We start from the raw sequence: 112,896 nt of genomic DNA, 5'->3' as shown, positions 1-112,896 counted from the left end.
GGGAAGCCGTTGCATTCCCACTAGGCGCCACGCACGTGCGTGGAAATGTATAGCCCGCTATACATTCCCACGCACGTGCGGCGAAGCCGCCTAGAAGACCTTGCCGGGGTTGAGGATTCCGCGCGGATCGAGAGCGTGCTTGACGGCCCGGTGCATGTCGAGGACCACCGGATTCAATTCCTGCACGAGGCCGTCCATCTTGAGCAATCCGACGCCGTGCTCGCCGGTGACCGTTCCGCCCAATTCGAGTGCCGCATCGATGATCTCCGCGAACGCAGCCTGGGCACGGGTGCGCGCGTCGGGGTCGTCGTGCGGAGTGATCAGGAGCGGGTGCAGATTGCCGTCGCCGGCGTGCGCGATGTTGGCGATCGTGGTCTCGTGCCGGATTCCGATCTGTTCGATCCGTGACAGCATCTCCGGCACATGCTTCTTGGGTACGCACACGTCCTCGGTCAGTACCGGTCCGAGCCGTTCCATCGCGGGGTACGCGAGTCGGCGTGCCGCGAACAATGCGTCGGCTTCCTCCTGATCGGTCGACACCGCGGACCAGGTGGCACCCGCTTCGTCGAAGCAGGACAGCATCTTCTCCGCTTCCTGGTCACCGATCACGCCCGGGGTATCGATACGTCCGAGCAACACGACGTTCGCCTCCACCGACAGCCCCATGTTCTTCCATGCGTCCACTGCGATGAGGCATTGCTTGTCGATCAGTTCCAATGCCGACGGCGTCAGGCCTGCCGCAGCAACGGCGGCCACCGCGCGTCCTGCGTCGACGATCGAGTCGAAGTAGCCTGCAATCGTCCGCTGCGGGTCCTGCAATGGCCTGAGCTTGACCGTCACCTCCGTGATGATGCCCAATGTGCCTTCGGATCCGACCATCAAGCCCGCAAGATCGTACCCTGCAACACCTTTCGCGGTCTTGCGTCCGAGCCGGACCAGTTCGCCTGTGCCGGTGACGATCTGCATCCCCATGACGTAGTCGCGCGTCACACCGTATTTCACGCAGCACAACCCGCCGGCATTGGTCGCGACGTTGCCGCCGATGGTCGACCACGGTGCGCTCGCGGGATCCGGCGGGTACCAGAGGTCGTGCTCGGCGCATGCGGCCCGTAAGTGGTCGTTGACGACACCCGGTTCGACGACGGCATAGCGCTCGAGCCGGTCGATCTCCTTGATCGCGTCCATGCCGTCGAGAGCGAGTACGACGCATCCCTCCGTGGCATTGGCGCCGCCCGACAGTCCCGTCCCGGCCCCACGGGTGACGACGGCCGCGTCGTGCGCCAAACAGGCCTTCACCACCAGTTGCACGTCCTCGGCAGTACGGGGTCGTACTACTGCCGCGGGTGCCGCGTAGGGCGCCCATTCGGCCTCGTCGTGCTGGTACGACGCGATCACATCGGGGTCGAGTACGACGCGATCGGAGGGGAGGACTTGGAGCAGATCTTCGACGAGCGGCATGTATACGACCCTAACTGTGAGCTGAATCTCCGCCAATGTAGGTTTCGTCTATCCGAGTCGACTACCGATGGACGGTGGAACCAGTGACCTCCAAGTGGATGCACCTGCTGCTCGACGACGCGTCGGCCGATGATCTCGACGCATACCGGCGTCGGCTCGTGCAGGAATCCGGTTCGGAACTGTCGGCCGCGATCGAGCAGGACGCGCACGCTGCGCTGCGGCTGCGGACCCTGCTCGATCAGCGGTGGCAGCGCACCATCGAGCTGTCGGCTCTCAACGACATCGCAGTGCGGCTGCCCACCGTGCGTGACGATCGGCTCCTGTTGCAGGAGGTGGTGGATCAGGCTCGACGGCTTCTCGGAGTGGATCTGGCCTACATGGGCTCGGTGTACGACCAGACGTTCGTCATCGAGGTCACCAGTGGCGCTCTGACCCCGAGTCTTCTCGGCATCGAACTGTCGCTCGACGAGGGATTGGTGGGTCTGATCGTGCGAGGGCGGGCGCCGTCGTGGACTCCCGACTATCAGAGCGAACCTGCATTCCGGCACATCACCGGCGCGGACAGTGCGGCGCAGGCCGAGAACATGCGTGGATTGCTCGGCGTGCCCCTGCGCGTCGGTGACCACGTCATCGGCGCGTTGTTCGCATGCAAGAGGCAGGAGCGTGCCTTCACCGACACCGAGATCGCTTTGCTGTCGGCATTGGCGGCGCATGCGGCCATGGCGATCACGAATGTTCGGGCCTTGGAGCGTGCCGAGTCGCTGAACGCCGAATTGTCCTCACGCACAGCGGAACTGGAACAGACGTTGCAGTGGGATCGGACGCTCACTCAGGTCGTGCTCGCCGGGGGCGGCGTGCAGAGGCTGGTGCACGAGGTCGCGTCGCTGTCCGGGAAACCGACGTACTTCGTCGCCGACATCGGGTCCGTGCCCGACGGCTTGAGCGCGGTCCGTGACGACGTGACGGCCGTCTTCGAGTCCGACTCCGACCATGTCACGACGGACGCTGTGACGGGCCACCGCGTGGCGGCGGCGGGGGCATTCCTCGGCGTTCTGATCTCGGTGGGCGTCGGCGACGACGAGACGCGGTTGCTGCTCGAACGCGCCTCGCCGGCAATCGCACTGTCGCTGGCCGCGGAGCGGGCTGCGGGGGAGGCGGCTCGTCGGGCGCAGGACGCCTTTCTCGTCGACCTGCTGACCCACCCGGCGCAATCCGCGGACGGGGAACGGCGGCAGCTGCGGCTCGCCGGGCTGGCATTCGAGAAGTCGTACTGCATCGCGGTCGTCGAAGACGCTGCCCGTGCATCCGTTCGGAACATCGGCTTTCCGGCCGGAACAGTTGTGGCGGAGCATGGTTCGCAGGTGCTGGTGGCCGTTCCCGCTACGGACTCGACCGTGGTGTGTCAGGCGTTCGGTGTGAATGCCACCGTCGGGGTGTCCGAACCCGTGCGCGGTGTGGATGCTCTCGCCGCGGCCTATGTCCAGGCTCAGCAGACTGTGCACGTGCTGAAGACCCTGGGCCGCGACGGCGAGGTCTCGTCGGCGCGCGGGCTCGGGATCTATCGAATACTGCTGAGCCACATGGCACGTGAGCACCTCGACGAGCTGACCGAGGCGCAGCTCGGGCCGCTGCTGGTCGAGCAGAACAAACGTGGCGTTCCGTTGGTCGACACGTTGTCGACGTATCTCGCTCTCGGACGGCATCATGCGGCGACGGCTGCGCGACTCGGTGTCCACGTCAACACTCTGTACCAGCGGCTCGATGCCGTCGACCGTCTCATCGGCACCGAATGGCGCGACCCGGACAAGGCCCTCGATCTGCAGGTGTTGATGCGGCTGCGGCGCAGCGCCGATCTACTCGGTAAGTGAGAGGAAGTCGAGCATCGCCGCGTTGAACTCCCTGGGGCGGTCCATGTTCGCGGCATGCCCGCATTTCTCGAGGACTACCGAGCGGCCGCGAGGATTACCTGCGACGGCATCGGCTGCGTGCGTGAACGGCCAGTACTGGCTGTCCCGCCCCGCGACCATCAGAACCGGAACGTCGACGCCGGCAACGACTTTCCGCCAGTCTGCAATCGCATGGTCGTGCAACAGAGCTTTCATCGCAGGAGTGTCCGGTGACGCCATCTTCGGCAGGCCTCCGAGCTTGGCGACGAGCTTCGTCGCCGCGACCAGCGACTTCCGCTTGGGCAATCCCTGACCCGTGTCGGGAACACCGTTCGCGAAGAACGTCTCCTTGTTCGCCTCGGTGAGTCCGTAGAAGCCGTTCGTCCACTCGGCGTCGTTGATCATCTTCGGGGTCTGGTCCACGGACACGACTGCTTTCACCCGCGCGGTCCCGAACTGCGAGACGTACGACCAGACGGTGCTGGCGCCCATCGATCCGCCGCACAGGACGGCGTCGTCGACATCGAGGGCCGCCAGGAAGTCCGCGACGTCCTGCCCGTGGCGGGCCATCGTCGCACCGAAGTCCGGGGCCTCGGAGTCGCCGTGTCCGCGCCGATCCAGCGACAGCACTCGGTAGCCGGCGTCGACGAAGACCTGCTGCTGCAGTGCCCAGCTCGTGGCCGGGGCGCAGAAACCGGCGATCAGCACGATGACCGGTCCGCTGCCCTGATCGATGTAGCTGAGCGTGACGTCGTCGCTGGTGGTGACTGTCGGCATGTGCGCTCCTCGGGTCCGAAGTGTCTTCCGATGAAATCATGATTCGGGCCGGGTCTGGGCGACAGCCGCGTCGTCGGGCAGAGTGAAGGCCGACATTCGCCTCGACGAAGGGAACCGTGACGTGACCGAGAATTCGACGACCGCAGGACCGCTCTGGGCTCTGGACGCCGGCAGCCCCGCGGTGGACGCGGAAGCCTGGGTGGCTCCGACGGCAACCGTCGTCGGGCGGGTGAAGGTCGCTGCGTCGTCGGGGATTTGGTACAACGCCGTGCTGCGTGCGGAGTTCGAGGACATCACGATCGGCGAGGGAAGCAACCTGCAGGACGGCGTCGCGGCCCACGTCGACCCGGGTTTCCCGCTGACCGTCGGCAAGGACGTCAGCGTCGGCCACAACGCGGTGTTGCACGGGTGCACGATCGGTGACGGCAGCCTGGTGGGCATGGGCGCTGTCGTCATGAACGGTGCCGTCGTCGGCGAGGGCAGTCTCGTCGCAGCCGGCGCGCTCGTACTCGAAGGCACGCAGGTGCCGCCGCGGTCGCTCGTGGCGGGTGTGCCGGCCAAGGTGCGTCGGGAACTGACCGACGACGAGGTAGCCCACAACGGGCTGAACGCGGCCGTCTACCGCGAGTTGCTGAAGCAGCACCGCTCGGCGCGGCCGGCCTGACCTACCTCACCGGCCGGGCCGGAGCAGACCCGTCAGGCGGTGGGCTTGCGCCAGCAGGATGGCGCCGAGTTCGTGATGTCGCTCGGGCCGGAACCTCGTCTCGACTCCGGTCAGGCTCAATGCCCACGCGGGTCTGCCGGACCGGTCGAACACGGCGGCGCCGATGCCCCAACTGCCCTCGACGAGCAGGGCGGGGTTGACGGCGTACCCGGTCTCACGGGTCGAGGAGATGCGTCGGCGAATGGCGTCGGGTGCGTGCTCGGCTCCCCACTCGGGGACGAGATCCGCGTCGCGCAGATACTCGTCGATCTCCCGGTCCGGGAGGTGCGCGAGGATCACGAGACCAGCCGACGCGACCCCGAGCGGCAGTCGCAGCCCCTCGTACAGCACGTGCGACCGCAGCGGAAAGCTGCCGTCCTCGCGCAGCAGGCACACCGTCTCGTTGCCCCGCCGCGTCGACAGGAATGCGCTCTCGCCCGTCTCCTCGGCCAACCTGTGGACGACGTCACGCGCGGGTCCGGTGATGTCGTAGCGGCTCGCTGCGGCCGACCCGAGCAGATACATCTCGGGACCGAGCGACCATCGCCCGGTCGCTGAATCCCTGTCGAGAAACCCTTCCTCGGTCAGCGAGCTGAGCAGGCGATGCGCGGTAGGGCGCGCGAGGCCGGTGACCCGGGCCAAGTCCGTCGTCGACGCACCCGCGGGTTCCGCGGCGCCCACGGCACGCATCAGCGCGGTGGACCGCGCGATCACGTTGGGTGTCGGAGCCATGTCACGACTGTAGCGTTCACTGAGTGAACGCGTGCCTTATCGATGTTCGGCCAGCGACCGGTTTCGCTGAGGGGCTGGCCAGTGACCGCAGACACAGGCTTCACTGATCGCATACGTCAGCGCGTTTGCTGAGTGAACAGGTGAGGAGCAGTTCTGTGGCAGGAAAGGTGTACGAGTCCGCGGCCGCCGCCGTCGCCGACATCGGAGACGGCGCGACACTCGCCGTCGGAGGTTTCGGATTGTGCGGGATCCCTGATGCGCTGATCGAGGCGATCGCCGAGACCGACGCGAGCAAGCTCGAGGTCTTCTCCAACAACTGTGGCGTCGACGATCACGGGCTCGGAATCCTGCTTTCCCTCGGCCGCATCAGCCGCGTGACGGCGTCGTACGTCGGTGAGAACAAGGAGTTCGCGCGTCAGTACCTCGCAGGTGAACTCGAGGTCGAGTTGACGCCGCAGGGCACGCTCGCCGAGCGACTTCGCGCAGGTGGCACCGGCATCCCGGCGTTCTTCACCCCAGCGGGTGTCGGCAGCCCCATCGCCGACGGCGGTATGCCGTGGCGCTACGACGCCGACGGTTCCGTCGCGATCGCGTCGCCGCCCAAGGAGACTCGGGTGTTCGGGTCGAAGCGGTACGTTCTCGAAGAGGCGATCAATGCCGACTTCGCGCTCGTGCACGCCGAACTCGGCGACACCGAAGGCAATCTCGTGTTCGACAAGACCGCGATGAACTTCAATCCCCTGGCCGCGATGGCAGGGAAGATCACCGTCGCGCAGGTCGAGAAGCTGGTCGAGCCCGGCGAGATCGATCCTGCCGCAGTGCATCTCCCCGGCGTGTTCGTGCAGCGCATCGTGCACACCGGACCTCAGAACAAGCGCATCGAGAAGCGCACCGTCAGTGCAGGAGGCCAGGCATGAGTTGGACTCGCGAACAAATGGCGCAGCGTGCCGCTGCCGAAATGGTCGACGGGGAGTACGTCAACCTCGGAATCGGTTTGCCCACCTTGATTCCCGGATATTTGACGAACGACATCAGGGTCGTGCTGCACTCGGAGAACGGCATCCTCGGCACCGGTCCGTACCCGACCGAGGACCAGATCGACGCCAACCTGATCAACGCAGGCAAGGAAACCGTCACCGTCAATCCCGGTGCGGCGTACTTCGATTCGTCGTTGTCGTTCGGCATGATTCGCGGCGGTCACATCGACACCGCAGTACTCGGCGGCATGCAGGTCTCGCGTACCGGTGACCTCGCCAACTGGATGGTCCCCGGCAAAATGGTCAAGGGCATGGGCGGCGCGATGGACCTCGTGCACGGTGCCAGGCGCGTCATCGTCGTCATGGAACACCTCGACCGCGACGGCAACCCGAAGATCCTCGACACCTGCACCTTGCCGTTGACCGGCCAGGGCGTCGTGAACCGGATCATCACCGATCTCGCGGTGATCGACGTCGTCGGTGACGGCACGCTCGAGCTCGTCGAATTGGCGCCGGACGTGACACGCGAGCAGGTCGAGGAGGCGACGCCGCCCCTCGTGCGCGCGAACGTATAGCGTTTTCGGGTCGCTCCGCAGGCTACGCTCCCGCTGGCTGTACATTCGCGCGCACGGGTGCTGGAGGCGCCTAAGGTGGAGCCCATGTTCGTCAACTCCGCCTCCACGTTCGTTGCCGACGCCATCCGCGGGCTCGTCGCGTCGACGCCCGACATCAATTGGCACCCCGATCCCGGTTATCTGACACGTCGAGAGCCGTTGCAGGACGGCCGAGTCGCGTTGCTGTCCGGTGGCGGCTCGGGCCACGAGCCGATGCACGCCGGGATGATCGGTACCGGCATGCTCGCTGCGGTCTGCCCGGGGCTGGTGTTCACGTCGCCGAACGCGCTGCAGGTGCACGAAGCATCGAAGGCAGTCCATGCGGGCGGTGGTGTGCTGCACATCGTCAAGAACTACACCGGTGACGTCATGAACTTCGGCATCGCGCGAGACTTGTTGCGCGAGGACGACATCGAGTCGGATGTCGTCCTCGTCGACGACGACGTCGCCACCGAGCGTGCGGACGGTCCCGGCCGGCGGGGCACGGGCGCGACCGTCGTCGTCGAGAAGATCTGTGGCGCAGCGGCAGAACGTGGTGATTCACTGCAGTCCGTCGTCACACTCGGTCGACGGGTTGCCGCGAATGCGCGCAGCATGGCAGTTGCCCTGCGCCCGTGCATGTTTCCTGGTTCCGACGCGCCGTCGTTCGACCTTCCGGTGGGCGAGATCGAGTTGGGGATCGGCATTCACGGTGAGCGTGGGACTCGGCGCGTGCCGACGATGCCCGCTCGGGAGATCGTGGCTGCGTTGACGCAACCCGTCGTCGATTCGCTCGAACTCGACCGTGGCGAACGGGTCATCGCGTTCGTCAACGGGCTCGGGGCGACGCATCCGATGGAACTGCAGCTGCTCTACGGAGAGCTCGCAGAGTTCCTGTCGGACAGAGGGATAGACATTGCTCGCCCGCTCGTCGGCAGCTTCGTGACGGCGTTGAACATGGCGGGCGCGTCCATCACGCTGGTCCGCGTCGACGACGAGATGCTGACGCTGTGGGACGCGCCGACCAGCGCGCCGGGGTGGCCGAACAACGCACCGCGCGCGGCCGGTGACCTCGGTGAACGGGGAGGTTTCGGCCCGACGTACGAGGCAAGTGAAACATCGGGTGAAGCAAGTACATTCGTGTCCGAGTGGGTCGCGTCCTGGGCGCAGCGTGTGCTCGACGAGGAGCCCGCGTTGACCGAGTTGGACCGTAGGGCCGGAGACGGGGACTTCGGCACCAACATGGTGGCCGCGTTGAGCCAGCTCGACCTGACCGCTGTCCGCGAAACATATTCGGCGCCAACGGTGTTCGAAGCAGTGTCCGAGGCCTACCTCGGACACGCGGGCGGAACGTCGGGTGCGCTGTTCGGAATCTGGTTCCGGCAGTTCTATCGGACAGTGGAGTCCGTCGACCTCGCCTCCATCACCGCGGCAGCTCGCAGCGGCCTGGACAGCATCACCGAGATCGGTGGCGCTCGCGTCGGCGACAAGACCATGGTCGACGCCATCTCCCCGGCCGTCGACGCCCTCGAAGCGGCCACCGAACTGAAAGATGGCCTGCGTGCCGCGGCCGAGGCAGCAGCACAGGGAGCGGCATCGACCGAGGAGATCACCGCGAGCCGAGGCCGCGCGTCGTATGTCGGTGATGCGGCGCGCGGCGTCGTCGACCCGGGTGCGTTGGTGATCGCGTGGTTCTTCGAGGCGGCGTCAGCCGCGCAGTGACCGCAGAAAGACGTCGGCGACGGCCTCGAGTCCGGCCTGATCGTCGGCGTCGAAGCGGTCGGGCACAGGGCTGTCCAGGTCGAAGACGCCGATGAGGTCGTCGCCGTCGTACAGCGGAACGACGACCTCGGAACGCGTAGCCGCATCGCACGCGATATGGCCTTCGAAGGCGTGGACGTCGGCGACTCGTTGCGTCTCACGCGTCGTGGCCGCCGCTCCGCAGACGCCCTTGTCCAAAGCGATGCGAACGCACGCGGGCTGCCCCTGGAACGGGCCGACGACCAACTCGGTGCCGTCGAACAGGTAGAAGCCGACCCAATTGACCTCGGGCAGAGCGTGATACACGAGCGCCGAGATGTTGGCGGCGTTCGCGACGCGGTCGGACTCGCCGTCGACGAGTGCCTGTGCCTGCAGCCTCAACTGCTCGTACTGCTCGGCCTTGGTGCCTTCGAGGGCGGTAGCGGTGAACGACATGAAGTCGATCCTATTTCTTCACCGGCTTTCGACGTCCGCTGAGCCGTCCCGCTGCGAAACCGACCGCGAACAGAACCAGCAGGATCAGCCACAGGGGAGACGTGATCCGCAGCCAGAACAATTCGATGGTCGTCGTGTAGCGATTCTCGGCGATGAACACCGCCGCGAGGATCACCAACAGGATGGAGATCCAGTGCGTCTTCAGAAAGCCGACCGTTCTATCTCTTCCCGACATACTCGCAGAAGTTACCTGGTCCGAGCCGCTTTTCGGCCGAGAACTGCGAAGCCGAGCACGACGAGAAACAGCGACATCCCGGTGACCTGAACGCGTTGCGCGATACCGAGGCCCCAGTCACCGGGGAGGTTGTCCGCGATCAGCAGCCAGGCCGTGGACAACGACGTGATCGCGACGACCGCCGTGCCGAACGTGCGCATCACCGGCAGGACTCGGTAGCGAAACGCCGCGACGGTGAACGCGATCATCGCCGTGAACACCGCGAACACCGCGATCGTGCTGGTAAGCGCATGAATGTGGTGCAGCTGAGGAAACAACCCGCTGGGTTCGACGGGACAGCTCGGGTCGTTCGCTGCGACGCATTCGAGGGGCAATTGCGAATCGGCGATCGTCGCGGCGCCGAACACTCCCAGCGCTATCCACCCGATCGTCGTCAGCCGTCGTTTCACGAGAAACCACAACCCCATGCCCGACGACGCGATCAGCAGAATGCCGGTGAGCAGATCGGCGGTGCTGAAGAAACGTTTGTACGGCTGATCGGCTGCATCGAGTTCGCTCAGGAACGAGTTCGTCGGATCGAGACCGGTGTCGAGGAAGAACTCCGCCACCCACGCGGAATACAGAACCCCCGCTAGCACCAGACACGCCGACAGCGCGGTGACTCGTCGTTGCAACACGTCAGCAACTCTAGGTGGAATGGTCGGTCGGCCGGTCCGGTGTGCGCGCGGGGGGGGGGATCGACCGAGGGCGTCCCGTGCTCACTCAGAGTGACTGGATGTCACCTTCGGTCCGAAAGCCCGGGGGCCGCCCGGGCCGACCGAGGGCGTCCTTTGGTCACTCAGAGTGACCGGATGTCACCTTCGCTCCGAAAGCCGGGTGCGCCCAAAGCCCGGATGCCGCACGTCAGGAATCACCATCCCGCAACGCCGACTCCACCTTGTCTGCCGCGTCGACGGCCGATTCGTGCTCCCACACCCGCACGACCGTCCAGCCCTCGGCGTCGAGACGCTCGTCGGTGTTGCGGTCGCGAGCGACGTTGGCGGCCAATTTGTCGGCCCACCACTGCGCATTGTTGCGGGGCTTCGTCGCGTGCACCGGGCAGCTGTGCCAGAAGCAGCCGTCGACGTACACCGCGAGCTTGCGACGCGGAAACACCACATCTGCCCGACGCCTCATGCCTTTCACCGGTGCGCGGTCGACGAAATATCGCAGCCCGCGACGGTGCAGTTCGCGACGCAGCGCGATCTCCGGCTTCGTGTCGCGTCGACGCTGCTTGCTGAGACGCGCGGACGTCGCGGCATCGGTCAGCGGCTTGGACACCTCATCGAACCTACTGGCGCTGCATGAATGGCGCACCCAAGCTATCTATTCGTATGAATGGTCCATCGATGCCGAAGGAGCTAGCCGTCCTCACTGTCCTCCGGCTCGGACCAGGTGGGCGCGAACTTGTTCCGCCGTTCGACCTCCCCGTGCACGACGGCGACGAACTCGTCGAACGACAGTGTCTGCGCCTCGGTGGGCCGTCCGTTGCGCGGAGGTGATTCGTCGACGTCGAAGAAGCGGACCTCGCCGCGGTCGGGGCCGTCGGTCTCGTACAACCCCACGAACACCTTCTCGAACAGGTCGTATCGCGTGTCCTCGGCGCCCAGGTCCACCCACATCCGACTCGTCCCGCCGACGACGGCACGCTTACCGCGGCCCGATCGTTTGGACAGTGTCGTCACGTGATGCGCGAACGACGACTTGCCGATGTCGCTGGCCTTCGACGGGTCGCCGTCGTCGCACGTGGCGAACGGCTCGAACATGACGGCGACGAGCACGCTGTACGGCTGACGCTGATGCAACACCATCGCCTCGCCACGCAGCTCGTGATCGTTGCGCACGATGTTCTTGGTCCAGCGACCGAACTTGCCGGTGCGAGGACTGAAATCGCGGAAACTGTACGTCTTGATCGACACGCACAGGATCAGACCGAGCGTCGGATCGAGCGCCTTGACGTCGAGTCGCTTGCGTCCCTTGGCGACGTCGACCTGCGCCTCCTGCCCGACGCCCATCGCATCGGGCGTGATGTTCGGGTAGTGCGGCCGCAACGCGTCGGCGACCGTCTGCGCGAGGTGGTTCGACAGTCGCTGCGCGTAGTTCTTCTTGTCGCTGCGGTCGGCGTCGGGCGCGGGTTTGTCGCCTGCCAACGCCAACGGCCGCAGCAGTGCGGGTGGATCGGGGAACAGATGGTCGGTCATGCGGCTCGCGGGCTGGGGAAGCCGCCCATGCGGTCGAGGTGGGATTCGACGTCGTCGAGAAAGCCGGGGACGAAGCGCAGATTGCCCATGCGGGCGCGTTTGAGGAACCCGGCCGTCGCGCGTGCGGACAGCAGTTGCGAGTCGTCGAGAAACTCGCTCAAGTTCTCGTACGGCTCGTGGACCGGCCACGTGGACCGCTCGACGCGGTAGGCCGACCCGCCACGGCCCCAGGCAGCCGTCGGCCAGGCCTGGCCGGGAAGAATTTCGAGGTCGTCGGACTCGTCGTGCCCCAGGGGATGCTCGAGCTGCGCGGCGACCCACGACGCCATACGCACGGACACCGCGTTGCCGACGAGCTTCCATCGATGTCCGGCGCGAACCCCGGGCAAGTTCAGAGCAGGCGCAGTCCAGTCGGGATCGAACCCTTGCAACCTCTCGGCGCCGACGATGCCCGGCGTGACGATCTCGCCGGACGGCAGGCGCACCGCGGGGGGACTCGCGATGCCGAGCGACGACCCGCCCTTGAGCGTCGGAACGGCGTTGATCGCCCATCCCAGGCCGCGGGTGCCCTCGGTCCAGTAGAAGCCACATGGTTGCTCGCTGGGATCGCCCTCCGGCATCGGGCCCTCGTCCTGGGAGAAGAGCACACCGCGCGGATCCTCGGTACGGGACGCCAGCATGATGACCCGCTGACGACGCTGCGGCAGACCGAACGACCGTGCGTCGACGACGCGATATGCCCACATGTAGCCGAGCTGGGACAGGGCGTCGGTGATGTGGCGCATGGCGGCGCCGCGGCCGAGTTGCAGCATGAACGGAACGTTCTCGATGAGCAGCCAGCGCGGGCCGCTACGACGCTTGACGAGCCGAAACACCTCGTCGACGAGTCCCGATCGCTCACCGGTGATGCCGGCCGTGCGGCCGGCCTGCGACAGGTCCTGGCACGGAAAACCGGCTGCGACCAGTTCGGTGCCCGACGGGAGAGCGCGCAGCTTGGTGACGTCGCGATGCAGCGGAACGTCGGGGAAGTGTGTTCCGAGTACGGCGCCGGCGCCCGGATCGATCTCACACAGCAGTTCCGTCGACCAGCCCTGCTCCGAGAGGCCCAACTCGAGCCCGCCGATCCCGGCGAACAGCCCGACCATCGATCGCGAACCCACGCCGCACCCTTCTCTAGAACACCCGAAACTCGGTGAGAACGTTACTCGAGAACTCCGACAGGTTTTGCCGACACACGGTACGAGCCCTTGACCTCGACATTGCTTCAGGTTCCAGGATGGAATGCGGCGGCCGAAAAATCGGTTGGCTTCAAGGCCGCCGAGTGACAGCATTCTTCGGGCGAGCAGTAAGGGGAATCGACGTGTCCACCGGTGTACTCGAAGAGCAGACGACCATCGTGGGACGGCCGAACTCGCGGCAGAACGAACGTAGCTCCCTGGCGCGCTTCCACCCGTTCATCGCCCCGTTCAAGTGGTACTACGTCGGGTCGGTCGTGGTGTCCCTCATCGCGACGCTGACCGGCCTCGCTATCCCGCTCGTGATGCAGTCCGTCATCGACGGGCCGATCACCGACGGCGACTTCGGCGGCGTCTGGTGGCCTGCGACTCTCGTCCTGCTGCTCGGAACGATCGACGCAGTCGGTATCTGGGTGCGACGGTACCTGGTCTCGGGTCCGTCCAGTCAATTCGAGATCGATGCTCGGGCAACGGTATTCGAGAAACTGCAGCGCCTCTCGGTATCGGCCCACGAAGGGTGGGAATCGGGACAGTTGCTGTCGCGCGCCATCGCGGACCTGTCGCTGTTGCGACGATTCGTGGCATTCGTCGGTCCGTTCATCATCATCAACGCGGTCACCCTCGTCGTCGGACTCGGTGTTCTGTTCGCGGCAGCGTGGCAACTCGGCGTCATCATGCTGGTGACGGCCGTGCCGCTCATGATCATCTGCACCCGTTTCGAGTCGCTCTACCGCGTCGCCGCGCGTGATTCGCAGGACCAGGCGGGCGACGTCACGACGACCGTGGAGGAATCCATTCAGGGCATCCGTGTCCTGAAAGCGTTCGGCCGCAGCGCACATCTGGGTCGACGGTTTCTGCGTGAGGCGACCACACTGCGCGGCACCGAGTTGAAGAAGGTCTGGTACCTCGCAATTCTGTGGTCGCTCATCGTGGGTCTGCCGCCGGTCGGAATCGGCGTGATGCTGGGTTTCGGAACGTATTCCGTCGTACAGGGCACGATGACGGCAGGAACGCTGATCGCGGCCATGGCCATCGTCGCGTTCCTGCTGTGGCCGATCGAAGCGTTCGGATACCTGCTGGCCGAGCTCAACAATGCGCGCACCGCCGCGGATCGGTACTGGGAGATCATGGACACTCCCGAGACGATCCAGGAGCCGATCGCGCCGACGACATTACCGAGCCCGCTCCGCGGTGAACTCGCCTTTCACGACGTCGATTTCACGTTCCCCGACGCGCAGGCCCCACTGCTGTCGGGTGTCGATTTCCGCGTCGAGCCGGGGGAGACCGTTGCGCTCGTCGGCGTGACCGGCAGCGGGAAGACGGCACTGACCAACCTGGTGCCGCGCTTGTTCGATGTCACGGGCGGCGCGGTGACGATCGACGGGATCGACATTCGCACACTGTCTTTGGCAGGCCTGCGGTCGGTGGTGTCGGTGGCGTTCGAAGAGCCGGTGTTGTTCTCGGCGAGTGTGCGCGAGAACGTCACGCTGGGTCGACCGGATGCATCGGATGCGGACGTCGAGGAGGCGTTGACCGTCGCGCACGCACGGGATTTCGTCGAGACGTTGCCGTGGGGCCTCGATACGCGCATCGGCGAACAGGGCATGAGTCTGTCCGGCGGACAGCGTCAACGCCTGGCGCTTGCGCGTGCGGTGCTCGGCCGGCCTCGGATTCTGGTGCTCGACGATCCGCTGTCGGCTCTCGACGTCTCGACCGAGGAACGGGTGCAAGAGAATTTGCGACGCGTCCTGACGCACTCGACGACGATGCTGGTCGCACACCGGCCGTCCACCGCCGCACTGGCGGACCGAGTGCTTCATCTGGAGAACGGGAGAATCGTGGAGCAGGGTACGCACGAGCGCCTTCTGGCGACGTCGTCGAAGTACCGCCACGTGATGGGGTCGATCGATGGCTGAGCAGAAGGCTACGGACGACAAGGACTGGCGCGGAGTAGGAAACGAGGATTCCGACGTCGATTCCACCGGTAACCTGATCCTGGCCGGACGGTCTCGGCGACTGCTGATGTCGCTAATGCGCCCGTACCGCACGCAGGCGCTGCTGGCGATCGCGATCATCCTCGTCGACAACCTCGTGTTCGTTGCGGGGCCGCTGTTCATCGCCTACGCGTTGGACCACGGGATCTCGTCGGCGACCGATGGAAACTGGGTCCCGTTGGCGTGGACGGTGTTCGGATACATCGCATTCGGAATCCTCGGCTCGATCACGACCTACACGTTCCTCATGGTGTCGGGTCGACTCAGCCAGGCCATCCTGTTCGACCTGCGCAAGCGGGTGTTCGACCATGCCCAGAAGCTGAGCCTGTCGTTCCACGAGAAGTACACGTCGGGACGCTTGATCTCGCGACTGACGAGCGATGTCGAGTCGCTGCAGACGCTGCTCGAAAGTGCGTTGAACGACGCGTTGACCGCCATCCTGTCGATCGTCAGCATCGCGATCATCCTCGTGTATCTCGATGTGCCGCTGGGGTTGATCGTCCTCGCCGGTTTCGTACCGCTCGTGTGGGTGACGCGATGGTCGCAACGACGGCAACGCACCGGTTACCGACGCACGCGGGTGGCGATCGCGAAGGTCGTCGTGCACTTCGTCGAGTCGATGGGCGGAATCCGTGCGGTGCAGGTGTTTCGGCGTCAGGGACGCAACAACGCGATCCTGAAAGCCGAGGACACCGAATACCGCGACGCGACGACGGCTGCGCTGCGTGGCATGGCGAGCTACACCGGCATCGTGCGATGGATCGGCAACGTCACGCTGGCCATCATCCTGGTGTTCGGTAGCTATCGAGTCATCAACGGGCACATGGACATCGGCATTCTCGCCGCGTACGTGCTGTACCTTCGCCGGTTCTACGGGCCGCTGGACGAACTCGCCATGGTGTTCAACGCCTACCAGTCCGCTGCTGCCGCGCTCGAGAAGATCTCGGGCGTGCTCGAGGAACAGCCGTCGGTGCAGGCGCCGACGAACCCGGTGCAGCTCGACGAGGCCGCGGGGAAGATCGACTTCGACGACGTCCACTTCGCCTACGACGCCGGCCGCGTCGTGCTGCCGACGTTCTCGCTGCACGTGCCCGCGGGTCAGGTGGTCGCGATGGTCGGTGCCACCGGCGCCGGGAAGTCGACGCTCGCGAAGCTGTTGGCGCGCTTCTACGATCCGACCGCAGGCACCGTCATGCTCGACGGCGTCGACGTGCGAAACCTCGACGAGGAGACATTGCGTCGACACGTCGTCATGGTGACGCAGGAGTCGTTCCTGTTCTCCGGAACCATCGCCGACAACATCCGTCTCGGCAAGCCGTCGGCGACGGACGCCGAGGTGGCCGCCGCGGCCGACGCCGTCGGACTGACCGAGTTCGTCGACACTCTGCCGGACGGCCTCGGCACCGACGTGCGCAAGAGGGGCGGCAGGCTCAGCGCGGGGCAGCGTCAGCTCGTCGCGTTCGCGCGGGTGTTCCTGGCGGCACCTGCGGTGATCGTGCTCGACGAGGCAACGTCCAGTCTCGACATCCCCAGCGAACGGCTCGTCCAACGGGCGCTCGAGACCGTCCTCCGTGATCGGACGGCGCTGATCATCGCGCACCGGTTGTCGACCGTCGCGATCGCGGACCGGGTACTGGTCATGGACGGCGGTGTCGTCGTCGAGGACGGGCCTCCCGCCGACCTCATCGCCGGACACGGGCGTTTCGCCGAACTGCACGACGCATGGGAACACAGTCTGGTGTGACCGCGACCTGCGGCGATTACGCTCACACGGGTGGCGCCGCCGCACTACCCTGGACAGGCCGGTCGTGTTCTCCTCAAAGCGGGGAATCATGTTCGCCTACGTCGCCAGAACAGTGGTCGCGAACCCGTGGAAAGTCATCGTCGTGTGGCTTGTCCTCGCGTTCGCCGCGATCGTGCTGTCTCCGAGCCTCGGCGATTACACGACGGGTAACCAGCAGACATTCCTGCCGAGTTCGTTCGAATCGTCTCAGGCGCAGGCGGCAGGAAACGAGTACTTCCCGACGGTCGCGGGCGCCACGGGCAGCCTCGTCGTCACCCGATCGGACGGCGCGGCCCTGTCGCCGAGCGACCAGCAGACCGCGTCGGGCCTCGCGTCGACGCTTCAGGGCGAGAACATTCCGGGCGTCGTCGGTGTGACGGCGACGCCTCAGTCGCTGTCGCAGGACGGCACGGCCATGGCGTTGCAGGTGTCGTTCGCGGGTCAGCCCGGCGACGATCTGGTCGACGCGGCCGTCCCGATCGTCCGTGACAACGCGTCGACTGCCCTGCAGGGAACGGACCTCGTCAGCGGCTTGACCGGTAACGCGGCGATCGGCGTCGACACCACGGCGGCCTACGACCGTGCGGATCGCATCATCACCGTCGCGACGGTCGTCGTCATTCTCGTGTTGCTCGGTGCGATCTTCCGAAGCCCGATCATCGCGGTCATTCCTGTGCTCGTCATCGGAGTCGTGCTTCTGGTCGTCACCGCGCTGACCGCCGACGTCGCTGCCCTGTTCGGTTTCGACGTGAGCACGACGCTGGGATCGATCCTCGTCGTGGTGCTGTTCGGAATCGGCACCGACTATGTGGTGTTCCTGTTGTTCCGTTACCGCGAACGACTGCGCAGCGATGAAACGAACGAAGAGGCATTGCGATTCGCCGTGACCGTCGTGGGCAAGGTCGTCGCGTCGTCGGCGTTGACCGTGATCGGCGCCTTCGCGGCGCTGCTGCTCGCCAAGCTAGGGTCGCTCAGCACGCTCGCGCCCGGGTTGATCATCGCGGTTGCCGTCATGCTCGTGACCGCGCTGACGCTCGTCCCGGCGTTGTTCACCGTGCTCGGGCGTCATCTCTTCTGGCCCCGGGGGCCGGGAAAGACCAGGGACGCAACACCGTTCGCGGCCGTCGGCACGACCATCGCACGCAGGCCCGCCGTCGTCGCCGGCGCTGTGGGTGTCGTACTCGTCGTGCTCGCGGTGTTCTCGTCCGGATACACCTCGACCTACGACACGCTCGGTGAACTACCCTCCAACACCCCGTCGCAAGAGGCGTTCGACACACTGGGACAATCGTTTCCGGCCGGCGCGCTGAGTCCCACGCAGATCTACGTGACCGGTAGCGGTCCTGTCTCGCAGCAGGTGCTCGCTGCGGTGGCTGCCGACGTCACCGGAGTCGACGGCGTCTCCTCGGTGGCACCGCCGCGAATCAGTCAGGACGGCACGGCAGCAGTGATATCCGTTGTGTTGAACGAGGATCCGTACTCGAACGCCGCACTCGATCTGGTGCGAGGACCGGTGCGCGACGCTGCCCACAGTGCAGCGATCCCCGGAACCGAGGTGTTGGTCGGGGGTCAGACGTCGACGTTCGTCGATGTCCGAGACCAACTCCGGGCCGACACGCGAACCGTGTTCCCGGTCGCGGCCGTCATCATCGCGATCATCCTCGGGGCGTTGCTGACGGCGGTGCTCGCGCCACTGAATCTGCTTGTGTGCGTGGCGCTTACGTTCGCGGCGACGCTGGGTGCCGTCGTCCTGGTGTTCTTGAAGATCCTCGACTACGACGGTATCGACTTCACCATCCCCATCGTGCTGTACCTGTTCGTCGTCGCGATCGGCACGGATTACAACATCCTGATCGCGTCCCGCCTGCGCGAGGAGTTCGAGAACGGTCACGAACCTCGCGGTGCGGCGAGGGAGGCCGTCGTGAACGACGCACCCACCGTGGCCGCGTCGGGAATCATTCTGGCGCTGACGTTCGCGTCGCTGACGTTGACGGGTCTGGCCAACCTCGCCGAGCTCGGTCTCGGTGTCGCGATCGGCGTGTGCATCGCTGCGCTGTTGATGGCCCCACTGCTCGTGCCGAGTCTGTCTGCGCTGGAAGGACGCGCGTTCTGGTGGCCCATGCGTGCGGCTGCGCCGCCCGTGCGCGAATAGTTGGACCCTGGACCAACTATCCGCGCACGGGCGCCGAAGGCCGCACTACCAGGGAGTGATCGGCGGCTTCACCCACATGATCTTCTCGTCCGTGTGCGACGCCGTCGCCGCGGGATGCGTCGGATTCTGTGCCGCCCACCGGTCCTTGCGGTCGAGCAGGTCCGCGGCGATGGTCCAGGTCTCCATCGTGCTCGGAGGAGACAGCCCGGCTGCGCGGGCCAGTTTGCGTCGTACCGCGTCGTCGACGCCGAGGAGTTCCGCGCTGCCGATCCCGCGCTCCCAGATGTACCGGGCGAGGGCCGTCGCCTTGTCCTGTCGGCTCTTGGCGGCCTGCTCGGAGTGCGCGAAGTCGAAGTCGCCGGATGTCACGAAGCCCACACTAGTGAGTGGACGCCCAGAAAAGTCACCACCGCTTGGTATGGAGGTACCTTCGTCGCTTACCGTAGTCGAGTGACCACTCCAACATCGGGTGTAGAAGACGCCACCGTTGATTCCGAGGCCGCACCGTCGACGCAGTCCTGGCCGGCGATCCTGACCTGGCGAGCGCACGAAGCGCCCCGCATGGAATCGGTGCGTGTCCAGCTCAGCGGTAACCGCATCAAGGCGTCCGGTCGCATCATCGGAGGCGCCTGCTCGGATCATCCCGCGTTCAGCGCGTCGTACGACCTGGTGACCGACGAGCACGGCGTGACCCGCAGGCTTTCTCTGCGCACAGCCGTGGCAGGCGGTGAGAAGCAGGCGTCGGTCAGCCGCGACAACGAGGGCTACTGGATGGTCGAGGGCGCTGCGAATCACCAGCGTTCGACCTACAACGGCGCGGTCGACGTCGATGTCGTCTTCAGCCCGTTCTTCAACACGTTGCCCATCCGGCGGCTCGGTCTCGGCACCGACTCGATCGAGGCGCAGGTGCCGGTCGTCTACGTCAACCTGCTGGACCTGAGCATCCAGGAAGCAGCCCTGACCTACAGCAGCGGCGCCGACGGCATCCACGTGCTCTCACCGGTATCCAGCTCGTCGGTCACCGTCGACGGAGACGGATTCGTACTCGACTACCCCGGGCTCGCCGAGCGGATCTGACGTACGACGCCTCCCTTGCGGCCGGCCTCGCGCAGCCGTTCGATCCAGCCGTCGTCACCCGGTTCGATGTCGGTGATGTCGAACCGTCGGTGCTGCTCGTAGGCGGTTCGTGCGGCATGGCCTGCCGTCACCAGTGCTTCCGTCGAGCGGTGGTCGGCCAGCTCTGCACGTGCCCGGGTGAGGACCGCGAGCGCCTCGTCGAGCACGTCGGTGAGCGCCGTCGCGTTGCCTTCGCACATGGCTCGCACGAGACCGGGTGCCGACGCGGCCACCCTGGTGCCGTCGCGAAACGACCCGGCGGCCAGGCCCAAGGCCAGCGCGCCTCCCGACGCCCCGGCTTGCGCCAACGTCTCGGCGAGTAGGTGCGGCAGATGGGAGATGCGGGCGACGGCCCGGTCGTGCTCGGTGCTCTCGACCGGCACGACGACCGATCCGCAATCCAGGGCCAGCGACGCCACCTGACGCCACACGTCCGGGTCGGCGTCGTCGTCCACGCCGACGACCCACACCGCGTCGGCGAACAGAGTCGGATCGGCCGCCTGCCATCCCGACTCGTTGGTGCCTGCCATGGGATGACCGCCCACGTAGTTGCGTGCGAGGCCGTGTCGCGCGACGGCGGCGGCCACCTCCGCCTTGACGCTGACGACGTCGGTGACGGGATTGCTCGGCGCATGCTCGGCCACCGCAGCCAGGATCGAATCGACGGCAGGCATCGGAACTCCGACGACGACGAGAGCGCCGCTCTCGGCCGCCCGGGTCAGCGCGGCCACCAGGTCGGTGCCGACGTCGTAACCAGCCTCCGCCGCGCCGGCGATGGCGTCGGCCGATCGGTTGTAGCCCCACGCGTCACGACCAGCACGAACCGCTGCCTGCAGAACCGATCCGCCGATGAGTCCGAGGCCGAGCACACACACGGGAGCTGAAGTCACGCCACCAGGTTGGCATACGGGTACGACCTGTTCTCTCGCGGTGGACTTCATTTCGGGGGCTCTCGGCGACTACCGTTGCCCGCATGGCTGCACAGCGCGGGAACAACTCCGCCAAGGCGAAGAAGTTCGACGGTCCCGAGACGAGCGCGTACGACGACCTGGAGGGCTTCGGTGTTGCCGTCGTCCGCGAGGACGGCAAGTGGAAGGTGACGCCGTTGTCCCCGCGGGCGTTGGGGTCCCTGTCGGTCGCCGAGACGGAGCTGCGGGAGATGCGAAGCTCGGGAGCCATCTTCGGGCTACTCGACGTCGACGACGAGTTCTTCGTCGTTCTGCGGCCCGCGCCGTCGGGAACGCGGTTGCTCGTCTCCGACGCGACGGCTGCCATCGACTACGACATCGCCGCCGACGTCCTCGATGCGTTGAACATCGAGATCCCCGACATCGATCCGGACGAGCTCGACGACATCGAACCCTGGGAAGAGGGTGATCTGTCGCTTCTGGCGGATCTGGGGCTGCCGGAACCGGTGCTGGGCATCATCGTCGCCGAGACGGATCTGTATCCGGACGAGCAACTCGGATCCATCGCGCAGCGTCTCGGATTCTCCGACGAGCTCTCGACCGTCCTGGACAAGCTACCTCGGTGACCGACGAGGACTACGTTCGTGCCGCTCTGTCGGCGGCGGAACAGGCGTCCGAACTCGACATCCCGATCGGCGCGGTGGTCTTCGACGCCGACGGGCGGGAACTCGCGCGCGCAGCCAACGAGCGGGAATGCACGGGTGACCCGACCGCGCACGCCGAGATTCTCGCGCTGCGCGCCGCGGCGAAGGTTCACGGCGACGGATGGCGGCTCGAAGGCTGCACGCTCGCGGTGACGTTGGAACCGTGCACGATGTGCGCGGGGGCTCTGGTGCTCGCTCGCGTCGCCAAGGTCGTCTTCGGGGCGTGGGAACCCAAGACGGGCGCGGTGGGCTCGCTGTGGGATGTGGTGCGTGATCAGCGGCTCACTCATCGGCCACAGGTTCGGGGCGGAGTTCTGGAAACCGAATGCGCCCGCCTGCTGCTGGACTTCTTCGAGGGCCGACGCTCATGAAACTCTTATGTTTCGGGCGCCAGGTCGGGGGTAAGCCCGTCGACAAGGAACACACCGTGTTCTGCAATCGACATCCTCAGGGAGGCATCATGGGACTCGACGACAAGATCTCGAACAAGGCCGAGGATCTGGGCGGCAAGGCCAAGGAAGCAGCTGGATCGGCTACCGGCGACCGTGACCTCGAAGCAGAAGGCAAGGGCGACCAGGCGTCGTCTGCCATCAAGGACGCCGGCGAGAAGATCAAGGACGCAGCCTCCACCGTCAAGGACAAGCTGACCGGACACTGATTTCCGGTCTGACCAGGCGATTTAACGTCTGGGCGTCACTGCGGTACAGTTTTCCGCGGTGGCGTGTCCGAGCGGCCTAAGGAGCACGCCTCGAAAGCGTGTGACGGGTAACCCCCGTCCGAGGGTTCAAATCCCTCCGCCACCGCCAAAGCTCCCCACCTGCCCCGCGCAGGTGGGGAGTTTTTTTGTGCGCCCGTCGTGGACCGAATGTGGCTTTCCGGTCTCTCTGAGTGAGCGAGGGTGACATTCGGTCTCCCTGAGTGAGCGAGGGCGGCCTTCGGTCCACCTGAGTGAGCGAGGGTGACCTTCGGTCTCTCTGAGTGAGCGAAGGTGACATTCGGTCCGGGCCGCGCGACCCAGTACCGTCGTTTCGGTGCAGGTGCGGCCCCGAGAGACCTCCGATCTTCCCGAGTGTGTCCGCGCTCTATGTGAGGTCCACGAGTCCGACGGCTATCCCGACCGGTGGCCCGATGATCCCGACGCCTGGCTGACACCGGCCGAGACCGATGCGGCGTGGGTGGCGGACGACGCGAATTCCATTGTGGGACATGCCCTTCTGGTACGACGCGACGCCGCGCTGTGGGTGTCTCGGCTGTTCGTGCGGCCATCGGGGCGAGGGTCGGCCGTCGGGACCTCGCTGCTGAATCGGATACGCGACCATGCCGACGGACGGACATTGATGCTCGACGTCATCGAGCACTCCGGTGCGGCCATTGCTCTGTACGAACGCACGGGATGGTCGCTCGTCGACCGGAGGCCGGCCGGCTGGATCATGGCCGACGGAACCAGGCCGATGGAACGCATCTACGCCGCTTATTAGGTTACCCTGCCCTCATGAGTAAAGGGGTCGAGGGCATCATCATGAAGGCGTGGCGGGCCGAGAACTACAAGCTCACCGTCACCTACGTCGAACCGGTCACGGACAAGTACATCCGGATCGGGTTCTCCGGCGACGGCGTTCTGGCCGCGCATCCGGTTCATCCCACGCAGTGGATCCGCCTCTGGTTCGACGACGGCACCGGCAAGGAGCGTCAACGCGGGTACACCCTCGTTCGGCAGGATCCCGCGGCCGACACCTTCGCTGTGGAGTTCGCTCTGCACTACGGCCCTGCGTCGAAGTGGGCCGAGAATGCGCAAGTCGGGGACATCCTCGACGCGAGCGTGATCGGGAAGAGTGCGGGGTCGTCGAACTTCTCGATCCCGAATCCGATGCCGCAGGAGTTCGTCCTGTTCGGTGACACGGCGTCGCTACCCGCGATCAACTCCATCCTCGACGCCATCGGCGACACCCCGGCCAGGGTGTGGCTGGAGTGGCAGTTCGAGTCGGACACGACGCTTCCCGTCCACGCGGGCGACGCGCATCAGGTGACCTGGCTGGAACGCGTCGACGACGGCCGTCTGCTTCGGGAGGCGGCCGAGTCGCTGTCGCCGGCGCCGGGCACTTTCGCCTGGGTGGCGTGTGATGCCCGATCGACTCGGTCGATCGTCAAGACGTTCAAAGAGCGTGGCCTGGCCAAGGAGTCCATCAAGGCGCAGGCGTACTGGAAGTAGCCCCGTCGTAATTGGGTTGGCGGCGGGACGGTCGTGTCTGTACCCTTCCTAGGGTGGCTAGGAAATAGACCACGACGGCTAGGAATAAGGCGAGGTCGGCATGGCACGGGCAGGGATCACCGCGACGCGTCTGGTCGAGGTGGCATCGGAGATGGCCGACGACATCGGCTTCGACAACCTGACGGTTCTGGCGTTGGCGCGCTCGTTCGGCGTCAAGGACGCCAGCCTGTACTCGCACATCAAGAATCTGCGGGATCTGCGACAGCGCGTCGCCGTGGCGTCGTTGGCCGAACTTGCCGACCGGGTTGCCGACGCGTTGGCCGGGCGTGCGGGCAAGGACGCGCTCGTCGCGTTCGCCGGTGCGTATCGCGACTACGCGCGGGAGCATCCGGGCCGTTATGCGGCAACGAATTTCGAGCTGGACTCGGATGCGGTGGCCAAGAGCGACGCGCATCGGCACTCGCAGATGTCCCGTGCGGTGCTCCGCGCGTACGACTTGGGTGAGCCGGCGGAAACCGACGCTGTTCGATTGCTGGGCAGCTTCTTTCACGGCTTCATCGCCTTGGAGTCCGCGGGTGGATTCAGCCACACGCCACGGCCGACCGAGGAGTCGTGGGTGCAGATGCTCGACGTGCTGCATCACGCCCTCGCGAACTGGCCGAACAAGACCTAGGGAGAACCGAGATGGAACCTGTCGACGAGAAAGACATTCGATCGTCGTTCGTGAACTGTTCGAAGGGCGACACCAAACGGATGGGCATCCCGGCCGATCTGGCCGAAAAGGATTGGGAGCAACTCGATTTCCTCGGTTGGTCCGACCCGTCGTACGCCGGGCGCAGTTACATCGTCGTGCCGCAATCCGGCGGGCTCGTGGGCGTCGCGCTGCGGCACGAAACCGGTGGCTCGGATCGTGCCCAGATGTGCACCGTCTGCATGACGATGCACTCGCGTGGTTACGTGTCGCTGATGACGGCACGCAAGACCGGCGAGTCCGGGCGCAAGGGCAATTCCGTCGGTACCTACATGTGCACGGACCTGCTGTGCTCGCTGTATGCGCGCGGAAAGAAAACGCCCGCACTCGGTAACAGGTACCGCGAGAACTTGACGCCGGAAGAGCGGACCTCACGGGTGCGCGAGAACGTCGACGCATTCATCGGACGTCTCTACACCTGACGCTCAGCAGGTGCCGCGCCCGGCCGCGTCGAGTCCCCGCAGGATCTGTTGCTGGCCGTCGGCGGACAGCGTCGACCAGCTCGGTCCTTCCTGCAGCTTGTCGCGCAGGCCGGTGACGGACTGGTCACGCGACGCGGCCCCGGTGAGGGCAACCGCGTCGATGGCGGTCTTGAAGCGCGCGCACGTCTCCAGATAGAGCTGTTCGCCGTGAGGCATGTCGTCGGACGTGGGATCTGCGGGGAGTTCCGGGGCGGGAGCGGGAACCGGAAGAGTCTCGGCCTGATCGGAATCGATCGGCGCCTCAGACGCCTCCGGCAGCTCGGTCGACGGTTCGGCAGCAGTGGTCGGCTGTGCAGTCGTCGACGCGGCGGCCGCAGTCGCCGAGGTGGATGGCTGGACTCCGGAATCGGTCGTCTCCTGCCCACAGCCGGCAAGCACGAGGACGGCGGCAGCGAACACCCAGACCACTCTCTTCATGCGGACGTGTGTACCAGACGGGTCAATCGAGGGTCGCGGCGTGTTCGGTGATGGTGTCGACGGCCGTCGTCCACGCAACGGACCCCGAATGCACGAAGTCGTCGTGACCGACGCCCGGCAGAACCGTCAACTCGGCGGGATCGCCTGCGGCGCGGGCCGCGTCGACGTACGCCGTGCTCTGGTTCACCGACACCGTCTTGTCGCTGTCGCCGTGCAGCGCGGACACGCGGACGTCGATGGGCAGATGGTCGATGGGCGACGCGACTCGATAGCGATCGGGCACCTGGTCCGGCATGCCACCGAGGAACGCGGGCACGAATCTGTCGCCGCCGATGGTCGCCGCGCGTGCCATGTCGTACACGCCTGCCATGATCGTCGCGCTCTTCGGCATGACGCGTGGCTGCGCTCCCGGAGCCGACGCCGGAAGCGTGTGCCGACCCGCGAGCCACGCCGCCAGCTGGCCTCCCGCGGAATGACCGGCGACATGCACGCGGTCGAGATCGAGGCGGCCACCTGCGGCCTCCTGGACCGACGTCGCCAATGCTTCGGTGGCGTTGTCGACGTCGGCGAGCGTGTCGGCCCAATTGCCGGTTCCGCGCCGATATTCGATGTTCCACACCGCAATTCCCTGATCGGCGACGGCCTGCGAGATCGGGGCGAAGTACGACGAGCCCAAGGCCTTCTGCCACCCGCCGCCGTGCACCATCACGACGACGGGAAGCGAGTCGGCGTTGTTGTCCGGCAGGTAGAGATCGCCGACGTTGTCCGCGTCCGGTCCGTAGAGCAGCCGCATCGCGGGACCGGATTCGGCCGGAACGAGCGCGGGGGAGGGCGCGGGCGTGTGCGTGGGCGTCGGTGCTGCAGGCGACGCGCAGCCGGAGGCGAGAACGACGAGGGCGATCAGAAGTTTTCGCGCCGTCAACGGTCACCTGTCCATTCGAGCAGTTTCTCGACGGGCCACGTGTTGACGATTCGGTCGGCGGGCACACCTCTGTCCTCGGCGCGGACGCAGCCGTAGCCCTGCCAATCGAGCTGACCTGGGGCATGGGCGTCGGTGTCGATGGAGAACAGACAACCGCGCTCGAGCGCGAGATCGATGAGGCGTTCCGGCGGGTCCTGACGCTCGGGCCGCGCATTGATCTCGACGGCCGTTCCATATTGCCTGCAGCCCTCGAAGACCACGTCCGCGTCGAATGTCGATTCGGGTCGGGTACCGCGTCCACCGGTGACGAGCCTGCCTGTGCAATGTCCGAGCACGTCGACATGAGGATTCGCGACGGCATTCACCATCCGTCGCGTCATCGTGTCCGAGTCCGCGCGTAGCTTCGAATGCACGCTCGCCACAACGATATCCAGCTCGGCGAGTAGGCCCTCGTCCTGATCGAGACTGCCGTCGTCGAGAATGTCCACCTCGATTCCGGTCAGTATCCGGAACGGCGCGAGTTGCTCGTTCAGTTCGGCGATGACGTCCAGCTGCTTCCTGAGCCGCTCGGCGCTGAGTCCGTTGGCGACGGTGAGCCGCGGTGAATGGTCTGTGAGAGCACAGTATTCGTGCCCGAGCTCCTTGGCCGTGCGCATCATCTCGTCGATCGGACTGCCGCCGTCGGACCAGTTCGAATGTGTGTGCAGATCACCCCTCAGTGCCGCCCGCAGATCGTTCTCGCCGATCGGCTCGGCCTCCGCGCGCTTCTCGGCCAGGTAGTCCGGAACGTCGCCGGCGAGCGCCTGCCTGATGATCAGGGACGTCTTGGCTCCGATGCCCGGCAGTGCCGACCACGAGTCGGACTTCGCGCGCTCGGAACGCTGTGCCGCACTCAGGTTTTCGACGACGTCCGCAGCTCGCCGGTATGCCTTGACGCGATGTGTGTCCGCGCGTGAGCGTTCGAGCCAGTAGGCGATCTCGCGGAGGGCTTCGATCGGGTCCATGTCTCTATTGTCCAGTAGCGGTGTGCGGATCGACCATGCCGGTGTTCGGTTGCCAGTCGTAGACGACCGATGTGCGCAACACGATGTCCTGCAGAGAGCGTCGTCGGCGATCCACCGCCACCCACAGCAGGCCGAAGCCGAAGACGACGCACAGGAACGCACGGAGTGCGGCCGCGGGCCATCGCAGCAGGCCGTGGCGGCGGCTGATCAGCCGAACCCCCATCACGGTGGCTCCGACCGTGCGACCCGTCGTCGCCCAGCACAGCGTCAGGTATCCGATGGCGATACAGACGAAGAGCGTGACCGACATGAGTACGGCGGGCGATCTGAAACTGAGCGATTGCGGATCGAACAGCAACTGCAGGAACACCGCTCCGACGTACACCGACCCCATCAGCACGGCGACCACGGCCAGATCGACGACGGCAGCCACCCCGCGGGTCACGACGCCGGCCGGACGCATGTCCTCGGCGCGCGGGAGTGTCACGTGGTCACCTCGCGCCCTGGCTCGCGACCGAAGAGCTTGCCGACGAAGTGAGATACCGCGTCGTCGGCCTGCATTCCGTGGCTGCGGACGCCTCGCACAGCTTCCGCCGACAGCGAGCCCGTCGACTCGCGCATGATCTCGGGCAGGTCGACTCCGTCGATGACGAAGTTGGCGAGCGCGATCAGATCGACGCGGGCAATGGCGCCGTCGAGGTCGACGCGGGCAACCTGGCGATTAAGATCGACGGTGTCGACGACGGCGTCCAGATTCACTCGATCGATGACGGCGTCGACGTCGACGCGTCGGATCGCCGCGTCGAGATCCACCTGCTCGACGGCCTTGTCCAGGTCGACGCCTTCGATGACGGCATCGATGTCGACGTTGTCGCGAATCAGCTGCGTCAGATCGATTTCCTCGAGCGCAGTGGCGACGACCTTGACGACGACAGCCCGCAGAACGGCGTCGGCGAGGGCGGTGGCGGCGACGACCGTGCGCTCGCCGCGGGCCGAGACCGCCCGAAGGCGTTCGCCGATCACCGGCAGTCGGCCGAGGACGCGAACGGCCCCGCGGGTGGCGTCGGCCGCCACCGCCACCGTTCCCACGGCCAGGGACACGAGATGCACGTCGTCCGGCACCGTTTCACCTTAGTGCGGCTGCGCGGCGCTACCGCGTGCTTTCTCAGGAAGTTGCCAGCTGTTGACCCTCCCATTGACTTGAAGGTGCAACTAGCATTGGCGGCCATGACGAAGAAATGGTGGATAGCAGGCGCAGCGGTCGTCGTGATCGCACTCGCTGCGTTTTTCGGACCGAAGATCTACGCGTCGTTCCAGGGTGACGACGCCCCAGCTGCGACCGTCTCCACATCGGGGGCGCAAGCTGCGACGACGGACGATCTGAACGGATCATGGACCATCGTGCCCGGCGACGCGTCGAACACGACAGCGGCGGGCTACACCGTCGACGAGGTTCTGAACGGATCCGACGTGACCGTGGTCGGCTCGACGACCGAGGTCAGCGGTGACGTGACCATCGCCGACAACGAGTTGACCGAGGGCGAAGTCGTCGTGCAGACCAACTCGATCACCACCGACAGCGACCGACGGGACAATCAGTTCCGCGGCAACATCTTCGACACCGCGACGTACCCGACGGCGACGTTCACGTTCACCTCGCCGGTCGACCTGTCGTCGGTTCCGAAGGACGGCACCGTGACGACGGTGAAGGCCGACGGCACCCTGACGCTGAAGGACCAGTCGCGTCCGGTGTCCGTCGACATCGAGGTGCTGCAGTCCGGTGACACGCTGATCGCGTCGGGAAGCATTCCGACGACGTGGGCCGACTACGGAATCCAGCCACCCTCACTGGGATTCGTCACCGTCGAAGACTCGGGAACCGTGGACTTCCTGATCAACCTGAACTCGAACTAGTTTCCTTCCGTCTCGGCCTGCTCGGCGTCCACCCCGGCGGGCCGAGGACGAAACCGAACCGTTCACGCCACGACCGCGATGCCGCTACATCCCTTGCGATGGAGCGGTATTCGTGTGTCTGGAGCGTCCAGATGTTGTACGTGTCCACCGGTTTCGTCAGGCCGTAGTGGGGGCGTTCGATCTCGTCGGCGTACGTCCCGAACATCCGGTCCCAGATGATGAAGATGCCGGCGTAGTTCTTGTCGAGGTACTGCGGGTCGCGTCCGTGATGCACGCGGTGATGCGACGGTGTGTTGAAGACGAATTCGATTGCGCGCGGAAGCTTGTCGATCCGCTCGGTGTGCACCCAGAACTGATAGACCAGGTTGATCGAAAAGCCGACGAACACCATCCACGGCGGAATTCCCAAGAGCGGCAAAGGAAGCCACATGACGATCTCGCCGCTGTTGTTCCACTTCTGACGCAGAGCAGTACTGAAGTTGAAGTATTCGCTCGAATGATGAGCTTGATGCGTCGCCCAGATGATCCGGGTTCGGTGCGCGATGCGGTGGTAGGTGTAGAACAGCACGTCGACGCCGACGATCAGAATCACCCACGTGTACCAGGCGTCGGCAGGCAGATGCCACGGAGCGACGTAGGCGTACAGCGCCGAATATGCGACGAGGGCGAGCGTCTTCCAGCCAGTCGTCGTGGCAATCGACACGAGACCCATGCTGACGCTGGCGCGTGCGTCCGAACCCTTGTAGCTGCCGCGTTCGCCTTCCTCGAGTTTGGCCGCCGCGAACCATTCGATGGCCAGCAGCACGACGAACGCGGGGATCGCCAGAGCGACGGGGTCACGCAGCGGCTCGGGTAACGAGTTCCATGCTGAACTGATCCACTCGAACATCCGACCGCACCCCTCTTGCGTAACACTTGGGGTCTCAGTGTAACGCTTTGTTGTGAGCTAGGCCATAGGCTGGGCTGGGCTGGGCTGGGCTGGGCTCGGGTCGGGGCGCGGGTCGGAGCGCGCGCTCGGGTCGGACCGAATGTGGCCTTCCGGTCACTCCGAGTGACCACAGGTGACATTCGGTCGGTCCGGGGAGGGGAAGGGGGCGGCGCGAAATTGGCCTATTCCCTACCAAGGTGGTAGGAATTAACGCAAGCCCGTCGAAGGAGATTGCCGTGCACATTACCGCCAAGGCGGACTATGCCGTACGCACTCTGCTCGAGCTCGCGGCCAACGAGGGCGCCCCCGGCAAGGCCGAGGCGCTGGCGGGTGCGCAGAACATTCCGCACAAGTTCCTGGAATCGGTGCTGTCGGATCTGCGTCGAGCCGATCTCGTCCGCAGCCGACGCGGCCCCGACGGCGGATACTGGCTGGCCCGCCCACCCGCAGAGATTTCCGTCGCCGATGTCGTCCGGGCCGTGGAGGGTCCGCTCGCGTCGGTACGCGGTCAGCGTCCGGAGGATGTCGAATATCCCGGGCCTGCCGAGCCGCTGCGGCTTGTCTGGCTTGCGGTCCGGGCGAATCTGCGTGCTGTGCTGGAGGAAGTGTCGCTGGCCGACATCGTCGACGAGCATCTTCCGTCCTTCGTTCACGACCTGACCAGCGATCCGGGGGCGTGGGCTCGACGGTGACCGGTGACACAGTGTTCACCCCACTGTGTCGCACCCGACAGAACTGCACGTTCGTGCAATATTGCAGAACTCTGCACTTTCCGTACGTTGGAATGCGTGACCAATCATCCCCCCGGCCTTCGTGATCAGAAGAAGGCAGCCACGAGAGACGCTCTCGGTCTCGCGGCCTTGAACCTCGCCAAGGTTCGAGGCCTGGATGCGGTCACCGCGGATGCCATCGCCGCCGAGGCGGGGGTGTCCACGCGTACGTTCCACAACTATTTCGCCAACAAAGAAGAAGCCGTTCTGCATCACGTCGAGGCTTCTGCGCTGGAATGGTTCGAGATGCTGCGTGCACGGCCGTCGGACGAGCCGCTCTGGGACTCGCTACGGCACGTCGGCGTCGCGATGGTGACCGACCCGGACAAAGACCTGGCCGAGACCTTCGCCGTCGCACAGCTCATCGAATCCAACCCCAGCGTCATGGCACGCAAGTTGGAAGTTCATCGCTCGCTGACCCGGGTACTCGGAGAAGCGATTGCCGAACGCACCGGCACCGACGTCGACCACGACCTCTATCCGAACCTGGTGCAAATGTCGGTAGGTGGAGCCGTCGCGGCAGCTCTGACCATCTGGACCAACGACCCCACAGGAGCTCTGTCGCCCCAACAGCTAGTCGAGGACGCATTCGACCAACTGCAGGCCGGACTCCCGGACCCGCGCGAACCGAAAACCAACTGAGGAGCCGTCACGTGGCCACCTATCTCTATCGAATCGGAAAGTTCGCCTACCGGCGAAAAGGCATCGTCCTGGGTCTGTGGCTCGCGATTCTCGTGCTCGCGGGCGTCGGCGCGAGCACGTTGTCCGGACCCACCGCCAACTCGTTCAACATCCCGGGCACACCTGCTCAGGAGGCGCTCGACCTGCAGAGCGAGCGCTTCGGACAGGTCGAGGATCCGCTGAGCGCCGTCTCCGCCCAGTACGTCTTCGGCGCTCCCGACGGCCAGTCGCTCGACACTCCCGAGTACACCGCGGCCATGGACGCGACGATCGCGGAGATCGACAAGATCGGTGACGTCGACGCCTCCGCGAAGCCCGGTGGCCAGCAGCCTTTGGTCAACCCCGTCGTCGGCAACACGGGGATCGTCGAGCAGTACAACCAGCTCGCGCAGCAGGACGGAACCCCTCCCGACGTGGCGGCCGCCAATGCCGCAGCGTTGTCGCCGCTCAGCCCGAACGGGCAGATCGGCACGCTCGACGTCCCGATCTCGGTCGAGCTGGCCGACGTCACCGACGAACTGCGCACCCAGCTCGACGAAGCTGCCCAGCCCGCCCGCGACGCCGGATTGACCGTCGAGCTCGGCGGTACCGTCGCGCAGAACGCGTCGCCGCCGGGCGGGACGTCGGAACTCGTCGGCCTCGCCGTCGCTGCCGTCGTACTGCTCATCATGTTCGGATCCGCCGTCGCCGCAGCACTGCCGCTCATCACCGCGATCGTCGGTATCGGCATCAGCAGCCTCGCCATCACGACCGCGTCCGGTTTCGCGGATCTGTCGACCTTCACGCCGATCCTCGCGATCATGATCGGCCTGGCCGTCGCCATCGACTACTCGCTGTTCATCCTCGCCCGATACCGGCACGAGCTGACGCTCACCGACGACCGCGAGGAAGCCGTCGGACGCTCGGTGGGAACGGCAGGTTCGGCCGTCGTCTTCGCCGGTGCGACCGTGCTCATCGCACTCGTCGCGTTGCGCGTCGTCGGCATTCCGTTCCTGTCCCAGATGGGTTACGCGGCCGGCTTCGCGGTGTTCATCGCCGTTCTCATCGCACTGACGTTCCTGCCCGCACTCCTCGGCCTGTTCAAGGGCAAGGCGTTCGGCGGCAAGATCAAGTTCGTCAACACCGCCGATCCCGAGGATCCGAAGGCTCCCGCCACGAACGGCCTCCGGTGGGCCCGAGCACTCGTCAAGCGTCCTGCGATCGGACTCATCGGCGGCGTTGTTCTCCTCGCCGTCATCGCGGGTCCGACCACCGGCCTGTCGCTCGCACTGCCGAGCATCGCCACCTCCGACCCGTCGACGTCGGTCCGCAAGGCCTACGACCTCGTCGAAGAAGGCTTCGGTCCCGGCAAGAACGGCCCACTGCTCGTCATCGCCGACGGCAGCGAAGCGCCGGAAGCCGATCGGACGGCAGGCTTCGCCAAGCTGGTCGAGTCGATCTCCGCCGAGGACGACGTCACCAACGCGCAGATCATCGCGGTCAACGAGGCGGGGGACACCGCACAGATCCTCGTGACACCGTCGAGTGAGCCGAACAGCGACGCGACCAAGAATCTCGTCGCCAACCTTCGCGATGCCGAATCCGGTTTCGCCGAGGCGAACAACGTGTCGTACGGCGTCACGGGTCAGACCGCGCTCGAACTCGACGTGTCGGAGAGACTGCAGGATGCTCTCGCGCCGTACCTTGCGGTCGTCGTCGGTCTCGCGTTCCTGCTGCTGATGCTGGTGTTCCGCTCGATCCTGGTTCCGTTGACGGCGACTCTCGGCTTCCTGCTCAGCGTGCTCGCCACGTTCGGTGCGACGGTGTTCATCTTCCAGGAAGGCGGATTGGGTCTGATCAGCAATCCGCAGCCGATCGTCAGCTTCATGCCGATCTTCCTGATCGGTGTCGTCTTCGGACTTGCGATGGACTACCAGGTTTTCCTGGTCTCGCGCATGCGTGAGGAGTACGTCCACGGCACGCCGGCGAAGGAGGCCGTCGTCAACGGTTTCAAGTACGGCGCCCGCGTGGTGACGTCGGCCGCGGTCATCATGATCTCCGTCTTCGCGGCGTTCATGGCCGAACCCGACTCGTTCATCAAGTCGATCGGTTTCGCCCTCGCGGCGGCTGTCTTCTTCGACGCGTTCGTCGTGCGTATGGTCATCATCCCGTCGGTCATGGCGCTCATGGGCGACAAGGCGTGGTGGCTGCCGAAGTGGCTGGACAAGATCCTGCCCGACGTCGACATCGAAGGCGCGAAGCTCGCCAAGGCAGAACCGAAGCGGGACGAGGAAGAGACGGTCAGGGCCTGACGTGCAGACGGCCGGAGATTCTCGTTCACCCGCGAAAACGTGGAGACTGTTTGACATGTGTACGAGTAATCTTCGGCCATCATGCTGATCCCCCTGCTCAAGACGTATCTGGCTCCGTACAAGCGGGCGATCGCAGCATTGATCGCTCTGCAGTTCGTGGCCACGGCGGCCGCGCTGTATCTGCCGAGCCTCAACGCCGACATCATCGACAACGGTGTGACGCGCGGCGACACCAACTACATCCTCTCCACCGGTGGATGGATGCTCGTGGTGTCGCTCGTGCAGATCGTCTGCTCGGTCTCCGCCGTCCTGATCGGCGCGAAATCTGCGATGGGCGCCGGACGCGATCTGCGCAAGGCGATTCTGCATCGCGTCGGAACCTTCTCGGCTCGCGAGGTCGGCCAGTTCGGTGCGCCGTCGCTGATCACTCGGAACACCAACGACGTGCAGCAGGTGCAGCTGCTGATCGTCATGGGATTCACCATCGTCGTCATGGCCCCGATCATGTGTGTCGGCGGCGTCGTGATGGCGTTGCGTGAAGACCTGGGCCTGTCCTGGGTCCTGCTCGTCGCAGTCCCCGGCCTCGCACTCTCCATGGGTCTCATCATCGTCCGCATGGTGCCGGGTTTCCGTGCGATGCAGGTGCGCATCGACGCCGTCAACCGCGTTCTGCGCGAACAGATCACCGGCATCCGCGTCGTCCGTGCATTCGTACGCGAACGCTTCGAGATCGACCGCTTCGGAGTTGCCAACGACGATCTGACGCAGGCGGCTCTGCGGGTCGGACGCCTGATGGCGTTGATGTTCCCGACGGTCATGCTCATCAGCAACGTCACCAGCGTCGCCGTGATCTGGTTCGGTGGCCACGCGATAAACAACGGCACGATGGAAATCGGTTCGCTCACCGCACTTCTCAGCTACATCATGCTGATTCTGATGTCGGTCATGATGGCGTCGTTCATCGCGATGATGGTTCCGCGCGCGTCGGTGTGCGCTGACCGTATCAGCGAGGTGCTGTCCACCGAGTCGTCTGTGGTGCTGCCGTCGTCACCCAAGCCGTTCGTGACGACGCCGGGCCTCGTCGAACTCCGGCATGCCGAGTTCTCTTTCCCCGGCGCCGAATTCCCGGTCCTGTGCGGCGTCGACTTCGTTGCCGAGCCGGGCAAGGTGACCGCCGTCATCGGCGGCACCGGATCGGGCAAGTCGACACTGATCAATCTGATTCCGCGTCTGATCGACGTCACCGCGGGCCAGGTCCTGGTCGGGGGCACCGACATTCGAGACCTGGACGTCGACGAACTGCGCAGCCACATCGGGCTCATCCCGCAGAAACCGTATCTGTTCTCCGGAACCATCGCGTCGAATCTGCGCTACGGAAAACCCGACGCCACCGACGACGAACTGTGGGAGGCGCTGGAGATCGCTCAGGCCGCCGACTTCGTCCGCAAGATGCCGGAAGGCCTGGAAACGGCCGTCTCGCAGGGAGGTACGACAGTGTCCGGTGGTCAACGCCAGCGTCTGGCCATCGCCAGGGCTCTCGTGCGGCGCCCCAGCATCTATCTGTTCGACGACTCGTTCTCCGCGCTCGACCTGACCACCGACTCGAAGCTTCGCGCGGCGTTGAAACCCGTCATCGCCGACGCCTGCATGATCGTTGTCGCCCAACGTGTCTCGACCATCGTCGACGCCGATCAGATTCTCGTTCTCGACGACGGCAAACCCGTCGGACTCGGGACGCACGAACATCTGCTCGCGACGTGCCCGACGTACGCCGAGATCGTCGACTCCCAGCACGCGGTGGCGGCGTCATGACCAAGCCCGCTACCAAGCCGTCGGAAGCTCCCGCCGCGCCGGCCGCCCCCGCCCCTGCGGGCAGACCTGCGGGGAACGCGCCCGGCACCAGGGCGCTTCACTTCAAGGCGTCGTTCGTCCGGCTGTTGAAGAAGCTCGCACCCGAACGTGTTCGACTCGTCGCCGTGTTGCTGTTCGCCATCGCGAGCGTGGTTCTCTCGGTCGCGGCACCGAGCATCCTCGGCCATGCGACGAACTTGATCTTCAACGGCGTCGTCGGGAATCAACTGCCGCCGGGTGTTTCGAAAGAACAAGCCGTCGACAGTCTTCGCGCCGACGGTCAGAACACCTTCGCCGACATGGTCGCCGGAATGGACGTCACCCCCGGCGTCGGAATCGACTTCTCGGCCGTCGGAAACGTTCTGTTGCTCGTCCTCGGGTTGTATGTGCTGTCGTCGCTGCTCGCCTGGGCGCAGGCGTACATTCTGAACATCGCGCTGCAGAGGACCATTCGACGCCTTCGCGGTGAGATCGAACGCAAGGTGCATCGACTTCCGTTGTCCTACTTCGACTCGCGTACCCGTGGTGAGTTGCTGAGCCGCGTCACCAACGACGTCGACAATGTCTCGACGAGTCTTCAGCAGACGTTGAGTCAGCTCGTCACCGGCGTTCTGACGGTGTTCGGAATTCTCGGCATGATGATCTGGATCTCGCCGCTGCTCGCTCTGGTTGCGGTACTGACGGTTCCGGCGTCGCTGGTCGTCACCGCCATGATCGCCAAGAGGTCGCAGCCACACTTCATCAACCAGTGGAAGCACACCGGACGGCTCAACGGGCAGATCGAGGAGACCTACACCGGGCACGAGATCGTCAAGGCATTCGGACGTCAGGCCGAGGTCGAGCGCGAGTTCGGCGAACGAAACGACAGCCTCTTCGAGTCGAGCTTCCGGGCGCAGTTCATCTCCGGAATGATCATGCCGACCATCATGTTTCTCGGGAACGTCAACTACGTGATCATCGCCGTCGTCGGTGGCCTGCGGGTGGCGTCGGGCACGCTGAGTCTCGGTGAGGTGCAGGCGTTCATCCAGTATTCGCGTCAGTTCACTCAGCCGCTGACGCAGATCGGGTCGATGGTGAACCTCGTGCAGTCCGGCGTCGCGTCGGCCGAGCGGATATTCGACCTGCTCGATGCCGACGACGAGGAGCCGGATCCGGCCAAGACTATCGTGCCCGTCGCCAACTGCGGACGCGTCGAGTTCGAGAACGTCTCGTTCCGCTACCGCGAGGATCAGCCGCTCATCGAGAACCTGTCGCTGGTGGCCCAGCCGGGCCATCTCGTCGCGATCGTCGGACCCACCGGCGCAGGCAAGACGACGCTCGTGAACCTGATCATGCGGTTCTACGACATCGACTCAGGACGCATCACCATCGACCACGTCGATACTCGAGACATGTCGCGCGACGAACTACGCGAACGCACGGGCATGGTGCTGCAGGACACCTGGCTGTTCGGCGGCACCATTCGGGACAACATCGCGTACGGCGATCCGGATGCCACCGAGGAAGAAATTCTCGAGGCCGCCCGCGTCAGCTACGTCGACAAGTTCGTGCATTCGCTGCCCGACGGGTACGACACGATCATCGACGAAGAAGGCAACAACGTCAGCGCCGGTGAGAAGCAGCTCATCACGATCGCGCGGGCGTTCCTCGCGAAGCCGATGATCCTGATTCTCGACGAGGCCACCAGTTCCGTCGACACCCGCACCGAGCTGCTCGTGCAGCAGGCCACCGCGGCGCTGCGCAACGACCGCACGAGTTTCGTCATCGCTCACCGACTCTCGACCATCCGCGATGCAGACCTCATCGTCGTCATGGAGGACGGTCACATCGTCGAGCAGGGCGATCACGATTCGCTCGTCTCGGCAGGCGGTGCGTACCACCGGTTGTATGCGTCGCAGTTCAGTTAGGCGGCTTCGCCGCACGTGAGCAGAAATGTGTAGCCCGCTACACATTTCTGCTCACATGCGCGTAGCGCCTAAGGTTGTGCCGGTGAGCGCTCCGAACGACCCCTTCTTCAGCATCGGCACCCGGATCGAGGATCGTCTGGGCCGGACGGGCACCATCCACACGCCGCACGGTGACATCGCGACGCCCGCGTTCATCGCCGTCGGAACCAAGGCGACGGTCAAAGCTGTGCTGCCGGAGGCGATGAAGGAACTCGGCGCGCAGGCCGTACTCGCCAACGCGTATCACCTGTATCTGCAGCCGGGCCCGGACATCGTCGACGAAGCAGGTGGTCTCGGCAAGTTCATGAACTGGGACGGCCCGACGTTCACCGACAGCGGCGGATTCCAGGTCATGTCGCTCGGCGTCGGATTCAAGAAGGTCATCTCGATGGATGCGAGTCGCGTCGAATCCGACGACGTCATCGCCGAGGGCAAGGAACGTCTCGCGCATGTCGACGACGACGGCGTCACCTTCAAATCGCATCTCGACGGGTCCCGGCACCGGTTCACTCCCGAGGTGTCGATGCAGATCCAGCATCAGCTGGGTGCCGACATCATGTTCGCCTTCGACGAACTGACCACGTTGATGAATACCCGTGGATACCAGGAACTGTCGGTGGACCGCACGCACGAATGGGCGAAAAGGTGTGTCGCCGAACATGAACGGTTGACGGCAGAACGCGTCGGGAAGCCTTATCAAGCTCTGTTCGGTGTCGTGCAGGGCGCGCAGTACGAGGATCTTCGACGCAAGGCGGCCAGCGGGCTCGAGACCATCGAGGGCGAGACGGGACGCGGATTCGACGGCTACGGCATCGGCGGCGCGCTCGAGAAGCAGAACCTCGGCACCATCACTCGGTGGGTGAACGAGGAACTGCCCGAGCACAAGCCGCGTCACATGCTCGGAATCAGCGAGCCCGACGACTTCTTCACCGCCATCGAGAACGGCGCCGACACCTTCGATTGCGTCAATCCCTCACGCGTGGCTCGGAATGCGGCGATCTATGTTCCGACAGGACGGTTCAACATCAACACCGCACGCTTCAAGCGTGACTTCACGCCGATCGACGAGAACTGCGATTGCTACACGTGCGCCCACTACACCAAGGCGTACATCCATCACCTCTTCAAGGCGAAGGAGATGCTGGCGTCGACGTTGTGCACCATCCACAACGAGCGATTCACCGTGAAACTCGTCGACGACATCCGTGCATCGATCGAGCAGGGTCGGTTCGAGGAGTTCAAGAAAGAATTTCTGGGCCGCTTCTACTAGGCCGGGTCGAGGTCGATCGACCAGCCGTCGTCGAAGATGTCCTGGTGGCACACCTGTGTGCCTGCGTCGAGGCACTCCTGCACCGACGACAGGTCCGGCCTCAGCGGGTAGGGCGCGGGAGTGAAATCGTGCACGACGCCGACTGCGCCTGCGACCAGACAGATCGTCGCGACGACTTTCGCGAACAGGTGACCGCGCGATCCGAGTACTGCCCACAGCAGCGTGATGCAGATGGCCGTCGGGACGAGGACGTGGCGTTGGAATGCGGTCGCCGAGCCGACCAGAGACGGCCCGTACGCGTTCACCGCCGAATAGAGCAGGACGCCGAACAGAACCCACAGGACGACGGCCGTCCGCGGAATGCACACGATCGACAGCACCGCGACAGTGCCGAGCCAGAGATACGCGGCCACCGTCAGCCACGGGTGCGGCGTTCCCACGAACACGTTCGCGTCGCCGGCGATCCAACCCCCACCGACTTTTTCACCTGCTGCCTTGACCAGCAGAACCAGAGTTCCGCCGCCCGGCGTCGAACGGCTCGACGTGAGATAGACCGACAGCTGGACCGCGGCGGCGACGACCGCGACGGCCACGACACCCGCCGACGCCGTGGTTCGACCGTTTCTCCACCAGCGCCAGACGAAGAACGGTGTGAACAGAACGATCAGGGGACCGCTGAGCCCGATCACCCCGACGGCCACGCACTCGGCGACGCGACGCCAGCGACTCCGGGGATCAGCGGAGAGGGTCAGCAGCAACAGCGAGATACCCGCGACGAAGATCAGGTTGGCGATGTTGCCGTACGGCTCCCAGAGCGGCGGCATCAACGCCAGCGATGCGAACAGTCCTGCACGCAGAATCGGCGACGGTAGGAGCCACTCGAGCCGAGCTGACAACGCAGGCAACAGCATCATCAGATGCACCACGATGGCCGCCCAGACGTACGCGGTGGGCGCGGCGGTCACGTCGAGTGGCCCGAACACCGCCGCGACGATCCTGGGGACGACATGCAGGTAGCCGGCGTACGGCGCGACGACGGCGCCGAGTCCGTCGTTGTGCGCGTCGGCCAGGAAGATCTGTCCGTCCTCGGCGAAGAGAGCGGCATCTCGGATCCGCGGTACTCCCCGGAGAACGAACGCCAGCGCAGCACAGACCGCGATCACCGTAGCCACCACGCGTTCGGTCGCGACCGGAGTTCGGCTGTCCTGAGCAGTCACCATGGGGAAAACCTACGTCGCACCGATCCCGGAGGCGGTCACGACATGGCGGTGACACGAAAAAGCCCCGACCATCGGGCCGGAGCTTCGTCGCGAGAGATCTAGACCGAAACGGGTTCCTGGTAGGTGGGCTCGCGCTTCTTGATGAACGCGATGACGCGGTAGGTGATGGGCATGACGAGCACCTCGACGAGCGTCTTCCAGACGAAGCCGACGATCACGTAGTTGATGAAGTCCTCCCACGTCGAGATACCGATGACGCCCGCGGCGATCGAGCAGAAGATCAGGGTGTCGAAGAATTCACCGACGATCGTCGAGCCGATCAGACGCGCCCACAGGTGCTTCTCCTTCGTGCGCTCCTTGATGGCGACGAGGACGAGCGAGTTCAACATCTGTCCGACGAAGTAGCCGGCCAGACCTGCGAGTACCAGGCGTGGCACGACACCGACGACGGACTCGAGCGCCTCCTGGTTCTCGTAGAAGCTCGCTGCAGGCAGTTCGATCGCGATCCAGAAGCACAGGGCCGCCAGGAAGATGGAACCGAAGCCGAGGTAGATGGCGCGCCTGGTGGCCTTGAAGCCGTACACCTCGCTGAGCACGTCGCCGAGAATGTAGGCGAGCGGAAACAGGAAGAATGCGCCGTCGGTGTTGATCGGCAGGACCTGGAACGGGCCGATGAAGAAATCGCTCCCACCGAAGAAGGCGACGCCCTTGCTCGCCGTCACATTCGAGATGATCAGGGTTGCCGCGAAGAGGGCCACGATTGTCGGATAGTAACCACGGCTGACGTGCGCGAACTGCGCTACGGCGTCGGGTCTGTCTTCGGAATTCTGAGCTGTCACGTGCTTCATCCAAACACGGGAAATCCCCAGGTCCGAATCGTTGTCCTCTATGTCTCGAATATCCACGGCGTCGTGGGAAGCTTGGACGGGTCCCAGCGCGCCAGCAGGTCCGCGACGGTGACGGCCTCACCCGGCTCCGCGAGCTCCAACGACTGAGCCAACAGCGCGAGCACATCGAACGGCCCGAGCCCCATCGCAGCCTGGTCCTCGAGTGTCACGGCACCGTCGCGTTTGGCGAGCCTCTTGCCCTGCGCATTCAGCGCGAGTGGCACATGTGCGTATGTGGGCGTTGGCAATTCGAGCAGCGTCGCGAGATACGCCTGACGTGGCGACGACGTCAACAGGTCGTCACCGCGAACCACCTGGTCGATTCCCTGCTCCCCGTCGTCGACGACGACCGCCAGGTTGTACGCGGCCACGCCGTCGACGCGGCGCAGCACGAAATCGTCGACCTGGCCGTGGAACCGCCCGAGCACGACGTCGTCGATCGAGAAATCGGTCACGTCGGCGCGCAGTCGCAACGCAGGCGGACGAGTCTTCGACGCCCTCTCCTCCGCCGTCAGGGTGCGGCAGGTGCCGGGGTAGGCGCCATCGGGTGCGTGCGGGGCGGATGCAGCCTCGAGAATTTCCCGACGCGTGCAGAAACACTCGTAGGTCATCCCGGCTGCGGTGAGCCGGGCGATGGCGTCGTCGTAGAGGGCCGTGCGCTCGGACTGCCTGGTGAGGGGACCGTCCCAGTCGAGGCCGATGGCCTGCAGGTCAGCGAGCTGCCGGGCTTCGGCGCCCTCGCGCACACGGTCCAGGTCCTCGATGCGCATCAAGAAATCGCGGTCGGTGGATCGCGCGAACAGCCAGGCGAGCAGTGCGGTGCGCAGGTTGCCGAGATGCAGGTCGCCCGACGGGCTCGGTGCGAATCGGCCGGCTCCTGTGCTCATTTTCTCCACTCTAGATGGGCATGGTGTACCAGTCTTGCTACCGCGGGAGCGTGATCTGCCCACCCTCAGGCAGGGACCATGCCGCCGTCGACGTGCATCGTCACTCCGGTGACGTAATCGGAGCCCTCGGAGACGAGGTACGACACCGCTGCCGCAACCTCCTCCGGCCGACCCATCCGCGGAATCGGAATGTTCTCGACCCCGTACTCGGCGCCCGCGGCCATCGGTGACGCGATCGGTCCGGGCGCGACGACGTTGCACGTGATGCCCCACGACCCGACCTGACGGGCGATCCACCTGCTCAGGTTGATCGTCCCCGCCTTCGCCGACGCGTATGCGGCACCCGACCGGCCGCCGGAGCCGTCTGCATCCACCGGCCCGACGCCGCCCACCTTGCCCGACACCGACGCGATGTTCACGAGACGGCCGTACCCCGCAGTCTTCATGTGGGGGAACACCGCTGCCTGGCACGCAAAGGCCGTTGCGGTCAGGTTGGTGTCGATGTCGCGGTGCCACGTGTCGACGGACAGGTTCTCGAACGACTCGCGCCCGCACGTGCCGGCGCAATTGACGAGAACGTCCAGCCGACCGAAGTCGTCGCCGACGCCGCGTATGGATTTCTGCAATCCTTCGACGTCGCGCACGTCGACGATCTTCGCTCCCGCGGCCGCGATGTCGCGGGCGGTGTCGCCGACTGCGTCCGAAATGTCGAGCAGCACAACGGAATAACCGTCTGAGATCAGGCGGGTGGCGATGCTGCGGCCGATACCCTGGGCTGCACCGGTGACGATTGCTACAGGTGTGGTCACGACGGGTCCTCTACTCTGCGATGCGGAAGCGTCGAACTTTGCCGACACTCGTTCTGGGAAGCTCGGCGATGATGTGCCACGCACGGGGACGTGCCGCCGGTGCAAGGTTCTTCGTGGCCCACTGATCGAGGTCGCACAGTTCCGGAGCGTGCGCGGCATCCTTCGGGACGACGTAGGCCACCGGAACCTTGTCCCTGATCGGATCGTCCTTCGCGACGACGGCGGCCTCGAGTACGCCCGGTGCTTGCGCGACGGCTGCTTCGACCTCGGTGAGGCTGACGTTCTCGCCCGCCACCTTGATGACGTCGTCGACCCGTCCGACGAAGCGGAGAACTCCGTTGTCCGACCGGACGAGATCACCCGTCGCGAACCATGTTTCGTCGCCTTCGGTGCCGAAGGACTTGTTCGTCGTCGCCTCGTCGTCGAGGTAGCCCGCGAACAAGTCGACGCCGGGCGTGCCTCGGACCGACAGTTGCCCGGGCTGACCGTCTTCTGCGTCGATCCTCACCTCCCGGCCGGGGATCGGCAGGCCGATGACGTCGTGTGTCGGTTTCTCGGCGCTGTCGCAGCAGACTATCGCGACGGTCTCCGTCATTCCGTAGAGCTGACGGGGACGCGTTCCGACCAGGGTTGCGAAGTCGTCGTAGTGCTCGGCCCCGAGGCTCTGTGCGAACCAGACATGCGTCAGGCCCAGAGTCCGGTGCGAGTCGTTGCGCGCCAGAATCATTCGGATCGGCGCAGCGAAGAGGCTGGCATGCGTGACGTTCAGTTCCGCGGCGACATCGACCCATTTCGATGCCGAGAACGACTGCGTCAGAGCCACGCTCGCGCCGACGTGAATCGCGGGTGCGAAGCAGTAGTACTGGGCGTTCGCGTGGAACAGCGGAAGCGTCACGTACCAGCGGTGCCCGGCCTGGAGTGTCGACGCCTCGGCCATGCGCTGTGCGACGTTCGCGTAGCAGGCTTGCGTCAACACAACGCCTTTCGGCGTCGAGGTGGTGCCGGAGGTGAACATGATGGCAAGCGTCCGGTCCGGAGTCGGGGAGGCCGAAGGAACGGCATCACCGAGCAACGGCGAGCCGTCGGAGACGTCGGTCGCGTCCTCGGTGAGGTCGAAGACGACAGGAATCGACTCGTCCGCACCGGCGCGATAGACGTCGGAACGTGTTGTGGCGCAGACGCCGACGACGGGGCGCACACGCGATACCTGGTTCGCGATGTCCCGCGCAGCCGATGCCGGATCGACGGGGACCATCGTCGCGTCGATTCGAGCCGCTGCCAACCACAGGGCTATGAAGGCGGGGGAATTCCTCAGTGCAAGATGAATCGTCGAACCCGGCTCGACTCCGGACTCGACCAGGGTCCCGGCCACGCGGGCGACGATGGCGTCGAAGTCGCGGTAGTTCCACTCCGTCACCCTGCCGTCGTCGCCGCGGAAGACGAGGAACGTGTTGTCGGGGTGGTCACGCACGGCGGCGTTCCAGACCTCGGTGAAGGTACGCATTCCTTGTCTCCTCGTTCGGTGGTGCTCACCAGCTTGGATCTGCGTGAACAGACACGCAATGACCAGTTGGGCAGAATTGGTGTGCGAAAATATGCAGTGTGTCGACGACCAGTGCAGACGACCTGTTGGTGCTGATGGAAGTGGCTCGCACGGGCAGGTTCACGCGTGCGGCCGAGACGCTGGGGCTCAACCACACCACCATTTCCCGACGCATCAAGGCGGTCGAGGTCTCGCTCGGCGGCCGTGTGCTGGTTCGAGCGACCGACGGCTGGGAGCTGACCGCGTTGGGGCACCGCGCGCTGGCGGCGGCCGAGAAGTTGCACGCCGTGCTCGCCGAGTTGCAGAAGGAACCCGGCGCGGAGCCGGTGCTTCGCGACGTCGTGCGGATGTCCGCGACCGACGCGTTCACCGCTTACATCGCGGCGCCGTCGGCGGCGCGTCTACGCGTGAAGCATCCGGAGTTGACCGTCGAGATCGTCTCGGCGACGAGAAGGGCTGCGCTGCAACGGTCCGGCCTGGACATCGAGATCGTCGTCGGCGAACCCAAGGTCCTGCGTGCCGACGCCTCGCGGCTGGGTGCGTACACGCTCGGCCTGTACGGATCCGTCGACTACCTCCAGCGCATGGGCACGCCGCGCACTCTCGACGAAGTGACCCGGCACGGCCTCGTCTACTTCATCCCGTCGATGCTGCAGGTCGACGAACTCGACGTGGGCCGGCGCTACGTTCCCGAGATGCGCGACGCGGTGACGTCCACCAACGTCTTCGCGCACGTCCAGGCCACGAAAGCGGGAGCGGGGCTCGGCCTCCTACCGACATTCATGGCCCAGCAGCACGACGACTTGATTCGACTCCTGCCCGACGAAGTCGGAGTACCGCTCGACTACTGGCTCGTCACGCGCCCCGACGCCACGCGTCGCCCTGCGGTCAAGGCTCTCATCGACGAATTGCGTTCCAAGACCGAGGAAATGACCGATCCGTCGACGGGGAGTGTGGGGTAGTTTCACCGTGTCGCGAGGTACAGTTCGACGAGATCGGTGAAGACGAGCGGATTGCGGCCGGTCAATTCGTGGATCTTTCTGGCGCGCAGCGCAACGGTGTTGACGTGCACGTACATCTGCTTGGCTGCTCTCGCCTGCGACATGTTGCAGTTCGCCAGTGCGGCTATCGTCTCGAGCAGGTGAGTCGCGTCCTCGATCGGTCCGAGTCTGTCGGCGACGAATCGCTCCCGTGCCGGGACGTCATGGCCGAGCAATACGTCCAGCAGAACATCGTTGTAAAGCAACATCTTTCCGGTCATTTGCTTCCGTGATGCCACGTCCTGCACGGCGCGCGCCTGAAGATAGGAGCGATGGCCGGCCCGTAGCGTGGGCGCCGTATCCCCTACGAAGATTCCGGTGCAGTCGCCGCTCGGGTCGTTGAGCAGTGTCGTCAGGCACGCGTCGAACCGGGATGTCGAATCGGAGTCGACGGGAGCGAAAGCGATCAAACTTCCGTCGCCTTCCCAGCAGAGGACGGGCTCGATTCGGGCAGCACTCAGTTTCGTTACCATACGACGCCGAAATCGTTGCGCGAGAAGGGGTTCGGAATGCTTCGACAGTGTGAACACCACGCAGGTGTGTGCTCTACCCTGATCGACACCCAGCACGCCTGTCCAGCGTTCCGCCTCCGCGGGATCGAGCTCCCACCCGTTGGTCAGAGCAGTCGCCAATTCTGTTTCTGCGCGTCGACTGACGGCATCGATGGCCGACGACGCCTCGCGATACGCGTCGATCATCGCGTTCGTAAGAGCATCGAAACATGACAGCGCGAGTTCCGTAGGAGTGTCGCTCGAGCCGTCCCGGTGCGTGCGCAGCACGTGCAGCAACATGACGCGTTCTGTGGACCGGAACGCCTGGATGACCGACTCCAGCGGCACTCCTTGGTGTGCGCGTTGCTCGCCCAACTCACGCGCGTGCACCAATTCGTCCGGGCGCAGAGGCGTACGTCGTCGCACGCAGTCGAGGACCACGACGACATTCATTCGAACGAAGTGGTCGAGCTCGACCCGATCGAACACGTTGCTCGTGTAGCCGCGATAGGTGTTCCAGATGAGCTGGACGGCCTCGTCGACCAGGTCGTCGACAGATCGTTCCGTGGTGGCCATTCGTACAGCATACTGTGGGAATCACACAGTATTTTGCTGGCATCGCTAGGGAATGGCCTGGTTTTGCATCGCTCGAATGTGTATCACGATGTATGGCGTAGGTCACAACGAGAGGACATGATGTGAGCATCGTGCAGGACACGCCCCAGCAGACTGCGTCGTACGACGGCGTCGATGCGATCGAGAACGCACTTGCCGAACCGACCCGGGGGCTGATCGAGGCGATGCCATCGATCGACGGCGACATCGTCGTCTTGGGGGTGGGAGGCAAAGTCGGACCCAGTGTCGCCGTCATGGCCAAGCGTGCCGCGGAGGCTGCAGGAATAGACAAGCGAATCTACGGCGTAGCACGCTTCAGCGATCCGCACAGTCGCGAATTCCTCGAGAACAACGGAGTCGAGTGCGTCGCCGCAGATTTGACGGACGACGACCAGCTGTCGGCGCTGCCGGACGCGTCGAATGTCATCTTCATGGCAGGCAACAAGTTCGGCACCACCGGCAACGAGTCGTTCACGTGGGCCATGAATTCGTACCTGCCAGGGCGTGTCGCAAACCGCTACCGCGACAGTCGAATCGTCGCATTCTCGACGCTCGTCGCCTATCCGCTTGCCGACGTCGCCACCGGTGGCTCCCGTGAATCGGACCCGGTCGGGCCCATCGGTGAGTACGCCGCCTCGTGCGTCGGTCGCGAACGCGTATTCGAGCATCACTCACTGAAATTCGGTACGCCATTGCTGATCTTCCGGCTGGGCTATTCGATCGAGACGCGGTACGGCGTCCTGCAGGAGATCGCGCAGGCGGTCAAGGACGGGACCGAGATTCCACTGGAGATGGGTCACGCGAGCGTCATCTGGCAGCGAGACGTCGCGGACTACGCCATCCGCTCGCTCACGTTGGCGAGTTCGCCGCCGCGTCGACTCAATATCACCGGGCCCGAGATCGTCTCGATTCGTTGGCTCGCGCACAGGTTCGGTGAAATCCTCGGCAAGGAACCACGTTTCACCGGCTCCGAGACCGGGACGTCCTACGTCATGGACGGTTCGTCGATACAGTCCGAGTTCGGTTTTCCGTCCACGACACTGTCCACGATGATCGACTCGGTCGCAGCGTGGGTCGCCGAGGGCGGGGCTCTCCTCGGCAAGCCCACCAAGTTCCAACAGCGTCAGGGCCAGTTCTGATGACAACGTTCGCGCCGAGCGTTGCCGACGGCACGGTCGATACTGCCGTAGCGGAAGGCGCGCTGATGAACGTCATCGCCGTCGATCGCGACGACGTTCCCGAGTTCGACGATTGGTACTCGCGGGAACATTTCCCGGAACGGTTGTCGGTCACCGGATTCAGGAATGCGCGGCGGTTCGTCGAACACCCCGATCGCGGGAACGATCTCGTCGAATACTTCTCGATCTACGTGACCGACTCGGTGGACGTGTTGACCAGCGAGGAGTACCTCGCCGCTCTCGATTCGCCGACTGTTCGCACCACGCAGGCAGTCGGGCTCTTCCGTGAGAACGAGCGTACCGTCGGTAATTTGCGTTATCGCAACGGAATCGGACGGACCGGTCAGGTTCTTCTCGGCCGCATCACGTGCGACGGTCGAGACCGAACCGCACTTAGCCGTCGCATCTGCGAGATCGCCGCATCGGCCGTCGTCGACGGATCTGCGGAAGGCGTCGCGGTGTACGAGGCAGACGCGGTCGCCGCGTCTGCGAAGAACAACACGGCAGAAGGAAGAGCTGCAGGTAGTCCGGGTCTTACCGACGACGCGCCCGGCACGATATTCCTGATCGTCGACCAGCACGGGTCGGTACAGCCGCCTACTGTGCATACTCTCCGTACGGCGGTGGAGGGAACCGGCGCAACAGTTCGTTGGTCGACATACCGGTTGGTCAGCGAACAGGCCGCCCCCCGTTCCGTCAGCACAGAACAGGACTGAAGAAACATGCGTATCGCAAATCATGACGGCCGGCTGACGCTCCTGACCGGAAACGGCGCCGTCGATGTCGCCGACGCCAGCGAAGGGCGCTTCGACCACCGTATCGAGGCAATTTACGACCGGTGGGACGAGTTCATCGCGTGGAGTCGAACGCCCGACGCACGGTCAACGAATCCCACGGGCAACGCGTCGGTCGGACCTGTGAATCCGCGGCCCCGTCAGATCTTCGGAGTCGGGCTCAACTACGTGGACCATGCTCGTGAAGCCGGGTCGCCGTTGCCGACGGTGCCGCTGCTGTTCACGAAGTTCCCGTCGGCCATAGCTGGTCCGAACACGGAGATCGAACTGTCCGGTCCGAGTGTCGACTGGGAGGTCGAGCTCGTGGTCGTCATCGGCAGGGATTGCGTCGAGGTTCCTGCCGCCGATGCGTGGGACCACGTTGCCGGCCTCACGATCGGGCAGGACGTGTCCGACCGGGACGTCCAGTTGCATGGCGCCACAGCTCAATTCAGCTTCGGTAAGTCGTTCGCAAACTTCGCTCCCATCGGCCCGGTCCTCGTCACACCCGACGAGTTCGACGACCCCGACGCGCTGACCCTCAAGTGCTGGGTCGGCGATGAACTTATGCAGGATGGCACGTCGTCGGATCTCGTGTTCTCGATCGCGCAACTCATCGAGTACATCTCGAGGAAAGTCACGCTGTTTCCCGGTGACCTGATCTTCACGGGTACACCGGCAGGCGTCGGCCTCGGTCGGACGCCGCAGCGGTATCTCGCCGACGGTGACGTCGTCACCAGCGAGATCTCGGGCATCGGAACGATGACGAACAAGTTCACCGCTCCAGGTGTTCCCGCCGCGCGGCCGGTCGAACATGCGAGTGCGCGATGACCGCGCCCGATGCAGCCCGAACCGCCGTCGGAGCGAAGCAACTCAACGCCGAGAACGCGTACACGCCGCGTGAACGAAAAGTGGTGCTGACGTTCGCGATCATCGGTGCCCTCATCGAGAGCATGGAGCTCAACCTGTTGAGCTACCCACTGCGCGACCTGTCCGATTCGTTCTCCGTGTCGACCCAGGCCGTCGTCGGCGTGATCACGATGCAGAGCATCGCCTCGATCGCCGGTGGCTTCGTGTTCGGCTGGATCGCAGACCGGTGGGGCAGACGCCCGACGTACGTGGCGTTCACATCGATCTACGGAATCCTCGCAGTTCTCGGTGCGTTCCTGACGAACTTCGAACTGTTCACCGTCACAAGAATTCTCGCCGGCGTCGCTATGGGCGGTGCCTTCGGTGTCATCTTCGCAATGTTCACGGAGACATGGAAGGCCAAGAACCGCGGTCTGATGGGCAGCGTCCTGCAGGGCATGTTCATCTGCGGAACGTTGATCACGCAGGCGATTTTGTTCTCGACCATCACGACACTCGGTTCGGAATCGGGCTGGCGAATCGGTTTCGTCATCATCGGCGCCATGAGTGTCGTCGTGGGGCTTGTTGCATTCAAGATGCTGCCGGAGTCGAGAGTGTGGCGAGCCGCTCGTGATGTCGTGGCCCATTCGGAGGTCGAAAAGCCCGACCGCGAACCGATGGATCCGCAGGAGCGTCGACGCACAATCGTCGGTGGGATCTTCCTGACGCTCGCGACGACCGGAATCTTCGCTGCCAGTTACTGTTACATCACGTTCGGGCCGACCTATCTACGTGAATACGCGGGGTTGTCTCTCGGCTGGGCGACGTTGGTGCTCACCGTTGGAACGATCCTCGGCATCGCTTCGTACATCACGTTCGGTGCGCTCTCCGACAAGATCGGGCGTCGTGGTTCGACGTTCTGGTCATGCGCAGTCGGCGTCGTCGGCTTCGGCCTGTTTCTGTGGGTCGGCTCGGACACGGAAACGGCGACGGGATCTGGCACGATCGTTTCCGCCGCGACGGTTGCATTGGCGGGTACCGCAATCGGCTACGCAGGATTCGGCGTCATCGGAACCTGGATTTCCGAGTTCTATCCCACCCGCTATCGAGCATTCGGCTCCGGCGCAACGTATTACGTGGCCCGAGGTATCGGCTCGGGCCTGTTCCCTCTGTTCGCCCTCATGTTGGCAGGCGGAAACGTCCACAAGGCAATGGGTTTCGGTGTGGCCGGCGCGATTGTCGGAATGCTCGGGTGCCTCCTTGTGCCGGAGACACGCGGGAAGGTCATCACCACCACGGACTGACGAATGGTTCTGGTTCACTGCCGCGGAGAGCGACTCTCCGCGGCAGCGGTGTCTCGGAAGGAGTGTCGTGGAACGGCACTGGTGGGCGCGTGCTCGATGCCGGGGGTTCGCGTACTTGTTCTACGGACCGGACGACGAAAATCTGGGAGATCGGCTGAGGCGAGAAGCTATGGCAAAGTCCATATGCAGAGAGTGCCCAGTCGCCACATGCTGCAGGACTCACGCATTCGATGCCACCGAGCGGCACGGCGTATGGGGCGGGACTTCGGAAGCCGAACGCAGACGGTTCAAGCCTCGGTGACGGGTTCGGGGGACATTCGACTTTCGCAACCGCTCCGCTCGTTCACAACGCCCGCACCTGTTGTAACCGAGCGGGGTGTTGTAGGAACCCCCGATGGCGCCCGCGCTACGTTATCGAACCGTGATCTCATGGAGTCCTATCCGTGATGGATGCGCCGGCCGATCGGAGATCTCGCGCTGACAGAGTTCTCTGTGTCGGAGCAACGAAAGGCCCGGGAATGTCGTCGAATCTGGACACGGTGATCGAATCCATCCGTGAGAAGTACTCGTACACAATCGAAGTCGAGTTGTACTCCGCCGAGTACGCGGTGGTCCGGGCTTCAGGCGAGCTAGACATGTCGTCGCGTTCCGAGCTGGTGGCCACGCTGGACCGGTTCGTACGTCCCGGCGTGGTCGTCGACGTGGATCTGTCGGCGGTGGCGTTCATGTACTCGGGTGCGGCCAACGCCGTCATCGCTGCCGCGGCACGTGCTGACGGCCGCCTGCGGGTCATGGCGACGACGCGACCGGTGAAGATGATCTTCCAGGCTCTCGACGCCGAGGATCTCCTCGTCGACGAACTGCTGACCCACTGATTGTCGGTGGGGCCTGATAGACACGAGTGATGCCCACCGAGACGCCACGACCTCACGCACCCTTGCTGCAGGTCCAACGCATCTGGGCCGAGCCCGACGCCATCGCCGACCTGCGCGGTCAGCAAGTCCTCGCCCGGTTCCCCGACGCCGAGATCATCGAGGTCGCGTCGCATTGGCAGATTCCGGAGCTGCACGGCAACGAGGGCAACATCGACCGCTGGGTGCGCGTGAAGACCGAGGATCTGGTCCTGGGCGTCAAGAAGTCGCTCTCGGCCAGGCCGAACGGCAGATCGGCCGACTGGATCGGGCCGTCCACGGCGAACGGATGCGCCATGGCGTGCGCGTATTGCTACGTTCCCCGGCGTAAGGGGTACGCCAATCCCATCACCGTGTTCACCAACATCGACCAGATCGTCGGCTACCTCGGTCGTCACATTCGGCGGCAGGGCCCCAAACCCGAAGCCAATCAATGCGATCCGGTCGACTGGGTGTACGACATCGGCGAGAACAGCGACTGCAGTGTCGACGCCACCGTCAGCGACAACGTCGCCGACCTGATCAATGCCTTCGCGGGGTGGGACGGCGCGAAGGCGTCGTTCGCGACGAAGTACGTCAACCGTGAACTGCTCGAACTGAATCCGCGCGGCGGTACACGAATCCGGTTCTCGCTCATGCCCAAACCCGAGGCCCGGTTGCTGGACATCCGGACGTCGTCGATCGACGAACGGCTCGCGGCGATAGACGACTTCGTCGACGCCGGCTACGAAGTGCACCTCAACTTCTCACCCGTCGTCATCTCCGATGGATGGCAGGACCGGTGGAGCGAACTCCTGGGCCTGCTCGACGACGCCACCGGCGACGCCTTCAAACGGCAAGCTGCCGTCGAGATCATCATGCTGACCCACAACGAAGGCCTGCACGAGACCAACCTCGGCTGGCATCCTCGCGCCGAACGCGTGTTGTGGACGCCGGAAATCCAACAGCCCAAGCGGTCGCAGAGCGGCGGCATGAACGTGCGCTATCGCAATGCCGTCAAAGCGCGGGCGGTTGCCGAGCTGACCGACCTCATCGGTCGGAAAACGCCGTGGCTCACCGTCCGATACGCGTTCTGACATGCCCGAAGGCGACACCGTCTACCGTCTCGCGATCAGACTGCGCGCGGCGCTCGACGGCACGCAGTTAGGCAGAGGGCGGCTGAACGTACCGAAGCATGCGACCGAGAACCTGGCAGGTCGAACCGTGCTGGGGCATCGGACCCACGGCAAGCACCTCTTGACCGACTTCGACGACGGCTCGACGCTGCACACACACCTGTTGATGACCGGCTCGTGGACCGTGACCCGTCCCGGCAGATACCTGCCCGCCCGGGTCCGGCCGGATGTACGCGTCGAACTGGGGGTTCGTGACGGTCCCACCGCGTACGGTCTGACACTGCCGGTCGTCGACTACGGCACCACCCGCGACATGGACCAGCTCGTCGCCCATCTCGGACCGGATCCGTTGCGCCCCGACTTCGACGCCACCCTCGCCGCGACCAACATCGCCGCGCAAGACCGGACGCCGATCATCTCCGCGCTGCTCGATCAGCGGGTCGTGGCCGGTCCGGGCAATCTCTGGGCCAACGAACTGTGCTTCCTCAGGGGTCTGTGGCCGTGGCGACCGGCGGGAGAGGTCGACGCGCCATCACTGGTTGCGCTGTTGCATCGCGCGATGACGCATTCGGCGACCGTTCGGGGAGCCATGCAGGTCACCACCGGGGACACCCGTCGCGGTCGGCAGCACTGGGTCGCCGGGCGGGCGGGCAAACCGTGCCTGCGCTGCGGAACCGTCGTGAAGGTGGTGGCCGAGGTCTCGGGAGACCCGGCCCGTCGTCGAACGTGGTGGTGTCCGTCGTGCCAGCCCGAGTGATTCACCGTTTGCCGAGAAGCGCATCCCGTTGTTCTGTGACGCACGTGCGGAGGGCGTCGACGAGACGCGCCACCTCGGGGCGTCGCAACGTTTCGGCGCGGGAGACCAGCCAGTAGTCGAGTCGGATCGAGACGTCGTCGGGCAGGAGGCGGACCAGGTCGTCGTGACGGTCGGCCATGAAGCACGGCAGCAGTCCGATGCCTGCGTGGGCGCGGGTGGCTTCGACGTGCACGAACACGTTGGTCGACGTCACGGACTCGCGCATCAGTGGTGCGAAGCCAGCTGCGATGTCCAGGTCGTCGACCTGCAGCATCGAGTCGATGAAGTAGACGAGCGGATGGGCCTGCAGATCGGCGACAGTGGTCGGTTCTCCGTGTTCGTGCAGGTAGGAGCGTGAGGCGTACAGGCCGAGGTGGTAGTCGCTGAGTTTGATCGCCTCGGCGCGATGCACCTGCGGTTTGCCGACGACGATTTCGACGTCCATGCCCGACCGCTGCTGCGACGCCCGGCGCGTGGTCGCAACGATCTCGACGGCAATGCCCGGGTGCCGACGCCTCACCTGCGCGACTGCAGGTGCGATGACGTAAGCGCTGAACCCGTCGGTGGCGGAGATTCGGACGACGCCTTCCGCTTCGTCGTCGGGTCCGATCAGGGACCGTACTGCGGCCTCGATGTTCTCGGCGGCGGCCAGCGCGTCCCTGCCGCGTGCGGTGAGCTCCCACCCGCTGCCCGACTTGGTCAGGACGCGACCTCCGAGCGTCGCCTCCAGCGCGGCGATTCGCCTCGAGATGGTGGTGTGGTTGACGCCCAGATCGTCGGCTGCGGTGTTGTATCTGCCGGTCCGGCCGACTGCGAGAAGGATCAGAAGGTCGTCCGCGCTGGGCAGCCGACCGTGATCGGGATGACCGAGTGGCACATGTGCATTCTTGCAGATCGCAGTTGCACGCTTGGTCATTGCGGGCGCAACTTTCTGCATCGATACTCAGCCGTACCCAGTATGTGTGGGAGCGGTCACAATTGCCGCTTCCTCGCATGCCGTCTCACATGAGGAGTTGCAATGAGCGTCGAAGAACGCACAGACCCGTCCGGGAAGGACCCGGACGCCACCCCGAGCGGCCTCAAAAAGGTCGTCGGCGCGTCGATGGCAGGCACCATCGTCGAGTGGTACGAGTTCTTCCTCTACGGAACCGCCGCGACACTGGTGTTCTCGAAGATCTTCTTCGCCGCGGGAACGAGCGAGCTCGACGCCATCCTCGCCGCGTTCGTCACCTACGCCGTCGGCTTCGTCGCACGCCCGCTCGGCGGCATCGTGTTCGGCCACTTCGGTGACAAGTACGGACGTAAGAAGCTGCTGCAGTTCAGCCTCGTGCTCGTCGGCGGCGCGACGTTCCTGATGGGCTGCCTGCCGACGTTCGACCAGATCGGGTACTGGGCGCCCGCGCTGCTCGTCACGCTGCGCTTCATCCAGGGCTTCGCCGTCGGTGGCGAATGGGGAGGCGCGGTTCTGCTCGTCGCAGAACACAGCCCCAACAAGAGCCGCGGCTTCTGGGCCAGCTGGCCACAGGCGGGTGTGCCCGCCGGTAACCTCCTCGCGACCGTCGTGCTGCTGATCCTGACGACCGTCCTGTCCGAGGATGCGTTCCTGAGCTGGGGCTGGCGTGTCGCCTTCTGGCTCTCCGCCGTGATCGTGTTCGTCGGCTACTACATCCGTACCAAGGTCACCGACGCCCCGATCTTCGTCGAGGCGCAGAAGCAGGCCGAGGTCATCAAGGCCGCGTCGTACGGTGTCTTCGAGGTCCTCAGGCGTTACCCGCGTGGCGTCTTCACCGCCATGGGCCTGCGCTTCGGTGAGAACGTCATGTACTACCTCGTCGTCACGTTCACCATCACGTATCTCAAGGTCGAGGTCGGCACCGACACCCAGACCATCCTGTGGTGGATGCTCGCAGCGCACGCCGTGCACTTCTGCGTCATCCCGCTGGTGGGCAAGCTCGCCGACCGCATCGGCCGTCGACCGGTCTACCTGATCGGCGCCGTCACCGCGGGCACGTGGGGCTTCTTCGCCTTCCCGATGTTCAACAGCGGCCACAACGCCGTGATCATGTTGGCGATCATCATCGGTCTCGTGTTCCACGCCTTCATGTACGCGACGCAGCCGGCGATCATGGCAGAGATGTTCCCGACGCGTATGCGCTACTCGGGTGTGTCGCTCGGCTACCAGGTCACGTCGATCGTCGCCGGCTCGCTCGCGCCGATCATCGCCGTCGCGCTGCTGGACCGCTTCGGCTCCGGTGTCCCGATCGCGTGGTACCTCGCCGCGGCCTGTGCCGTGACGCTCGTCGCCGTCATCGCGGCTCGCGAGACGAAGGGCCTCGCTCTCGAGTCCATCGACATCGCCGACGCGAAGAACCTCGCGACGGAGGCGGAGCTCTCCAAGGCGGGTCTGCTCGACCAGAATGTGAAGCGATGACCGATCTGACCGGTCGCACCGCTCTCGTCACGGGTGGTGCGTCCGGGATCGGCGCCGCGTGTGCGCGTGAATTGGCAACGCGCGGTGCAAAAGTCACGATCGCCGACGTCGACGAGGTCGCTGCGAAGGAGTTGGCGTCGGAACTGCAGGGCGACGCGTGGACCGTCGATCTGCTCGACGTCGCCGCGCTCGAGACCCTGAAGCTCGACGTCGACATCCTCGTCAACAACGCAGGAATCCAAACCGTCGCTCCCATCGTCGAGTTCGACCCCGCTGCGTTCCGGCGGATTCAGACGCTGATGGTGGAGGCGCCGTTCCTGCTGATTCGAGCTGCGTTGCCCGGCATGTACTCTCGCGAGTTCGGTCGTATCGTGAACGTCTCGTCGGTGCACGGTCTGCGGGCATCGGAGTACAAGGTCGCCTACGTCACCGCCAAGCATGCACTCGAAGGCATGTCGAAGGTGACGGCACTCGAGGGCGGTGCGCACGGCGTCACGAGCAACTGCGTGAACCCCGGTTACGTGCGAACCCCGTTGGTGGAGAAGCAGATCGCGGACCAGGCGGCAGCGCACGGAATCGCCGAGGACGAGGTGCTCGAGAAGGTCATGTTGACCGAGAGCGCGATCAAGCGGCTCGTCGAACCTGCCGAGGTCGGGTCGCTCGTCGGGTGGCTGGCGTCCGAGGACGCAGGCATGGTCACCGGTGCGTCCTACACGATGGACGGTGGGTGGTCGGCCCGGTAATGCGCTCCGCGCCCGTGCGTGCATGGTCGGACCATAGGGCAACCAAGCACGCACGGGTGCGTCAGCGCACGTCGCGACCGAGCTGCCCGAGCACCTTCGTCTGTCGATCGGCCGACTCCGGCACGTCCACAGCAGGCCCGCACACCCCGTCCATACGGATGTTGTCGCCCACCTGCGCGATGAACGCCTCGACGAAATCGAGATCCTCGTCGGCGATGGAGTCCGGGGCGCCGACGGAATGCGCGATGTCCCACGCATGCACGATCAGGTCGAGGCTGTAGAACGACCCGATCGACGACGCGAGGTCGGTCTTGCCGAAGTGGCCCTCGTACTCTCGGTTCGCGCGGGACGGGTCGTCGAGAATCTCCTGCATGGCGTCACGCGTGTGAACCCAGGCCGCGACGGGATCGTCGGCGGAGGACGGGCCGTCGGCAATGGACAGGCCGACGGGTTCGAGCGCACCCTTCTCGGTGTCGACGATGTGTTGGACGACGTCGCGGACCGTCCACCCCTCGCAGGTCGACGGCGTGTCCCACTTCTCCGACGGCACGGCGTCGATGCGGCGGGTGAGGATGTCGGCGAGGCGACGGTAGCGGTCGGCAACCGTTTCGGTGGAAGTCATGGTGCCGATTCTCCGACATCGAGGTTGCCGACGGATTGGAAATTCCCGACATCGAGTGATCGGGTTCGAGAACGGCTCGTCGTCTACGCTCGGGCGTCGTACTGTCCGGCGGGGGAGGGCCACCATGACCGTGAGCACGGCGGCGCGCGAGGCGCCGCCCGTCCGTACGACGACGCACCGAGTGATGACGATCGCGCTGGTGCTGATCGCCGCCCAACTGGTCGTCCGGGCGTACGTGGTGGCGTCGGGAAGATTTTACTGGGACGACCTGATCCTGACCGGACGCGGGAGCGCCTTCCCTCTCTTCTCGACCGACCTGCTGCTGTACGACCACGACGGACACTTCATGCCCGCGGCATTCGTCGTCGCCGGCCTGCAGGCGAGAATCGCTCCGCTCGAATGGTTCCTGCCCGCCGTGACGTCGCTGATCATGCAGGCGGCCGCGTCGTACGCGGTTCTTCGATTGCTGCGCAAGATCCTCGGTGATACTCCGATTCTGTTGTTGCCCTTGACGTTCTACCTGTTCTCCCCGCTGACGCTACCGTCGTTCGCGTGGTGGGCCGCGGCGCTCAACGCGCTCCCTCTGCAGTTCGCGCTGGCCTGGGTCGCAGGTGACGCGCTCGACTACGCGAGGACGAGGCGTCGGCGATATGTGGTGACGGGTGCGGTCGTCACGGCCGTGTCGCTGCTGTTCTTCGAGAAGTCGGTGGTGGTGCCGCTGTTCGCGTTCGGTGTCGTCGCGTTCGTGTTCGGAGTCAGGGCGGCGTGGAAACGTGCTGCACCGCTGTGGTGTTCGTGCGGTGTCGTCGTGGCCGTGTGGGCCGTTCTGTTTCTGATCGTCGTCCGGGCCGGCCTCGCGTTCCACGGGTGGCGAACGACAGCCGAACTCGTGCATCACGGAACATCGCTCGGATTGGTGCCGACACTGGTGGGTGGGCCCTGGATGTGGGAGCGCTGGCCACCCGCGGGGCCGTGGGCGTCGCCGCCGCTCGTGCTCGTCGTGGCGGCGTGGGTGGCAGTCGTTGTCGCAGCGGTCTTTTCGCTTCGACGTCATTGGTCGGTCTGGGCGGCCGTGGTGGGTTATGTCGCCGTGTCCGTCGCGGTGATGGTGCTGTCGCGCTCCGGCCCCGACACCGCGAACGAACTGGCGCAGACGCTTCGATACGTCGCCGACAGTTCCGTCGTCATCACCGTCGGCGCCGCGTTGATGCTCAGGTCGCGAGCCGGCGGGCCGGTGCGCCGCGGATGGATCGTCGTCGCCGCAGTCTTCGTGATCAGCAGTCTCGTGTCGTCGTACACCTTCCTGTCGAAGTGGCAGGACGATCCCGCAGGCGACTACCTGGCCACCGCGAAGCACTCGCTCGCGGACCATCGAGACATTCCCTTGCTGGACCAGGCCGTGTCACCGTGGGTGCTGACGCCGCTGGCGTATCCCGAGAACTCCGCTGCGAGGATTTTCGGCAGTCTCGACCCGAACTTCGCGTCGTCGACGCCCGTGCTGCAGTATCTGGACGACTCCGGTCACGTTGTGCCTGCTGTCGTGAGCCCGTCGCGCAGCCTTACGCAGGGTCCGGAGGCGGGGTGCGGTTATCGCGTCGGGGACCGGACCCGGATGCCGCTCGACGCGGCAGTTCCGAACTGGGACTGGACGGTACAGCTCAACTACTTCTCCGACGGTGACAGCGTCGTCGACCTGGAACTCGATACCGGGGACGCGGTGTCGGTGCCGCTGCGGAGCGGGTTGAACACCGTGTACGTGCGGCTGACCGGCGCCGGAAGTGCGGTGACGGCGTCGACCACCGGTGCGGTGTGCATCGGAAGCGGCCCACTCGGAGTGGTGATGCTGGCGAACAGCTGAAGACGAGAAAAGCCCCCTTGCGTGATGCAAGGGGGCTTTGCCCGTTGGCGGAGGATAGGGGATTTGAACCCCTGAGGGCGTTAACCCAACCCGCGTTCCAGGCGAGCGCCATAGGCCACTAGGCGAATCCTCCGTGGGGAAGCATACCGGGTCACCCCCTCCAGATCCCAAATCGGGGCGGTGATGTGTCCCCGCGACGGGGACGGCTACACTCTCTGGTGGATCCCGCGCGGCGCGCATCCTGTGAACTCCCCCAGGGCCGGAAGGCAGCAAGGGTCAACGGGCTCTGCCGGGTGCGCGGGGTCCCCTTTGTTCGAGGACCAGCTTCTGCGAAAGGCCGCTCCGCATGTCAGCGCAGACCCAGTACGGGTTGATGAACCATGAGGAGCTCGTTTCCGAGCACGACCGGCAGAGCGCCAGGTACGAGCAGCTGAAGGCAGAGAAGCTCGTCCTGGATCTGACACGCGGAAAGCCGTCGCCCGAGCAGCTGGATCTGTCCGCGGAATTGCTGACGCTTCCCGGAGACGACTTTCGTGACGGCAACGGAACCGACTGCCGCAACTACGGCGGCCTCACCGGACTGCCCGAGCTGCGTGCGATCTTCGGTGAACTGCTGAACATCCCCGTCGGGAACCTCCTGGCCGGCAACAACGCCAGCTTGGAAATCATGCAGGACCTCGTCGTGTGGTCCCTGCTGCACGGTCTTCCCGATTCGCCGCGGCCCTGGTCCGCCGAGCCGAACATCCGGTTCCTGTGCCCGGCTCCGGGCTACGACCGCCACTTCGCGATCACCGAATCGCTCGGCATCGACATGATTCCGATTCCGATGCTGCACGACGGCCCGGACGTCGCCGAGATCTCACGGCTGGTCGCGTCGGACCCGCAGATCAAGGGCATGTGGGTCGTTCCGAACTACGCCAACCCGACCGGTGCGGTCTACTCCGAGGAAGTCGTCCGGACGCTGGCGTCGATGCCGACGGCCGCACCCGACTTTCGGTTGTTCTGGGACAACGCGTACGCCGTCCACCCGATCGCGGAAGAATTCGCGCCTGCGTACGACGTCCTCGGCTGGGCAGCGGACGCCGGCAACCCGAATCGGCCGTTCGTGTTCGCGTCGACGTCGAAGATCACGTTCGCCGGGGCAGGCGTCAGCTTCTTCGGCAGCTCCGACGAGAACCTCGCCTGGTACCAGAAGTATCTCGGCATCAAGAGCATCGGACCGGACAAGCTGAATCAGCTGCGCCATCTGCGCTTCTTCGGTGACGCCGAGGGCGTCAAGGCGCACATGGCCAAGCATCGCGACATCCTGGCGCCGAAGTTCGCGCTCGTTCTGCAGATTCTCGAGGACCGTCTCGGTGCGTCGAAGATCGCGTCCTGGACCGAGCCGAAGGGCGGGTACTTCATCTCGCTCGACGTGCTGGAAGGAACGGCTGCTCGGGCGATCGCGCTGGCGAAGGACGCCGGTATCGCGTTGACCGCGGCCGGCTCCGCGTTCCCGTACAAGAAGGATCCCGAGGACCGCAACATCCGTCTCGCCCCGAGTTTCCCGTCGTTGGACGAACTCGAGAAGGCCATGGACGGCGTCGCGACCTGTGTTCTGTTGGCTGCGGCCGAGAAGCTGCTGCACACCTCGTGAGTGCGAATACATAGCCCGCTACGTATTCGCACTCACGGGCCGGTCAGTGGCCTACGACGACCGCACCCTCGGGCGCGGCGGGTAGCAGGCCCGGCTTGACGACGATCGCCGAGATGACCGCGCCGAGCAGGAAAATGCCGGTGGCCCACCAGAACGTCGTGGTGTAGCTGGCGATCTCCGCGTGTGCCTGCAGCGCGAGCGGATCCGTCGCGGTTGCCATGTTGTCGGTGACGTACGCGGTCGCCGCGCTGGCTGCGATGGTGCTCAGCAGAGCGGTACCGATCGAACCGCCGACCTGCTGCATCGTGTTGACCGTCGCCGACGCGACACCCGAGTCGTCGGGGTCGACGCCCGAGATCGCACCCTGCATCGCCGGAGCCATCGTCGCGCCCAGGCCGAGACCCATGACGATCAAGCCGGGCAGGATGTGCGTCACGTAGCTGGAGTCGACGTCGATCTGCGTCAGCAGTCCCATGCCGAGCGCGGCGACGAACAGGCCGGTCGTCATCAGGACGCGCGGACCGAAGCGCGGCAGCACGATGGCCGTCGACAGCGTCGCAGTGACGATGAGCGAGAAGATCATCGGCATGAACGCGAAGCCGGTGGTGATCGGGGTGAATCCCAGCGTGTTCTGCAGGTAGTAGGTGAGGAACAGGAACACCGCGAACATGCCGGCACCGGTGACGAACACTGCGAGGAACGATCCGGCACGTGTGCGGTCGAGGATGATGCGCAGCGGCAGCAACGGGTGCGCGACGCGCTGCTGAATGCTGAAGAACACACCGAGCAGGCCGACGCCTGCCACCAGGAACGCGATGGTGACGGTGTTACCCCAGCCGTCGGACTCGGCGTGGGCGAAGCCGTAGACGATGGCGAACAGCGCAGCCGACACGGTCAGCGTGCCGGGGATGTCGAGGCGAGGACGGTGGTCGGACTTGTGCTTCGCCAGCAGGACGAAACCGGCAACGAAGGCCAGCGCGGCGAACACGAGGTTGATGTAGAGGCTCCATCGCCAGTTTGCCCACTCGGTCAACACACCGCCGAGCAGCAGGCCGAGTGCACCGCCGCCACCGGCGATCGCACCGAAGATGCCGAATGCCTTGGCCCGTTCCTTCGCGTCGGTGAAGGTGGTCGCGAGCAGCGACAGAGCGGCGGGTGCGAGCAGAGCGCCGAACACACCCTGGCCGGCGCGTGCGGCGACCAGCATGCCGAAGTTGACAGCAGCCCCTCCGACGGCCGACATGACGGCGAATCCGACGAGCCCGATCAGGAACGTGTTGCGTCGTCCGAACAAGTCACTGAGGCGACCGCCGAGCAGCAACAGACTGCCGAAGGCGAGAGCGTACGACGTGACGACCCACGAGCGATTCGCGTTGTCGAAGCCGAGGTCGAGCTGGGCGGCGGGAAGCGCGATGTTCACGACGGTGGCGTCGAGCACCACCATGAGCTGGGCGAGCCCCAGCGTGGCCAGAATCAGCCAGCGATTGCGATGGGCTCTGGCATCGGCGAGTTCCTCCGTTGCCGGCCCTGACGACGTGACGTCGTCCGAAGACAGTGCGGTCATGGTTTCCTCTGATCGACTATGCGGAGGTGTATCCTCCGGTTATTGGACAAGGTAGCAGCTAAGCGGAGGACTGTCCTCCGCTTATCGGGTGAAACGGACATCGAATGAGTGTGAGAGCCGACACAGCCGGCGCAGGCGCAGGCCGAAAGCCGTTGCGCGCCGACGCGGAGCGCAACCGCAGGCGCATCGTGGATGCGGCGCGCGAACTGTTCGCGTCGCGCGGTATCGACATCACCCTCGACGACGTGGCGGCCCATGCGAAGGTCGGAGTCGGCACTGTCTATCGACGGTTCTCCTGTAAGGAAGAGTTGATCGACGGCGTCTTCGAGCAGCGGCTGGAGGAAATGCTCGCCCACGCGGAGAAGGCCCTGCAGGCCGACGACGCCTGGGACGGTCTTGTGATGTTCCTCGAGAGTCTGTGTCAGGGGATCTCGGCGGACCGAGGGCTGAACGACGTCGTCATGGGTACTGACGAGGGGTGTCACGGCATCGCCCAGGTGCGCGAGAAGATCGATCCGTTCGTCGAGAAGATCGTCCGACGGGCACGCGAGTCGGGTCAGCTCCGCGCCGACGTCGAGGTCAACGATTTCTTTCCGTTGATCGGAATGGTCGGGGCAGCATCGGAATTCACGTGCAGTGTCGAGCCGGCGAATTGGAAGCGATACTTCACTCTCGTGCTCGACGGCCTGCGCGCCGAACCGGGAGCTGCGAGCGACCTTCCTGGCCGCGCTTTCACGTCCGAGGAAATTCTCGTCGCCAAGACGGCTTTGCACCGTCGCAAGCGCTGATTGTCAGGTGGCACGAGAAGCGTCGGGTGGAGCTCGACGTCGAACCGTGTGGGTCTTGTGAGATCTCACTAGTCGTCGTGGTGGGTGAAACACACGCTTCCGATTTGTGGCTCCCATCACGTAGGGTCCGTCGAAAGTGTTGCTACCGCTGAGTAAGAAAGCGGAGTCTCGAAGACGACGGGGGTTGAAAGCATGCGTGTGTCACGGGTGTTCGGATCGGCTGTGGGCCTTGCGGTCATCGCCGCCACGGCGTTGACGCCGATGGCGACGGCGGCGCCCTCGACCGGGTCGACCGTCGAATCCGATTTCTACGTTCCGCCCAACCCGCTTCCCGCGGGGTCCCCGGGTGACCTGATCCGCACCGAACCGTCGCACCTCGCGTTGTCGGTTCCGGGTATCGGCGGCACCCTTCCCGGCGAGGCCACGCGAATCATGTACCGCAGCACCGATTCCAACGGCGATGCCAATGTGGTGACGGGCACCTACATCGACCCGGCCGCGAACTGGACCGGGCCCGGCGAACGTCCGCTCGTCGTACTGGCCCCCGGCACCCAGGGACAGGGTGATCAGTGCGCGCCGTCGAAGATGCTCAACAACGTCATCACGTACACGCCGCCGCTCGGCTTCATGGTCGAGTACGAGGTGCTCGCGGCGTACTCGATGTTGTCGCAGGGCTACGGCGTCGTCATCACCGACTACGAAGGCCTCGGTACTCCCGGTGCACACACGTACGTCAACAGGGCGGCCGAAGCTCATGCGGTGCTCGACGCGGCGCGCGCGGCGCGAAAGATCCAGGGTACGAAGGTGTCCGGTGGCGGACCCCTCGGTCTGTACGGCTACTCGCAGGGAGGTGGCGCGACGGCGGCTGCAGCGGAACTGGCCGGTGAATATGCTCCCGAACTCGAGATCGCCGGAACGTACGCGGGTGCACCCCCGGCGGATCTGAAGCAGACGCTCGACCAGGTCGACGGCACGATTCTCACCGGCGTCATCGGCTACACCTTGAACGGCTTGCTCGAATCGGATCCCGGGCTGCGTCCGATCATCGACGAGAACATCAACGACGTGGGCAAGGCGATGCTGAACCTCGTTGCGAATCAATGTGTCGGAGAGACGATTCTGACCGTGGGGTTGCATCGGACCCAGGAGTACACGACGACCGGTGAACCGATGTCCGTGGTGCTCGACCGTCTTCCCGTCGCGCAGGAGATCCTGGCCAAGAACAAGATCGGCGAACGGACACCGAACGCGCCCGTTCTCATCCAGTCCGGCACGTCCGACGACATCGTGCCTCATGGCCAGGCCGTCGAACTCGGCGGTGCGTGGTGCGGCAAGGGCGCGACGGTTCAGCTCAGCAGCGCGCAGCTTCCCGCCATCGTTCCGGGATCCGGTGCGGGACATCTGATTCCGGACATCCTGGGCCTCGGCGAAGCGCAGAACTGGATGAAGGACCGCTTCTACGGCGTGCCTGCGCCGACCAACTGCTGACGCCGATCTCACCGTCGCGCAACCGGCACTTACCATGATGTGCCAATCTGTAGGCAGATCGTTCCGTCCAGAAGAGGGCGTAATCGGCGGCGCGACGGTGAGGACATGGGGCATGAATTCGATTTCGGGGCACAGGACGGTGGTCCGCGGTGCGTGAGAACTACAACAGCCGGCTCGACGCGCTCTCGGCTGATCTCGCCGAGATGTGCACGCTCGCGGAAGACGCGATGGCGTCGGCGACGAAGGCTCTCCTGACGGCGGATCTCGGGTTGGCCGAGACGACCATCAGCAGCAAAGAACAGATCGACGTGCTCGCCGCGCAGTGGGAACAGGATGCGTTCTCTGTGCTCGCGTTGCAGTCGCCGGTGGCCCTCGACCTTCGAATCATGGTCAGTGGCATCCACATTGTCGCGGACCTCCAGCGGATGGGTGGGCTCGCGATTCACATCGCGGAACTCGTGCGCAGGCGCCACCCGGCTCACGTGCTGCCCGACGAGGTGGAGGCCGTGTTCGCCGACATGGGACGCGTCGCCGTCGAGCAGGCAGACGCGGCACGTCAGGTGTTGCTGACCCGTGATGCCGACCTGGCGAAACAGCTTCGCGTCAAGGACGAGGCGATGGACGATCTGCACCGCAGCCTCTTCGAGCTGACGTCGTCGCCCGAGTGGCCGCACGGCGTCCCTGCTGCCGTCGACATCACTTTGTTGGGCCGGTTCTACGAGCGGTACTCCGACCACACCGTCGAAGTGGCCAGGCGAGTCACCTTCCTCGTCACCGGTGAACTTCGTCCCGACGACGCTTGAACAGCGGAATTCCGTCGGCAGTGGCAGGATCGGCACGATGAAACGTGACGTGTCCGCCTACCTCGACGTGGATGTCACCGAGGCCAGCGTTCTCGAGTTCCAGATCGCCGTCGCGCCGCACCCCGGCGCCGACGTCACCGAGGAGTTGTCCTTCACGCTCGACGGCGCTCCCGTTCAGGTCCGCGAGATCGAAGGTGCGCACGGCACCCGCATCCACACGCTGCGCGCGGGCGTCGGAAAGCTCGAGGTGTCGTATTCGGCGACGGTTCTCGGCCACGCCGAGCCGGCGCCGGTGTCCGACTACGATCTGTCGCTCTACCTCCGACCCAGTCGCTATGCCGAGACCGACAAGTTCTTCGGCTTCGCCGCAACGGAATTCGGTAACTACGAGCCGTCGGAGAAGCTTCTCGCCGAAGTGTCGTCGTGGGTCGGTGCCCGCCTGAACTACGTACCGGGCAGCAGTGACCCGATCGACGGTGCCGTCGACACGCTGCTGGCGGGTGCAGGCGTCTGCCGCGACTACACGCATCTCGTCGTGGCGTTGCTGCGCGCGGTGGGCGTGCCCGCGCGGCTCGTCGCGGTCTACGCGCCGGGATGTGATCCGATGGACTTCCACGCTGTCGCGGAAGCGTTCGTCGACGGCACTTGGCGGGTGGTCGACGCCACCTGCCTGGCACCGAGGTCGACGCTGGTCCGGATCGCGACGGGGCGCGACGCCGCCGACACGGCGTTCCTCGACAACCATGGCGGCGCGATCACGTTGAACAACACGATCGTCGGAGCGGTCGTCGACGGTCCGTTGCCGTTCGACGACATCACGCAGATGGTCTCGATCACCTAGCGCTGCGTGAGAAGATCGGGGCCATGTCTCCCACGTTGCACCTGACCGGCGATGTCGAAGCCGATGCATTGCTGGCCGAGGATCCGTTCGCGTTGCTCATCGGCATGCTTCTCGACCAGCAGGTGCCGATGGAGTCCGCCTTCGCCGGTCCGAAGAAGCTCGTCGACCGTCTCGGTGATCTGAAGGTCGACTCCATCGCAGCCGCCGATCCCGACGAGTTCGCGGCGGTGTGCGCGGAAACTCCTGCGGTGCACAGGTTTCCGGGTTCGATGGCCAAGCGGATCCAGGGGTTGGCGGAGTACATCGTGGAGAATTACGACGGCAAGCCCGACGAGATCTGGCGACGCGAGAATCCCGACGGCGCCGAGGTGCTGAAGCGACTGAAGGCGCTACCCGGCTACGGCGACCAGAAGGCGCGGATCTTCCTGGCGCTTCTCGGCAAGCAGATGGGCGTCACTCCCGACGGCTGGCGCACGGCCGCCGGCGCGTACGGCGACGAGGGGTCACGTCGGTCGATCGCGGACGTCGTGGACGAGAAATCGCTCCTCGAAGTCCGGGAGTTCAAGAAGGCAGCGAAGGCGGCCGCGAAGAAGAAGTGAGTCGCGCGGGGGCGCGTGGGCCATGAGTGCCGGTGTCGGTGCTCGCCGGTACCCTTCTGTGCGTGGCTCTCTACCGGAAGTACCGTCCAGCGACGTTCGCCGAGGTCGTCGGGCAGGAGCACGTCACCGAGCCGTTGAGCGTCGCACTCAACGCAGGTCGGATCAACCACGCATACCTCTTCTCGGGCCCTCGTGGCTGCGGTAAGACGTCGTCCGCCCGTATTCTCGCGCGGTCTCTCAACTGCGCCGAAGGGCCCACGTCGACGCCGTGCGGCGTCTGCAGTTCGTGTGTCGCTCTCGCCCCGGGTGGGCCGGGCAACCTCGACGTCGTCGAGATGGACGCGGCCAGCCACGGAGGCGTCGACGACGCTCGTGATCTCCGAGACAAGGCCGTGTACGCCCCGGCCGAGTCACGCTACGTCATCTTCATCATCGACGAGGCGCACATGGTCACGACGGCTGGCTTCAACGCCTTGCTGAAGGTCGTCGAGGAGCCGCCGGAGCATCTGGTCTTCATCTTCGCGACCACCGAGCCGGAGAAGGTGCTGCCGACCATTCGGTCCAGGACGCACCACTACCCGTTCCGACTGCTGCCGCCGTCGACCATGCGCGGTTTGCTCGAGAAGATCACGACGCAGGAATCCGTTCCGGTCGAGGATCCGGTGTATCCGCTGGTCATTCGTGCCGGCGGTGGGTCGCCGCGTGACTCGCTCAGCGTGCTCGATCAGCTGCTGGCAGGCGCCGGGCCCGAGGGCGTCACGTATCCGCGCGCGCTGTCGCTGCTCGGCGTCACCGACGTCGCTCTGATCGACGAAGCCGTCGACGCCCTGGCCGTCGGTGACGGTGCGTCGCTGTTCGGCACGATCGACAAGGTCGTCGACGCGGGGCACGATCCGCGACGGTTCGCGACCGATCTTCTCGAGCGTCTCCGCGACCTGATTCTCATGCGCGCGGTTCCCGACGCGGGGGAGCGTGGTCTCGTCGACGTCCCCGGCGACGTGTTGGAACGTCTGAAGGACGAATCCGAACGCATCGGTTCGGCGACCCTCGCCCGCTACGCGGAGATCGTGCACGCCGGACTCGGCGAGATGCGCGGCGCCACGGCGCCACGGCTTCTGCTCGAAGTCATGTGTGCGCGCATGCTTCTGCCGTCGGCGTCCGACGCGGAATCGGCTGTGCTGCAACGGTTGGAACGTCTCGAGCGTCGTCTCGACGTGACTCTGCCCGCCGGTGAGCAGGCAGCCGTACAGCAGGCAACGACGCGTCGCCCGATCGAATCGGCACCCGCGCCTGCTGCCCCGGCCGACGAGGTCGCGCCGAAGTTCGTTCGGCCGTCGCAACGTGCGGCTGCCGAGGCTGCCGCCGCAGCACCCGCGGCCCCTCCTGCACCCGTAACTCCGCCAGAACCCGCGGCCCCTCCAGCACCCGCGGCCCCTCCAGCGCCCGCGGCCCCTCCTGCAGTCATTGTGCCGACTCCCGAGCCCGCGCCCGTCCCCGAACCGGAGCCGACGCCCCAACCGGAGCCGACGCCGGAACCGGCACCCGTGCCGCGACCCACTCCGCAACCCGAGCCCGAACCGCAGCCCGAACCCGAGCCGACGCCGCAGCCGGATCCCGTTCCGCCACCGCTGTCGACGCAGGAGCCGGCGTACGAGCCTGAACCTGAGCCCGAACCGGAGCCCGAGCCCGCCCCGGTCGGGTCGACCGCACCCGACGCCGCCGCAGTACGTGCGGTGTGGTCCGAGGTGCGAGCCAAGGTGCGTGAACGCAGCCGCACCGTCGAGGTCATGCTGTCCGGCGCGTCGGTGCGTGCGGTCGAAGCGGATTCCATCACGCTCGGCCACGACTCAGCGCCGCTCGCGAAGCGACTGCAGGAGCCGCGCAACGCCGACGTCATCCGCGACGCGCTACGTGACGTCTTCGGCGTCGACTGGGCGGTGACGTGCGTCGTCGGAGCTGCGGTTCCGGTGGAGGAAGCACCCGTTGCGAAAGCGGCACCCGAGCCGCCGAAGTCCGCGCCCACCAAGTTCTCGCGGCCGAGCCAGAGCAGGCCCGCGTCCGATGATGCACGGTCCGGTTCGGGTGGTGGCGACTACGACGACATTCCCCCGCCCGAGGCGCCGGACTACCCCGACGACCCCGAACCTCCGGGGCCTCCGCCGCCGGAGACACCCGAAGACGAGGAAGAGCTGCTCAAGGCTGCAGCCGAACCCGCCGACCCGACGATCCGACGCGACCCCGAGACCGTCGCGATGGAATTGCTGCAGGCCGAACTGGGTGCCACACCTCTGAAGGAGTAGTGATGCCCAGGCGCTGGAGCTGGCACCCTTTCTGGCGACCTACCACCCCTGTTCGGACCTGATCAGGGGTGCTAGCTCAGCAATATGGGTGCTGGCTCCCCGAAATGGGTCCTAGCTCAGCACAAGGATGCTCGCGGACCCAGCACGAAAGCGCGCGTTCACGCCGGTTCGATGTCGTCGGGATCGACGAACACGAGGCGACCGTCGTCGAGTGCGACGGCATAACGATGCGCGACGGCCCACGTCCTCAGACCCGCAACCGCGGACAGGTCGCCGAAGTCCTCCTTGACGACACCCGATTCCATGGGCCGCTGGTCGCGCGACGCCTTCGAATCGGCGCTGTAGCGCACCTTGACGCGCGAGCCGACCGCGAACGGCTGCTGGGTGTCCATGGACATCATCTCCTGCTTTCTCGATGCCCCCCGCGTCGAACCTGTCGTCTACCCTCCCACGCGCGAACTCAAACGATTGCACCGGTCACGGACAACGCTCGTTTCGGTCCTTCATCAGTGCTTGAAACCCGTTCTACTGTGGTAGCAGCCGAGGTGTATTCCTCGTGTCCTGCGGTGCCCCGGTGCCGCCGAGTCGAGCAGGTGAAAGGAAGCGCACGCTGTGTCCACAGAGGCGTTCATTTACGAAGCCATCCGCACCCCACGCGGTAAGGGGAAGAACGGATCACTGCATTCGGTCAAGCCGATCTCGCTGGTCACCGGCCTGATCGACGAACTACGTCGCCGGTTCCCGGACCTCGACGAGAACCGCATCTCCGATCTCATCCTCGGAGTCGTCTCGCCCGTCGGCGATCAGGGCGCCGACATCGCGCGGACCGCTGTCCTCGAAGCGAAGATGCCGGATACCGTCGGCGGATTCCAGCTCAACCGTTTCTGCGCGTCGGGCCTCGAAGCGGTCAACCTGGCTGCTCAGAAGGTGCGGTCCGGCTGGGACGAGGTCGTCATCGCCGGTGGCGTCGAGTCGATGTCTCGCGTTCCGATGGGTAGTGACGGCGGCGCCTGGGCGATGGACCCGGCCACTAACTACGACACGTACTTCGTACCGCAGGGCATCGGTGCCGATCTGATCGCGACGATCGAGGGGTTCAGCCGCGAAGACGTCGACGCCTACGCCGTGCAGTCGCAGGAACGCGCCGCTGCGGCATGGTCGGGTGGCTACTTCGCCAAGTCGGTCGTCCCGGTCAAGGACCAGAACGGCCTGCTGATCCTCGATCAGGACGAGCACATGCGTCCCGGCACGACCCTCGAATCGCTCGGCAAGCTCAACCCGGCGTTCACCGGCGTCGCCCAGATGGGCGGCTTCGACGACGTCGCGCTGCAGAAGTATCACTGGGTCGAGAAGATCAACCATGTCCACACCGGCGGTAACAGCTCGGGCATCGTCGACGGGGCAGCACTCGTGCTCGTCGGAAGCGAGCAGGCAGGCAAGGATCTGAACATGGTCCCGCGTGCGCGTGTCGTCGCGACCGCCACGTCCGGAGCCGACACGACGATCATGCTGACCGGCCCGACCCCCGCGTCGAAGAAAGTTCTCGCGACCGCGGGATTGACCGTCGACGACATCGACCTGTTCGAGCTGAACGAGGCGTTCGCGTCCGTCGTTCTGCGCTTCCAGAAGGATCTGCAGATCCCGAACGAGAAGCTCAACGTCAACGGTGGCGCCATCGCGATGGGCCACCCGCTCGGCGCGACGGGCGCCATGATCACCGGAACCGTGCTCGACGAGCTCGAGCGCCGCGGCGGTCGGTACGCCCTCATCACCCTGTGCATCGGCGGCGGCATGGGCGTCGCAACCATCATCGAGCGAGTCTGAGGTAAATACCATGAGCGAGAACATGATTCAGTGGGAACAGGACTCCGACGGCATCGTCGTGCTCACGATGGACGACCCCAACCAGGGCGCCAACACGATGAACCAGCTGTACAAGGATTCGATGGGAGCCACCGTCGATCGGCTGGAGAAGGAAGTCGACTCGATCACCGGCGTCGTCATCACGTCCGCCAAGAAGACGTTCTTCGCCGGCGGTGACCTGAACAACCTGATCCAGGCGAAGCCGGAAGACGCCCAGCAGGTGTTCGACGAGGTGCAGGGCATCAAGGCGCAGCTGCGTCGGCTCGAAAAGCTCGGCAAGCCCGTCGTCTCGGCGATCAACGGCGCCGCGCTCGGCGGCGGTCTCGAGATCGCGCTCGCGACGCATCACCGCATCGCGGCGAAGGTGTCGGGTGTGCAGCTCGGTCTGCCCGAGGTGTCGCTCGGCCTGCTTCCCGGCGGCGGTGGCGTCACACGCATCACCCGTCTGCTCGGCATCCAGAACGGATTCATGACCGTCCTCGCGCAGGGCACACGGTTCCGTCCGGAGAAGGCATTGGAAATCGGGCTCGTCCACGAGCTCGTCGACACCATCGACGAGTTGGTGCCCGCGGCGAAGGCGTGGATCAAGGCCAACCCCGAGGGCGGCGTCGCGCCGTGGGACGTCAAGGGCTACAAGATCCCGGGTGGAACGCCGTCGAACCCGAAGCTCGCCGCGGTGCTGCCCGCGTTCCCGTCGAACCTGCGCAAGCAGATCAAGGGTGCGCCGATGCCCGCGCCGCGCGCGATCCTCGCGGCCGCCGTCGAAGGCTCCCAGGTGGACTTCGACAACGCGTCGACCATCGAGTCCCGCTACTTCACCGAGCTCGTGACCGGGCAGGTCTCGAAGAACATGATTCAGGCGTTCTTCTTCGATCTGCAGGCCATCAACTCGGGCAAGTCTCGTCCGGACGGCATCGAGAAGACGACGTTCTCCAAGGTCGCCGTGCTGGGTGCAGGCATGATGGGCGCCGGCATCGCCTACGTGTGCGCCAAGGCCGGCATCGACGTCGTGCTCAAGGACGTCAGCATCGAGGCCGCGCAGAAGGGCAAGGCCTACTCCGAGGGCATCGAGGCCAAGGCCCTCTCGCGTGGCAAGACGACGCAGGAGAAGTCCGACGCGCTGCTCGCACGCATCCATCCGACGGCCGATCCGCAGGACACTGCGGGTGCCGACCTCGTCATCGAAGCTGTCTTCGAGTCCGAGGAACTGAAGCAGAAGGTGTTCCAGGAGATCGAGGACATCGTCGAACCGACGGCGTTGCTCGGATCCAACACCTCGACGCTGCCGATCACGTCGCTCGCGACGGGTGTGAAGCGGCAGGAAGATTTCATCGGTATCCACTTCTTCTCGCCCGTCGACAAAATGCCGCTCGTGGAGATCATTCGCGGCGAGAAGACGTCGGATGCGGCGTTGGCGAAGGCCTTCGACCTGGTCCAGGCCATCAAGAAGACGCCGATCGTCGTCAACGACAGCCGCGGATTCTTCACCTCGCGCGTCATCGGCACCTTCATCAACGAGGCCATCGCGATGCTCGGTGAGGGCGTCGAGCCGTCGACCATCGAGCAGGCAGGTCTGCAGGCCGGCTACCCGGCTGCGCCGCTGCAGCTCTCGGACGAGTTGACGCTGACGCTCATGCAGAAGATCCGCAAGGAGACGTACGACGCGCTCGTCGCAGCAGGTCAGACGCCGCCCGAGGATCCTGCGGGTGCCGTCATCGACAAGATGGTCGACGAGTTCGAGCGGCCGTCGAAGGCCAAGGGCGCCGGGTTCTACGAGTACGCCGACGGCAAGCGCACCGGCCTGTGGCCCGGACTGCGTGACGCGTTCAAGTCCGGCACGGCGGAGATCCCGTTCGAGGACCTCATCGAGCGCATGCTGTTCATCGAGGCCATCGAGACGCAGAAGTGCTTCGACGAAGGTGTTCTGACGACGACGGCCGACGCCAACATCGGCTCGATCTTCGGCATCGGCTACCCGGCGTGGACCGGTGGCGTGCACCAGTACATCGTCGGCTACAAGGGTGGCCAGGCCGGATTCGTCGAGCGTGCGGACGAGCTCGCGGCGAAGTACGGCCCGCGGTTCCAGGCGCCGAACTCCCTACGGTCGTAGGCGGCTGACGCCGCACGTGAGTGCGAATGTACAGCCCGCTGTACATTCGCACTCACGAGTCGCGGTACGCGACCAACCGCTCCGCGCAATCGGTGAACTGCTGCTGCATCAACCGGCATGCCTCGTCGACGTCGGACGCCTTCAGCGCCGCGATCAGTTGCTTGTGACTGCGGACCGCTTCGCGTCCCCAGTCCAGGTCGACGGCGTACAGCCTGGTCGGGGTGTAGCGCGTCGCGTTGTTCAGGAACCACGCGAGCTTGCTGGCCTCCGCGAGCCGGTTGAGCACGCGGTGGAATTCGAACTCGGCGATCTCGACCTCGTTCGGCTGACTCTTCTCGACCGCGTCGGACAGCTCGGCGTTGAACTTCTCCAGCTCGGCGATCACGTCGGGTGTGATCCGGGGAGCCGCGCGTCGGACCAACTCGACGGCGATCTGGCCCTGCAACCAGAAGATGTCGACGATGTCGTCGGGCGTCAACGGCGACACGCCGTAGCCACGATGCGGTACCAGTTCGACCATGCCTTCGCCGCGCAGCGTCAGCAGTGCCTCGCGCACCGGCGTGACGCTCACGCCCAGCTCGGCGGCTGTCTCGTCGAGCCGGATGAAGTCACCGGGCCGGATCTCGCCCGACATGACGACATGCCGAACATGGTTGGCGACGTCCTCGGACAGCTGCGGTCGTCGACGCAGCGCGGACACGCCTGGAGTCGCAGTTCGACGTCTCTCGGCCATCGCGCTAGCCAATCACATCGCGGGCTTGGAACGAACGAGGGTCCGCGCGATCGGCTCGACGACTCGCGCAGCAACCGGACCCAGAACCGCCATGAGCAGCACATATGCGGTAGCCAGCGCGGCCAGTTCGCCTTCGACGGCTCCCGCGGACACTGCGAGACCTGCGATGACGATCGAGAACTCACCGCGCGCGACCAGCGCCGCGCCTGCGCGAAGACGTCCAGGCCTCCCGATGCCCTGACGCCCGGCCGCCCACGCGCCGGTGATCATCTTCGTCGCAGTCGTCACGGCGGCCAGCAGGATGGCCCAGCCCAGGACCGGGGGAACGGTCGCCGGGTCGGTGCTCAGCCCGAAGACGACGAAGAACATCGCGGCAAACAGGTCTCGCAGCGGCTCGAGGACGCGGGTCGCGTTGTCGGCCGTCGACCCTGAAATTGCGATTCCCAGCAGGAACGCGCCGACAGCAGCCGACACCTGCAGTTCCGACGCGATGCCCGCGACGAGCAACGCGGATCCGAGGACTTTGAGAAGTACGACCTCGCGATCGGGACTGTCGACGATCGCCGAGACGATGCTGCCGTACCGCAGCGCGACGACCAGGACGATCGTGATGACGAGCAGCGATACGCCGAGCGCTTCGAGACCGCCGAGGAAGCTGACACCGCTGAGGACGGCAGTCAGAATCGGCAGGTAGACGGCCATCGCGAGGTCCTCGAACACGAGAATCGACAGCACGACGGGTGTCTCGCGGTTGCCGAGCCTGCCCAGGTCGGTCAGTACTTTCGCGACGATTCCCGACGACGAGATGTACGTGACGCCCCCGAGCACGAGCGCGCCGACGCCTCCCCACCCGAGCAGCAGGGCCGCGACAGCTCCCGGCACGAAATTGAGAACCAGGTCGACGAGACCGGCCAACCAGGATCTGCGCAGCCCGGTGACGAGTTCGGTGGCGGTGTATTCGAGCCCGAGCAGCAGGAGCAGCAGGATGACGCCGATCTCGCTGGCGATTTCGCTGAACTCGTCGATGCCCGCGAGGTTGACGAATCCGCCGTTGCCGAAGCACAGCCCACCGAGCAGGTAGAACGGGATCGGAGACACGCCGATCTTGCCTGCGAGTCGCGCGAGGAGGCCGAGCGCGAAGAACACCGCGCCGAGTTCGGTGAGGGCGAGCGCGCTCTCGGCCATTGGCTCAGCCCGTCGTCTCTCAGGCTTTGCCGAGAAGCCTGGATGCAGCGTCGAGTCCGTCGGCGGTACCGACGGCGACGAGCAGATCTCCGGAGGTGAGCGTGAAATCAGGAGTGGGCGACGGCTGCACTTGACCTGCGCGCATGACCGCGACGACCGACACACCTGTCTTGGTGCGCATCATCGTGTCGCCGAGGGTTCGGCCGTCGAATCGCGAGCCTTCCCGAATGGGTAGCTGCCGCGTGTTGATGCCGGGAAGGTCTCGATGGTCTTCCCCGAGCTGGGCAATGAGTTGCGGCGTGCCGAGCAGATTGCCCAGCGCCGCCGCTTCCTCATTGCTCAAGGTGATGGACGCCTGTGTTGCGTCGGGGTCATCCTTGCGCGAGACGATGAGTTCGTTCGCGCCGTCCTTACGGGTGATGACCCCGATGCGGCGCCCGGATGCGAGGGCGAAATCTTTCCGCACCCCGATCCCGGGCAGCAGAGTCACTTCGACGTTCATGGGCAAATGCTAACCCCGCGGAATGTGACCTGCGCCTCCTCGTGTGTCGATCAGGATGCGACGGCAGCCAGCAGCGCTTCACGCTGGTTAGCGCCGAGGCCGCCGATGCGGCGGGTGTCTGCGATCGCCAGCTGCTCGAGCAGCTGTGCGGCGCGCACCGAACCGACACCCGGCAGGGCCTTGATCAGGGCCGACACCTTGGTCTTCTTGACGATTTCGTCGTTCTCGGCCTTTGCGAGAACGTCAGCAACGCTGAGCTCGCCGGACTTGACGGCGGCCAGCAGCTTCGACCGGGCAGTGCGTGCCTCGGCCGCCTTGGCCAGAGCCGCAGTGCGCTGTTCCGGTGTCAATACTGGTAAAGCCATGGCCTTATCTCCTCGATAGTGGTGACCCGTCGCTCGCTGACATGGTCTACGACCTTCTTGCATCGTGCCTGGTGGCTCCGACAATGTATCGGAACAACACGCGTGTCATTCCCCGTGAGCCACCGTTCCTTCCCCGTCAGGCTACGTGCTCTGCGTTTCGGGGTGTGCCCCGACCAGCAGTTGGACCGGGAGTGCAGCCCGCGGAACGACCCGAGTGCACGGCCCGATGGGCCTGCCATCATGTCATCGCGGTTCCGCGGAGGCCAACAGCCATCGGTCTCCGTCACGCTCCAGCCTCACCAGCATGCGTGACGAATCGGTGCGGCCGTCGGGCGCGGTGAGATTGCGCACCGACTGGTCGAGAAAGAGGGCGACGACGGCGTGCTCGGAACTCAGTTCGACGACTCCGGCACTGGTCACATGCCCTGTGGCCTGTCCCTGGCCTTGGCTGAGCAACCCCGTCAGTTTGTCGGACACGTTCCGATAGGAACTCGCGAAATCGGCGGTCGACGACGACGTCACCGCGTCCAGATTCGCCGTCGGATCCGCGTAGTCGTACGTGGCGAGTTGCTCGGTGTACTGCGTCGCCGACGCCACGGCCGTCGACCGCAGCTCGTCCATCGTGCGGTTCTGCACGACGAGGTAGCCCAGCACGGCGACGGCCGCAACGAGCGTCGTGGCGATCATCGCGGCGACGATCCTTCGCAGCGTCATTCGGACACTCCTTCCAGAAGTCTCTTCCAATAGTCGAGCGCCTCGACGCCCGTCGGGATCAGCAGTGGGTCGTCGGCGATCGGTGGGCCGGTGACGTTGCCGGGCTGCGTGGCGTCGCCTGCGCCGAGGTCGTTCGGTCGGGGTGCGTTCGCAGAGCCGCGCCCTGCCAGGTCGGGGCCGGGTGGGCAGTAGAGGTTCAGGTTCGGCTCGCGTGGTGACTCGTCGCCGACGCTGCGGCGTGGGGTGTCGTACCAGCAGACCGGCCCCTGGGTGGCGACGAGCGTGAAGTCCCCGCGGTCGCCGTGCACGATGGACGTCAACTTGCCGAGCGTCGTCGGCATCGCGTCGAGCAGCGCCGTCGTCGCGGGTGTGCGATCGGCGAGCACGCCTGTCACGGAGACGAGGTTCGTGAGCAGGGCGCCGAAGGTCCCCCTCGTGTCGTCGAGCAGCACCTGCGTCCTGGTCAGCGCGTCCGGCGACCGGTCCAGGAGGTAGATCAAGGACGGCTCCTGGGCGCGCAGTTGTCCGGTGATGTCTCGCACGGCCGCGGCGGATCCGGGCAGACCGTCCGCCCGGGAGGCGACGGCGTCGAGCATCGGAAGTCCGGCGTCGACGATGTTCGCCAGGGCAGGCGCCTGTTCCTCGAGCATGCGGGACAGGGTGTCGACGTCGTCGAGCAGTCGACGCAGTGCAGGACCGGTCCCGTCGAGCGCGGTGCCGAACGTCTCGCCGAGTGTCGTGATCGAGTCGGGATCGATGGATTCGACGAGACTCGACATCTCCACGAGCAGGTCGCCGAGCTCCCTCGGCTGGTCTTCGGGTCGCACCACGAGAGCGCCGCCGTCGGCCAGGTACGGTCCGGCGTCCGTCGTCGGGACGATGTCGAGGGTCCGGATGCCGAGTGCACTGGCGTCGGTCACCTTCGCGGTCGATCCCACGGGAACCCGCGTGTCCGGGTCGAGTCCGATCGCGAGCTCGACGCCGGTGTCGGTGACGGTGATGTCGGTAATTTCGCCTACCGCGACACCCCGGTACGTCACGCCCGCTCCGACACCGAGGTTCATGGCGTCGGGCATCGTCGCGGTCACCGCGATCGAACTCCGGAGGAGGTGGGGCCCCACCACGTAGTGGGTGCCGACCAGTACCGCGACGACCGAGGTGACAGCGAAGAGCGCCAATTGAATGCGCACCGTACGCCTCATCGAGGACCCTCCGGGACGAGTAGTTGTTCGAGCGTCGCCGGCACATCGGCGACGCGTCCGCCCGTCATCAGTTCGCCGACCGTCTCCGGAAGGTCGAGAGCACCGTCGAAAACGAGGTAGTCGCCGTGTACCGCGCCGTCGAACCCCTCGATGAACTGGTTCATGTTGTCGAGCGTCGGCGTGACCGAGTCGTTGAATCCTTGGATCGATGCGAGAAGAACCGCAAGATCGTCGACGCCCGAGGCCAATCGATCGGTATTGTCGCCGAGCAGTTCTCGTGCATTCTCCGCGAGCGACGACGTCGTGGTGATCAGTGACGATATCCGGTCTCGTTGACGGACGAGCAGGTCCATCGTCGGGGCGGCGACGGCCAGACCTGCATCGAGGGTGGCGCGATTGTCGGCGAGCGCGGCGGACACCGCACCGGCAGCGATCAGCACTCGATCGAATTCGGCTTGCTGCGCATCGGCCTTCGCGAGGAGTGCGTCGGCGCTGTGCATCAGTTCGCGGATCTCGGGGCCACGTCCGCCGAACGCGTCGTTCATCTCGGTCACGATGCCCTGCAGTTGGTCGATGCCGCTGCCGTTCAGTACCAATCCCAGTGTGGCCAGCGAATTCTCGAGCTCCGGGCCGATTCCGGTGTTCTCGATGACGTCGCCGTCGACCAGGATCGTGGACGACGGATCGGCAGGCACCTCCAAGCGGACGTACGGCTCACCCAATGCGGACGGAAGCTCCAGCGACGCGGTGACGTCGGCAGGCAGCGGAGTCGACGCCTCGAGGCTGAGTCCGACCTGGGCGCCACGTCCGTCCGTCGTCAGGTCGTGGACGCGTCCGACGAGATGCTGTCCGACGCGCACCTCGGTCCCGAGTCGGATGCGGTCGGCGCGAGGGAATTCGGCCGTCACGAGGTAGTCGTTGCCGTCGGCGGAGCGGCCGATCGGAAGCTCACCGAGACCGAGGCTGCAGCCCGACAGCAGAAGGGCAGTGCAGCAGAGCAGTACGAGGCGCGTCATCGTCCTCCCGTCATCAACTGGGCGAGGCCGAGCGGATCGGACGTGCTGATGGGCACCGGAACCGGGTTGGTCAGTCCGGCGCCGGTGCAGATCGGCAACGCGAGATCTCTGCAGAGCGGCGCCGCCGCGGCGAACTGGTCCAAATCGGTGGAGATGTTCAGGCGGATGCGGGCGCGTTCGTCGTCGCCGATGGTGTTGCCGATGTTCTGCATCGTCAGTGGCAGCAGGTCGAGGAATTCGGCGAATTGCGCTTCGTGCGCGGCGAACCGGCCGGTGAGGTCGCGAGTGTTCGCGAGGACCGCTCGAAGGTCTTGTCCGCGGTCGGCGAGCAGGACGTCGAGTCGGTCGAACATGCTGCGCAACTGGGCAATCGGCGTGCCGATGTCGATGTCCTCGGACGCGAGCTGGCGTCCGAGCAGATCGAGCGAGTCGGTAACAGAGGTCAGGGCGCCCTCGCGTGATGCAAGCGCGGCGACGAGAGTGTTCAGATTCTCGATGAGCGCACCGATCTGATCGCTGTTTCCTCCGACGACCGCGGTCGCCTGAGAAATGTCGCGTATCGCGTCGTTGATCGCGGGACCGAGGCCTGCCGTTCCGTCGGCGACGATGTCGAGGGCGGACCCGACGTCGCCGCCGTCGGGGCCGAGCGCGCCTGCGAGTGTCGTGACGCTCGCCATCAGCTGATCCCAGTTGATGGGCGCGTGGCTCCGTTCGACAGGAATGATGGTGTCGCCCAGCGTCGGTCCGCCTCGGTATGCCGGTCCCAGTTCGACGAAGCGATCGCTGACGACGGACGGGTTCATGACGTAGGCCTGCGCGTCGGCCGGGATGTCGACGCCCGACACCGACATGGTGACCCGCACACTCGTCCCCTGCGGCTCGACGGCGTCGACCGTCCCGACGGGAACGCCGAGCACCTGTACCGGGCTTCCGGGATAGATTCCGTCGATGTAGGCGAAATCGGCTGTGACGGTGGTGGAATGGTCCGTCGATATCACGAACCAACCGCCGCAGGCCACGACGGTCAGGAGCACGAACAGAGCCACGTACCTCATCCGGTGCACCCCGTCATCACACCGAGTGCACACAGCAGATTGTCCGGAACCGGGCCGGCGGGGGCGGACACGTCGACCCAGTTGCCGTTGCCGGTGGCGTCGGTGACCGCGCGGAGACCCGCGGGCAGTGTGGACATCAGGGCGTCGATGTTCTGTCCGTTGCGCTCGAGTGTGTCGGTCACGGAGCGCATGTCGATCAGCACATCGTCGAGTTCGGCGGTGTTGTCGTTCAGGAACGCCTCGGCCGACGCGGTGAGTGTACGCAGGTCGGTCACCAACTGGCTCACGGCTGCTCGACGGTCCGCCAGAATGCCGAGAACGGTCCGTGCGTTTCCGAGAAGCACTGCGAGCGAGTCGCTTTCCGCGGCCACGGCCGTCGACAGGGACTGCGACGCATCGAGAAGCCCTGCGATCTGCTCGTCGTTCCTGGCCAACATGGCCGACGCGGTGCTGACCCCGGTCAACGCGTCGGCGACGATCGTCGTGTCGGTCGGGGTGACGTCCCGCAGCGTCGCCACCATCTGCTCCAGCGCCGGGACGTCCAGTTCGTCGGCGGCGTTCGTGGTGGCGGTCCCGATCTCGTCGAGCGAATACGGCACGATGGTTCGAGCCAACGGGATGGTGTCGATGGAACCTGTTCCGTCGGGGATGATCTCGAGATACCGCTTACCGAGAATGGTGCGCAGCTTGATCGCCGCCTGAGTGCGATCACCCAATGGTCGGCTGCGGTCGAGCCTGAAGTGCACCTCCACGTGGTCACCTGCGATGTCGACGCTGTCGACACGTCCGGCGGGAACGCCCGCCACGTAGACAGGGTCCGATTCGGTGAGACCGCCTGCGTTCTCGAACTGAGCGCTGTAACCGGTGGTGCGAAAGACGTACCAGCCGTGCGGAATCACGATGGCGGCGATCAACAACAGCGCTACGAGTGCGATGCCGGTGACCCCTAGTCTCACCGTCGTCATCGGCATATCTCCGTGTGTGTTCCACCGAAGATGTTAGCCTCGGCGTCCCCGGCCTTCAGAATGAAGTTGCAGGTGTACAGGTTGAGCCAGCCGCCGTAGTCGCCGAGATGATTGATCGCCGACGCCAGTTCCGGCAACAGGGTCATCGTGCGGTCGAAGTTCGAGGTGTTCGGAATCCACGAATCGGTCGTGGCGTTCGCGTCCGACAGCGCAGCGTCGAGAGGGTCGACAGCGTGAGTCGTCAAGACCGACAGCGACCGCACCGCGTCCGATCCGTCGTCGAGAAGCGTCTCGAGCTGGTCTCCCTGCTGTGCGACGGTGCTGCTCATGTCGGTCAGGCCTCCGATCACGCGAGTGATGTCGTCACGATGCGAATCCATCGTCGTAACAACGGAACTCAGATCGGTGATCAGGTCGGTCAGCACCTGCTCGTTGTTCGCCAACCCCCGGGTGACCGACGCGACATGCCGCAGCAGGGAGTCGATCGTTCCCGCTTCACCTTCGAACGCGTCGATGATCGAACGCGCCAGCGCGTTGACCTGGTCGGGATCGACCGCGGCGAACAACGGCTCGAATCCGTTCACCAGAGCCGTGAGGTCCACCGGGGGCGTCGTACGTTCGAGAGGGATGGTTCCGCCGTCCGGCAAGGCGCCGGACGGTTCGGTAGGTGGGTCGAGTGCGAGATATCGGGCGCCCAGCATGTCGCCGTATCGAATGGCCGCGGTGATGTTCTGCGGTACCGCCACTGCCTTCTGCACCGAGAAACGCACGACTGCGGTGCTGCGGTCCGCGGCGGTCGTGAAATCGACGTCGTCGACCCGTCCGACGCGTACTCCTGCCAGGGTGACGTCGTTGCCGTCACGTAAGCCTTCGACTCCGCTGAATTCGGCTGTGTACGAGACGGTGTCGCCGGGCACGGGAACACTGAGCGTGTCGACGACGACGATCGCCGACACCACACCCGCCACGGCGAACGCGGCGAGCTGCACCAGCGGTGTGCGAACGGAGGTCATCGAATCGTCACCTCGGTGCCCTGCAGGACCGGTGCGAGCAGCATCGTGCTGGCAGGGTTCAACGGGAGGGGAGCACCGACGGCTGCGTCCTGCACGGTGGAGAGTGCGCACGCGCGGCTGTCGAGGCCGGGATAACGAGGGCAGTCGGCCGCCGTGTACGGCAGGGGATCGGAGAAGTCGGGCACCGCGGTGATGTCGAATCGACCGCTCGCGAAGATTCGGGCTCCGGCTGCGCCGAACGGCTCGAGCATGTCGAGTGTCGCCGCGAGCCCATCGGCGTTGTCCGACAACGTCTCCAGAACCGTTGCACCGCGCTGGACCACGGTGATCGTGGTGGAAGTGTTGTCCCGTGCCACGGCATCGGCCGACGCGGCCAGGCCGGCGGCATTGGTCAGCAGAGCGTCGAATCCGTCGGCGCGGTCCAGCGTCGTCTGCGACAACGCGGTGGCTGCGTCGATCGTCGCCAGTACGTCGGGTGTGGCATCGGCGAGGGCTTCGGCCACGTGCCGAACCGACGTGGTGTGATCGAGCGCTGCGGCGATCTGCGGCTGAAGCTGCGCCTCGATGGACGCGACGCGGTCGATCGTCTCGCCCAGACTCCTGCCCCTTCCGTCGAGAGCCGTACCGATGGCGGTGAGCGCAGTCTGCGCCCTGGCCGGCTCCACTCGGTTCAGCAAGCTGGCGACGGTGCGATAGACGTCGGCGAGTTGTACTGCTTCGGCGGATGTGTCGACGTTCAGGGTCGTGCCACCGGTGAGAGGCCGTGACGCCGTGCCGGTGTCGACGAGATCGACGTAGACGTCACCGAACAGGGTTCGCGGCGCGATACGGACGAGCGCCGATGCGGGGACGGTGTCGATCTCGTCGGGGTCGATGCGCATCGTGACGCGAGAACGGTCGGTGCCGCTGTCGATGGCGACGACTCTGCCGACCTGTACACCGCGGTACACGACGCCGATCTCCCCGATCAACAGACCGGCAGATGCCGGAACATCGGCGTACACCTCCGGTGCGCGCTCGAACGCGCCGTCGGCGTACGCGACGGACGCGACCGCCGCGGTCGTCAGCGCCGCCGCGGCCGCGACGCCCCGCATCGCAAGCCCGGTCCGGCTCGGCCCGAGACGTCTCGGCAGCGCAGCGGTCACGAGACACCGAGCCCGGGCACGGTGGGCGCGATTCCCCACAGCACGAACGTCAGGAACACGTCGGTGATGCCGATGGCGAGAATGGAGGTGCGCAACGCGCGCCCGGCTGCGCGCCCGACGCCCTCCGGGCCGCCGGACGCGTGGAAACCGTAGGCGCAGTGGACGAGTGCGACCACGATCGCGAAGACCACGGCCTTGACGACCGAACCGACCATGTCGGCGGGTGTCATCGCGAGATGGAAGTAGTAGTCGTACGTCCCGGCCGAACTGCTGCCGAACGTCACGACGACAAGGCGCGTGGCGACGAACGTCGCGATGAGCCCGACCAGATAGATCGGAACGATGCACACGACGGCCGCGAGCAGGCGCGTCGTCGCGAGGAAGGGAATCGGTCGGACGGCCATCGAATCGAGTGCGTCGATCTCGTCCGAGATCCTCATGGCGCCCAGCTGAGCGGTGAAGCCTGTTCCGACCTTCGCCGCCAGCGCGATACTGGCGATGACCGGCGCCAGCTCTCGAGTGTTCGCGATGGCGGACAGCAAGCCGGACAACGATGTCAGGCCGATCAGGTCGAGACCGCGGTACGTCTCGACGCCGACCATCATCGCCGCGACGGCGGACATGGCGAACACGATGCCGATCGTTCCGCCGCCCGCGAGAAGCGACGCGTATCCGAAACTCACTTCGCCGATGTGCTGAGCGACGTGCCGGTAGTAGCGGCGGAGCGTGAACGGTATCGCGGCGACGGTCTCGGTGTAGAACGTGACGTGCTGACCGAGAACGACGAGTGCGCCGGTGGCGCGATGTCCTTGCCGGCGGAGTCGGACCACACCGTCGTACGGCATCAGTACGTCCCCACTGCCGGAACCGCGACCGAATAGAGCTGGGACAACACGGTATTGACGACGAAGGCGAGGACGAACGCGAGCACGACGGCCTCGTTGACGGCATCGGCGACACCGCTCGGGCCACCCTTGGCGTGCAGACCCTTGAACGACGCGACGAGGGTCGACGTCACCGCGAAGCAGACCGACTTGATCATTGCCATCGTGAAATCCGATACGCGACCGTACTCGCTGAACGTCGCGAGGAACGCGCCTGCCGATTGATCGGCGACGAACACCTGATAGAAGAAGCAGGCACCGACGCCGACGGCCGTGACCATGGCGCAGATCGCGAGTGACACGACAGCCGACGCGATCAACCGCGGTACGACCAGCCGTTCGACGACGTCGAGACCCATCACCTCCATCGCCGCGATCTCCTCGCGGATGGTCCGGGATCCGAGGTCGGCGCAGATCGCCGACCCGGCGACCCCCGCCAGCATCAACGCGCAGACCAGCGCTGCTGCTTGACCGACCACGACGAATGCGACGACGGCGCCGGAATACGCTCCGGCGCCGAGCCTTCCGGCCAACGAGCCGACCGATACCGCGATCAGTACGCCGATGGGCAGCATCAGCAGCAACGCGGGAACGGTGCAGACCCGCGCGACGAAGAGAGCCTGCGTGATCGTTTCCTCGAGCGACAGCCGTCCTCGAACGACGGTCGTGATCGTGCGCTGGATCGCCGTGACCGAGAACGCGACGAGGCCGCCGATCTGGTTCGCCAGGTCGCGTCCCGGACCCCGCGCGACGGGGAGTTCGAAACTCACCGGTTATGCGGGCGTCGGCGAATACGTGTTGCGCAGAGCAACTTTCACGACCTTGCCGCTCGCGTTGCGTGGCAATGCATCGACTGTCACGAGCTCCTTCGGATGTTTGTAGCGCGCGAGGTGGTCGCCGAGCCACGACGACAACTCGTCCAGGCTCAGGTCGGGACCTTCGTCGTTCAGCGCGACGATCGCGACCGGCACCTCACCCCACTTGTCGTCGGGACGTCCGATGACGGCCGCCTCCAGGATGCGTGGGTGGCCGAACAGAACGTTCTCGACCTCGGCGCAATAGATGTTCTCGCCGCCCGAGATGATCATGTCCTTCTTGCGGTCGACGACGAACACGAATCCTTCGTCGTCCTGACGCACGAGATCACCCGAGTGGAACCAGCCGCCGTGGAACGCGTCGGCGGTGGCGTCGGGGTTCTGCCAGTACTCACTCATCAACGTCGGCCCGCGATAGACGATTTCGCCGACGGATCCTGGTTCGACGTCGTTCATGTCGTCGTCGACCACACGGGCGGCGATGGTCGGGATCACGCGGCCCACCGAGCCCAGCTTGCGTAAGGCGTCCTCGCCGTCGAGGACGCAGGTGATGGGTGACATCTCGGTCTGCCCGAACACCGCGACGTTGAGTGCGTCGGGGAAGGTCGCTGCCATGGCCTTCAGGATCGTGTCCGATGCAGGCGCGGCTCCCCACGAAATGACCCGCAGTTTCAGCGATCTGGGGTTGCGCGACTGCTCGGCGCACATGGCCTGCCACTGCACTGGCACGAGGAACAGCGTCGTGACACCCTCGGCGGCGAGCACGTCGAGAAGAGCCGACGGGTCGAACGCGCCCACGGGATAGATCACGGTCGGAACACCGAGTTGCAGGCTCGGTGCCAGGCTGCCGAGCGCGGCGATGTGGAACATCGGTGACGCGCAGAATCCGACCTCGTCGACGCCGTGCATTCGGAGCGCGCGAATACATGTAAGCGCCTGTGCCTGCATGTTCGAGTGGGTCAACACGGCGCCTTTGGGGCGACCGGTCGTACCCGAGGTGTACATGATCAGGGCGGGTGCGTCGTCGGGTACGTCGACGGGTTCGGCGGGCGTGGCGTCGGACAGCAGTGTCTCGTACTCCGTGCCCGTAGTGATCTTCGTGTTCAGCGAATCGACCTGTACGAGAACGGCATCGGACAGCGACGACAACGTGTCGTCGGTGACGAGAACCTTCGCGCCGCTGTTCTGTGCGAGGAAGGCGACCTCGGGCGGTGTCATGCGGAAATTGACCGGCACCGCGAGAGCGCCCAGAGCATTGACGGCGAGAACCGTCTCCAGATACTCGGGGCGGTTGAGCATGAGGATCAAGACGCGATCGCCGTACTCGATGTCGTTGTCGGCCAACACCCGAGCGAACCGTGCGACGCGATCATTCAGGGTGGACCAGGTGATCGATGCTCCTCGGAACCGGAGTGCGACGGCGTCGGGCTGCATGAGCGCGTGGCGTCGGACCTGATTGTTCCAGTTGTTGCGAATGGATCGATGGGGTTCGTCCGAATGGGCGGCCATCGCGCTTCCTCTCCGTCGAGGGTGGATGTGGTGACGAGCGTACCTCTGGCCGGGATGGGCCGAGGGCAAATCGACAACGGTATTTCTGCACCGTGCGGTGCCTCTAAGTTTGCGGTGATTCGCGTTCGAAATCGGGTCGGCGATGCTCGAGCACGGCAGCGATGCCTTCGCGGAACTCCGGGGCGGTCAACAGTTCGATCTGGCCCTCACGTTCGCGTTCCAGTGCGTCGTCGAGAAGAGCGAGCGTCGACGCCGTCAAGGCGCGCTTGGTGAGCTCGAGTGCACGCCGTGGCCCGCGGGCCAGGCGTCGGGCGATCTTCTGCACGTGGTTCTCGAGTTCGTTCGCGGGCAGGACCTTGTTGATCAGTCCCGCCGCGGCTGCGTCGGGCGCAGTCATCGGCTCCGCCAACAGCGCCATCGCCGCCGCACGGACGCGACCGATCGCCGCCGGAACGAGGAGGCTGCCGGCGCCGTCGGGCATCAGCGCGACCGTGGTGAACGCCAGCAGAAACGATGCCTCCTCGGCTGCGAAGACGAGATCCGACGCGAGTGCCAGTGATGCTCCGATGCCCGCCGCGACGCCGTTCACCTGCGCAATCACCGGAACAGGGGCATCGATGACCGCGCGGACGAGCGCCGACGCCGTCGCCATCGTGTCCTCCGCGGCGCGCCGCATGTCGTCCGGAGACGTCGGTGTCGACGCGGCCATCTCGGCGATGTCCGCGCCTGTGCTGAATGCGTGTCCGGTGCCCGCGAGGACCACGACGCGGACGTCACCGTCGGGGGTGACGGCAGACAGGGCGTCGACGAGCGCGGTGGCGGTGGGTCCGTCGAGTGCGTTCATGCGGTCCTGTCGGTCGATGCGCAGAGTCAGGACTCCCGCGTCCGACACCGAGTGCAGACCAGTGGCCATCGAATGCTCCTGCCATGAGGTCGGCCGTGCGAATTGCCGCTAACTTAACGCGTTAATTCTGCTGGCTGTCAAGGGTTGACGAAATCGACTACTAGGATGAGGATCGACCGGGTTAGCACACGAGGACGGGAATGGAAGCGGATGACGGACACCGAGGCGCCGCGTCGTCGACGGCCGAGAAACCGCAAAGCGCAGATTCTCTCGGCTGCGGCGGAGGCGTTCAGCGAGCGTGGCTACCATCCCGTCGGGATCGACGACATCGCCGCGACGGTCGGAATCTCCGGGCCGGCACTGTATCGGCACTTTCCCACCAAGTACGCCTTGTTCGTGCACACCGTCATGCGGCTCGCGGACCTGTTGCTGGCCGCGACGGACCCCACGGTCGTCGACGGGCCCGACGCGAAAGCGCGCATGAACGCTGTGCTCACGGCGGTCATCCGCACCACCATCGACAACAGGCGCACCGGTGGGTTGTATCGCTGGGAAGGCCGCTACCTCGTCGGCGACGACAAAGTGGCGCTACGCGACGCCCTGTACACGCTCCATGGGCGCGTCGAAGATCCGTTGAAGACGCTGCGTCCCGAGTTGCCCGACGCCGACGCGGCGTTGCTCGCCACCGCCGCGATCAGTGTCGTCGCGAGTATCACCGCGCATCGTACTGTGTTGTCCGCCAAACAGATCGAGACGATGATCCTCGAGGCGGCATGGTCGGTTCTGCAGGCTGATCTGCCTCCGGGCTCGGCGGACTCCGCGTCTCGTGACGTGTCGACGCCGGATTCGAAACGCGAACTGTTGCTGCACGAGTCGATTCTGCTGTTCTACGAGCACGGTTTCCACGACGTGAGTATCGAGGACATCGGCGCGGCCGTCGGCATCAACGCATCGAGCGTGTACCGATACTTTCCCAGCAAGGCCGAGCTGCTCGCGGCGGCGTTCCATCGCGCCAACGAGAAGTTGACGGACACGCTGCAGAAGTCGCTCGCACGCTCGACCGATCCGGTCACGGCCATCGCCACGCTGTGCCGGTTGTACACGGAACTGACGTTCGGGCAGAGCGAACTCGTCGCGGTCTACTTCGCCGAGATCGGCAATCTGCCCGCGGAACAGCGCTCGGGACTACGAAACGTGCAGCGGCAGAACATCGAACGATGGGCGCAGCTGCTGCGAGATGCGCGACCGGAGCTGTCGGTCGTCGCGTCCCGATTCCTCGTGCATGCTGCGCTGGGCGTCGTGTTCGACGTCGGTCGCGCGGTGCGATTCGATCGCTCGGACGCGACGGTGGCTCGGGTGCACACGGTGATGGTGGCGGTACTGATGGGGAGGCAATGAACGATGAGGGTACGGGAACTACTGGAGCAGTCCGACGTTTCTACGGACGAACTCGACGAGGTCTGGGCGACGCTCGACACGGTGCGTGCGGAGGACATCCTGGGGTCGTGGACCGGCGCCGCCTTCCGAACCGGCCACGCGCTGTGCGCCGCGCTGCCCGCAAGTAGATGGCACGGCAAGACTTTCCATTCGCTGACCGACGCGAAACCTCTCATCTGCCGCGCCGACGACGGGTCGCTGTACTCGAACGTCGAGCTCGGTGCGGGCGAGGCGTCGCTCTGGAACATCGAGTTCCGAGGCGAGGTCACCGCGACGATGGTCTACGACGGCAAGGCCGTGTTCGACCACTTCAAACGTGTCGACGACCGCACCCTGATGGGGATCATGAACGGCAAGCCCGACCTCGTGCTCTCTCGCGGCAAGCACTTCTACTTCGTGCTCGAGCGCAGCTGATGGTGACTGCCAGGGCGCTGGTCTCGCGAGACCCGTCGTCGCCGTTCTCGATCGAAAGCGTGCAGATCGACGACCCGCGAAGCGACGAGATTCTCGTTCGAATGCGCGCGACCGGCATATGCCACACCGATCTCGTTGCACGCGCGGCGGGTTCGCGCACGCGTCCCGTTCTGCTCGGGCACGAAGGTGCGGGAGTGGTCGAGACCGTCGGTAGTCGGGTGACAGGAATCCGACCCGGCGACCACGTCGTTCTCACATATCGCCGGTGCGGCACGTGTGCGAACTGCGCACAGGGACGACCCGCGTACTGCCACCGCGGCGGCGTCCTCAACCGGTTCGGTACGCGGGCAGACGGTTCGCCTCGGGTGACGAGCGGCGGCGGACCCGTTGCCGACGGATTCTTCGGACAGTCGTCGTTCGCCGAGATGGCACTGACGACACAGGACAACACGATCGTCGTCGACCGAGACGTCGATCTCGCCGTGGCGGCGCCCCTCGGCTGCAGCGTGCAGACGGGAGCGGGCGCGGTGATGAACGTGCTGCGCCCCGAACCCTCGGACTCCTTCGTCGTCCACGGCGCGGGCGGTGTAGGGATGGCGGCGGTGCTCGCTGCGGTTGCGACAGGGGTCGGGACGATCTGCGTCGTCGAGACATCCGGTGCGCGACGTGCACTGGCCCTCGACCTCGGTGCTACCCACGTGTTCGATCCGGCAGAAGTCGACGTGGTCGAGGCGCTGCGCGACGTCACCCGCGGAGGTGTCACACACGCGTTGGACACCACGGGTGTGGCCGACGTCGTCGCCGACGCGATCGCCGCTCTGGGTATCGGGGGAACGCTCGTGACCGTCGGACTCGGAAAAGGGACGGTACGACTCGACCTGCTCGACACCGTGATTACAGGGAAGACCGTTCGCGGATGCCTCGAAGGGGACTCGATACCGAAACAGTTCGTTCCGGTTCTGACTGCACTGCTCCGAGACGGCCGACTACCCGTCGACCGACTGGTGTCGTCCTACCACTGGCGAGACATCGACGCGGCCGTCGACGACCACCGTGACGGGAAAACGGTCAAGCCCGTGTTGCTGTGGGAGTGAGAGCTGCGCGTGCGAACCTAGTGGGAGCTCTCGGCGGACCTGCGGCGCGCAAGAAGGCGTGAGACGCCCAGCTGCGCGACGACGACGATCGTTCCGACGATCAGGCCCAGCAGCGCCGAGGCCAGCGTGTTGACGATCCACGCGAGCACCGGTCCGATGCCGGCGATGTCGTGGACAGCGTCCTCGCCGTGATGAACGAGCTCGTACAGCGGGTGGAAGCCGAGTTCGTCGATCCCGACGAGCAGGATGTGCCCGCCGACCCACAGCATGGCCGCGGTGCCGACGACGCCGAGGAACGACATGACCTTCGGCATGGCCTTGACGAGGCCGCGTCCGAACTTCTCGACGAATCCGGACGACTTCTCGGCCAGACGCAGGCCGATGTCGTCCATCTTCACGATGAGTCCGACGACACCGTAGACGACGACGGTGATGACCACCGCGACGACGGCGAGAATGATCAATCGGCTCCAGAAGCCTTCGGAGGCAATGGTGTCGAGTGCGATGACCATGATCTCGGCCGAGAGGATGAGGTCGGTGCGGACGGCACCGGACACGACGCTGTCCTCGTCGCGAGGTCCGTCGTCCTCGGCGTGGTGGTCACCGTGCCCGAACAGTGCACCCCAGATCTTGTGCACTGCTTCGTAGGCGAGGTAACAGCCACCGAGCATCAGGATCGGCGTCAGGAGCCACGGAAGGAACTGGCTCAGTATCAACGCGATCGGCAGGATGATCAGCAGCTTGTTCCGCAGCGAACCGATGGCGATCTTCTTGATGATCGGCAACTCGCGCTCGGCGGCGAGACCGCGGACGTACTGGGGCGTCACGGCCGCGTCGTCGATCACGACACCGGCAGCTTTCGCGGTTGCTCGTCCGGTCGCAGCGCCGACGTCGTCGATCGAGGCCGCAGCCAGACGCGCGAGCGCGGCTACGTCGTCCAGCAGTGCAACGAGTCCACCGGCCATCGTGGAGCCTCCTGTGAAGAGTGCGAAGCGATACCACCGAACGATACCCGCCCACATTGTGGGTAAAGACTTCGTCAAGAAAGGTTGTTAGCATGCCTTCCATGTCGGTGACCACGCGTGTACTCGTCGGATTGACTGCTTCTCTGATGCTCTGCGGGGGAGGTGCCACCGCCACCGCTGCGCCGATCGACGTGCCGTGGTCGCCCGACACTGCCGTCGACACCGAGGTCGAATTCGTGTCCGACGGCATCACCTACTACGGCAGTCTGCGACCCTCGGTCGGCGAAACACGAGGCGCCGCACTGCTTCTCCCGGGTAGTGGACCGATCGACCGCAACGGGAACGTGCAGGCCGCAAACATCTCGCCGAGCACCATCGCCTACATCGCCGACGCGTTGGCGCAACGAGGCATCACGACGCTGCGGTTCGACAAGATCGGGGCAGGCCGCACCGGAACCGACGGACTCGACCCAGCGGATCCCCCCGGCTTCACGGACCAAGTCGACGCGGCCGAGGCAGCGGCCGCAGTGTTGTCCGAGCGCACCGGAATCAGCGGCGACGACTTCGCGGTGCTCGGACACAGCGAGGGCGGGTTGACGGCGTTGGCGCTGGCCGACCGCGGAGTGGCCGTCGGCAAGCTCGGTCTGCTCGCGCCGCTGTCCATTCGCTATTTCGATCTGTTGCATGCGCAGTTGAACCGCAACTTCGACCTTGCGGTCTCGTCGGGTCAGGCCACGCCTGCCGACGCGGACGTGTGGCGAGGCCGTCTCGACGAGACCATCGCGGCGTTGCGGGCGGGTGAGCCGCTGCCGTACCCGGACGACGAGGTGCTCGCGCCGATCGGATTCGACGAGGAGAGCGCCACGTTCCTGACCGAGGCCGACGCGTTGGACCCGGCCGTGCTGGCCGCGAGGTTGCCGTCGGGCACCGATGTTCTTCTGACGTGCTCGGACAAGGATCTCAACGTGTCCTGCGGGCAGACGGACGTGCTGTTCGACGCGCTGCAGGGGACCGACGTCGACTACGCGCGTTTCACGAACGCCTCGCACATGCTTGCCGAACTAGGCCCGCTGCCGACGACGGGCTTCGACATGTACGCACCGCTACCGCAGTCATCGGAGTTCCGCGGCGCTCTCGACGCGTGGGTGGACCGCGCGTTCGCTTGAATAGGGACACGTGATGGCGCCGAGATCCTTCGGGGTGTAGTTCCCCGGGTAGCCGGGGTAGGTCTTGTTCTTCGGATCGTCGGTGGTGCGGGGCCTCTTGCGAGTCGGGAGGAAGCGTTCGGCGCGGGCCTTGGCGCGCAGGCTCGCGACGGCTGCGCGCTTGACGACGGGTGAGCCGGCCGGGAAACCGAACGCGCTCGCCATCCGGTCGTCCATCAACGCGAAGACGCCCTGTTCGACAGCAGGGCGAAGAAGCGCCGGGAACCAGGAGCAGAACAGGTCGAGTGTGTAGGTGCCGACCTTGTGGTTGTCGTCGGTGTAACGGAAGGTGCGTTCCTCGTAGTCGAGCTTGAACCGTGCGAAATCGGTGTACGACTCGGGAATGTTCTTGATCCCCATGCGCATTCCGACGTTGCGGTAGAAGTGGAACGTCGCGAGCCGCTCCGTGGGATGCAGCCGACGCCACCCGTACGTGTCGATCCATTCGATCGGCTCGTAGATGAAGGTGGTGAGCACGTACAGCATGTCGTCGTTGTCGATGTGGTACTGCCCGTGCATGCGGTTGACCATGCGCAGTGCCTCGCGACCGCGCGCGGAATCGTACCCGTGCTCGACCATCTCTCCCATCAACAGCGAGGTGTCGTCGTACCGTTTCTGGGGCCGGTTCGCGAACTCGCCGGTCTTCTCGAGCAGCGCGGAGATGGTCGGCACGCAATACGTTCGGAACAGGGCGAATTCGAGCGCTCGTTGGTAGTCCCACGGGAATTCGTATCCCGCGGTGATGCGATGGATGGTGTGGCAGTCGTCGACCGGGTCGAGTTGTTCGATACGTCGAAGCCAGCCGTAGCGGCCCCGCGCCGGCGTGAGGTCCATGGGGTCATCCCCGTCCGTGGCGAAGTTTCAGCATGAGCGCCGAGATCTTCAGATCACGCGCCTTGCGCTGCATGGTCAGCAGGTTCAGCGGTGCAGCGAACTTCTGCACGGCAAGCGATTTCACGGTGCTGAACTCGCGGAGACCGTCGGCCCCGTGAATACGGCCGAAACCGGAATCCCCGGTTCCTCCGAAGGGAAGTGCAGGTATTCCGGCGAAACCGAGGACCGAATTGACCGTTACGACACCACAATCGAGCCTCTCTGCTGCCCGACGGCCGGCGGCGGGGTCCTTCGTGAACACCGACGCCCCGAGGCCGTAGGACGACGCGTTCGCGCGGTCGATGCCCTCGTCGAGGTCGCGGACCTTGTTGACGACGACAGTCGGTCCGAACGTCTCTTCGGTGATCGCCGTGGACGTTTCGGGAACGTCGGTGAGAACGACCGGATCGATGTACGGCCCGTGCAGCGAATCGAGGCCACCGACGACGGCGTGTCCGCCCTTCGACAGCGCGTCCTGGATCTGTGCGCGCACGATGTCGCTCTGCTTGCCGAGCGTCATCGGACCGTACGACGACGTCGACGCTCCACCCGGTTTCAGCGCGGTGACCGACGCGGCGAGCTTGTCGACGAACTTCTCGTAGACGGGCGCCGCGACGTAGATGCGCTCGACGCCCGCGCACGTCTGTCCTGCGTTGCCCATCGCGCCGAACGTCGCGAACTCCACTGCCGCATCGAGATTCGCGTCGGCGTCGACGATCATCGCGTCCTTGCCGCCGCACTCGGCGACGAGAGGGGTGAGTGATTCGGCGCAGGTGGCCATGACCTTCTTGGCGGTGGCGGTGGATCCGGTGAACGCGATCTTGTTCACCGCCGACCGGCAGAGCGCGGTACCGGTGGATCCGTCACCGGTGACGGTCTGGAACACGGGATGCGGCGCGGCCAACGAATTCCATTTCTGCGCGAGCCATTCGCCGACACCCGGCGTCAATTCGCTGGGCTTGAACACGACGGCGTTGCCTGCGGCGAGGGCGTACGCGATGGAGCCCATCGGGGTGTAGAGCGGATAGTTCCACGGCCCGATCACGCCGACGACCCCGAACGGTCGATAGCCGACGTACGCCTGCTGGTTCGCACTGATCAGTCCGGACGAGACCTTGCGCTGCTTCAACGTCGTCTCGGCGTTGCGGGCTGCCCAGTCGATGTGTTCGACGCCCATCATCACTTCGAGAAGCGAGTCCTCGTCGGGCTTGCCGGTTTCTGCGGCGATGACGTCGGCGAGGCTCTGTGCGTCCTTGGCGATGGCTTTCTTGTATTCGAGAAGCCAACGCTTGCGTCCCGTGAAGCCTTGGACGTCCCACCATCGCGCGGCGGAACGAGCCCGGTCGACGGCGTCGTCCACCTCGTTCACTCCGGCTACCGGGTAGCTGGCGAGGACGTTCGACGTTCGTGGGTCGAGGCTGTCGAACGTACGAGTCGGGGTGCGTTCGGCCTGGTCCGTCATGGGCGATTTCCTCCGCGGGCTGGGGGCGATCTGCGTGTCACATCACATATATTTGATGTGATTTACTGTTGTCGAGCTCACACTATGCGCCGTATCCGGCCTGAGACAACCCCCAATCGTCCTTCTTCAGGAGCCAAGATGAGCACGGATTTCACGCAGGAACAGCAGTCGTTCGCTCGCGCCGTCGCAGATTTCTGCGCCAAGGAGGCAGGGACGCGAGGTCAGCGCGATGCCCTCACCGACCACGGCAAGCACACCCACAACCAGGCGCTGTACGAGAAGATGGCGGCGCTCGGCTGGCTCGGTGCAACGATCCCGGAAGAGTACGGGGGCGCCGACGGCAGCACCGTCGACATGTGCATTCTGCTCGAGCAGGCAGCCAAGGCCATGGCCCCGATCGGGGGCATCGGACCGACCCTGATCACCGGCGCCGCGTACGAGAAGTTCGGTACCGCGTCGCAGAAGGAGACCGTGCTCGGCGGCATCGTGGCGGGTCGCAGCTACTCGATCTCGATGTCGGAACCGGAGGCGGGATCGGACGTCGGGAATCTGAGTTGTCGCGCGGAGAAGACGGGCGACGGTTGGGTGATCGACGGACAGAAGACATGGTGTTCGAACGCGCATTTCGCGGATCGGATTCTGCTCGTCGCGCGGACCGGGCGCGGAGGCGGGAAGCATGAAGGGTTGACGATGTTCGACGTGCCCGCCGACGCGGACGGCCTGTCCATCGTGGGGATCGAGACGATGGGCGGGAAGGAAGTCAACGATCTGTACTTCACCGACTGTGCATTGCCCGCGGACGCGGTCGTCGGCGTCGAGGGCCAGGGGTGGTCGCAGCTGATGACAGGTCTGAACATCGAGCGTCTGATCCTGGCGGCGATGATGCTCGGCACCGCACAGCGGGCGTTCGACGACACTCTCGAGTTCATCACGCAGCGTAAGCAGTTCGGACGACCCGTCGGCACGTTCCAGGCTCTACGGCATCGGATTGCGGATCTCGCGACGGAGATCGAGTGCGGTCGGCTGCTGGTCTACCACGTCGCTCGACTCGTGGACGAGAACCCGCAGAAGCTGTTTCCGCGGGAGGCGTCGATGGCGAAGTTGAAACTGACCGAGACGGCGAAGAAGGTTGCGCTCGAGGGCATGCAGATGATGGGCGGGTACGGCTACGCAACGGAGTTCGACATGGAGAAGCACGTGCGAACGACGCTGGTGTCGTCGATCTACGGCGGTACCAACGAAATTCAGCGCGACATCATCGGAAAGACCTACGGGCTCTGATGTCCGCACCCGCTCTGCGACGTAGGCCCCAACTGTCGGAAGAGGTTGCCGGCCACCTCCGGGGGCAGATCATGTCCGGAGCCATCCGACCCGGTTCGTTCGTGCGGATCGACGAGACGGCAGTCGAACTGGGCGTCAGCGCGACACCCGTCCGCGAAGCGCTGGTGTGTCTGCGGGGCGAAGGACTGGTCGAGCAGGTTCCGCACCGCGGCTATCGCGTCGGCGAGCTGTCCCGGGACGACATCGAGGACATCTTCTGGCTGCAGGGCACGATCGCGAGCAAGCTGGCGCGTCGTGCGGCGCGGGTGATCACCGCCGAGCAGGTAGTGCAGCTGACGGGGTTGAACGGGTGTCTGCGAGATGCCGTCGGGCGTGCCGACGCGGAGTCGGTCGAGCGCTGCGAATTCGAGTTCCATCGAACGGTCAACAAAGTCGCGGGCGGCGCGAAGCTCGCGTGGTTCCTGTTCGGTGCGATTCGCTACACCCCGGCCCGGCTGTACGCGTCGGACCGCTCCTGGGGTGAGGAAGCGGTGCGCAGCCACGAGGCGTTGATCGCGGCATTCACCCGGCGGGACCTCGAATCGGTCGGTGAGCTGATGCGTCGACAGTTCGTGGATGGCGCAGAGCGTCTGATCGCGCACCTCGAACGCGTGGGGGTGTGGGGCTAGCGTTCCGGTGCCGCCGCCAGTAGCAGGTCCGAACACTGTGCGACGACGGCGTCCTCGTCGAGGTCCAGTTCACCGCCGAGCCATGCCGTGAGCACCTGGGCGAAGCCGCCGACGACGTACTGCGTCGTCAGGTCCAGGCTTCGATCGCCTGTGGTGCCGTAGAACTCCGACGCCTGTGCTGCGAGAAGGCCGGCGAACATGCGAGTCGACTCGGCTCGCTTGGCGGCGAGAACGTCGTTGCTCAGTGTGGCCGAGAAGAGGAGGCGGCCGCGTCGGGGATCCTCGGCGACCATGCGGACAACGGTCGCCACGGCCGCATGGACTCGTTCTTCTTCGGACATCGGTGACGCGGCGACGGCGGCGAGAGTGGCTGTCGTCAGTTCGCCGACGACTCGGTCGTAGACGGCGTCCATCAAGGCGTTCTTGTCCGCGAAGCTCTCGTAGAAGTACCGCGACGCCACTCCCGCGGTACGGCAGACGCCGCGGACGCTGAGTTCGGGCTCGGTCGTTCCGAGCAGGTCGAGGCCCGCCTCGATCAGCACGCGCCGACGCTCGGCGACGCGCGCCGACCCGTCGACTCCGCCGTAGGTTCGCGGTGTCGGGGACATGTGCACATCTTGACACCCCGTGTCGTGTGCGCCTAGCGTCATCTGAACACACCCGTATGCAGATTCCGCCATTGGGGAGAGCGATGACTGCCGACAACGAACTACTCCGCAAGTCCATGACGGGCGTCGGCCTGCTCGCCGGAGGCGCCAACGTGATCATGCAGTTGGCTCATCCCAGCGTCGGCTACGGCGTCGTCGAGAGCCGCGTCGAAAGCGGTCAGATCAACCGGCATCCGATGAAACGCACTCGAACGACGCTGTCGTATCTCGCGGTTGCCGGTATGGCCGACGACGACGTGAAGACGGCCTATCGGAGAGCCACCGACAGATCTCACGCTGCGGTGAGGTCGACCGCCGACAGTCCGGTGAAATACAACGCGTTCGATCCGAAGCTCCAGCTGTGGGTCGCAGCGTGCCTGTATCGGGGATTCGAGGACGTCTATCTCGCGCTGTACGACGCGCCCGAGCCGGGCTTCATCGACGAAATGTACAGCCGCAGTCATGTTCTGGGATCGACGCTGCAGATGCCGGAGGACATGTGGCCTGCGGATCGTGCCGCGTTCGACAAGTACTGGGACGCCGCACTCGACGACGTGCACATCGACGCGACGGTTCGGCGGTATCTGTACGGCATCGCGTCCGCTACCTTCGTCAAGCCTGCCGTGCTGCATCCGTTGATCGGACCGTTCATGCGTTTCGTCACCACAGGCTTTCTGCCGCAACGATTTCGCGACGAGATGGAGCTGCCGTGGGACCCGGTGAAGGAGCGGCGGTTCGCGCTCCTGCTGCGAGTCCTGGCCCTGGGAAACCGGATGACTCCCGTCGCCGTGCGCCAGTTTCCGTTCAACGCCCTGCTCTGGGACGTGCGACGGCGAATGCGGTCGGGGCGGAAGTTGGTATAGGGCGGCTGCGCCACCATGTGTCCGGAAATACGTGGCCCGCTATGTATTTCCGGACACATGCGCCGAAGGCGCCTAACTCAGATGATGCGGCTGCGGGTGCGTCTTGTGCGACCAGTCGGACCCCGTGTCGTCCTGATGGCCGTGACCGACGGGCTCGCACGCTGTTCCCGCCCGAACGACCTGGATCACGACGGATTTCGACGTCGGACAGTTGCTTTCCATCGCCGTCGAGTCCAGTGGCACGAGCGGATTGGTCTCCGGGTAGTACGCCGCCGCGCATCCGCGCGGGGTGTCGTACTCGACGATCCGAAAGTTCGACGCGCACCGCTCGATGTCGTCGTCCTCCCAGCGCGTGACCAGATCGACGAAGTCGCCGTCCTGGAACCCGAGTGCTGCGATGTCGTCGCGATGCAGGAAGACGACGCGTCGGCCACCCTCGATGCCGCGGTACCGGTCGCTCAGCCCGTAGATCGTCGTGTTGAACTGGTCGTGGCTGCGCAGTGTCTGCAGCAGCAGGTGGCCGTCGGGTACGTGCAGCACCTCGATCGGCGACGCGACGAATTCTCCCTTGCCGGACTCGGTTTCGAACGTCCGCGAATCGCGCGGGGGATGGGGAAGGATGAAACCGCCCGGGCGTCGAACATTCACTTCGTACCCCGCACACCCGGGTACGACGCGTGAGATGTGCTCGCGGATGAGGCGGTAGTCGTCGCGCATGCCTTTCCAGTCGATGCCGTACCGATCACCGATGGCGGCCTCGGCGATGCCGGTGAGAATCGCGACCTCGGAGCGCAGGTGCTCGCTCGCGGGCTTCAGCGGTCCGCGCGACGAATGGACCGAGCAGGTCGAGTCCTCCACCGAAATCCATTGCGGCCCAGTGGCTTGTACGTCTTTCTCGGTCCGGCCGAGGGTCGGAAGGATCAGCGCGGTGTCGCCGGTGACGAGATGGGACCGGTTGATCTTGGTCGAGATGTGAACGGTCATCGCGAGATTGCGCATGGCCTGGGCGGTGACGTCGGTGTCCGGCGTCGCCTGCACGAAGTTGCCTCCGAGCCCGAGGAAGAACTGTGCCTTGCCGTCGCGCATCGCACGGATCGAGTCGACGGTGTCGTGTCCGTGCTCGCGCGGTGGGTCGAAGCCGAACTCCTTCTGGATCGAGTCCAGGAAGTGCTGCGGGACGCGCTCCCAGATGCCCATCGTGCGGTCACCCTGCACGTTGGAATGGCCGCGCACGGGAAACAGACCGGCCCCCTTCTTGCCGATATTGCCCTGTGCGAACGCAAGATTGGTGACTTCCTTGATCGTCGCGACGGCATTGCGGTGCTGTGTCAGGCCCATGGCCCAGCAGAACACGGTGGCCTTGGAGTCACGCAGCATCTTCGCGGCGTCGGTGATCTGCTCGCGCGTCAACCCGGTCGACGACGTGACGACGTCCCAGTCGACGGCGGTGACGTGCGCCTTCCATTCCTCGTAGCCGTTCGTGTGCCGATCGATGAAGTCGCGGTCGATGCAGTCCCATTCGACGAGCAGTGAGCCGAATGCTTGGAACAGCGCGAGGTCACCGTTGACCTTGATCGGCAGGTGCATGTCGGAGATGTCGGTGCCGGGCCCCACCATGCCGCGTGGTGTCTGTGGATTCTTGAAGTTGACGAGTCCCGCCTCGCGAAGCGGATTGATCGACAGAATCTTCGCGCCGTTCTGCTTGGCCTTCTCGAGTGCCGAGAGCATACGCGGGTGGTTGGTGCCGGGGTTCTGGCCGGCGATGACGATCAGCTCGGCCGCGTAGACGTCCTCGAGCGTCACGCTCGCCTTGCCGATGCCGATCGACTCCTGCAACGCGATGGACGTCGACTCGTGGCACATGTTGGAGCAGTCGGGCAGATTGTTCGTGCCGAAGGCTCGGGCGAACAGCTGGTACACGAACGCCGACTCGTTCGACGCGCGCCCCGACGTGTAGAAGATTGCTTCGGTCGGATCGGCGAGAGACTTCAGCTGGTCGCCGATGAGGCGGAACGCGTCGTCCCACTCGATCGGTTCGTAGTAGCGCGCACCGGGCAGCTTCACCATCGGGTGCGTGATGCGACCCTGCTGGCCGAGCCAGTGTTCGCTGCGCGAATCGAGATCGGCGATGCTGTGCGCGGCGAAGAAATCCGGCGTCGCGCGTGTCGTCGTCCCTTCCTCGGCGACCGCCTTCGCGCCGTTCTCGCAGAACTCCGCGACGTGGCGATGGCCGGGGTCGGGATCCGGCCATGCGCAGCTCATGCAGTCGAAGCCCTCGGCCTGATTGAGGTCGAGGAGGGTCTTCGCCGTGCGCACCGGGCCCATGTGGCCCAGCGCGCGTTTCATCGACACAGCGACCGCGGTCGCTCCGGCGGCATGGGTCTTGGGCTTCTCGATGTCGAGATCGGCCTCGTCGTAGTCGCGTACGTCGTGTTTGCCGGCGCGCATGTGGATCCTCTCGCAGTCGGGATCCGCGCCGAGAAGCTACCGTCCGAGGAGGCGGTCGACCAGGTCGACGTAGGACTGCTTCGCCGACTCCTGGTCGGTGCCCTCCAGCTTCGCCCAGGCGTCGTACTTGGCGCGGTTCACCATGTCCAGTCTTCCCGGGCGCTTACCCGTGACGTCGCCGTTCGAACCTTGTTTGTACAACGAATAAAGATTCAGCAGGTCGTCGTTGCTCGGCTTGGTCGTGAGCGTCTTGACGTCGATCTGGGCCTGCTGGAACGACGCATCGAGATCGGACATGGTGAGTGACTCCTCGGGTGTCGGCGGGCCTCGATCATGGCATGAAGGAGCCGGTTTTCCGGCCCGCTTCGGACACGAGTTCCACACAGTGGGCGACGAACTTCTCGCGTGGCACGGTGACGGTCCCGTCGAGATAGCCCGCGAACAACGCCGTCAGGGCGCCGACGACGCCCACCGCGACGAGCTGTGCGTCGTCGGCGTCTCGATCGGTGAGTTGCGCGCGTACCAGCTCGACGAACCCCGGCACGAGCGCGGCGCCGCTGCCGCCGAGCGCAGGCTCGGAAAGGGGGGCCAGGAGCAGGACACGTCCGACGGCCGGGTCGTCCAGCACGAGTTCGACGAAGGCTCGGACGGGTGCTTCGGCTCGCGCGTCGCCCTGCGCGTGTTCGACGGCTGATTCGATCGCCGCGCGCGCCCGCTCGCCCACCTGGGCGTAGACGGCGCGGACGAACTGGTCGCGGTCGGTGAAGCTCTCGTAGAAGTACCGCTCGGTGAGCTTCGCGGCCCGACAGACCGCCCGCACGCTGACCGATGGGCCTTCCGGGGCGCCGAGCAGGGACGTTCCGACGTCGAGAAGCGTCGTGAATCTCTGTCGGCGGCGATCGTCGATGCTCATCGCCGCGACCATTGACTACGCATGTTGTCAGATCCTAGTCTGACAACATGCGTAGTCAGTCCGGTGAGGAGCGACCGGTGCCACTCGGCCCCGACTCGCTGACGTGGAGGTACTTCGGCGATTGGCGCGGCATGCTGCAAGGCGTGTGGGCCGGGTCGATGCAGAACATGCATCCCGGGCTGGGCGCGGGCGTCGAGCAGCACTCGAGCTTCTTCGACGAGCGGTGGGAGCGGCTGTTCCGCTCGCTCTATCCGATCGGCGGCGTGGTGTTCGACGGCGACCGCGCCGAACGGACGGCGCTTCAGGTGCGCGGCTACCACGCCGAGATCAAGGGGGTCGACGCGCAAGGCAGGCGCTACCACGCGCTCGACCCCGACACCTTCTACTGGGCGCACGCGACCTTCTTCATGGGCACGATCATCACCGCGGATCACTTCATGGGCGGCGTCACCGACGAGCAGAAACGGCAACTGTTCGCCGAACACATCCAGTGGTATCGCCTCTACGGAATGAGCATGCGACCGGTGCCCGAGACGTGGGAGGACTTCCAGGTCTACTGGAAGCACATGTGCTGCGACGTGCTCGAGGACAACAAGGCGACGCGTGACGTGCTGGATCTGTCGCGTCTCGGGCCCCCGCCGTTCGCGTCGTGGATTCCGGGGCCGGTGTGGTCGGTGCTGCGCATTCCCATCGCCCGCGGATTCGTCTGGTTGACCGTCGGGATGTACGACCAACCGGTGCGAGATCTGTTGGGCTACAGCTGGAACCAGCGTGACGAGCGGATACACCGGCTCGTCGGGAAGGCGGTGAACGCGGCGTTCGCGTTCGTGCCGCGTCGCTACCGCATGCATCCGCGCGGCCGGGCCGGATGGGACCGGGCGACCGGGAGGGTGGCGTCGGACAGTCCGTTGCCGGAAACGCCTGCTCGCAATCTGCCGCCGCTGTCGGAACGCGACGACCCCAAGCATTACAACCCGCGGGTGTAGCTCACCCGGTATCGGGTACCTGACGTCACATGCACAACGTGAGAACAGGATCCGGCAAACCTTTGGTGCTCGTCCATGGCCTGGGATCCAGTTTTCGAAACTGGGACCCGATCGTGCCCGCGCTGAGTGCGGAACGGCAGGTGATCGCCGTCGATCTTCCGGGATTCGGTCGGACGCCGCCGCTGCCCGAGGTCACCATCGCGACGCTGACCGACGCGCTGCGTGAATTCCTCGACGCCGAAGGACTGTCCGACGCGGATGTCGTCGGCAGTTCCATGGGGGCCCGGATGGTGCTCGAGCTTGCCCGACGCGGCCACCGCGGCACCGTCGTATCGCTGGATTCCGGTGGTTTCTGGAACGACACGCAGGTGAAGGTGTTCGGTGCGTCGATCACCGCGTCGGTGGCGCTGGTCAGTCGGATTCAGCCGTTGCTGCCTTTCGTGACCGGCAATGCCGTGACGAGAACGCTTGCGCTGGCGCAGTTCTCGGCGGCACCGTGGAAGTTGCCGCAGGAGCTCGTACTGCGTGAGCTACGCGGGTTCTCCGACGAGGCGTCGCCCTCGCTGTCCGCCGCGCGCAAGGCTTTGATTCACGGGCCACGTCAGGAAGGTGCGCCGCGGGGTTCGCTGCAGGGCAAGGTGGTCATCGGCTGGGGGCGTCAGGACAAAGTGACGTTGCCCAGCGAGGCGAAGGTCGCGATGGAGCGGTTCCCCGACGCCGAGCTGCACTGGTTCGACAAGTGCGGGCATTTCCCGCACTGGGATCAGCCGGAGCAGACATCGGCCCTCATACTTCGGGCATGTGCATAGAAATACGTAACCCTCTATGTATTTCTATGCACATGCGACGAAGTCGCCTACCCCTCCCACCACGGGCGCAGCGGCACATCCGCCTCGCCCTTCGGGCCGAGCTTGACGCCCAGAACCTGGTGCAGCTGAACGACGTTGCGCTCGAAACCAAGTCGCGATCCGGCCATGTACAGGCCCCACACGCGTGCCGTTCCGACGCCGGCTTCCGCGACACAGGCGTCCCAGTTGTCGACGAGGTTCTGGCACCACGCCTTCAGCGTCAGCGCGTAGTGCTCACGTAGGTTCTCCTCGTGCCGCACCTCGAGGCCGACGTCCTGCATCTCGGTGATGATGCGGCCCGAGCCGGTGAGCTCGCCGTCCGGGAAGACGTAGCGATCGATGAAAGCGCCTGCGCGAGCGTGGCTTCGGTTGTCCGGTCGCGTGATGCAGTGGTTGAGCACCCGGCCACCGACGCGAAGCTTGGACTTGATCGACTCGAAGTACGACGGGTAGTTGTGCACTCCGATGTGCTCGGTCAGCCCGATCGACGACACCGCGTCGAACTCGGTCTCGGGGATGTCGCGGTAGTCGGAGAAGCGCACCTCGGCGAGGTCGGACAGACCCTCGTCGGCGATCGCCTTCTGCGCCCACGCGGCCTGTTCCTTCGACAGGGTCGCACCGATCGTCTTGACGCCACGGCGGGCGGCGTAGCGCACCATTCCGCCCCAGCCGCAACCGATGTCGAGCAGACGATCGCCCTCCTTCAGTCCGAGCTTGTCGAACACGAGGCGGTACTTGTTCTCCTGCGCCTGTTCGAGGCTGTCGCCGGAGGAGGTGTACGCCGCGCACGTGTACGTCATGGAGGGCCCGAGCACGTACTCGTAGAAGGTGTTCGACACGTCGTAGTGATGCGAGATGGAATCGGCGTCACGAGTCTTGGAGTGACGCAACCCTTCTGCGATCCGACGCCACCGCGGTACGACTTCCTGCGGGGGAGGTGCGATGGGACGCAACAGGTCCCAGCCGAGAGAGCGAGTGATCGACGCGAGGGTCAGTGCGCTCGGGCGTCGAAAATGCAGTTCGTCGCCCATCATGCGCAGGAGGTCGTACGGGTCGCCCGGATGTACGCCGATCGCCTCCAGGTCGCCCGAGACGTAGGCGCGAGCCATACCGAGATCGCCAGGGGCTGTCGCGAGATACGTCGTTCCTCGCGGGCTCTTCAGGTCGAGGCCGAGCGCAGCATCCTCCGGGCCCGCGGCGCTGCCGTCGTATGCGGTGAACCGGAGAGGGATGTTGCCGTCGGAAAGAAGTTCGAGAATTTCGGAAATGGTGAGCTTGTGCGCTCTCGCTGCGTCGCGGGTACCGGGCTCTTTGAATGTCGTCATTTTCTTTGCACCGCCTTCGAATACATGTCCAACAGACGTGATGTGGGGTCGTAACGCTTCTTGAGTTCCTTGAATTTCGCGCCGCCGTAGAGCGCGGCGAACTCGTCCTCGGTGTAGAACGCCTCCGAGTAGAGAGATTTGTGCCCGCCGAACTCGGTCACCTTCTTCTCGATCGCGCGGTTCGCCGCACCTTCGGGCTCGCCTGGGACGATCGGAACCGAGGACCAGAAGCCGACGTTGACGTAGGTCCGCTTCGGTTCGAGGGGGTACAGGGGCCACGGCCGGGCTGCGTCGGCGCCGGGTGCGGCGGGTTCGCGAAGTCGTAACGGGCACAACCACAACGGCTCGATCGGGATTTCGTCCAGGAACCAGTGCACGAACGCGGCGGTGTTCTCGATCGGCACTTCGATGTCCTGTACGACGCGTTCGCGCGGTGGGTTGCCCTTGCGTGCCTCGAGGCGGTCGGCGATGTCGTACTTCTGGTCGAGTCCGATGAGCTTCCAGTAGAAGCTGGAACGGCGGTACTTCGTCGGCCAGAAACGTCGAATCCTCGGATTCTGCGTTCCGAACGCACGCGAGCACCAGAACCAGTCGGTGTCCCACCGCCACAGGTAGTCGTGGATGGTGAGTCGATCGGACTTGGGCGTGCTGCCCGTGTGTTGAATCGAGCGGTAGTAGATCTTCGAGCCGGCGTGGTAATCGCTGACCGGGCCGGGTTCGGCAGTCTGCACGCCGAGCGTCAGGTAGCTCTCGGTCGCGGAGAAGACGACGCCGTCGAGATAGTGGACTGCGATGCCGTCGTACTCACGCTCGGTGGCGATGCGGTCCATCGTGGCCTGCATCGTCTCGAGGTCGTCGAAACGCACGTGCCTCAGCGCGACGTACGGCAGGACGGGTTCGAGGCGAATCTTCAGTCTGGTGGCATAGCCGAGCGTGCCGTACGAGTTGGGAAAGCCCCAGTACAGCTCGGAGTTCTCGCCTTCTGGTGTTGCAGTGAGGATCTCGCCGCTGCCGGTCAGGATGTCCATCTCGAGGACGGATTCGTGGGGCAGGCCGCTGCGAAACGACGTGCTCTCGATGCCGAGGCCGGTGACCGCACCGCCCAGGGTGATCGTCTTGAGCTGGGGGACGACGAGAGGAGCCAGGCCGTAGGGAAGCGTCGCGTCGACGAGGTCCTCGTAGGTGCACATGCCCGCGACATCTGCGGTGTTGTCCTGAGGGTTGACCGAGATGACGCGCGAAAGGCCGGACACGTCGAGGCCGGGCGCGTTCGCGACGGCCCGCGTACGGAAGAGGTTCGACGTCTTCTTCGCCAGCCGAACCGTCGCATGGGAAGGAATGGCGCGGTAGCTTCCGAGTAGCTGCTCGACCCCCGCCCGATGTGCCGCGAAACCGGTTTCCCTCGGTTCGGGCCTTCGTCTCATGAACCCTCTCGCTGAAGCCACAGGAAGACGCTATCGCCACGGGTCGCTCGGAGCCACCGCGATTGCTGCGCGCGCGGGCAAATTTCACTGAAATGTTGCTCCGTTCGCGCTGGATAACGGTGCAAAAGCGACAAATGGTTGCGTTCTACATCTTTTTTGTCGCGCTGAGAAAGTGTGCCGTGAACCATCTCACATCGCCGTATCCGTTCGTAGCCGAGCGACCCCTCCTGAAGGCAGGATGGAAAACGGACATGTTCGCTCGGTACGCACAAGGAGATTCGCCCGTGGCACAGGTAAGCGCCAGCAGTTCCATCACCCTCGCTCAGTCGCCCGATCAGGTGTTGGCAGCGCTCACCGACTACGAGACGGTTCGACCTCGTATTCTGCCCGAGCAGTACCTCGACTACACCGTCCTCGAGGGCGGTCAGGGCGCAGGCACGGTTGCTCAGTGGACCCTGCAGGCCACGTCGAAGCGTTCGCGGAACGTCAAGGCCACGGTCAGCGTCGACGGTTCGACCATCACCGAGCGCGACGCGAACTCGTCGATGGTGACCACCTGGACCGTCGCGCCGTCGGGATCGGGCAGCGAGGTCACGACGACGACCGAATGGAAGGGCGCAGGCGGCATCGGCGGCTTCTTCGAGAAGACGTTCGCGCCGCTCGGTCTGAAGAAGATCCAGGCGCAGACGCTGGCCAACCTGGAGAAGGAAACCCGCTAACGCTCGTCGAACCGCGGGTCGCCGATCACAGCGACCGTGCCGACGACGGCGGCCCGCATCGACCACTCGAAGTCCGAGTCCAGACTTCGACTCTCCGCATCCACGCCCAGCGGAATCACGCTCAGGTCGTCTCTGGCCACCATCGCAGGCTGGTTCTGCCGCCTGTCCGGGGTGTGGACGAGTTCGGCCAGCGCGATGGCGTGTTCCGCCACCGTCGCGACCGCCCACACCGCCTGCGTGGGGCTCAGGTCGTACTGGGTCGCGTACCGCTGCTGCACCGCGTCGATCTTCGCGAGTGCATGGTGCGACCCGGCGCCGATGTTCACCAGGTAGTGCGCGATACCGGGATGCCCGTGAACGAGCCGACGTAGATCGATGGCGAGGCGCATCAGAGCGTCGTGCAGCGATTCGCCGTCCGCGGGTGCGGGAAAATCCCACCGCCGCAGGATCTCTTCCGCGACGAGATCCTTCACGGCGTCGATGCCGTCGATGTTGTTGTAGATCGCGACGATGCTGACCCCGAGCTTCTCGGCGAGCGTCTTGACGGTCACCTTCGGCAGCGTCAGTTCGATGCCTGCCGCCGTGATCGTCTCCGGGGTCACCCGGCGTCGGCGTCCGGCGGCGGGTCGGATCTCGGCCTGCATACACAAAGCATACGAGTAACCCGGCTGGTGCGAGGGCGTCGCCGAAGTTTAGCCTTACTCAAGTAGTGATGACTTCCGGGAGGTGGGTCATGACGGTTCCAGAATCGGGACCAGGCTTCTACGAGCCGGCTCTGCGGACGCTTGCTGTCAGTCGGCCGCGGCCAGGGGTGCTGCGCATGACGTCGATGGTGACGCCGACTCGTCATGCCGCCGACTGGGACGCGCTCAGCATCACGGAGTGGCTGCAGTTCCCCGGCGTTCCGTCCCTCGACATCACGGTGCGGCAATTCGACGCCGACCGCGGCATCCTGGACATCGAATTCAGCCCCAGCCTCGAGAACACGATCATGCAGCGCTGGCTCGGATCGATCGAGGTCGGTTCCTCGACGCCCATCGGCGGGCCCAGAGGCAGAGGTCTTCCGAACTTCGAGAGTGGTCGACGCGTCCTGCTGTTCGCCGACGAGGCGTCCGTGCCGGCAGTGCGCGCGATACTGCAACAGTGGCCCGCGTCGGCCACCGGAACGGTGTGGTTGGACACGCCCGACCCCGCCGCTGTCGCGGAACTACCCGTCGTCGATGGCGTCGGCGTCGTCAGCTTCCACGTCGGTATGGGGTTCGACCCGCTGGTGACCGCAGCCAGGCGCTCCGACATGGACTCGACCACCACCGTCTGGGCGGCCGGCGAGCGTTCACGGATGGACGCCATTCGGGCGGTCTGCCAGGACGCGGGGCTGTCCGCGGACGATACGAGGATCTTCGGGTACTGGTCGGACGACAGGCGTGGTCGCCGCGGCTAGGGGCGGCAGCGGGTGTGCTGGACCGGATCCCTACTAGGCTGAACGCGACAGTGCGACGAGAGGATTCTTCAGTGCAACCCGGTGAGCAGCCAGACATCGCGTCGATCATGCAGCAGGCGCAGCAGATGCAGCAGCAGTTGATGGCCGCGCAGGCGGAGATCTCACAGGCGGAGGTGTCCGGACAGGCCGGCGGGGGTCTCGTGCGGGCGACCGTGAAGGGCACCGGCGAACTCGTCGGGCTCACGATCGATCCGAAGGTCGTCGATCCCGACGACGTCGAAACGCTACAGGATCTGATCATCGGAGCCGTGGCCGACGCGTCGAACGCTGCGCAGTCGGTTGCGGCGGAGAAGCTCGGCCCTCTCGCGGGTGGTCTCGGCGGCGGTTCGCTCGGCCTTCCCGGCTTCTGAGGACGGACACGTGTACGAAGGTCCTGTTCAGGATCTGATCGACGAGCTCGGCAAGATGCCGGGCGTCGGCCCGAAAAGCGCGCAGCGCATAGCTTTTCACTTGTTGGGTGTCGAACCACCCGAGGTGGAGCGGCTCATCAAGGCCCTGCAACGTGTACGTGACGGCGTTCAGTTCTGCACGGTCTGCGGCACGGTGTCCGACAAGGAACTGTGCCGCATCTGTGCCGATCCGCGACGCGATCGCAGCATCATCTGCGTCGTAGAGGAGCCGAAAGACGTTCAGGCAGTGGAACGTACACGTGAGTTCAAGGGTCGATACCACGTGCTCGGCGGCGCACTCGACCCGTTGAACGGCGTCGGGCCGGACCAGTTGCGCATTCGAGAGTTGTTGATGCGCGTCGGGAATCAGGACGACGGCGTCGACGTCGCCGAAGTCATCATCGCCACCGACCCGAACACCGAGGGTGAGGCGACGGCGACGTATCTGGTGCGCATGATGCGGGACTTCCCGGGACTTGCGATCACCCGTCTGGCCTCGGGGCTGCCGATGGGTGGGGATCTGGAGTTCGCGGACGAGCTCACCTTGGGGCGCGCTTTGACGGGTCGTCGAGCGTTGTAGGCGGCTTCGCCGCATGTGCATAGAAATACATAGTCCGCTGTGTATTTTCATGCACATGAGTTGTCCCCACCCTGTGGATAACTCATGGTTTTCGGCTTTCGCTGTCGGAGCATCAGCGCATTGTGCTGCGCATGGTAACGAAACCCAGCGGTCGATGGCAAGAACTACTCGACGCCCAGAACGGCATCCTCACGACTACCCAGCTGTACGAACAGGGTGTCAACCGTGAGTCGATCCGCCACGCGGTGGAAAGCGGCCAATGGCTTCGAGTTTTTCGCGGCGTCATATCGACTACCAACGGGCCGCTCACACGCTCGATGATGTGTTCGGCGGCTCTCCTGTACGCCGGGCCACGGGCGCTGCTCAGTCATGACACGGCGGCCGAAGAATGGGGAATGCTGCGACCTCGGTACGGACCTGTACACGTGACGGTCCCGTTCGGGACATCGGCGACAAGTCAGGGTGCGGTCTTGCGACACGCGAAGCTGCGGTTCACGGCGCAGTCGAACAACGAGATTCACCCCGGCGTCGTGATTCACCGGTCGCGCGCGTGGTCGCACATCGGGGTGGAGACCGATCCGTGGAGGACGAGCAAGCCGGACACGGTGCTGGACCTTGCGGTCGACTCTGCCAGCGCCCGAGATGCAATGGTGCGAATGGTGTCGGCGATGTCGTCGGGTGCAGTCTCGGTGGATGCGATGCGAAAGAAGGTGGAGCTCAGGCGTCCCCGTCGATACCGGAAGGCGCTTCTCGACACGTTGGCGCTGCTGGCCGATGGAGTGCATTCTGCTCTGGAGCACCGATACGTAATCGACGTCGAGCAGGCGCACGGGTTGCCTTCGAGCGCGCGCCAGGCGCCACATCACGTCGACGGGCGGACGCTTTTCGAGGACGTCCTGTACGAGGAGGTGGGACTCATCGTCCGGCTGGACGGTCAGGCATTCCATTCGGCGAAGCAGCGTCGGTTCCGGGATCGACGACGCGACAATGCCGCAGAACTCGGAGGCCTACCTCGTCTCGTCTACGGGTGGGACGAGGTGACGAAGGATCCGTGCGGGGTGTATTCCGAGGTGCGGGCGGTGCTGGTCAGGGAGGGATGGGACGACACGTCGTTTCCCTGTGAGCGGTGCGCTCATGTGCACGAAAATACATAGCGGGGTCTGTATTTTCGTGCACGTGCGCGTCAGCGCCTCAACCGCTCTCTCCGAAGCTGCGTGACTTCCTCCAGCTCCAGGGGAGCCAAGGTCGACCCCGTCGCCTTCTCCAGCAAGTAGTCCGCCAGCTGCGGATTCCGGGCGAGCAACGGACCGTGCATGTACGTGCCGATCACCGACCCCTGTATGACGCCTTCACGCCCGTCGCCGACGCCGTTGCCGATTCCGCTCACGACCTTGGCCAGCGCACCGGCGTCGGGACCCAAAGTCGTTCCGCCGCGGTGGTTCTCGAATCCGGTCAGCTTGTCGGTGAGGCCGTCGAGAGTCGGCTCGGAGATGACCTCACCGATGGAGCGCACGTCCTGCGGCGACGTCGTCACGTCGAACAGCGAGATGCCGTCGACGCGTTCGCCTGCGGACGTCTCGTACCAGTGACCCAGGACCTGGATGGCCGCGCAGATCGCCAGTACCGGAACGCCGCGCGCCGCTGCGTTCTGCAGTCCGGGGTATTTCGTCAGATGTCGGGTCGCGAGCCGTTGCGCCGAATCCTCGGCTCCGCCGAGGGTGTACAGGTCGAGCGATTCCGGAACGGGATCGTTCAGCGTGATGTGCACGACCTCGGCGTCGATGTCGCGCATGCGCAAACGTTGTTTCAGCACGAGCGCGTTTCCGTTGTCGCCGTAGGTGCCCATGACGTCGGGCAGTACGAGTCCGATGCGGACGGTGGACTCAGACATCGTTCACCTCGCGTGCGAGTGCGCGCCCGAGATCACGGAACGCGGTGTAATTGGCGAGCACCTCGACGCGCCCGGGCGGACAGGATGCGATGGCCTTCAACGGATCTGCGACGGTCGTGTGCTTGGATCCGGCGTACAACAGTCGGACACCGAGATCGGTGGCCCGTTCACCGGATGCGACGACTGCGACGTTCTCGAAATGTTCGAAGCGAACGTCCCACAGCCACGACAGGTCCTCGCCGTCGGGTACCTGCCCGTTGACGGCGATGACGAGGCCGTCGACCGTCGGATCGATCATCGACAGCGCTTCCTGCCAGCCAGCGGGGTTCTTCGCGAGAAGCATTCGGACGGAATGAGATCCGTACTGCACCGTCGAATAGCGTCCGGCAACTTCGTTCACCGTGGACGCCGCGCGAACGGCATCCTCCGGAGTCGCTCCCAGCGTGACGGCTGCGGCGACGGCCTGAGCTGCGTTGCCTCGGTTGGCTTTTCCGGGTAGTGCCAACGACATTGGAATCTTCAGGCCGTCGGGCCCGTAGAGATTGTCGTCGTCGAGCCACCAGTCGGGAGTCGGCCTGGCGAAATCGCTTCCTGTCGAGTACCAGTGCTCGCCGTCCCAGATGATCGGCTCGCCGGTGCGCGGGCAACTGACCGAGTCGCCTGCCCAGCCGCCGCCCGCGGCCACCCACACCACGTTGGGAGCGTCGAATGCCGCGGACGTCACCAGGACGTCGTCGCAGTTGGCGATCACGACGGACTCCGGATGACGGGCGAGCCCTGCCCGAAGCTTCCGCTCGATCATGTTGATCTCGCCGACGCGGTCGAGCTGGTCGCGGCTGAGGTTCAGCAGCACGACGGCAGCGGGGGAGACGGCGTCGCACACGTGCGGAACGTGGAGCTCGTCGACCTCGAGAGCCGCGAGCGGCGCGTCGATGTGCGCGTGCAGCGCCGCGACGATCCCGGCGTCCATGTTGGCGCCGTCGGCCTGCGTTGCGACCTCACCGAGCGTCGAGAGCGCGGCTGCGGTCATACGCGTCGTCGTCGATTTGCCGTTCGTGCCGGTGACGACCACTGTGCGACGGCCGGAGCCGAGCCCCGTCAGAATGTCGGGATCGATCTTCAGGGCAACCAGCCCGCCGATCATCGACCCCTTGCCGCGGCCTGCCTTGCGCGACGCCCATGTGGCGGCCTCCGCGGCCTTCAAAGCCAGCCGGCCGCGCGCGCCTATCGCGGCCTTGCGCTCACCCGTTCGAACCATGCGCCGAGTCTGGCACAGACCTGTCCGGCAGCTCTCGTCGGAAGGTGGCTCAGCCGGGGAATCAGGCCGATGACGAGGGGAAGATCACGCCGGTGGGGCGGACGAGCGCGGTCAGGTGTACGCCGTCGCGCGACTCGTCGGAAGAGCCTCCGGCCGTGCCGCCTTCTGCATTCCACCCAGACATCCGGCGATCACGACAGCGCCGCCGATCAACGCCAACGGGCTCGGTTCCTCGCTCAGGAACAGCCAGGCACCCGCGATCCCGACGACGGGCACCAACAGCGAGAACGGTGCGACGACGCCCGCCTGGTGCCGGCTCATCAACATCGTCCAGAGTCCCGAACCCACCAGCGTTCCGAACACGGCGATGTAGCCGATCCCGGCCAGTGCCTGCCATCCCTCGGGGCTGAACGCGTCCGCAAGCGCGACCCAGCCCGTCGTGGGTCCCTCGGTGATCGCCGACAACGCCAGCATCGGGACGGGCGGTACGACGCACATCCACAGCATGAGCCGCATCGGTTCCCCCGGAGTGGAGTGACCCGACCAGGTCGAGGCAGCCAGCTTGTTGC

Annotated in this window: 114 protein-coding genes, 2 tRNA genes and 1 other RNA gene (2 of these 117 running past the window's edge); 61 read left to right on the top strand and 56 right to left on the bottom strand. The window is 65.3% G+C overall.

Translation table 11 applies throughout. The features are described from left to right. On the top strand, positions 1-24 hold the 3' end of the coding sequence (gene lpdA, locus HQ354_RS06840) for a dihydrolipoyl dehydrogenase (protein ID WP_167678214.1). It extends 1,317 nt beyond the left edge of the window; 24 of the gene's 1,341 nt are visible here — the last part of the coding sequence; its start codon lies off the left edge, out of view; it ends in the stop codon at positions 22-24. Between the two features lie 66 nt (positions 25-90). Here lpdA and HQ354_RS06835 read toward each other — a convergent pair whose 3' ends face one another. Beyond that, entirely contained in the window at positions 91-1,458 is a 1,368-nt protein-coding gene (locus tag HQ354_RS06835) for an FAD-binding oxidoreductase (protein ID WP_167678216.1), read from the bottom strand. A gap of 98 nt (positions 1,459-1,556) precedes the next feature. Here HQ354_RS06835 and HQ354_RS06830 point away from each other — a divergent pair, with 98 nt between their 5' ends. Beyond that, positions 1,557-3,326, top strand: a complete 1,770-nt coding sequence (locus HQ354_RS06830) for a GAF domain-containing protein (protein WP_167678244.1) — start codon at positions 1,557-1,559, stop codon at positions 3,324-3,326. Here the strand turns inward: HQ354_RS06830 and HQ354_RS06825 are convergent. Further along, positions 3,312-4,121, bottom strand: a complete 810-nt coding sequence (locus HQ354_RS06825) for an alpha/beta fold hydrolase (protein ID WP_167678218.1) — start codon at positions 4,119-4,121, stop codon at positions 3,312-3,314. The genes HQ354_RS06830 and HQ354_RS06825 overlap by 15 nt on opposite strands. Positions 4,122-4,242: 121 nt before the next feature. Between HQ354_RS06825 and HQ354_RS06820 the strand changes: the two genes are divergently transcribed. Continuing rightward, the gene (locus HQ354_RS06820) at positions 4,243-4,785 is read left to right on the top strand and encodes a gamma carbonic anhydrase family protein (RefSeq protein WP_167678220.1); all 543 of its coding nucleotides are present in this window, start codon (positions 4,243-4,245) and stop codon (positions 4,783-4,785) included. Positions 4,786-4,791: 6 nt separating this feature from the next. Here the strand turns inward: HQ354_RS06820 and HQ354_RS06815 are convergent, their stop codons facing one another. Continuing rightward, positions 4,792-5,556: an IclR family transcriptional regulator gene (locus HQ354_RS06815; protein ID WP_167678222.1), complete on the bottom strand. Its 765-nt coding sequence runs from the start codon at positions 5,554-5,556 to the stop codon at positions 4,792-4,794. Positions 5,557-5,711: 155 nt separating this feature from the next. On the opposite strand from HQ354_RS06815, the gene HQ354_RS06810 reads away from it, so the two are divergent. The 3 genes from HQ354_RS06810 to HQ354_RS06800 all read left to right on the top strand — a co-directional run bounded on the left by HQ354_RS06810 (position 5,712) and on the right by HQ354_RS06800 (position 8,848). Next, positions 5,712-6,473: a CoA transferase subunit A gene (locus tag HQ354_RS06810; protein WP_207890793.1), complete on the top strand. Its 762-nt coding sequence runs from the start codon at positions 5,712-5,714 to the stop codon at positions 6,471-6,473. Beyond that, the gene (locus HQ354_RS06805) at positions 6,470-7,108 is read left to right on the top strand and encodes a 3-oxoacid CoA-transferase subunit B (RefSeq protein ID WP_167678224.1); all 639 of its coding nucleotides are present in this window, start codon (positions 6,470-6,472) and stop codon (positions 7,106-7,108) included. The genes HQ354_RS06810 and HQ354_RS06805 overlap by 4 nt, the downstream gene beginning before the upstream one ends. 84 nt (positions 7,109-7,192) lie before the next feature. Further along, on the top strand, positions 7,193-8,848 hold the full coding sequence (locus HQ354_RS06800) for a dihydroxyacetone kinase family protein (RefSeq protein ID WP_167678226.1): 1,656 nt from the start codon (positions 7,193-7,195) through the stop codon (positions 8,846-8,848). On the opposite strand, the gene HQ354_RS06795 is transcribed toward HQ354_RS06800, so the two are convergent. The 6 genes from HQ354_RS06795 to HQ354_RS06770 form a co-directional block, all read right to left on the bottom strand. Further along, entirely contained in the window at positions 8,834-9,322 is a 489-nt protein-coding gene (locus HQ354_RS06795; RefSeq protein ID WP_068423446.1) for a GAF domain-containing protein, read from the bottom strand. The two genes, HQ354_RS06800 and HQ354_RS06795, sit on opposite strands and share 15 nt — an antisense overlap. A 10-nt stretch (positions 9,323-9,332) precedes the next feature. Further along, positions 9,333-9,557, bottom strand: a complete 225-nt coding sequence (locus HQ354_RS06790) for a hypothetical protein (protein WP_068423448.1) — start codon at positions 9,555-9,557, stop codon at positions 9,333-9,335. Positions 9,558-9,568: 11 nt separating this feature from the next. Further along, on the bottom strand, positions 9,569-10,234 hold the full coding sequence (locus tag HQ354_RS06785; RefSeq protein ID WP_167678230.1) for a DUF998 domain-containing protein: 666 nt from the start codon (positions 10,232-10,234) through the stop codon (positions 9,569-9,571). 226 nt (positions 10,235-10,460) lie between these two features. Next, entirely contained in the window at positions 10,461-10,877 is a 417-nt protein-coding gene (locus tag HQ354_RS06780; RefSeq protein WP_167678533.1) for a very short patch repair endonuclease, read from the bottom strand. A gap of 80 nt (positions 10,878-10,957) precedes the next feature. Further along, entirely contained in the window at positions 10,958-11,797 is an 840-nt protein-coding gene (locus HQ354_RS06775) for a hypothetical protein (protein ID WP_068423637.1), read from the bottom strand. Further along, positions 11,794-12,942, bottom strand: coding sequence for a DNA cytosine methyltransferase (locus HQ354_RS06770; RefSeq protein WP_167678587.1), 1,149 nt, complete (start codon positions 12,940-12,942; stop codon positions 11,794-11,796). The genes HQ354_RS06775 and HQ354_RS06770 overlap by 4 nt, the downstream gene beginning before the upstream one ends. Before the next feature lie 215 nt (positions 12,943-13,157). Here HQ354_RS06770 and HQ354_RS06765 point away from each other — a divergent pair, with 215 nt between their 5' ends. The 3 genes from HQ354_RS06765 to HQ354_RS06755 all read left to right on the top strand — a co-directional run bounded on the left by HQ354_RS06765 (position 13,158) and on the right by HQ354_RS06755 (position 18,961). After that, on the top strand, positions 13,158-14,948 hold the full coding sequence (locus tag HQ354_RS06765) for an ABC transporter ATP-binding protein (RefSeq protein WP_167678534.1): 1,791 nt from the start codon (positions 13,158-13,160) through the stop codon (positions 14,946-14,948). Then, entirely contained in the window at positions 14,941-16,770 is a 1,830-nt protein-coding gene (locus HQ354_RS06760) for an ABC transporter ATP-binding protein (protein ID WP_167678535.1), read from the top strand. The genes HQ354_RS06765 and HQ354_RS06760 overlap by 8 nt, the downstream gene beginning before the upstream one ends. A gap of 64 nt (positions 16,771-16,834) precedes the next feature. Further along, the gene (locus HQ354_RS06755; RefSeq protein ID WP_374107302.1) at positions 16,835-18,961 is read left to right on the top strand and encodes an MMPL family transporter; all 2,127 of its coding nucleotides are present in this window, start codon (positions 16,835-16,837) and stop codon (positions 18,959-18,961) included. A 45-nt stretch (positions 18,962-19,006) separates the two neighbouring features. Here HQ354_RS06755 and HQ354_RS06750 read toward each other — a convergent pair whose 3' ends face one another. Further along, on the bottom strand, positions 19,007-19,330 hold the full coding sequence (locus HQ354_RS06750; RefSeq protein WP_068423672.1) for a hypothetical protein: 324 nt from the start codon (positions 19,328-19,330) through the stop codon (positions 19,007-19,009). Positions 19,331-19,522: 192 nt separating this feature from the next. Here HQ354_RS06750 and HQ354_RS06745 point away from each other — a divergent pair, with 192 nt between their 5' ends. Continuing rightward, positions 19,523-20,038, top strand: a complete 516-nt coding sequence (locus HQ354_RS06745; protein WP_068423632.1) for a putative glycolipid-binding domain-containing protein — start codon at positions 19,523-19,525, stop codon at positions 20,036-20,038. Here the strand turns inward: HQ354_RS06745 and HQ354_RS06740 are convergent. Beyond that, positions 20,011-21,018 carry a prephenate dehydrogenase gene (locus HQ354_RS06740; RefSeq protein ID WP_222634362.1) on the bottom strand — a complete coding sequence of 336 codons (1,008 nt, stop codon included), beginning with the start codon at positions 21,016-21,018 and terminating at the stop codon, positions 20,011-20,013. The two genes, HQ354_RS06745 and HQ354_RS06740, sit on opposite strands and share 28 nt — an antisense overlap. A gap of 32 nt (positions 21,019-21,050) precedes the next feature. Between HQ354_RS06740 and HQ354_RS06735 the strand changes: the two genes are divergently transcribed. From HQ354_RS06735 to HQ354_RS06700, 8 genes are all read left to right on the top strand, one after another. Then, positions 21,051-21,611, top strand: a complete 561-nt coding sequence (locus tag HQ354_RS06735) for a tRNA adenosine deaminase-associated protein (RefSeq protein ID WP_068423627.1) — start codon at positions 21,051-21,053, stop codon at positions 21,609-21,611. Then, positions 21,608-22,060: a nucleoside deaminase gene (locus HQ354_RS06730; protein WP_068423624.1), complete on the top strand. Its 453-nt coding sequence runs from the start codon at positions 21,608-21,610 to the stop codon at positions 22,058-22,060. The genes HQ354_RS06735 and HQ354_RS06730 overlap by 4 nt, the downstream gene beginning before the upstream one ends. A gap of 89 nt (positions 22,061-22,149) precedes the next feature. Next, the gene (locus HQ354_RS06725; RefSeq protein ID WP_068423671.1) at positions 22,150-22,347 is read left to right on the top strand and encodes a CsbD family protein; all 198 of its coding nucleotides are present in this window, start codon (positions 22,150-22,152) and stop codon (positions 22,345-22,347) included. Positions 22,348-22,404: 57 nt separating this feature from the next. Beyond that, positions 22,405-22,495 (top strand) — tRNA-Ser (locus HQ354_RS06720). Between the two features lie 225 nt (positions 22,496-22,720). Next, positions 22,721-23,167 (top strand): GNAT family N-acetyltransferase, encoded by a 447-nt coding sequence (locus tag HQ354_RS06715; protein WP_222634363.1) that lies wholly within the window; start codon positions 22,721-22,723, stop codon positions 23,165-23,167. Between the two features lie 14 nt (positions 23,168-23,181). Then, positions 23,182-23,898 (top strand): siderophore-interacting protein, encoded by a 717-nt coding sequence (locus HQ354_RS06710; protein WP_222634364.1) that lies wholly within the window; start codon positions 23,182-23,184, stop codon positions 23,896-23,898. Positions 23,899-23,998: 100 nt separating this feature from the next. Next, entirely contained in the window at positions 23,999-24,571 is a 573-nt protein-coding gene (locus HQ354_RS06705) for a TetR/AcrR family transcriptional regulator (protein ID WP_167678545.1), read from the top strand. 11 nt (positions 24,572-24,582) lie between these two features. Further along, positions 24,583-25,071 carry an FBP domain-containing protein gene (locus HQ354_RS06700; RefSeq protein WP_222634365.1) on the top strand — a complete coding sequence of 163 codons (489 nt, stop codon included), beginning with the start codon at positions 24,583-24,585 and terminating at the stop codon, positions 25,069-25,071. A gap of 3 nt (positions 25,072-25,074) precedes the next feature. Here the strand turns inward: HQ354_RS06700 and HQ354_RS06695 are convergent, their stop codons facing one another. The 5 genes from HQ354_RS06695 to HQ354_RS06675 are packed head-to-tail and all read right to left on the bottom strand — an operon-like array spanning position 25,075 to position 28,596. Continuing rightward, complete coding sequence (locus HQ354_RS06695; protein ID WP_222634366.1) at positions 25,075-25,548, bottom strand: hypothetical protein; 474 nt, start codon at positions 25,546-25,548, stop codon at positions 25,075-25,077. Positions 25,549-25,570: 22 nt separating this feature from the next. Then, positions 25,571-26,470: a S9 family peptidase gene (locus HQ354_RS06690; protein WP_261768518.1), complete on the bottom strand. Its 900-nt coding sequence runs from the start codon at positions 26,468-26,470 to the stop codon at positions 25,571-25,573. Beyond that, positions 26,467-27,474, bottom strand: a complete 1,008-nt coding sequence (locus HQ354_RS06685) for a PHP domain-containing protein (RefSeq protein ID WP_222634367.1) — start codon at positions 27,472-27,474, stop codon at positions 26,467-26,469. The genes HQ354_RS06690 and HQ354_RS06685 overlap by 4 nt, the downstream gene beginning before the upstream one ends. A 4-nt stretch (positions 27,475-27,478) precedes the next feature. Further along, the gene (locus HQ354_RS06680; protein ID WP_222634436.1) at positions 27,479-27,937 is read right to left on the bottom strand and encodes an RDD family protein; all 459 of its coding nucleotides are present in this window, start codon (positions 27,935-27,937) and stop codon (positions 27,479-27,481) included. Between the two features lie 20 nt (positions 27,938-27,957). Next, positions 27,958-28,596: a hypothetical protein gene (locus tag HQ354_RS06675; RefSeq protein WP_222634368.1), complete on the bottom strand. Its 639-nt coding sequence runs from the start codon at positions 28,594-28,596 to the stop codon at positions 27,958-27,960. Between the two features lie 105 nt (positions 28,597-28,701). On the opposite strand from HQ354_RS06675, the gene HQ354_RS06670 reads away from it, so the two are divergent. Continuing rightward, positions 28,702-29,388 (top strand): YceI family protein, encoded by a 687-nt coding sequence (locus HQ354_RS06670; protein WP_222634369.1) that lies wholly within the window; start codon positions 28,702-28,704, stop codon positions 29,386-29,388. Here the strand turns inward: HQ354_RS06670 and HQ354_RS06665 are convergent. Beyond that, complete coding sequence (locus HQ354_RS06665) at positions 29,369-30,277, bottom strand: sterol desaturase family protein (protein ID WP_068423608.1); 909 nt, start codon at positions 30,275-30,277, stop codon at positions 29,369-29,371. The two genes, HQ354_RS06670 and HQ354_RS06665, sit on opposite strands and share 20 nt — an antisense overlap. Positions 30,278-30,552: 275 nt before the next feature. Here HQ354_RS06665 and HQ354_RS06660 point away from each other — a divergent pair, with 275 nt between their 5' ends. The 6 genes from HQ354_RS06660 (at position 30,553) to tgt (ending at position 39,125) form a co-directional block, all read left to right on the top strand. Then, complete coding sequence (locus tag HQ354_RS06660) at positions 30,553-31,008, top strand: Rrf2 family transcriptional regulator (protein ID WP_068423607.1); 456 nt, start codon at positions 30,553-30,555, stop codon at positions 31,006-31,008. 96 nt (positions 31,009-31,104) lie between these two features. Continuing rightward, positions 31,105-31,728 carry a TetR/AcrR family transcriptional regulator gene (locus HQ354_RS06655; protein ID WP_167678554.1) on the top strand — a complete coding sequence of 208 codons (624 nt, stop codon included), beginning with the start codon at positions 31,105-31,107 and terminating at the stop codon, positions 31,726-31,728. A gap of 11 nt (positions 31,729-31,739) precedes the next feature. Next, complete coding sequence (locus HQ354_RS06650) at positions 31,740-34,058, top strand: MMPL family transporter (protein WP_068423603.1); 2,319 nt, start codon at positions 31,740-31,742, stop codon at positions 34,056-34,058. Positions 34,059-34,139: 81 nt separating this feature from the next. Beyond that, positions 34,140-35,870, top strand: a complete 1,731-nt coding sequence (locus tag HQ354_RS06645; RefSeq protein WP_068423601.1) for an ABC transporter ATP-binding protein — start codon at positions 34,140-34,142, stop codon at positions 35,868-35,870. After that, entirely contained in the window at positions 35,867-37,816 is a 1,950-nt protein-coding gene (locus tag HQ354_RS06640; RefSeq protein WP_068423600.1) for an ABC transporter ATP-binding protein, read from the top strand. The genes HQ354_RS06645 and HQ354_RS06640 overlap by 4 nt, the downstream gene beginning before the upstream one ends. Before the next feature lie 55 nt (positions 37,817-37,871). Further along, positions 37,872-39,125, top strand: a complete 1,254-nt coding sequence (tgt, locus tag HQ354_RS06635) for a tRNA guanosine(34) transglycosylase Tgt (protein WP_068423597.1) — start codon at positions 37,872-37,874, stop codon at positions 39,123-39,125. Here the strand turns inward: tgt and HQ354_RS06630 are convergent. The 5 genes from HQ354_RS06630 to HQ354_RS06610 all read right to left on the bottom strand — a co-directional run bounded on the left by HQ354_RS06630 (position 39,122) and on the right by HQ354_RS06610 (position 44,432). Continuing rightward, complete coding sequence (locus HQ354_RS06630) at positions 39,122-40,345, bottom strand: hypothetical protein (protein WP_222634370.1); 1,224 nt, start codon at positions 40,343-40,345, stop codon at positions 39,122-39,124. The two genes, tgt and HQ354_RS06630, sit on opposite strands and share 4 nt — an antisense overlap. A gap of 98 nt (positions 40,346-40,443) precedes the next feature. Continuing rightward, entirely contained in the window at positions 40,444-41,193 is a 750-nt protein-coding gene (locus HQ354_RS06625) for a queuosine precursor transporter (protein ID WP_206031216.1), read from the bottom strand. Between the two features lie 38 nt (positions 41,194-41,231). Next, on the bottom strand, positions 41,232-42,119 hold the full coding sequence (gene gluQRS / locus HQ354_RS06620) for a tRNA glutamyl-Q(34) synthetase GluQRS (RefSeq protein WP_222634371.1): 888 nt from the start codon (positions 42,117-42,119) through the stop codon (positions 41,232-41,234). A gap of 65 nt (positions 42,120-42,184) precedes the next feature. Then, positions 42,185-42,928: an SDR family NAD(P)-dependent oxidoreductase gene (locus tag HQ354_RS06615; RefSeq protein ID WP_222634372.1), complete on the bottom strand. Its 744-nt coding sequence runs from the start codon at positions 42,926-42,928 to the stop codon at positions 42,185-42,187. A 10-nt stretch (positions 42,929-42,938) separates the two neighbouring features. Then, positions 42,939-44,432 (bottom strand): class I adenylate-forming enzyme family protein, encoded by a 1,494-nt coding sequence (locus HQ354_RS06610; RefSeq protein ID WP_222634373.1) that lies wholly within the window; start codon positions 44,430-44,432, stop codon positions 42,939-42,941. A gap of 98 nt (positions 44,433-44,530) precedes the next feature. On the opposite strand from HQ354_RS06610, the gene HQ354_RS06605 reads away from it, so the two are divergent. Next, a complete protein-coding gene (locus HQ354_RS06605; protein ID WP_279387076.1) occupies positions 44,531-45,433 on the top strand; it encodes a LysR family transcriptional regulator in 903 nt (300 codons plus the stop codon). 2 nt (positions 45,434-45,435) lie between these two features. Here the strand turns inward: HQ354_RS06605 and HQ354_RS06600 are convergent, their stop codons facing one another. Further along, the gene (locus HQ354_RS06600; protein WP_068423588.1) at positions 45,436-46,578 is read right to left on the bottom strand and encodes a CdaR family transcriptional regulator; all 1,143 of its coding nucleotides are present in this window, start codon (positions 46,576-46,578) and stop codon (positions 45,436-45,438) included. A 122-nt stretch (positions 46,579-46,700) separates the two neighbouring features. On the opposite strand from HQ354_RS06600, the gene HQ354_RS06595 reads away from it, so the two are divergent. From HQ354_RS06595 to HQ354_RS06560, 8 genes are all read left to right on the top strand, one after another. Next, positions 46,701-47,756, top strand: a complete 1,056-nt coding sequence (locus HQ354_RS06595; protein WP_206031217.1) for an NAD(P)-dependent oxidoreductase — start codon at positions 46,701-46,703, stop codon at positions 47,754-47,756. Beyond that, the gene (locus HQ354_RS06590) at positions 47,756-48,511 is read left to right on the top strand and encodes a hypothetical protein (RefSeq protein ID WP_222634374.1); all 756 of its coding nucleotides are present in this window, start codon (positions 47,756-47,758) and stop codon (positions 48,509-48,511) included. The genes HQ354_RS06595 and HQ354_RS06590 overlap by 1 nt, the downstream gene beginning before the upstream one ends. A gap of 6 nt (positions 48,512-48,517) precedes the next feature. Next, positions 48,518-49,399, top strand: a complete 882-nt coding sequence (locus tag HQ354_RS06585; RefSeq protein ID WP_222634375.1) for a fumarylacetoacetate hydrolase family protein — start codon at positions 48,518-48,520, stop codon at positions 49,397-49,399. Continuing rightward, positions 49,396-50,721: an MFS transporter gene (locus HQ354_RS06580; RefSeq protein WP_222634376.1), complete on the top strand. Its 1,326-nt coding sequence runs from the start codon at positions 49,396-49,398 to the stop codon at positions 50,719-50,721. Before HQ354_RS06585 ends, HQ354_RS06580 begins: the two co-directional genes overlap by 4 nt. Continuing rightward, positions 50,639-51,022 (top strand): WhiB family transcriptional regulator, encoded by a 384-nt coding sequence (locus HQ354_RS06575; RefSeq protein WP_308115133.1) that lies wholly within the window; start codon positions 50,639-50,641, stop codon positions 51,020-51,022. The genes HQ354_RS06580 and HQ354_RS06575 overlap by 83 nt, the downstream gene beginning before the upstream one ends. A gap of 217 nt (positions 51,023-51,239) precedes the next feature. After that, the gene (locus HQ354_RS06570; RefSeq protein WP_068423582.1) at positions 51,240-51,596 is read left to right on the top strand and encodes an STAS domain-containing protein; all 357 of its coding nucleotides are present in this window, start codon (positions 51,240-51,242) and stop codon (positions 51,594-51,596) included. 29 nt (positions 51,597-51,625) lie between these two features. Further along, positions 51,626-52,708, top strand: coding sequence for a spore photoproduct lyase family protein (locus tag HQ354_RS06565; RefSeq protein ID WP_222634378.1), 1,083 nt, complete (start codon positions 51,626-51,628; stop codon positions 52,706-52,708). A gap of 1 nt (position 52,709) precedes the next feature. Continuing rightward, positions 52,710-53,504: a DNA-formamidopyrimidine glycosylase family protein gene (locus tag HQ354_RS06560; protein WP_222634379.1), complete on the top strand. Its 795-nt coding sequence runs from the start codon at positions 52,710-52,712 to the stop codon at positions 53,502-53,504. A gap of 1 nt (position 53,505) precedes the next feature. On the opposite strand, the gene HQ354_RS06555 is transcribed toward HQ354_RS06560, so the two are convergent. Next, a complete protein-coding gene (locus HQ354_RS06555) occupies positions 53,506-54,459 on the bottom strand; it encodes a LysR family transcriptional regulator (RefSeq protein ID WP_114330393.1) in 954 nt (317 codons plus the stop codon). A 102-nt stretch (positions 54,460-54,561) separates the two neighbouring features. Between HQ354_RS06555 and HQ354_RS06550 the strand changes: the two genes are divergently transcribed. Beyond that, a complete protein-coding gene (locus HQ354_RS06550; protein WP_222634380.1) occupies positions 54,562-55,974 on the top strand; it encodes an MFS transporter in 1,413 nt (470 codons plus the stop codon). Further along, the gene (locus tag HQ354_RS06545) at positions 55,971-56,717 is read left to right on the top strand and encodes a 3-hydroxybutyrate dehydrogenase (protein WP_114330395.1); all 747 of its coding nucleotides are present in this window, start codon (positions 55,971-55,973) and stop codon (positions 56,715-56,717) included. Before HQ354_RS06550 ends, HQ354_RS06545 begins: the two co-directional genes overlap by 4 nt. A 61-nt stretch (positions 56,718-56,778) precedes the next feature. Here HQ354_RS06545 and HQ354_RS06540 read toward each other — a convergent pair whose 3' ends face one another. Beyond that, positions 56,779-57,339, bottom strand: a complete 561-nt coding sequence (locus HQ354_RS06540) for a TIGR03086 family metal-binding protein (protein ID WP_222634381.1) — start codon at positions 57,337-57,339, stop codon at positions 56,779-56,781. Positions 57,340-57,463: 124 nt separating this feature from the next. On the opposite strand from HQ354_RS06540, the gene HQ354_RS06535 reads away from it, so the two are divergent. Continuing rightward, complete coding sequence (locus HQ354_RS06535; RefSeq protein ID WP_222634382.1) at positions 57,464-59,197, top strand: hypothetical protein; 1,734 nt, start codon at positions 57,464-57,466, stop codon at positions 59,195-59,197. Between the two features lie 45 nt (positions 59,198-59,242). Here the strand turns inward: HQ354_RS06535 and HQ354_RS06530 are convergent. Then, a tRNA-Ser gene (locus tag HQ354_RS06530) sits at positions 59,243-59,330 on the bottom strand. A gap of 84 nt (positions 59,331-59,414) precedes the next feature. Here HQ354_RS06530 and ffs point away from each other — a divergent pair. Then, positions 59,415-59,509: signal recognition particle sRNA small type (gene ffs / locus HQ354_RS06525), an RNA gene on the top strand. Between the two features lie 34 nt (positions 59,510-59,543). After that, positions 59,544-60,833, top strand: a complete 1,290-nt coding sequence (locus HQ354_RS06520; protein WP_222634383.1) for an aminotransferase class I/II-fold pyridoxal phosphate-dependent enzyme — start codon at positions 59,544-59,546, stop codon at positions 60,831-60,833. Between the two features lie 43 nt (positions 60,834-60,876). Here the strand turns inward: HQ354_RS06520 and HQ354_RS06515 are convergent, their stop codons facing one another. Beyond that, positions 60,877-62,397 (bottom strand): MFS transporter, encoded by a 1,521-nt coding sequence (locus tag HQ354_RS06515; RefSeq protein ID WP_222634384.1) that lies wholly within the window; start codon positions 62,395-62,397, stop codon positions 60,877-60,879. 104 nt (positions 62,398-62,501) lie between these two features. Between HQ354_RS06515 and HQ354_RS06510 the strand changes: the two genes are divergently transcribed. The 6 genes from HQ354_RS06510 (at position 62,502) to HQ354_RS06485 (ending at position 69,216) form a co-directional block, all read left to right on the top strand. Further along, entirely contained in the window at positions 62,502-63,185 is a 684-nt protein-coding gene (locus HQ354_RS06510) for a TetR/AcrR family transcriptional regulator (RefSeq protein ID WP_068423562.1), read from the top strand. A gap of 192 nt (positions 63,186-63,377) precedes the next feature. Beyond that, positions 63,378-64,673, top strand: coding sequence for a lipase family protein (locus HQ354_RS06505; protein ID WP_261768515.1), 1,296 nt, complete (start codon positions 63,378-63,380; stop codon positions 64,671-64,673). Between the two features lie 149 nt (positions 64,674-64,822). Beyond that, entirely contained in the window at positions 64,823-65,476 is a 654-nt protein-coding gene (gene phoU / locus HQ354_RS06500; protein WP_222634385.1) for a phosphate signaling complex protein PhoU, read from the top strand. Between the two features lie 37 nt (positions 65,477-65,513). Beyond that, the gene (locus tag HQ354_RS06495) at positions 65,514-66,317 is read left to right on the top strand and encodes a transglutaminase family protein (protein ID WP_114330402.1); all 804 of its coding nucleotides are present in this window, start codon (positions 65,514-65,516) and stop codon (positions 66,315-66,317) included. Between the two features lie 23 nt (positions 66,318-66,340). Next, positions 66,341-66,916 carry an HhH-GPD-type base excision DNA repair protein gene (locus tag HQ354_RS06490; RefSeq protein WP_114330403.1) on the top strand — a complete coding sequence of 192 codons (576 nt, stop codon included), beginning with the start codon at positions 66,341-66,343 and terminating at the stop codon, positions 66,914-66,916. A gap of 62 nt (positions 66,917-66,978) precedes the next feature. Next, positions 66,979-69,216 carry a DNA polymerase III subunit gamma and tau gene (locus tag HQ354_RS06485; RefSeq protein ID WP_222634386.1) on the top strand — a complete coding sequence of 746 codons (2,238 nt, stop codon included), beginning with the start codon at positions 66,979-66,981 and terminating at the stop codon, positions 69,214-69,216. Between the two features lie 158 nt (positions 69,217-69,374). Here HQ354_RS06485 and HQ354_RS06480 read toward each other — a convergent pair whose 3' ends face one another. Then, positions 69,375-69,617, bottom strand: coding sequence for a hypothetical protein (locus tag HQ354_RS06480; protein WP_222634387.1), 243 nt, complete (start codon positions 69,615-69,617; stop codon positions 69,375-69,377). A 211-nt stretch (positions 69,618-69,828) separates the two neighbouring features. On the opposite strand from HQ354_RS06480, the gene HQ354_RS06475 reads away from it, so the two are divergent. Both HQ354_RS06475 and HQ354_RS06470 read left to right on the top strand, forming a co-directional pair. Continuing rightward, positions 69,829-71,040, top strand: a complete 1,212-nt coding sequence (locus HQ354_RS06475) for an acetyl-CoA C-acetyltransferase (RefSeq protein WP_068423558.1) — start codon at positions 69,829-69,831, stop codon at positions 71,038-71,040. 10 nt (positions 71,041-71,050) lie between these two features. After that, positions 71,051-73,189, top strand: coding sequence for a 3-hydroxyacyl-CoA dehydrogenase NAD-binding domain-containing protein (locus HQ354_RS06470; protein ID WP_068423556.1), 2,139 nt, complete (start codon positions 71,051-71,053; stop codon positions 73,187-73,189). A gap of 52 nt (positions 73,190-73,241) precedes the next feature. Here HQ354_RS06470 and HQ354_RS06465 read toward each other — a convergent pair whose 3' ends face one another. The 15 genes from HQ354_RS06465 to HQ354_RS06395 all read right to left on the bottom strand — a co-directional run bounded on the left by HQ354_RS06465 (position 73,242) and on the right by HQ354_RS06395 (position 87,205). Continuing rightward, positions 73,242-73,922 carry a GntR family transcriptional regulator gene (locus HQ354_RS06465; protein WP_222634388.1) on the bottom strand — a complete coding sequence of 227 codons (681 nt, stop codon included), beginning with the start codon at positions 73,920-73,922 and terminating at the stop codon, positions 73,242-73,244. A 12-nt stretch (positions 73,923-73,934) separates the two neighbouring features. Further along, positions 73,935-75,107 (bottom strand): cation:proton antiporter, encoded by a 1,173-nt coding sequence (locus tag HQ354_RS06460; RefSeq protein ID WP_222634389.1) that lies wholly within the window; start codon positions 75,105-75,107, stop codon positions 73,935-73,937. Between the two features lie 19 nt (positions 75,108-75,126). Next, positions 75,127-75,609 (bottom strand): cation:proton antiporter regulatory subunit, encoded by a 483-nt coding sequence (locus tag HQ354_RS06455; RefSeq protein ID WP_114330405.1) that lies wholly within the window; start codon positions 75,607-75,609, stop codon positions 75,127-75,129. A 50-nt stretch (positions 75,610-75,659) separates the two neighbouring features. Continuing rightward, positions 75,660-75,974, bottom strand: coding sequence for an integration host factor, actinobacterial type (gene mihF / locus HQ354_RS06450; RefSeq protein WP_068423548.1), 315 nt, complete (start codon positions 75,972-75,974; stop codon positions 75,660-75,662). A 243-nt stretch (positions 75,975-76,217) separates the two neighbouring features. Beyond that, a complete protein-coding gene (locus HQ354_RS06445; protein WP_222634390.1) occupies positions 76,218-76,688 on the bottom strand; it encodes a hypothetical protein in 471 nt (156 codons plus the stop codon). Beyond that, the gene (locus tag HQ354_RS06440; RefSeq protein WP_222634391.1) at positions 76,685-77,890 is read right to left on the bottom strand and encodes an MlaD family protein; all 1,206 of its coding nucleotides are present in this window, start codon (positions 77,888-77,890) and stop codon (positions 76,685-76,687) included. The genes HQ354_RS06445 and HQ354_RS06440 overlap by 4 nt, the downstream gene beginning before the upstream one ends. Beyond that, complete coding sequence (locus HQ354_RS06435) at positions 77,887-78,906, bottom strand: MCE family protein (protein WP_222634392.1); 1,020 nt, start codon at positions 78,904-78,906, stop codon at positions 77,887-77,889. Before HQ354_RS06435 ends, HQ354_RS06440 begins: the two co-directional genes overlap by 4 nt. Beyond that, positions 78,903-79,961, bottom strand: coding sequence for an MCE family protein (locus tag HQ354_RS06430; RefSeq protein ID WP_222634393.1), 1,059 nt, complete (start codon positions 79,959-79,961; stop codon positions 78,903-78,905). The genes HQ354_RS06435 and HQ354_RS06430 overlap by 4 nt, the downstream gene beginning before the upstream one ends. Continuing rightward, positions 79,958-80,926, bottom strand: coding sequence for an MCE family protein (locus HQ354_RS06425; protein WP_222634394.1), 969 nt, complete (start codon positions 80,924-80,926; stop codon positions 79,958-79,960). The genes HQ354_RS06430 and HQ354_RS06425 overlap by 4 nt, the downstream gene beginning before the upstream one ends. Next, on the bottom strand, positions 80,923-81,939 hold the full coding sequence (locus tag HQ354_RS06420; RefSeq protein WP_222634395.1) for an MCE family protein: 1,017 nt from the start codon (positions 81,937-81,939) through the stop codon (positions 80,923-80,925). Before HQ354_RS06420 ends, HQ354_RS06425 begins: the two co-directional genes overlap by 4 nt. Next, entirely contained in the window at positions 81,936-83,084 is a 1,149-nt protein-coding gene (locus HQ354_RS06415; protein WP_308115132.1) for an MCE family protein, read from the bottom strand. The genes HQ354_RS06420 and HQ354_RS06415 overlap by 4 nt, the downstream gene beginning before the upstream one ends. After that, on the bottom strand, positions 83,081-83,929 hold the full coding sequence (locus HQ354_RS06410) for an ABC transporter permease (RefSeq protein WP_068423534.1): 849 nt from the start codon (positions 83,927-83,929) through the stop codon (positions 83,081-83,083). The genes HQ354_RS06415 and HQ354_RS06410 overlap by 4 nt, the downstream gene beginning before the upstream one ends. Further along, entirely contained in the window at positions 83,929-84,738 is an 810-nt protein-coding gene (locus HQ354_RS06405) for an ABC transporter permease (protein WP_068423533.1), read from the bottom strand. Before HQ354_RS06405 ends, HQ354_RS06410 begins: the two co-directional genes overlap by 1 nt. A 3-nt stretch (positions 84,739-84,741) precedes the next feature. Beyond that, the gene (gene fadD5 / locus HQ354_RS06400; protein WP_222634396.1) at positions 84,742-86,292 is read right to left on the bottom strand and encodes a fatty-acid--CoA ligase FadD5; all 1,551 of its coding nucleotides are present in this window, start codon (positions 86,290-86,292) and stop codon (positions 84,742-84,744) included. Positions 86,293-86,395: 103 nt separating this feature from the next. Next, entirely contained in the window at positions 86,396-87,205 is an 810-nt protein-coding gene (locus tag HQ354_RS06395; protein ID WP_222634397.1) for an enoyl-CoA hydratase, read from the bottom strand. Positions 87,206-87,346: 141 nt separating this feature from the next. On the opposite strand from HQ354_RS06395, the gene HQ354_RS06390 reads away from it, so the two are divergent. Genes HQ354_RS06390 through HQ354_RS06380 form a run of 3 tightly spaced genes read left to right on the top strand, consistent with a single transcriptional unit; the run spans position 87,347 to position 90,081 of the window. Next, positions 87,347-88,534 (top strand): TetR/AcrR family transcriptional regulator, encoded by a 1,188-nt coding sequence (locus tag HQ354_RS06390; protein WP_261768513.1) that lies wholly within the window; start codon positions 87,347-87,349, stop codon positions 88,532-88,534. Positions 88,535-88,537: 3 nt separating this feature from the next. After that, entirely contained in the window at positions 88,538-88,987 is a 450-nt protein-coding gene (locus HQ354_RS06385) for a DUF4334 domain-containing protein (protein WP_114330415.1), read from the top strand. A 2-nt stretch (positions 88,988-88,989) separates the two neighbouring features. Further along, entirely contained in the window at positions 88,990-90,081 is a 1,092-nt protein-coding gene (locus HQ354_RS06380) for an NAD(P)-dependent alcohol dehydrogenase (protein WP_222634439.1), read from the top strand. A 17-nt stretch (positions 90,082-90,098) separates the two neighbouring features. On the opposite strand, the gene HQ354_RS06375 is transcribed toward HQ354_RS06380, so the two are convergent. Continuing rightward, entirely contained in the window at positions 90,099-91,046 is a 948-nt protein-coding gene (locus HQ354_RS06375; RefSeq protein WP_222634399.1) for a DUF808 domain-containing protein, read from the bottom strand. 101 nt (positions 91,047-91,147) lie between these two features. On the opposite strand from HQ354_RS06375, the gene HQ354_RS06370 reads away from it, so the two are divergent. After that, on the top strand, positions 91,148-92,212 hold the full coding sequence (locus tag HQ354_RS06370) for a S9 family peptidase (RefSeq protein ID WP_222634400.1): 1,065 nt from the start codon (positions 91,148-91,150) through the stop codon (positions 92,210-92,212). On the opposite strand, the gene HQ354_RS06365 is transcribed toward HQ354_RS06370, so the two are convergent. Together HQ354_RS06365 and HQ354_RS06360 are read right to left on the bottom strand one after the other, a co-directional pair. Further along, positions 92,159-93,085, bottom strand: coding sequence for an oxygenase MpaB family protein (locus HQ354_RS06365; protein WP_068423525.1), 927 nt, complete (start codon positions 93,083-93,085; stop codon positions 92,159-92,161). The two genes, HQ354_RS06370 and HQ354_RS06365, sit on opposite strands and share 54 nt — an antisense overlap. Before the next feature lie 4 nt (positions 93,086-93,089). Then, positions 93,090-94,586, bottom strand: coding sequence for an aldehyde dehydrogenase family protein (locus HQ354_RS06360; protein ID WP_068423524.1), 1,497 nt, complete (start codon positions 94,584-94,586; stop codon positions 93,090-93,092). A gap of 138 nt (positions 94,587-94,724) precedes the next feature. On the opposite strand from HQ354_RS06360, the gene HQ354_RS06355 reads away from it, so the two are divergent. After that, entirely contained in the window at positions 94,725-95,867 is a 1,143-nt protein-coding gene (locus tag HQ354_RS06355; RefSeq protein WP_068423523.1) for an acyl-CoA dehydrogenase family protein, read from the top strand. Further along, the gene (locus HQ354_RS06350; protein WP_222634401.1) at positions 95,867-96,535 is read left to right on the top strand and encodes a GntR family transcriptional regulator; all 669 of its coding nucleotides are present in this window, start codon (positions 95,867-95,869) and stop codon (positions 96,533-96,535) included. Before HQ354_RS06355 ends, HQ354_RS06350 begins: the two co-directional genes overlap by 1 nt. On the opposite strand, the gene HQ354_RS06345 is transcribed toward HQ354_RS06350, so the two are convergent. Then, entirely contained in the window at positions 96,532-97,143 is a 612-nt protein-coding gene (locus HQ354_RS06345) for a TetR/AcrR family transcriptional regulator (protein WP_167675765.1), read from the bottom strand. The genes HQ354_RS06350 and HQ354_RS06345 overlap by 4 nt on opposite strands. 83 nt (positions 97,144-97,226) lie before the next feature. Between HQ354_RS06345 and HQ354_RS06340 the strand changes: the two genes are divergently transcribed. Further along, positions 97,227-98,045, top strand: a complete 819-nt coding sequence (locus tag HQ354_RS06340; protein WP_167675763.1) for an oxygenase MpaB family protein — start codon at positions 97,227-97,229, stop codon at positions 98,043-98,045. A gap of 72 nt (positions 98,046-98,117) precedes the next feature. Here the strand turns inward: HQ354_RS06340 and HQ354_RS06335 are convergent, their stop codons facing one another. From HQ354_RS06335 to HQ354_RS06325, 3 genes are read right to left on the bottom strand one after another with little or no spacing between them, the layout of a single operon-like run. Next, positions 98,118-100,493: an FdhF/YdeP family oxidoreductase gene (locus HQ354_RS06335; RefSeq protein ID WP_167675760.1), complete on the bottom strand. Its 2,376-nt coding sequence runs from the start codon at positions 100,491-100,493 to the stop codon at positions 98,118-98,120. A gap of 36 nt (positions 100,494-100,529) precedes the next feature. Next, complete coding sequence (locus HQ354_RS06330) at positions 100,530-100,790, bottom strand: acyl-CoA-binding protein (RefSeq protein WP_068423517.1); 261 nt, start codon at positions 100,788-100,790, stop codon at positions 100,530-100,532. A gap of 34 nt (positions 100,791-100,824) precedes the next feature. Further along, the gene (locus HQ354_RS06325) at positions 100,825-101,406 is read right to left on the bottom strand and encodes a TetR/AcrR family transcriptional regulator (RefSeq protein ID WP_068423653.1); all 582 of its coding nucleotides are present in this window, start codon (positions 101,404-101,406) and stop codon (positions 100,825-100,827) included. 47 nt (positions 101,407-101,453) lie between these two features. Here HQ354_RS06325 and HQ354_RS06320 point away from each other — a divergent pair, with 47 nt between their 5' ends. Together HQ354_RS06320 and HQ354_RS06315 are read left to right on the top strand one after the other, a co-directional pair. Further along, entirely contained in the window at positions 101,454-102,392 is a 939-nt protein-coding gene (locus HQ354_RS06320) for an oxygenase MpaB family protein (protein WP_222634402.1), read from the top strand. 29 nt (positions 102,393-102,421) lie between these two features. After that, the gene (locus HQ354_RS06315) at positions 102,422-103,201 is read left to right on the top strand and encodes an alpha/beta fold hydrolase (protein WP_167675754.1); all 780 of its coding nucleotides are present in this window, start codon (positions 102,422-102,424) and stop codon (positions 103,199-103,201) included. A 47-nt stretch (positions 103,202-103,248) separates the two neighbouring features. Here HQ354_RS06315 and HQ354_RS06310 read toward each other — a convergent pair whose 3' ends face one another. Together HQ354_RS06310 and HQ354_RS06305 are read right to left on the bottom strand one after the other, a co-directional pair. Beyond that, positions 103,249-104,565 (bottom strand): class I SAM-dependent methyltransferase, encoded by a 1,317-nt coding sequence (locus tag HQ354_RS06310; protein WP_068423510.1) that lies wholly within the window; start codon positions 104,563-104,565, stop codon positions 103,249-103,251. After that, positions 104,562-105,989, bottom strand: a complete 1,428-nt coding sequence (locus HQ354_RS06305) for an FAD-binding oxidoreductase (RefSeq protein ID WP_068423508.1) — start codon at positions 105,987-105,989, stop codon at positions 104,562-104,564. The genes HQ354_RS06310 and HQ354_RS06305 overlap by 4 nt, the downstream gene beginning before the upstream one ends. Before the next feature lie 284 nt (positions 105,990-106,273). Between HQ354_RS06305 and HQ354_RS06300 the strand changes: the two genes are divergently transcribed. Further along, the gene (locus HQ354_RS06300; protein ID WP_068423646.1) at positions 106,274-106,708 is read left to right on the top strand and encodes an SRPBCC family protein; all 435 of its coding nucleotides are present in this window, start codon (positions 106,274-106,276) and stop codon (positions 106,706-106,708) included. On the opposite strand, the gene HQ354_RS06295 is transcribed toward HQ354_RS06300, so the two are convergent. After that, positions 106,705-107,352, bottom strand: a complete 648-nt coding sequence (locus tag HQ354_RS06295) for an HTH domain-containing protein (protein WP_167675752.1) — start codon at positions 107,350-107,352, stop codon at positions 106,705-106,707. The genes HQ354_RS06300 and HQ354_RS06295 overlap by 4 nt on opposite strands. A gap of 89 nt (positions 107,353-107,441) precedes the next feature. Between HQ354_RS06295 and HQ354_RS06290 the strand changes: the two genes are divergently transcribed. From HQ354_RS06290 to HQ354_RS06275, 4 genes are all read left to right on the top strand, one after another. Next, complete coding sequence (locus HQ354_RS06290) at positions 107,442-108,149, top strand: siderophore-interacting protein (RefSeq protein ID WP_068423644.1); 708 nt, start codon at positions 107,442-107,444, stop codon at positions 108,147-108,149. Between the two features lie 71 nt (positions 108,150-108,220). Next, complete coding sequence (locus tag HQ354_RS06285) at positions 108,221-108,559, top strand: YbaB/EbfC family nucleoid-associated protein (protein WP_068423505.1); 339 nt, start codon at positions 108,221-108,223, stop codon at positions 108,557-108,559. A gap of 10 nt (positions 108,560-108,569) precedes the next feature. Next, positions 108,570-109,178: a recombination mediator RecR gene (gene recR / locus HQ354_RS06280; RefSeq protein WP_068423503.1), complete on the top strand. Its 609-nt coding sequence runs from the start codon at positions 108,570-108,572 to the stop codon at positions 109,176-109,178. A 131-nt stretch (positions 109,179-109,309) separates the two neighbouring features. Next, positions 109,310-110,332 carry a type IV toxin-antitoxin system AbiEi family antitoxin domain-containing protein gene (locus HQ354_RS06275; protein WP_167675750.1) on the top strand — a complete coding sequence of 341 codons (1,023 nt, stop codon included), beginning with the start codon at positions 109,310-109,312 and terminating at the stop codon, positions 110,330-110,332. 29 nt (positions 110,333-110,361) lie between these two features. Here the strand turns inward: HQ354_RS06275 and HQ354_RS06270 are convergent, their stop codons facing one another. From HQ354_RS06270 to HQ354_RS06260, 3 genes are all read right to left on the bottom strand, one after another. Next, complete coding sequence (locus tag HQ354_RS06270; protein WP_222634403.1) at positions 110,362-111,069, bottom strand: type 1 glutamine amidotransferase; 708 nt, start codon at positions 111,067-111,069, stop codon at positions 110,362-110,364. Further along, positions 111,062-112,327: a Mur ligase family protein gene (locus tag HQ354_RS06265; protein ID WP_222634404.1), complete on the bottom strand. Its 1,266-nt coding sequence runs from the start codon at positions 112,325-112,327 to the stop codon at positions 111,062-111,064. Before HQ354_RS06265 ends, HQ354_RS06270 begins: the two co-directional genes overlap by 8 nt. 111 nt (positions 112,328-112,438) lie before the next feature. After that, positions 112,439-112,896 carry the end of an EamA family transporter gene (locus HQ354_RS06260; RefSeq protein ID WP_222634405.1) on the bottom strand. Its footprint extends 475 nt past the window's final position, so the window shows 458 of its 933 coding nt (coding positions 476-933); its start codon lies beyond the right edge, outside the window; its stop codon occupies positions 112,439-112,441.

The organism is Rhodococcus sp. BP-261 (assembly GCF_019835205.1).
Classification (GTDB): domain Bacteria; phylum Actinomycetota; class Actinomycetes; order Mycobacteriales; family Mycobacteriaceae; genus Rhodococcoides; species Rhodococcoides kyotonensis_B.
This window is presented reverse-complemented; position numbering and strand designations above follow the sequence as displayed.

Bases quoted from the DNA above. Each gene is read 5' to 3' on its own strand.
- HQ354_RS06665 (WP_068423608.1), bottom strand. From the start codon at position 30,277: ATGTTCGAGTGGATCAGTTCAGCATGGAACTCGTTACCCGAGCCGCTG.
- HQ354_RS06745 (WP_068423632.1), top strand. From the start codon at position 19,523: ATGGAATCGGTGCGTGTCCAGCTCAGCGGTAACCGCATCAAGGCGTCC.
- HQ354_RS06710 (WP_222634364.1), top strand. From the start codon at position 23,182: ATGAGTAAAGGGGTCGAGGGCATCATCATGAAGGCGTGGCGGGCCGAG.
- HQ354_RS06275 (WP_167675750.1), top strand. From the start codon at position 109,310: ATGGTAACGAAACCCAGCGGTCGATGGCAAGAACTACTCGACGCCCAG.
- HQ354_RS06685 (WP_222634367.1), bottom strand. From the start codon at position 27,474: ATGGACCCGATCGAAGCCCTCCGCGAGATCGCCTACTGGCTCGAACGC.
- HQ354_RS06775 (WP_068423637.1), bottom strand. From the start codon at position 11,797: ATGACCGACCATCTGTTCCCCGATCCACCCGCACTGCTGCGGCCGTTG.
- HQ354_RS06445 (WP_222634390.1), bottom strand. From the start codon at position 76,688: ATGACGCTGCGAAGGATCGTCGCCGCGATGATCGCCACGACGCTCGTT.
- mihF (WP_068423548.1), bottom strand. From the start codon at position 75,974: ATGGCTTTACCAGTATTGACACCGGAACAGCGCACTGCGGCTCTGGCC.
- HQ354_RS06350 (WP_222634401.1), top strand. From the start codon at position 95,867: ATGTCCGCACCCGCTCTGCGACGTAGGCCCCAACTGTCGGAAGAGGTT.
- HQ354_RS06725 (WP_068423671.1), top strand. From the start codon at position 22,150: ATGGGACTCGACGACAAGATCTCGAACAAGGCCGAGGATCTGGGCGGC.
- HQ354_RS06395 (WP_222634397.1), bottom strand. From the start codon at position 87,205: ATGGCCACTGGTCTGCACTCGGTGTCGGACGCGGGAGTCCTGACTCTG.
- HQ354_RS06760 (WP_167678535.1), top strand. From the start codon at position 14,941: ATGGCTGAGCAGAAGGCTACGGACGACAAGGACTGGCGCGGAGTAGGA.
- HQ354_RS06625 (WP_206031216.1), bottom strand. From the start codon at position 41,193: ATGAAGCACGTGACAGCTCAGAATTCCGAAGACAGACCCGACGCCGTA.
- HQ354_RS06410 (WP_068423534.1), bottom strand. From the start codon at position 83,929: ATGCCGTACGACGGTGTGGTCCGACTCCGCCGGCAAGGACATCGCGCC.
- HQ354_RS06325 (WP_068423653.1), bottom strand. From the start codon at position 101,406: ATGAGCATCGACGATCGCCGCCGACAGAGATTCACGACGCTTCTCGAC.
- HQ354_RS06550 (WP_222634380.1), top strand. From the start codon at position 54,562: ATGAGCGTCGAAGAACGCACAGACCCGTCCGGGAAGGACCCGGACGCC.
- HQ354_RS06320 (WP_222634402.1), top strand. From the start codon at position 101,454: ATGCGTAGTCAGTCCGGTGAGGAGCGACCGGTGCCACTCGGCCCCGAC.
- HQ354_RS06425 (WP_222634394.1), bottom strand. From the start codon at position 80,926: ATGACGACGGTGAGACTAGGGGTCACCGGCATCGCACTCGTAGCGCTG.
- HQ354_RS06420 (WP_222634395.1), bottom strand. From the start codon at position 81,939: ATGACCTCCGTTCGCACACCGCTGGTGCAGCTCGCCGCGTTCGCCGTG.
- gluQRS (WP_222634371.1), bottom strand. From the start codon at position 42,119: ATGAGCACAGGAGCCGGCCGATTCGCACCGAGCCCGTCGGGCGACCTG.
- HQ354_RS06375 (WP_222634399.1), bottom strand. From the start codon at position 91,046: ATGGCCGGTGGACTCGTTGCACTGCTGGACGACGTAGCCGCGCTCGCG.
- HQ354_RS06295 (WP_167675752.1), bottom strand. From the start codon at position 107,352: ATGCAGGCCGAGATCCGACCCGCCGCCGGACGCCGACGCCGGGTGACC.
- HQ354_RS06470 (WP_068423556.1), top strand. From the start codon at position 71,051: ATGAGCGAGAACATGATTCAGTGGGAACAGGACTCCGACGGCATCGTC.
- HQ354_RS06340 (WP_167675763.1), top strand. From the start codon at position 97,227: ATGACTGCCGACAACGAACTACTCCGCAAGTCCATGACGGGCGTCGGC.
- HQ354_RS06555 (WP_114330393.1), bottom strand. From the start codon at position 54,459: ATGACCAAGCGTGCAACTGCGATCTGCAAGAATGCACATGTGCCACTC.
- HQ354_RS06610 (WP_222634373.1), bottom strand. From the start codon at position 44,432: ATGCGTACCTTCACCGAGGTCTGGAACGCCGCCGTGCGTGACCACCCC.
- HQ354_RS06480 (WP_222634387.1), bottom strand. From the start codon at position 69,617: ATGATGTCCATGGACACCCAGCAGCCGTTCGCGGTCGGCTCGCGCGTC.
- HQ354_RS06490 (WP_114330403.1), top strand. From the start codon at position 66,341: ATGTCTCCCACGTTGCACCTGACCGGCGATGTCGAAGCCGATGCATTG.
- HQ354_RS06545 (WP_114330395.1), top strand. From the start codon at position 55,971: ATGACCGATCTGACCGGTCGCACCGCTCTCGTCACGGGTGGTGCGTCC.
- HQ354_RS06695 (WP_222634366.1), bottom strand. From the start codon at position 25,548: ATGAAGAGAGTGGTCTGGGTGTTCGCTGCCGCCGTCCTCGTGCTTGCC.
- HQ354_RS06310 (WP_068423510.1), bottom strand. From the start codon at position 104,565: ATGACGACATTCAAAGAGCCCGGTACCCGCGACGCAGCGAGAGCGCAC.
- HQ354_RS06800 (WP_167678226.1), top strand. From the start codon at position 7,193: ATGTTCGTCAACTCCGCCTCCACGTTCGTTGCCGACGCCATCCGCGGG.
- HQ354_RS06535 (WP_222634382.1), top strand. From the start codon at position 57,464: ATGACCGTGAGCACGGCGGCGCGCGAGGCGCCGCCCGTCCGTACGACG.
- HQ354_RS06600 (WP_068423588.1), bottom strand. From the start codon at position 46,578: ATGGCCACCACGGAACGATCTGTCGACGACCTGGTCGACGAGGCCGTC.
- HQ354_RS06795 (WP_068423446.1), bottom strand. From the start codon at position 9,322: ATGTCGTTCACCGCTACCGCCCTCGAAGGCACCAAGGCCGAGCAGTAC.
- HQ354_RS06830 (WP_167678244.1), top strand. From the start codon at position 1,557: ATGCACCTGCTGCTCGACGACGCGTCGGCCGATGATCTCGACGCATAC.
- HQ354_RS06735 (WP_068423627.1), top strand. From the start codon at position 21,051: ATGGCTGCACAGCGCGGGAACAACTCCGCCAAGGCGAAGAAGTTCGAC.
- HQ354_RS06465 (WP_222634388.1), bottom strand. From the start codon at position 73,922: ATGGCCGAGAGACGTCGAACTGCGACTCCAGGCGTGTCCGCGCTGCGT.
- HQ354_RS06460 (WP_222634389.1), bottom strand. From the start codon at position 75,107: ATGGCCGAGAGCGCGCTCGCCCTCACCGAACTCGGCGCGGTGTTCTTC.
- HQ354_RS06680 (WP_222634436.1), bottom strand. From the start codon at position 27,937: ATGCGTCCGGCCGGCGTCGTGACCCGCGGGGTGGCTGCCGTCGTCGAT.
- HQ354_RS06305 (WP_068423508.1), bottom strand. From the start codon at position 105,989: ATGAGACGAAGGCCCGAACCGAGGGAAACCGGTTTCGCGGCACATCGG.
- tgt (WP_068423597.1), top strand. From the start codon at position 37,872: ATGCGCGTAGCGCCTAAGGTTGTGCCGGTGAGCGCTCCGAACGACCCC.
- HQ354_RS06345 (WP_167675765.1), bottom strand. From the start codon at position 97,143: ATGTCCCCGACACCGCGAACCTACGGCGGAGTCGACGGGTCGGCGCGC.
- HQ354_RS06390 (WP_261768513.1), top strand. From the start codon at position 87,347: ATGACGGACACCGAGGCGCCGCGTCGTCGACGGCCGAGAAACCGCAAA.
- HQ354_RS06630 (WP_222634370.1), bottom strand. From the start codon at position 40,345: ATGGTGACTGCTCAGGACAGCCGAACTCCGGTCGCGACCGAACGCGTG.
- HQ354_RS06290 (WP_068423644.1), top strand. From the start codon at position 107,442: ATGACGGTTCCAGAATCGGGACCAGGCTTCTACGAGCCGGCTCTGCGG.
- HQ354_RS06360 (WP_068423524.1), bottom strand. From the start codon at position 94,586: ATGACGGACCAGGCCGAACGCACCCCGACTCGTACGTTCGACAGCCTC.
- HQ354_RS06540 (WP_222634381.1), bottom strand. From the start codon at position 57,339: ATGACTTCCACCGAAACGGTTGCCGACCGCTACCGTCGCCTCGCCGAC.
- HQ354_RS06385 (WP_114330415.1), top strand. From the start codon at position 88,538: ATGAGGGTACGGGAACTACTGGAGCAGTCCGACGTTTCTACGGACGAA.
- HQ354_RS06770 (WP_167678587.1), bottom strand. From the start codon at position 12,942: ATGGTCGGGCTGTTCGCCGGGATCGGCGGGCTCGAGTTGGGCCTCTCG.
- HQ354_RS06640 (WP_068423600.1), top strand. From the start codon at position 35,867: ATGACCAAGCCCGCTACCAAGCCGTCGGAAGCTCCCGCCGCGCCGGCC.
- HQ354_RS06565 (WP_222634378.1), top strand. From the start codon at position 51,626: ATGCCCACCGAGACGCCACGACCTCACGCACCCTTGCTGCAGGTCCAA.
- HQ354_RS06355 (WP_068423523.1), top strand. From the start codon at position 94,725: ATGAGCACGGATTTCACGCAGGAACAGCAGTCGTTCGCTCGCGCCGTC.
- HQ354_RS06570 (WP_068423582.1), top strand. From the start codon at position 51,240: ATGTCGTCGAATCTGGACACGGTGATCGAATCCATCCGTGAGAAGTAC.
- HQ354_RS06365 (WP_068423525.1), bottom strand. From the start codon at position 93,085: ATGGACCTCACGCCGGCGCGGGGCCGCTACGGCTGGCTTCGACGTATC.
- HQ354_RS06835 (WP_167678216.1), bottom strand. From the start codon at position 1,458: ATGCCGCTCGTCGAAGATCTGCTCCAAGTCCTCCCCTCCGATCGCGTC.
- HQ354_RS06335 (WP_167675760.1), bottom strand. From the start codon at position 100,493: ATGCGCGCCGGCAAACACGACGTACGCGACTACGACGAGGCCGATCTC.
- HQ354_RS06740 (WP_222634362.1), bottom strand. From the start codon at position 21,018: ATGAAGTCCACCGCGAGAGAACAGGTCGTACCCGTATGCCAACCTGGT.
- fadD5 (WP_222634396.1), bottom strand. From the start codon at position 86,292: ATGGCCGCCCATTCGGACGAACCCCATCGATCCATTCGCAACAACTGG.
- HQ354_RS06315 (WP_167675754.1), top strand. From the start codon at position 102,422: ATGCACAACGTGAGAACAGGATCCGGCAAACCTTTGGTGCTCGTCCAT.
- HQ354_RS06580 (WP_222634376.1), top strand. From the start codon at position 49,396: ATGACCGCGCCCGATGCAGCCCGAACCGCCGTCGGAGCGAAGCAACTC.
- HQ354_RS06430 (WP_222634393.1), bottom strand. From the start codon at position 79,961: ATGAGGTACGTGGCTCTGTTCGTGCTCCTGACCGTCGTGGCCTGCGGC.
- HQ354_RS06515 (WP_222634384.1), bottom strand. From the start codon at position 62,397: ATGACCGCACTGTCTTCGGACGACGTCACGTCGTCAGGGCCGGCAACG.
- HQ354_RS06825 (WP_167678218.1), bottom strand. From the start codon at position 4,121: ATGCCGACAGTCACCACCAGCGACGACGTCACGCTCAGCTACATCGAT.
- HQ354_RS06370 (WP_222634400.1), top strand. From the start codon at position 91,148: ATGTCGGTGACCACGCGTGTACTCGTCGGATTGACTGCTTCTCTGATG.
- HQ354_RS06455 (WP_114330405.1), bottom strand. From the start codon at position 75,609: ATGAACGTCGAAGTGACTCTGCTGCCCGGGATCGGGGTGCGGAAAGAT.
- HQ354_RS06510 (WP_068423562.1), top strand. From the start codon at position 62,502: ATGAGTGTGAGAGCCGACACAGCCGGCGCAGGCGCAGGCCGAAAGCCG.
- HQ354_RS06705 (WP_167678545.1), top strand. From the start codon at position 23,999: ATGGCACGGGCAGGGATCACCGCGACGCGTCTGGTCGAGGTGGCATCG.
- HQ354_RS06435 (WP_222634392.1), bottom strand. From the start codon at position 78,906: ATGACGCGCCTCGTACTGCTCTGCTGCACTGCCCTTCTGCTGTCGGGC.
- HQ354_RS06330 (WP_068423517.1), bottom strand. From the start codon at position 100,790: ATGTCCGATCTCGATGCGTCGTTCCAGCAGGCCCAGATCGACGTCAAG.
- HQ354_RS06790 (WP_068423448.1), bottom strand. From the start codon at position 9,557: ATGTCGGGAAGAGATAGAACGGTCGGCTTTCTGAAGACGCACTGGATC.
- HQ354_RS06585 (WP_222634375.1), top strand. From the start codon at position 48,518: ATGCGTATCGCAAATCATGACGGCCGGCTGACGCTCCTGACCGGAAAC.
- HQ354_RS06805 (WP_167678224.1), top strand. From the start codon at position 6,470: ATGAGTTGGACTCGCGAACAAATGGCGCAGCGTGCCGCTGCCGAAATG.
- HQ354_RS06815 (WP_167678222.1), bottom strand. From the start codon at position 5,556: ATGGCTCCGACACCCAACGTGATCGCGCGGTCCACCGCGCTGATGCGT.
- HQ354_RS06265 (WP_222634404.1), bottom strand. From the start codon at position 112,327: ATGGTTCGAACGGGTGAGCGCAAGGCCGCGATAGGCGCGCGCGGCCGG.
- HQ354_RS06520 (WP_222634383.1), top strand. From the start codon at position 59,544: ATGTCAGCGCAGACCCAGTACGGGTTGATGAACCATGAGGAGCTCGTT.
- HQ354_RS06590 (WP_222634374.1), top strand. From the start codon at position 47,756: ATGACAACGTTCGCGCCGAGCGTTGCCGACGGCACGGTCGATACTGCC.
- HQ354_RS06505 (WP_261768515.1), top strand. From the start codon at position 63,378: ATGCGTGTGTCACGGGTGTTCGGATCGGCTGTGGGCCTTGCGGTCATC.
- HQ354_RS06645 (WP_068423601.1), top strand. From the start codon at position 34,140: ATGCTGATCCCCCTGCTCAAGACGTATCTGGCTCCGTACAAGCGGGCG.
- HQ354_RS06270 (WP_222634403.1), bottom strand. From the start codon at position 111,069: ATGTCTGAGTCCACCGTCCGCATCGGACTCGTACTGCCCGACGTCATG.
- HQ354_RS06495 (WP_114330402.1), top strand. From the start codon at position 65,514: ATGAAACGTGACGTGTCCGCCTACCTCGACGTGGATGTCACCGAGGCC.
- HQ354_RS06670 (WP_222634369.1), top strand. From the start codon at position 28,702: ATGACGAAGAAATGGTGGATAGCAGGCGCAGCGGTCGTCGTGATCGCA.
- HQ354_RS06700 (WP_222634365.1), top strand. From the start codon at position 24,583: ATGGAACCTGTCGACGAGAAAGACATTCGATCGTCGTTCGTGAACTGT.
- HQ354_RS06560 (WP_222634379.1), top strand. From the start codon at position 52,710: ATGCCCGAAGGCGACACCGTCTACCGTCTCGCGATCAGACTGCGCGCG.
- HQ354_RS06440 (WP_222634391.1), bottom strand. From the start codon at position 77,890: ATGAGGCGTACGGTGCGCATTCAATTGGCGCTCTTCGCTGTCACCTCG.